General features: G+C 57.5%; 114 protein-coding genes, 3 tRNA genes and 1 pseudogene. 38 read left to right on the top strand and 80 right to left on the bottom strand.

The window, feature by feature from the left end; translation table 11 throughout:
* Nucleotides 1-108: 108 nt before the first annotated feature.
* The 19 genes and pseudogenes from L991_RS13085 to napF all read right to left on the bottom strand — a co-directional run bounded on the left by L991_RS13085 (nucleotide 109) and on the right by napF (nucleotide 14687).
* Nucleotides 109-1208, bottom strand: a protein-coding gene (locus L991_RS13085; RefSeq protein ID WP_156129080.1) for an IS3 family transposase whose coding sequence is annotated in 2 segments (ribosomal slippage) — nucleotides 109-947 and nucleotides 947-1208 — 1101 coding nt in all. Because the reading frame shifts where the segments join, the coding sequence is not laid out codon by codon here.
* Nucleotides 1209-1421: 213 nt separating this feature from the next.
* The gene (locus L991_RS13075; RefSeq protein WP_047396274.1) at nucleotides 1422-2639 is read right to left on the bottom strand and encodes a hypothetical protein; all 1218 of its coding nucleotides are present in this window, start codon (nucleotides 2637-2639) and stop codon (nucleotides 1422-1424) included.
* Nucleotides 2640-2710: 71 nt separating this feature from the next.
* Entirely contained in the window at nucleotides 2711-2926 is a 216-nt protein-coding gene (locus tag L991_RS13070; RefSeq protein ID WP_047396271.1) for a DUF2249 domain-containing protein, read from the bottom strand.
* The gene (locus tag L991_RS13065; protein ID WP_052190871.1) at nucleotides 2923-3336 is read right to left on the bottom strand and encodes a hemerythrin domain-containing protein; all 414 of its coding nucleotides are present in this window, start codon (nucleotides 3334-3336) and stop codon (nucleotides 2923-2925) included. The genes L991_RS13070 and L991_RS13065 overlap by 4 nt, the downstream gene beginning before the upstream one ends.
* Nucleotides 3337-3480: 144 nt before the next feature.
* A complete protein-coding gene (mog, locus tag L991_RS13060; protein WP_047396269.1) occupies nucleotides 3481-4065 on the bottom strand; it encodes a molybdopterin adenylyltransferase in 585 nt (194 codons plus the stop codon).
* A gap of 58 nt (nucleotides 4066-4123) precedes the next feature.
* Nucleotides 4124-4633: a cyclic pyranopterin monophosphate synthase MoaC gene (moaC, locus tag L991_RS17810; RefSeq protein WP_052190877.1), complete on the bottom strand. Its 510-nt coding sequence runs from the start codon at nucleotides 4631-4633 to the stop codon at nucleotides 4124-4126.
* An 18-nt stretch (nucleotides 4634-4651) separates the two neighbouring features.
* A pseudogene (gene mobA, locus L991_RS17805) lies at nucleotides 4652-5194 on the bottom strand (molybdenum cofactor guanylyltransferase MobA); the annotation flags it as partial.
* Nucleotides 5191-5661, bottom strand: coding sequence for a molybdenum cofactor biosynthesis protein MoaE (locus tag L991_RS13050; RefSeq protein ID WP_197053890.1), 471 nt, complete (start codon nucleotides 5659-5661; stop codon nucleotides 5191-5193). The gene L991_RS13050 and the pseudogene mobA, both read right to left, overlap by 4 nt.
* Nucleotides 5662-5916, bottom strand: coding sequence for a molybdopterin converting factor subunit 1 (gene moaD, locus L991_RS13045; protein WP_047396265.1), 255 nt, complete (start codon nucleotides 5914-5916; stop codon nucleotides 5662-5664).
* A complete protein-coding gene (gene glp / locus L991_RS13040; protein ID WP_047396262.1) occupies nucleotides 5913-7100 on the bottom strand; it encodes a gephyrin-like molybdotransferase Glp in 1188 nt (395 codons plus the stop codon). The genes moaD and glp (L991_RS13040) overlap by 4 nt, the downstream gene beginning before the upstream one ends.
* Entirely contained in the window at nucleotides 7094-7603 is a 510-nt protein-coding gene (mobB, locus tag L991_RS13035) for a molybdopterin-guanine dinucleotide biosynthesis protein B (RefSeq protein ID WP_197053889.1), read from the bottom strand. Before mobB ends, glp (L991_RS13040) begins: the two co-directional genes overlap by 7 nt.
* Nucleotides 7604-8575, bottom strand: a complete 972-nt coding sequence (gene moaA / locus L991_RS13030; RefSeq protein WP_052190876.1) for a GTP 3',8-cyclase MoaA — start codon at nucleotides 8573-8575, stop codon at nucleotides 7604-7606.
* Nucleotides 8576-8652: 77 nt separating this feature from the next.
* Nucleotides 8653-9321: a NapC/NirT family cytochrome c gene (locus tag L991_RS13025; protein ID WP_052190870.1), complete on the bottom strand. Its 669-nt coding sequence runs from the start codon at nucleotides 9319-9321 to the stop codon at nucleotides 8653-8655.
* Nucleotides 9322-9331: 10 nt separating this feature from the next.
* Nucleotides 9332-9772 carry a nitrate reductase cytochrome c-type subunit gene (locus L991_RS13020; RefSeq protein WP_047396256.1) on the bottom strand — a complete coding sequence of 147 codons (441 nt, stop codon included), beginning with the start codon at nucleotides 9770-9772 and terminating at the stop codon, nucleotides 9332-9334.
* A gap of 36 nt (nucleotides 9773-9808) precedes the next feature.
* The gene (gene napH, locus L991_RS13015) at nucleotides 9809-10621 is read right to left on the bottom strand and encodes a quinol dehydrogenase ferredoxin subunit NapH (RefSeq protein WP_052190869.1); all 813 of its coding nucleotides are present in this window, start codon (nucleotides 10619-10621) and stop codon (nucleotides 9809-9811) included.
* Nucleotides 10618-11352: a ferredoxin-type protein NapG gene (gene napG / locus L991_RS13010; RefSeq protein ID WP_047396250.1), complete on the bottom strand. Its 735-nt coding sequence runs from the start codon at nucleotides 11350-11352 to the stop codon at nucleotides 10618-10620. Before napG ends, napH begins: the two co-directional genes overlap by 4 nt.
* A 50-nt stretch (nucleotides 11353-11402) precedes the next feature.
* Complete coding sequence (napA, locus tag L991_RS13005) at nucleotides 11403-13919, bottom strand: nitrate reductase catalytic subunit NapA (protein WP_047396248.1); 2517 nt, start codon at nucleotides 13917-13919, stop codon at nucleotides 11403-11405.
* Nucleotides 13920-13932: 13 nt separating this feature from the next.
* Nucleotides 13933-14193, bottom strand: coding sequence for a chaperone NapD (locus L991_RS13000; RefSeq protein ID WP_052190868.1), 261 nt, complete (start codon nucleotides 14191-14193; stop codon nucleotides 13933-13935).
* A 29-nt stretch (nucleotides 14194-14222) separates the two neighbouring features.
* Entirely contained in the window at nucleotides 14223-14687 is a 465-nt protein-coding gene (gene napF, locus L991_RS18060; RefSeq protein ID WP_047396338.1) for a ferredoxin-type protein NapF, read from the bottom strand.
* A gap of 242 nt (nucleotides 14688-14929) precedes the next feature.
* Here napF and L991_RS12990 point away from each other — a divergent pair, with 242 nt between their 5' ends.
* From L991_RS12990 to L991_RS12980, 3 genes are all read left to right on the top strand, one after another.
* Complete coding sequence (locus tag L991_RS12990) at nucleotides 14930-16750, top strand: histidine kinase (RefSeq protein WP_047396244.1); 1821 nt, start codon at nucleotides 14930-14932, stop codon at nucleotides 16748-16750.
* The gene (narL, locus tag L991_RS12985; protein WP_047396242.1) at nucleotides 16743-17405 is read left to right on the top strand and encodes a two-component system response regulator NarL; all 663 of its coding nucleotides are present in this window, start codon (nucleotides 16743-16745) and stop codon (nucleotides 17403-17405) included. The genes L991_RS12990 and narL overlap by 8 nt, the downstream gene beginning before the upstream one ends.
* A gap of 80 nt (nucleotides 17406-17485) precedes the next feature.
* Nucleotides 17486-17938 carry an Rrf2 family transcriptional regulator gene (locus tag L991_RS12980; protein WP_047396239.1) on the top strand — a complete coding sequence of 151 codons (453 nt, stop codon included), beginning with the start codon at nucleotides 17486-17488 and terminating at the stop codon, nucleotides 17936-17938.
* Here the strand turns inward: L991_RS12980 and L991_RS12975 are convergent.
* A complete protein-coding gene (locus L991_RS12975; RefSeq protein WP_052190867.1) occupies nucleotides 17916-18518 on the bottom strand; it encodes an HPP family protein in 603 nt (200 codons plus the stop codon). The genes L991_RS12980 and L991_RS12975 overlap by 23 nt on opposite strands.
* Before the next feature lie 187 nt (nucleotides 18519-18705).
* Here L991_RS12975 and L991_RS12970 point away from each other — a divergent pair, with 187 nt between their 5' ends.
* The 3 genes from L991_RS12970 (at nucleotide 18706) to L991_RS12960 (ending at nucleotide 22656) form a co-directional block, all read left to right on the top strand.
* Entirely contained in the window at nucleotides 18706-20982 is a 2277-nt protein-coding gene (locus tag L991_RS12970) for a nitric-oxide reductase large subunit (protein WP_047396235.1), read from the top strand.
* 58 nt (nucleotides 20983-21040) lie between these two features.
* Nucleotides 21041-21307: a DUF2249 domain-containing protein gene (locus L991_RS12965; protein WP_047396231.1), complete on the top strand. Its 267-nt coding sequence runs from the start codon at nucleotides 21041-21043 to the stop codon at nucleotides 21305-21307.
* 167 nt (nucleotides 21308-21474) lie between these two features.
* Nucleotides 21475-22656, top strand: coding sequence for an NnrS family protein (locus L991_RS12960; RefSeq protein WP_081986678.1), 1182 nt, complete (start codon nucleotides 21475-21477; stop codon nucleotides 22654-22656).
* 161 nt (nucleotides 22657-22817) lie between these two features.
* Here the strand turns inward: L991_RS12960 and ccmI are convergent, their stop codons facing one another.
* From ccmI to ccmA, 9 genes are all read right to left on the bottom strand, one after another.
* The gene (ccmI, locus tag L991_RS12955; RefSeq protein WP_047396225.1) at nucleotides 22818-23648 is read right to left on the bottom strand and encodes a c-type cytochrome biogenesis protein CcmI; all 831 of its coding nucleotides are present in this window, start codon (nucleotides 23646-23648) and stop codon (nucleotides 22818-22820) included.
* Nucleotides 23645-24052, bottom strand: coding sequence for a cytochrome c-type biogenesis protein (locus tag L991_RS12950; protein ID WP_231550557.1), 408 nt, complete (start codon nucleotides 24050-24052; stop codon nucleotides 23645-23647). The genes ccmI and L991_RS12950 overlap by 4 nt, the downstream gene beginning before the upstream one ends.
* A gap of 92 nt (nucleotides 24053-24144) precedes the next feature.
* The gene (locus L991_RS12945; RefSeq protein WP_047396222.1) at nucleotides 24145-24669 is read right to left on the bottom strand and encodes a DsbE family thiol:disulfide interchange protein; all 525 of its coding nucleotides are present in this window, start codon (nucleotides 24667-24669) and stop codon (nucleotides 24145-24147) included.
* On the bottom strand, nucleotides 24666-26585 hold the full coding sequence (locus L991_RS12940; RefSeq protein WP_047396219.1) for a heme lyase CcmF/NrfE family subunit: 1920 nt from the start codon (nucleotides 26583-26585) through the stop codon (nucleotides 24666-24668). The genes L991_RS12945 and L991_RS12940 overlap by 4 nt, the downstream gene beginning before the upstream one ends.
* Entirely contained in the window at nucleotides 26582-27025 is a 444-nt protein-coding gene (ccmE, locus tag L991_RS12935) for a cytochrome c maturation protein CcmE (protein ID WP_047396217.1), read from the bottom strand. Before ccmE ends, L991_RS12940 begins: the two co-directional genes overlap by 4 nt.
* Nucleotides 27022-27207, bottom strand: a complete 186-nt coding sequence (gene ccmD, locus L991_RS12930) for a heme exporter protein CcmD (RefSeq protein ID WP_231550556.1) — start codon at nucleotides 27205-27207, stop codon at nucleotides 27022-27024. Before ccmD ends, ccmE begins: the two co-directional genes overlap by 4 nt.
* Entirely contained in the window at nucleotides 27204-27848 is a 645-nt protein-coding gene (gene ccmC, locus L991_RS12925) for a heme ABC transporter permease CcmC (protein ID WP_231550555.1), read from the bottom strand. Before ccmC ends, ccmD begins: the two co-directional genes overlap by 4 nt.
* A gap of 101 nt (nucleotides 27849-27949) precedes the next feature.
* Nucleotides 27950-28612, bottom strand: coding sequence for a heme exporter protein CcmB (gene ccmB / locus L991_RS12920; protein WP_047396212.1), 663 nt, complete (start codon nucleotides 28610-28612; stop codon nucleotides 27950-27952).
* Nucleotides 28606-29205, bottom strand: coding sequence for a heme ABC exporter ATP-binding protein CcmA (gene ccmA / locus L991_RS12915; protein ID WP_047396329.1), 600 nt, complete (start codon nucleotides 29203-29205; stop codon nucleotides 28606-28608). Before ccmA ends, ccmB begins: the two co-directional genes overlap by 7 nt.
* A 167-nt stretch (nucleotides 29206-29372) precedes the next feature.
* On the opposite strand from ccmA, the gene L991_RS12910 reads away from it, so the two are divergent.
* Nucleotides 29373-30095: a sulfite exporter TauE/SafE family protein gene (locus L991_RS12910; RefSeq protein WP_197053887.1), complete on the top strand. Its 723-nt coding sequence runs from the start codon at nucleotides 29373-29375 to the stop codon at nucleotides 30093-30095.
* Nucleotides 30096-30308: 213 nt separating this feature from the next.
* Here the strand turns inward: L991_RS12910 and L991_RS12905 are convergent, their stop codons facing one another.
* Nucleotides 30309-30698 carry a tyrosine-type recombinase/integrase gene (locus L991_RS12905; protein WP_197053886.1) on the bottom strand — a complete coding sequence of 130 codons (390 nt, stop codon included), beginning with the start codon at nucleotides 30696-30698 and terminating at the stop codon, nucleotides 30309-30311.
* Between the two features lie 117 nt (nucleotides 30699-30815).
* Entirely contained in the window at nucleotides 30816-31514 is a 699-nt protein-coding gene (locus L991_RS12900; protein WP_156129079.1) for a hypothetical protein, read from the bottom strand.
* Nucleotides 31515-32033: 519 nt separating this feature from the next.
* Here L991_RS12900 and L991_RS12895 point away from each other — a divergent pair.
* Entirely contained in the window at nucleotides 32034-32843 is an 810-nt protein-coding gene (locus L991_RS12895) for a hypothetical protein (protein ID WP_047396202.1), read from the top strand.
* A 72-nt stretch (nucleotides 32844-32915) separates the two neighbouring features.
* Here L991_RS12895 and L991_RS16615 read toward each other — a convergent pair whose 3' ends face one another.
* Genes L991_RS16615 through L991_RS12880 form a run of 3 tightly spaced genes read right to left on the bottom strand, consistent with a single transcriptional unit; the run spans nucleotide 32916 to nucleotide 36005 of the window.
* Complete coding sequence (locus L991_RS16615; RefSeq protein WP_052190864.1) at nucleotides 32916-34571, bottom strand: AAA family ATPase; 1656 nt, start codon at nucleotides 34569-34571, stop codon at nucleotides 32916-32918.
* The gene (locus L991_RS12885; protein ID WP_047396322.1) at nucleotides 34568-35779 is read right to left on the bottom strand and encodes an Arm DNA-binding domain-containing protein; all 1212 of its coding nucleotides are present in this window, start codon (nucleotides 35777-35779) and stop codon (nucleotides 34568-34570) included. The genes L991_RS16615 and L991_RS12885 overlap by 4 nt, the downstream gene beginning before the upstream one ends.
* Before the next feature lie 10 nt (nucleotides 35780-35789).
* Nucleotides 35790-36005 (bottom strand): hypothetical protein, encoded by a 216-nt coding sequence (locus tag L991_RS12880; RefSeq protein WP_047396199.1) that lies wholly within the window; start codon nucleotides 36003-36005, stop codon nucleotides 35790-35792.
* A 154-nt stretch (nucleotides 36006-36159) separates the two neighbouring features.
* On the opposite strand from L991_RS12880, the gene L991_RS12875 reads away from it, so the two are divergent.
* A complete protein-coding gene (locus L991_RS12875; RefSeq protein WP_047396196.1) occupies nucleotides 36160-36390 on the top strand; it encodes a helix-turn-helix transcriptional regulator in 231 nt (76 codons plus the stop codon).
* A gap of 457 nt (nucleotides 36391-36847) precedes the next feature.
* Here the strand turns inward: L991_RS12875 and L991_RS12870 are convergent.
* Nucleotides 36848-36923, bottom strand: a tRNA-Met gene (locus L991_RS12870).
* A 49-nt stretch (nucleotides 36924-36972) separates the two neighbouring features.
* Nucleotides 36973-37048 (bottom strand) — tRNA-Met (locus tag L991_RS12865).
* Nucleotides 37049-37230: 182 nt separating this feature from the next.
* Here L991_RS12865 and L991_RS12860 point away from each other — a divergent pair.
* Both L991_RS12860 and L991_RS12855 read left to right on the top strand, forming a co-directional pair.
* Nucleotides 37231-38016: a threonine/serine exporter family protein gene (locus L991_RS12860; RefSeq protein WP_047396193.1), complete on the top strand. Its 786-nt coding sequence runs from the start codon at nucleotides 37231-37233 to the stop codon at nucleotides 38014-38016.
* 4 nt (nucleotides 38017-38020) lie between these two features.
* Nucleotides 38021-38479, top strand: a complete 459-nt coding sequence (locus L991_RS12855) for a threonine/serine exporter family protein (RefSeq protein WP_028450142.1) — start codon at nucleotides 38021-38023, stop codon at nucleotides 38477-38479.
* Between the two features lie 15 nt (nucleotides 38480-38494).
* Here L991_RS12855 and L991_RS12850 read toward each other — a convergent pair whose 3' ends face one another.
* Complete coding sequence (locus tag L991_RS12850) at nucleotides 38495-39109, bottom strand: GDSL-type esterase/lipase family protein (protein WP_047396190.1); 615 nt, start codon at nucleotides 39107-39109, stop codon at nucleotides 38495-38497.
* A gap of 111 nt (nucleotides 39110-39220) precedes the next feature.
* Here L991_RS12850 and L991_RS12845 point away from each other — a divergent pair, with 111 nt between their 5' ends.
* A complete protein-coding gene (locus tag L991_RS12845; RefSeq protein WP_052190863.1) occupies nucleotides 39221-40045 on the top strand; it encodes an arylamine N-acetyltransferase in 825 nt (274 codons plus the stop codon).
* On the top strand, nucleotides 40036-40692 hold the full coding sequence (locus tag L991_RS12840) for an SOS response-associated peptidase (RefSeq protein ID WP_047396189.1): 657 nt from the start codon (nucleotides 40036-40038) through the stop codon (nucleotides 40690-40692). The genes L991_RS12845 and L991_RS12840 overlap by 10 nt, the downstream gene beginning before the upstream one ends.
* A gap of 102 nt (nucleotides 40693-40794) precedes the next feature.
* On the opposite strand, the gene L991_RS12835 is transcribed toward L991_RS12840, so the two are convergent.
* Nucleotides 40795-41697: an energy-coupling factor ABC transporter permease gene (locus tag L991_RS12835; protein WP_047396186.1), complete on the bottom strand. Its 903-nt coding sequence runs from the start codon at nucleotides 41695-41697 to the stop codon at nucleotides 40795-40797.
* 296 nt (nucleotides 41698-41993) lie between these two features.
* The gene (locus L991_RS17355) at nucleotides 41994-42335 is read right to left on the bottom strand and encodes a hypothetical protein (RefSeq protein WP_156129078.1); all 342 of its coding nucleotides are present in this window, start codon (nucleotides 42333-42335) and stop codon (nucleotides 41994-41996) included.
* Here L991_RS17355 and L991_RS12830 point away from each other — a divergent pair.
* The 10 genes from L991_RS12830 to L991_RS12785 are packed head-to-tail and all read left to right on the top strand — an operon-like array spanning nucleotide 42334 to nucleotide 52748.
* Nucleotides 42334-44244 carry a molybdopterin oxidoreductase family protein gene (locus tag L991_RS12830; RefSeq protein WP_047396183.1) on the top strand — a complete coding sequence of 637 codons (1911 nt, stop codon included), beginning with the start codon at nucleotides 42334-42336 and terminating at the stop codon, nucleotides 44242-44244. The genes L991_RS17355 and L991_RS12830 overlap by 2 nt on opposite strands.
* A gap of 20 nt (nucleotides 44245-44264) precedes the next feature.
* Nucleotides 44265-45335: a 4Fe-4S dicluster domain-containing protein gene (locus L991_RS12825; protein WP_231550554.1), complete on the top strand. Its 1071-nt coding sequence runs from the start codon at nucleotides 44265-44267 to the stop codon at nucleotides 45333-45335.
* Nucleotides 45335-46213, top strand: coding sequence for an FAD/NAD(P)-binding protein (locus L991_RS12820; protein WP_052190862.1), 879 nt, complete (start codon nucleotides 45335-45337; stop codon nucleotides 46211-46213). Before L991_RS12825 ends, L991_RS12820 begins: the two co-directional genes overlap by 1 nt.
* Nucleotides 46210-46698 carry a hydrogenase maturation protease gene (locus tag L991_RS12815; protein ID WP_047396180.1) on the top strand — a complete coding sequence of 163 codons (489 nt, stop codon included), beginning with the start codon at nucleotides 46210-46212 and terminating at the stop codon, nucleotides 46696-46698. The genes L991_RS12820 and L991_RS12815 overlap by 4 nt, the downstream gene beginning before the upstream one ends.
* 1 nt (nucleotide 46699) lies before the next feature.
* Entirely contained in the window at nucleotides 46700-48568 is a 1869-nt protein-coding gene (locus L991_RS12810) for a proton-conducting transporter membrane subunit (protein ID WP_047396177.1), read from the top strand.
* 14 nt (nucleotides 48569-48582) lie between these two features.
* Nucleotides 48583-50277: an NADH-quinone oxidoreductase subunit C gene (locus L991_RS12805; protein ID WP_231550553.1), complete on the top strand. Its 1695-nt coding sequence runs from the start codon at nucleotides 48583-48585 to the stop codon at nucleotides 50275-50277.
* 4 nt (nucleotides 50278-50281) lie between these two features.
* Nucleotides 50282-51208, top strand: a complete 927-nt coding sequence (locus tag L991_RS12800; RefSeq protein ID WP_047396170.1) for a respiratory chain complex I subunit 1 family protein — start codon at nucleotides 50282-50284, stop codon at nucleotides 51206-51208.
* A gap of 13 nt (nucleotides 51209-51221) precedes the next feature.
* A complete protein-coding gene (locus L991_RS12795; protein WP_047396167.1) occupies nucleotides 51222-51764 on the top strand; it encodes a 4Fe-4S binding protein in 543 nt (180 codons plus the stop codon).
* 3 nt (nucleotides 51765-51767) lie between these two features.
* Nucleotides 51768-52295, top strand: coding sequence for an NADH-quinone oxidoreductase subunit B family protein (locus L991_RS12790; RefSeq protein ID WP_034619528.1), 528 nt, complete (start codon nucleotides 51768-51770; stop codon nucleotides 52293-52295).
* Nucleotides 52296-52319: 24 nt separating this feature from the next.
* On the top strand, nucleotides 52320-52748 hold the full coding sequence (locus L991_RS12785) for a response regulator transcription factor (RefSeq protein WP_047396164.1): 429 nt from the start codon (nucleotides 52320-52322) through the stop codon (nucleotides 52746-52748).
* A 58-nt stretch (nucleotides 52749-52806) separates the two neighbouring features.
* Here L991_RS12785 and L991_RS12780 read toward each other — a convergent pair whose 3' ends face one another.
* Nucleotides 52807-53697 carry a LysR family transcriptional regulator gene (locus tag L991_RS12780; protein WP_047396161.1) on the bottom strand — a complete coding sequence of 297 codons (891 nt, stop codon included), beginning with the start codon at nucleotides 53695-53697 and terminating at the stop codon, nucleotides 52807-52809.
* 89 nt (nucleotides 53698-53786) lie between these two features.
* On the opposite strand from L991_RS12780, the gene L991_RS12775 reads away from it, so the two are divergent.
* From L991_RS12775 to L991_RS12765, 3 genes are all read left to right on the top strand, one after another.
* Nucleotides 53787-54938 (top strand): hypothetical protein, encoded by a 1152-nt coding sequence (locus L991_RS12775; RefSeq protein WP_047396159.1) that lies wholly within the window; start codon nucleotides 53787-53789, stop codon nucleotides 54936-54938.
* Between the two features lie 245 nt (nucleotides 54939-55183).
* Nucleotides 55184-55807, top strand: coding sequence for a hypothetical protein (locus L991_RS12770; RefSeq protein ID WP_047396156.1), 624 nt, complete (start codon nucleotides 55184-55186; stop codon nucleotides 55805-55807).
* A gap of 155 nt (nucleotides 55808-55962) precedes the next feature.
* Nucleotides 55963-57114: a PQQ-dependent sugar dehydrogenase gene (locus L991_RS12765; RefSeq protein ID WP_047396150.1), complete on the top strand. Its 1152-nt coding sequence runs from the start codon at nucleotides 55963-55965 to the stop codon at nucleotides 57112-57114.
* Nucleotides 57115-57121: 7 nt separating this feature from the next.
* Here L991_RS12765 and hypE read toward each other — a convergent pair whose 3' ends face one another.
* The 8 genes from hypE to hypA form a co-directional block, all read right to left on the bottom strand.
* Nucleotides 57122-58162, bottom strand: coding sequence for a hydrogenase expression/formation protein HypE (hypE, locus tag L991_RS12760; protein ID WP_047396147.1), 1041 nt, complete (start codon nucleotides 58160-58162; stop codon nucleotides 57122-57124).
* A 72-nt stretch (nucleotides 58163-58234) separates the two neighbouring features.
* Nucleotides 58235-58657, bottom strand: a complete 423-nt coding sequence (locus L991_RS12755) for a hypothetical protein (RefSeq protein WP_047396145.1) — start codon at nucleotides 58655-58657, stop codon at nucleotides 58235-58237.
* A gap of 51 nt (nucleotides 58658-58708) precedes the next feature.
* Nucleotides 58709-59008: a hypothetical protein gene (locus L991_RS12750; protein WP_047396142.1), complete on the bottom strand. Its 300-nt coding sequence runs from the start codon at nucleotides 59006-59008 to the stop codon at nucleotides 58709-58711.
* A gap of 128 nt (nucleotides 59009-59136) precedes the next feature.
* Complete coding sequence (gene hypD, locus L991_RS12745; protein WP_047396139.1) at nucleotides 59137-60279, bottom strand: hydrogenase formation protein HypD; 1143 nt, start codon at nucleotides 60277-60279, stop codon at nucleotides 59137-59139.
* A 7-nt stretch (nucleotides 60280-60286) separates the two neighbouring features.
* Entirely contained in the window at nucleotides 60287-60532 is a 246-nt protein-coding gene (locus L991_RS12740; protein WP_047396136.1) for a HypC/HybG/HupF family hydrogenase formation chaperone, read from the bottom strand.
* Nucleotides 60523-62883: a carbamoyltransferase HypF gene (hypF, locus tag L991_RS12735; RefSeq protein ID WP_047396312.1), complete on the bottom strand. Its 2361-nt coding sequence runs from the start codon at nucleotides 62881-62883 to the stop codon at nucleotides 60523-60525. Before hypF ends, L991_RS12740 begins: the two co-directional genes overlap by 10 nt.
* Nucleotides 62884-62885: 2 nt before the next feature.
* Nucleotides 62886-63746, bottom strand: coding sequence for a hydrogenase nickel incorporation protein HypB (gene hypB, locus L991_RS12730; RefSeq protein ID WP_047396309.1), 861 nt, complete (start codon nucleotides 63744-63746; stop codon nucleotides 62886-62888).
* 89 nt (nucleotides 63747-63835) lie between these two features.
* On the bottom strand, nucleotides 63836-64177 hold the full coding sequence (gene hypA, locus L991_RS12725; protein WP_047396134.1) for a hydrogenase maturation nickel metallochaperone HypA: 342 nt from the start codon (nucleotides 64175-64177) through the stop codon (nucleotides 63836-63838).
* Between the two features lie 366 nt (nucleotides 64178-64543).
* Here hypA and L991_RS12720 point away from each other — a divergent pair, with 366 nt between their 5' ends.
* Complete coding sequence (locus L991_RS12720) at nucleotides 64544-64726, top strand: hypothetical protein (RefSeq protein WP_047396131.1); 183 nt, start codon at nucleotides 64544-64546, stop codon at nucleotides 64724-64726.
* Nucleotides 64727-64768: 42 nt separating this feature from the next.
* Here L991_RS12720 and L991_RS12715 read toward each other — a convergent pair whose 3' ends face one another.
* Together L991_RS12715 and L991_RS12710 are read right to left on the bottom strand one after the other, a co-directional pair.
* Nucleotides 64769-65638 (bottom strand): DUF6671 family protein, encoded by an 870-nt coding sequence (locus tag L991_RS12715; RefSeq protein WP_047396128.1) that lies wholly within the window; start codon nucleotides 65636-65638, stop codon nucleotides 64769-64771.
* Complete coding sequence (locus L991_RS12710) at nucleotides 65635-66552, bottom strand: LysR family transcriptional regulator (protein ID WP_052190861.1); 918 nt, start codon at nucleotides 66550-66552, stop codon at nucleotides 65635-65637. Before L991_RS12710 ends, L991_RS12715 begins: the two co-directional genes overlap by 4 nt.
* 95 nt (nucleotides 66553-66647) lie before the next feature.
* Between L991_RS12710 and L991_RS12705 the strand changes: the two genes are divergently transcribed.
* Genes L991_RS12705 through cysD form a run of 3 tightly spaced genes read left to right on the top strand, consistent with a single transcriptional unit; the run spans nucleotide 66648 to nucleotide 71604 of the window.
* Nucleotides 66648-68135 (top strand): proton-conducting transporter membrane subunit, encoded by a 1488-nt coding sequence (locus L991_RS12705; protein ID WP_047396125.1) that lies wholly within the window; start codon nucleotides 66648-66650, stop codon nucleotides 68133-68135.
* Nucleotides 68132-70684: a putative inorganic carbon transporter subunit DabA gene (locus tag L991_RS12700; RefSeq protein WP_047396118.1), complete on the top strand. Its 2553-nt coding sequence runs from the start codon at nucleotides 68132-68134 to the stop codon at nucleotides 70682-70684. The genes L991_RS12705 and L991_RS12700 overlap by 4 nt, the downstream gene beginning before the upstream one ends.
* Nucleotides 70669-71604, top strand: coding sequence for a sulfate adenylyltransferase subunit CysD (cysD, locus tag L991_RS12695; protein WP_047396114.1), 936 nt, complete (start codon nucleotides 70669-70671; stop codon nucleotides 71602-71604). The genes L991_RS12700 and cysD overlap by 16 nt, the downstream gene beginning before the upstream one ends.
* A gap of 18 nt (nucleotides 71605-71622) precedes the next feature.
* On the opposite strand, the gene moaE is transcribed toward cysD, so the two are convergent.
* The 11 genes from moaE to L991_RS12640 form a co-directional block, all read right to left on the bottom strand.
* Nucleotides 71623-72081, bottom strand: a complete 459-nt coding sequence (gene moaE / locus L991_RS12690; RefSeq protein ID WP_047396112.1) for a molybdopterin synthase catalytic subunit MoaE — start codon at nucleotides 72079-72081, stop codon at nucleotides 71623-71625.
* Nucleotide 72082: 1 nt separating this feature from the next.
* Nucleotides 72083-72331, bottom strand: coding sequence for a MoaD/ThiS family protein (locus L991_RS12685; RefSeq protein WP_047396109.1), 249 nt, complete (start codon nucleotides 72329-72331; stop codon nucleotides 72083-72085).
* On the bottom strand, nucleotides 72332-73525 hold the full coding sequence (gene glp, locus L991_RS12680) for a gephyrin-like molybdotransferase Glp (protein ID WP_047396102.1): 1194 nt from the start codon (nucleotides 73523-73525) through the stop codon (nucleotides 72332-72334).
* A gap of 47 nt (nucleotides 73526-73572) precedes the next feature.
* Complete coding sequence (gene moaA / locus L991_RS12675) at nucleotides 73573-74544, bottom strand: GTP 3',8-cyclase MoaA (RefSeq protein WP_047396099.1); 972 nt, start codon at nucleotides 74542-74544, stop codon at nucleotides 73573-73575.
* 42 nt (nucleotides 74545-74586) lie between these two features.
* Nucleotides 74587-75312, bottom strand: a complete 726-nt coding sequence (locus L991_RS12670; protein ID WP_052190860.1) for a DNA-binding domain-containing protein — start codon at nucleotides 75310-75312, stop codon at nucleotides 74587-74589.
* Nucleotides 75309-76151, bottom strand: a complete 843-nt coding sequence (locus L991_RS12665; protein ID WP_047396093.1) for a DUF692 domain-containing protein — start codon at nucleotides 76149-76151, stop codon at nucleotides 75309-75311. The genes L991_RS12670 and L991_RS12665 overlap by 4 nt, the downstream gene beginning before the upstream one ends.
* 70 nt (nucleotides 76152-76221) lie before the next feature.
* The gene (locus L991_RS12660) at nucleotides 76222-76464 is read right to left on the bottom strand and encodes a DUF2282 domain-containing protein (protein ID WP_028450177.1); all 243 of its coding nucleotides are present in this window, start codon (nucleotides 76462-76464) and stop codon (nucleotides 76222-76224) included.
* Nucleotides 76465-76617: 153 nt separating this feature from the next.
* Nucleotides 76618-77085, bottom strand: a complete 468-nt coding sequence (locus L991_RS12655) for a nuclear transport factor 2 family protein (RefSeq protein ID WP_047396087.1) — start codon at nucleotides 77083-77085, stop codon at nucleotides 76618-76620.
* Nucleotides 77086-77132: 47 nt separating this feature from the next.
* Nucleotides 77133-77753 (bottom strand): glutathione S-transferase family protein, encoded by a 621-nt coding sequence (locus L991_RS12650; protein WP_047396085.1) that lies wholly within the window; start codon nucleotides 77751-77753, stop codon nucleotides 77133-77135.
* Nucleotides 77754-77787: 34 nt separating this feature from the next.
* The gene (locus tag L991_RS12645; protein WP_047396082.1) at nucleotides 77788-79365 is read right to left on the bottom strand and encodes a pyridoxamine 5'-phosphate oxidase family protein; all 1578 of its coding nucleotides are present in this window, start codon (nucleotides 79363-79365) and stop codon (nucleotides 77788-77790) included.
* A 212-nt stretch (nucleotides 79366-79577) separates the two neighbouring features.
* On the bottom strand, nucleotides 79578-80273 hold the full coding sequence (locus tag L991_RS12640; protein WP_047396080.1) for a glutathione S-transferase family protein: 696 nt from the start codon (nucleotides 80271-80273) through the stop codon (nucleotides 79578-79580).
* A gap of 77 nt (nucleotides 80274-80350) precedes the next feature.
* Between L991_RS12640 and L991_RS12635 the strand changes: the two genes are divergently transcribed.
* Nucleotides 80351-81235 (top strand): LysR family transcriptional regulator, encoded by an 885-nt coding sequence (locus L991_RS12635; protein WP_047396077.1) that lies wholly within the window; start codon nucleotides 80351-80353, stop codon nucleotides 81233-81235.
* A 22-nt stretch (nucleotides 81236-81257) separates the two neighbouring features.
* Here the strand turns inward: L991_RS12635 and L991_RS12630 are convergent, their stop codons facing one another.
* The gene (locus tag L991_RS12630; protein WP_197053885.1) at nucleotides 81258-81893 is read right to left on the bottom strand and encodes a TetR/AcrR family transcriptional regulator; all 636 of its coding nucleotides are present in this window, start codon (nucleotides 81891-81893) and stop codon (nucleotides 81258-81260) included.
* A 51-nt stretch (nucleotides 81894-81944) separates the two neighbouring features.
* Between L991_RS12630 and L991_RS12625 the strand changes: the two genes are divergently transcribed.
* The 3 genes from L991_RS12625 to L991_RS12615 all read left to right on the top strand — a co-directional run bounded on the left by L991_RS12625 (nucleotide 81945) and on the right by L991_RS12615 (nucleotide 83908).
* Nucleotides 81945-82985, top strand: coding sequence for an NAD(P)-dependent alcohol dehydrogenase (locus L991_RS12625; protein ID WP_081986670.1), 1041 nt, complete (start codon nucleotides 81945-81947; stop codon nucleotides 82983-82985).
* A gap of 27 nt (nucleotides 82986-83012) precedes the next feature.
* Nucleotides 83013-83561 carry a carboxymuconolactone decarboxylase family protein gene (locus tag L991_RS12620; protein WP_047396070.1) on the top strand — a complete coding sequence of 183 codons (549 nt, stop codon included), beginning with the start codon at nucleotides 83013-83015 and terminating at the stop codon, nucleotides 83559-83561.
* 74 nt (nucleotides 83562-83635) lie between these two features.
* Nucleotides 83636-83908, top strand: a complete 273-nt coding sequence (locus L991_RS12615; RefSeq protein ID WP_047396067.1) for a TfoX/Sxy family DNA transformation protein — start codon at nucleotides 83636-83638, stop codon at nucleotides 83906-83908.
* Nucleotides 83909-84055: 147 nt separating this feature from the next.
* Here L991_RS12615 and L991_RS12610 read toward each other — a convergent pair whose 3' ends face one another.
* The gene (locus L991_RS12610; RefSeq protein ID WP_156129077.1) at nucleotides 84056-85099 is read right to left on the bottom strand and encodes a hypothetical protein; all 1044 of its coding nucleotides are present in this window, start codon (nucleotides 85097-85099) and stop codon (nucleotides 84056-84058) included.
* Between L991_RS12610 and L991_RS12605 the strand changes: the two genes are divergently transcribed.
* Nucleotides 85080-85367, top strand: a complete 288-nt coding sequence (locus L991_RS12605) for a hypothetical protein (protein WP_047396059.1) — start codon at nucleotides 85080-85082, stop codon at nucleotides 85365-85367. The genes L991_RS12610 and L991_RS12605 overlap by 20 nt on opposite strands.
* A gap of 14 nt (nucleotides 85368-85381) precedes the next feature.
* On the opposite strand, the gene L991_RS17040 is transcribed toward L991_RS12605, so the two are convergent.
* The 8 genes from L991_RS17040 to L991_RS12565 all read right to left on the bottom strand — a co-directional run bounded on the left by L991_RS17040 (nucleotide 85382) and on the right by L991_RS12565 (nucleotide 89255).
* Nucleotides 85382-85648: a CPCC family cysteine-rich protein gene (locus L991_RS17040; RefSeq protein WP_081986669.1), complete on the bottom strand. Its 267-nt coding sequence runs from the start codon at nucleotides 85646-85648 to the stop codon at nucleotides 85382-85384.
* Between the two features lie 375 nt (nucleotides 85649-86023).
* Nucleotides 86024-86515 (bottom strand): peroxiredoxin, encoded by a 492-nt coding sequence (locus L991_RS12595; protein ID WP_047396053.1) that lies wholly within the window; start codon nucleotides 86513-86515, stop codon nucleotides 86024-86026.
* 9 nt (nucleotides 86516-86524) lie between these two features.
* Nucleotides 86525-86983, bottom strand: coding sequence for a DoxX family protein (locus L991_RS12590; protein WP_052190859.1), 459 nt, complete (start codon nucleotides 86981-86983; stop codon nucleotides 86525-86527).
* A gap of 128 nt (nucleotides 86984-87111) precedes the next feature.
* Nucleotides 87112-87360, bottom strand: a complete 249-nt coding sequence (locus L991_RS12585; protein WP_028450189.1) for a DUF2282 domain-containing protein — start codon at nucleotides 87358-87360, stop codon at nucleotides 87112-87114.
* A gap of 11 nt (nucleotides 87361-87371) precedes the next feature.
* Nucleotides 87372-87770 (bottom strand): DUF302 domain-containing protein, encoded by a 399-nt coding sequence (locus tag L991_RS12580; protein ID WP_047396049.1) that lies wholly within the window; start codon nucleotides 87768-87770, stop codon nucleotides 87372-87374.
* The gene (gene grxC, locus L991_RS12575; protein WP_028450191.1) at nucleotides 87763-88035 is read right to left on the bottom strand and encodes a glutaredoxin 3; all 273 of its coding nucleotides are present in this window, start codon (nucleotides 88033-88035) and stop codon (nucleotides 87763-87765) included. The genes L991_RS12580 and grxC overlap by 8 nt, the downstream gene beginning before the upstream one ends.
* 126 nt (nucleotides 88036-88161) lie before the next feature.
* On the bottom strand, nucleotides 88162-88659 hold the full coding sequence (locus tag L991_RS12570) for a YHS domain-containing (seleno)protein (RefSeq protein ID WP_047396045.1): 498 nt from the start codon (nucleotides 88657-88659) through the stop codon (nucleotides 88162-88164).
* Between the two features lie 59 nt (nucleotides 88660-88718).
* Complete coding sequence (locus L991_RS12565; RefSeq protein ID WP_028450193.1) at nucleotides 88719-89255, bottom strand: carboxymuconolactone decarboxylase family protein; 537 nt, start codon at nucleotides 89253-89255, stop codon at nucleotides 88719-88721.
* Nucleotides 89256-89382: 127 nt separating this feature from the next.
* Between L991_RS12565 and L991_RS12560 the strand changes: the two genes are divergently transcribed.
* Nucleotides 89383-90282 (top strand): LysR family transcriptional regulator, encoded by a 900-nt coding sequence (locus tag L991_RS12560; RefSeq protein ID WP_047396042.1) that lies wholly within the window; start codon nucleotides 89383-89385, stop codon nucleotides 90280-90282.
* A 171-nt stretch (nucleotides 90283-90453) separates the two neighbouring features.
* Here L991_RS12560 and L991_RS12555 read toward each other — a convergent pair.
* The 3 genes from L991_RS12555 to L991_RS12545 all read right to left on the bottom strand — a co-directional run bounded on the left by L991_RS12555 (nucleotide 90454) and on the right by L991_RS12545 (nucleotide 91999).
* A tRNA-Pro gene (locus L991_RS12555) sits at nucleotides 90454-90530 on the bottom strand.
* A gap of 123 nt (nucleotides 90531-90653) precedes the next feature.
* The gene (gene blaOXA / locus L991_RS12550) at nucleotides 90654-91460 is read right to left on the bottom strand and encodes a class D beta-lactamase (protein WP_047396295.1); all 807 of its coding nucleotides are present in this window, start codon (nucleotides 91458-91460) and stop codon (nucleotides 90654-90656) included.
* Nucleotides 91461-91564: 104 nt separating this feature from the next.
* Complete coding sequence (locus L991_RS12545; RefSeq protein WP_047396039.1) at nucleotides 91565-91999, bottom strand: helix-turn-helix domain-containing protein; 435 nt, start codon at nucleotides 91997-91999, stop codon at nucleotides 91565-91567.
* Between the two features lie 65 nt (nucleotides 92000-92064).
* Here L991_RS12545 and L991_RS12540 point away from each other — a divergent pair, with 65 nt between their 5' ends.
* Entirely contained in the window at nucleotides 92065-92685 is a 621-nt protein-coding gene (locus L991_RS12540) for a cation transporter (RefSeq protein WP_047396291.1), read from the top strand.
* A gap of 64 nt (nucleotides 92686-92749) precedes the next feature.
* Here L991_RS12540 and L991_RS12535 read toward each other — a convergent pair whose 3' ends face one another.
* From L991_RS12535 to L991_RS12525, 3 genes are all read right to left on the bottom strand, one after another.
* The gene (locus L991_RS12535; protein WP_197053884.1) at nucleotides 92750-93235 is read right to left on the bottom strand and encodes an SAM-dependent methyltransferase; all 486 of its coding nucleotides are present in this window, start codon (nucleotides 93233-93235) and stop codon (nucleotides 92750-92752) included.
* An 89-nt stretch (nucleotides 93236-93324) separates the two neighbouring features.
* The gene (locus L991_RS12530) at nucleotides 93325-94164 is read right to left on the bottom strand and encodes a bifunctional transcriptional activator/DNA repair enzyme AdaA (protein WP_047396037.1); all 840 of its coding nucleotides are present in this window, start codon (nucleotides 94162-94164) and stop codon (nucleotides 93325-93327) included.
* 10 nt (nucleotides 94165-94174) lie between these two features.
* Complete coding sequence (locus L991_RS12525; RefSeq protein ID WP_047396034.1) at nucleotides 94175-94939, bottom strand: SDR family oxidoreductase; 765 nt, start codon at nucleotides 94937-94939, stop codon at nucleotides 94175-94177.
* A 392-nt stretch (nucleotides 94940-95331) separates the two neighbouring features.
* Between L991_RS12525 and L991_RS12520 the strand changes: the two genes are divergently transcribed.
* Nucleotides 95332-96441, top strand: coding sequence for a S9 family peptidase (locus L991_RS12520; RefSeq protein ID WP_197053883.1), 1110 nt, complete (start codon nucleotides 95332-95334; stop codon nucleotides 96439-96441).
* Between the two features lie 404 nt (nucleotides 96442-96845).
* Here the strand turns inward: L991_RS12520 and L991_RS12515 are convergent, their stop codons facing one another.
* From L991_RS12515 to L991_RS17790, 3 genes are all read right to left on the bottom strand, one after another.
* Complete coding sequence (locus tag L991_RS12515) at nucleotides 96846-97778, bottom strand: endonuclease/exonuclease/phosphatase family protein (RefSeq protein WP_047396031.1); 933 nt, start codon at nucleotides 97776-97778, stop codon at nucleotides 96846-96848.
* A 539-nt stretch (nucleotides 97779-98317) separates the two neighbouring features.
* Complete coding sequence (locus L991_RS12510) at nucleotides 98318-100471, bottom strand: type I secretion system permease/ATPase (protein WP_052190856.1); 2154 nt, start codon at nucleotides 100469-100471, stop codon at nucleotides 98318-98320.
* Nucleotides 100472-100543: 72 nt separating this feature from the next.
* Nucleotides 100544-105955, bottom strand: coding sequence for a putative Ig domain-containing protein (locus tag L991_RS17790; RefSeq protein WP_156129076.1), 5412 nt, complete (start codon nucleotides 105953-105955; stop codon nucleotides 100544-100546).
* Nucleotides 105956-105968 lie beyond the last annotated feature (13 nt).

Raw genomic sequence — 105968 nt, 5'->3', positions numbered from 1 at the left:
GTCAGGCTGTGTATCTAATCTTTTTTGCATCGCTTCCAGCGTGTCTTCATGTTCCCAGCGCCGAACACGGCGATAATGACCTCCTCCCTACAAACCGAGCGGTCTGACTTAGAGATCCCGGGCTTCAAGGTGCGCGAACCGGAACTCGCTGGGAGTCCGATCGCCCAGCGAGCTATGCGGCCTAAACTCATTGTAATCCTGTCGCCATCGTTCGATCTTGTCACGAGCATCATCCAATGACAGAAACCAATGTACGTTCAGGCACTCATCCCGCAAGCTGCCATTAAACGACTCGATAAAGGGATTATCCGTGGGTTTTCCTGGTCGCGAGAAGTCCAGCATCACACTTTGTTCATAGGCCCATTGATCCTGCGCCAGAGAAATAAATTCACTGCCGTTGTCCACCTGAATCCGCTGGGACGTACCACGTAAAGCTTGCACATGCCGCATCGTCGTGACGACATCCTCGGCCTTTAGGGCGAAGTCTACCGTGATCGCCAAGCTTTCCCGACTAAAATTATCCACTACAGTTAAGGCCCGGATCCGCTGGCCATTAAACAGCTGATCGGCGACGAAATCCATGCTCCAGCACGCATTCAAACTAGAGACGGTCGGCCGTGCCACGCGATGGGCCGCAGCCACGCGCCGCCTTGGACGCTTGCGTCGCAGGTTCAGCCCCTCCTCGCAATAAATCCGGTAGGTCTTCTTGTGATTGATCAGCCAGCCTTCGCGTTGCAGTAGAACATGGATGCGGCGCGCTCCATAGCGAATGCGCGTGGCTACAATTTCCCGAATGCGCTGCCGCTCGACACGATCGTCACGAGGGTGGGGACGATAAAAGTACGTCGCTTGCCGCAGCTGAATGACGGCCGTGGCACGCCTGATACTGACGCGATACGCGCCAATCAGGAAATTAGCCAGCTCGCGTTTGCTAGCCGGCTTCACAGCTTTTTTTGGATGACTTCCTGCAGCATCTGCTTATCCAGGCTCAGATCCGCAACCATGCGCTTGAGTCGGGCGTTCTCTTCTTCCAGTTGCTTCAGGCGACGTAGTTCGCTGACGCCCAGGCCACCGTATTTCTTCTTCCAGTTGTAGAAAGTCGCCTCGGAGACGCCCATCTTACGGCAAACCTCCCCGGCAGTCGTACCCGACTCCACTTGGCGCAAGGCGAAAGCGATCTGTTCTTCTGTGAACTTCGATTTTTTCATGACAAATCTCCTACCCGGATAAGGTTAAATTTGCCAGAAATCTCTACTTTCCACCGCTACCATTTTTCGGGAGGAGGTCACAGGCCAAGCTCGCCTATATGAAGTTAATGCGACAGAAGCTAAGCAAGTAACTCCGAGAGAAAACTGTCACCCTGTTTTGAACCGCGTCGTTTTACCTGCCATAGTTTTTCTACAGTTACTGCTAAGCGACACTCACGAAGTTAATGCGACAGAACCAGCAGCCACTACGCTACGTTGCAAGCAATAGCCCAGTGCCAGTGCGTAGACTAGCAATACTACAGGTATCATGATGTAGGCCAATAAATAAAAAAGCCACCAGCTTATACCCATGGATAGCGCCAGCCAGCTTAAGCGACGCAGCCAGCGTTCAGGGAAAATCTGCCCCATATGTCGTAACTTGCCGCCCGTAGGCACCCGCAGGCGGTAATCCATCCATAGCAGGAAAGGAATGATTTTGGCTAGCATGGCGGTAAACACAGGCAACAGGCCAGCCAGTAGCCAATGGCCGGCTAGGCCGACAGGGATACTCTCGGGCAATGCATCCAGCCATGGCACAATCAACAGGGGCAACAGCAGATTCAAGCCACCCCAAGCCCATAAGTAGCGGGCAGGATCAGCTTTGCGCTGACTGGTGCGTAGTTGCCGCAATAATGCCACCACCCAGATCAGTAGCGGCAAGGGCAATATGATCAGTGACCGCGCATCCAGTGCGGCCAGGAATGTCAGTACCAGCAGAGCCGGTAGTAGCCATCGCCCCAGCCAGTCCGGCCACGACTGCGTGACCAAAAACATGGGAACCACCGTCAACGCCACAGCCAACAGCAAGCCCGACACCCAGCCAATAATACCGAGCAGCACATGGGCGCGCAACAAATCGGGCAAGGGTATCGGCATCCAGCCCATTGTTAACAAGAGCACAAGTGCAATACCTGCCGTAACGGTTAAAGCGAGCGCCAACGTGGCATAGCGCAGCCCCCGGCTCGTGGCATCGCGGGCTCTACTACGAAATAGTGCGCTTAGCAGCCAGATCGTCAGCGGGAATAGACTTAACCCCAACACACCCGCTGCGCCTTGCAACAACAAGGGCTGCATGGTCCACAGTCCGACTGCCAGCAGCGCCGTACCCAGCTGCAAGCCACCCCACAGCGCCATACCCCAGCGTAGCGACTGTTTCGCCCGCACGCCCGCTACCACGGCCGATACCTGCAGCAAAGCCCCCAGCATAATATTGCCGGCAAAGCCCAACATGAGTAGATGGGTCATAGCGAGCAGTGCCGGATTATAGCGGTTATGCCAGTCGCTGCCATCCAACCCGAAGCCGGCCAAAGCCGTGATCGCTAGCCATAGCGGAGCCATACGGAAAAACCGCATGGGCAAAGCCACCGGCAAACTGAATTCTGGATTGAACATGCTTTTAACCTTGCTGGCCGTACTTCGTTGCGGAGCATGGGCAAGCTCGCCACCACAAAGAGTTTACCGCTTTACGCATCCCGCCAGATCGTCACAATGGTTGAGTTATCGGACTGCTCGACGCATTGCCAATGACAGGGGCGCAGGCGTAAATGATCGTAAAGCGGATAAGGCACATGCGGCAGGTGTACGATGAGTTGCTCACCGGCACCAGCCGAATCCAGCCAGTGCAGAATGCGCTCCAGCGGTTCTGGCGGCGCCAGCCCACGCAGATCCAGCACACTCATGCCAAGCGATCCGCAAATTCGGGGATGGTGCGATCACACATCGGATAGAGGATATTCTCTTCTTTCATATTGTGTTGCTGCAGCAAAATCAGCAGCGTTTCAGCGCAACCGGTAAAGTCGTCAGCATCGAGGTTTTGTGCTGCCTCCTGCAAACCGCTCATCAGATCACGCGCTTGGGCATGCTCCATGCGCATCACCTGCGTCGGCCCGCCGACCATGCCGCTGGCCGCTTCAAAAGCCGGAAACAGTTCATTTTCCTCAAGAGCGAAGTGCTTGATGGTCTGCTGGCAAAATTCATCGGTGGCGGTTATACAGTCAGGCCACCGACCCGCTCGAGCGGCCGTTTCGGCTCGGGCTAGTGTTTCGTCGCAATGGCGGTGCTGGGTTTGCAGAATGTGGCTAATGCTCATGTTATGTGGACTCTATTTGCTAGTGAAATGGTGAAGTAGTACGGCAAAAGTTCTGACGCTTCCTTGCCACGCCGTATGCGTACACTGCCTTCGGCTTTGTGCAAGACGTTTTGAGTGGACACTTAAACGAAAGTGGCCGCTGATTCATTCGGTTGACCGTATTGCCGATTTCGGCCGAAAAGCGGGGATGATTTCAGAGCGGGTTTCTAGGTAGGGGCCTTCCATTAGCTGGATGCAATAGGGCACGGCGGCAAAGATGCCTTTAATCTGCAATTGGCCTTTGTCGTCACGCACCCCCTCCAGCGTTTCCTGAATGGATTTGGGCTGCCCGGGTAGATTGAGCATCAGGCACCGCCCCCGAATCGCGCCAATTTGCCGGCTCAGTATCGCGGTCGGTACAAAATTCAGGCTGATCTGCCGCATTTGTTCGCCAAAGCCGGGCATCAACCGGTCCGCCACCGCCTGCGTGGCATCCGGCGTGACATCGCGCAGGGCCGGCCCGGTGCCACCGGTGGTCAGAACCAGATCACAGCCACACTCATCGACCAGCTCGCGGAGCGTGGCTTCGATCTGGGCCTGCTCGTCGGGAATCAGGCGCTCTTCAAACTCACAGGTATTCAGCAAGGCCTTCTGTAGCCAGTCACGCAAAGCGGGAATGCCTTCGTCCTCATAGATTCCCACACTGGCCCGATCCGAAGTCGCCACCAGACCAATACGCACAACATCCATCACGTCTTACCCCAAAAGTTTGATCCGCCACAGCGGGCGGGCATATGGCCATTCGCGCTCAGGCTTGTCCGGCTTGCCAGTGGCCCGATTTGCCGCCACGTTTTTCCTGCAGATGAATATTGCCAATCACCATGCCCCGATCGACAGCTTTGCACATATCGTAAATCGTTAGTAGTGCCACGCTCAGGGCGGTGAGGGCTTCCATTTCTACGCCAGTTTTACCAACGGTTTCGCAGGTCACCCGGCATTCTATGCGGCTTTGTGCCTCATCCGTAACAAACTCGGCCCCCACATGGGTCAGCGCCAGCGGGTGGCATAAAGGGATCAGATCGGCCGTGCGTTTGCTGGCCATAATGGCCGCGACATGGGCAATGCCCAGCACATCGCCTTTTTTATGCTGGCCACTGTTAATCATCTCCAGCGTGGCCGGTTGCATGCGGATTTCACCGACGGCCCGGGCTTTACGATGGGATTCCATCTTATGCCCGACGTCTACCATATGCGCCGCGCCTTGCCGGTCGAAGTGGGTGAGAATCCCATCGTGCTGCGCCTGTAGCCTTTGTTCCATGGGGGCCATATCTTCGCGCTGATTCAGATTGGGAAAGCTGCCCGCCGGAAACTGAACTTCGGCTGCATCAATAGCATCGAGGAAATCGCGCAAACGCAGCTGGCCGGTTTCCAGCCGGTGAGTCACTACCGGCAACACGGACTGGCGTAACAGGCAGATGGCCGGATGCAGCACATCCGAGCAAGCGACGGCGGCCTGCGCACCGGACTCCAGCTTTTCCAGTAGTTTTTCCAGTAGATTGTCGGGTAGCACAGGGACATCGCAAGGGATAACCAGCAAGAGATCGGTGCCTACAGCCTGCAGGCCGGCTTCGATGCCGGCCAGTGGTCCTTTAAAATCCGGTGACTGATCATGCACGATATGGGCAAAACCCAGCCGGTGATATTCATCAAAATTGCGATTGGCCGACAGCCACAACTCATCGGCCGGACGGCTTTGCAGTAATAAGGCTTCACGGCACCACTCCACCAGACTGCGCCCACACAGACGCAGCAAGCCCTTATCAATGCCCCCAAGGCGGCTACCCTGCCCGCCGGCCAGAATCAGTGCGCTCACTTTCATTCGATATTCTCCCAGCGTTGACGGGCCTGCTGGTCGGCTTCACGCGCATCGACCCACTGCCCGCCGGTTTCGCCTTCTTCGTACTTCCAGAATGGCGCGATGGTTTTAAGATAATCCATCACAAAGCGGTTAGCGTCGTAAGCAGCCTGACGGTGCGCACTTAAAGTCAGTACCAGTACGATTTGCTCGCCGGGCAAAAGACGGCCAACCCGGTGAATAATGCGCACCGCCGCCAGCGGCCAGCGTGCTGCGGCCTGTGCGGCAATCTGGTGCAGGGACTTTTCGGTCATTGCAGGGTAATACTCTAAAGTCATCGATTGGATTAGATTATGGCCCGATACCCCTTCACGCACCCGCCCGACAAAGACAGCAACAGCCCCATACTGGGTATCATTGGCAATCAGTTCGGCATATTCCTGCCCCAGGTCGAAGTCGGCCTCGCGCACCGAGATGGAGATCGCTGTCATTTAGCCTCCGGTCACTGGCGGGAAAATCGCCACTTCGGCCAGATCGGGAATCCCATCGCTCATCTGTGCCAGCTCCTGATTAATGGCCACGCGGAATACGCGACTGCCGCCCAGCTCACCGGCCCAAGCTCCGCCACGCGCCACCAGCAAGGCTAGCAAGTCTTGCACCGTCTGGCCCGCTGCCAGTTCCAGCGTTTCTTGCTGACAGCCCAGCTCGCTGCGCAAACGGGCAAAATAGAGCACCTCAATTTTCATACACTTCTCCAGCCACGCAGGGGCCAATAACGCAGCACATCACCGGGCTTCACCGTTTGCCCTGCGGGCAGCAGCGCTAATCCATCGGCCCATACCGCGGAAGTCAGCACGGCAGAGCTTTGATTGGTATACGGCTGAAGTGCATTATTTTCAATGCGTACACGCAGATACTCATCCCGCTGCCCGGCCTTGGCCAAGCTAAAGCCCGCAGGGAGTTCAAGCCACAGGGCTTGATACTGCCCCCCTTGCCGCGCAGCCAGAAAAGGCCGCACCAGCAACTGAAAGGTCACAAAACTCGATACCGGATTGCCGGGTAGCCCAATAAAGTCGGCTTCGCCGATCCGGCCAAAAGCAAACGGCTTGCCCGGCTTCATGGCGATTTTCCATAAAGCCAGCTCGCCCAGTTCGCTGACGGCCGCCTTGACGTGATCTTCTTCACCCACCGACACGCCGCCGCTACTCACCACCACATCGTGATCCTGCGCGGCGGCCTGCAGGGCTGCCCGCGTATCAGCCAGCATATCGGCCACGATACCGAAATCGCTGACGCTGCAACCCGCTTCGCGCAGCAGCGCACCGATTGCATAGCGGTTGCTGTTGTAAATTTGCCCCGCGCCCAGCGGCTGCCCGGGTTCGACCAGCTCTTTGCCGGTGGACAGCAGCGCCACCCGCAAAGGCGCGCGCACTGCAACATGGGCAACACCGATGGCCGCCAGCAAGCCCAGTTCGGCTGCGCCCAGCCGGCAACCTGCCGGCAAAATTTCCCGCCCCGCTTGGACATCTTCGCCACGGCGACGGATATGCTGCCCAAGCGTTAATCGACCCTGAATCTGTAAACAGCCTTCGACTACCGTGCAATCTTCCTGCATCACCACGGTATTGCCACCGGGTGGAATTGGCGCGCCGGTAAAGATACGAGCGGCTTCACCCGCCATCAGCGCCCTGCCCGTTTCACCCGCAGCAATCCGTTGCACAAGGGTATAGCTATCCAGCTTATTGATATCATCTACTGCAAGGACATACCCATCCATTGCGCTATTATCAAAATCAGGAACAGCCAGTGAGGAAATCACCGCACTGGCCAGTGTGTAGCCCAGCGCTTCGTCTAAAGACAGGGTTTGAATACGCGGATTAAGGCGTACCTGTTGCTTGAGCGCATCCAGTGCGGCAGAAACGGTTAGCATGTTTGAATATCCAAAATTTGCAGAATATAGTCGGCGATCCGGGCAGGCTGATTCAGATCCAGCCAGTACCGGCCTGATACGGGGGCATCACTGGCCACGGCCAGAATCGCCGGATCCTCCGGATATAAAGGGGCTTGCCCGCTGGCGGCACGCCAAACTTCGATTTTAGGGTGAGGTTCGCGCTTAAAGCCCTCCACCAGCGTCAAATCGGCCGGCACCAGCCGCGCCACCTGCTCAGCCAGCGTCGGTTCGGCCGCGCCGTGGAGTTCATGTACGATGGCATACCGATACGGCGAGGCCACCAGTACTTCCTGTGCGCCCGCGGCCCGCATCCGCGCACTGTCTTTATCCGGTGGTTCCAGCTGCAGATCATGGTGGGAATGCTTGATGGCGTTCACTGTTAATCCCCGCTGGCGCAACTCGGCCAGCAAAGCCAGCAGCAGTGTCGTTTTGCCCATGCCGGAGCGGCCAGTCAGGCCAAAAATCCACTGAGGCTGCATCATCTAGCCCCCAGTCTGCGACATAAAACGGATGATTTTCTGCGGGGCTTCGTTAAATTCGTGGCGCTCGGGCTTCAGTTCGATAGCCTCGCGAATCACCTGCTGCAATGCCTCATCGCTAATGCCCTGCCGCAGCAACGGACGCAAGGCCACACTGTGTTCCTGCCCCAGACACAGATGCAGCGTGCCATCCACCGTCAGCCGTACACGGTTGCAACTGGCGCAGAAATGTTGCGACATCGGCGTGATAAAACCGATGCGTCCCAAACCATCCGGCGTTTTCCAGTAACGGGCGGGGCCGCCGCCCAATTCGATAACCTCCGGCTGCAGGGCAAAGCGCTGCACCAGCATTTCGCGCACCGGCCCCAGATCCAGAAACGCAGTATTGCGGCCACTCGCCCCCATCGGCATGGCTTCGATCAGCCGCAAAATAAAGCTATGCTGCATGGCAAATTCGGCCATGGGGATAATGTCCTGCTCGTTCACGCCACGCATGGCCACCATATTCAGCTTGAGCGGGGTTAGCTCCGCCGCTTTGGCCGCCATAATGCCGGCAAAAATTGCGGTATGCGCATCCCGTCCGGTAATTCCCGCCAGACAGGCCCGATCCAGACTGTCCAGACTGACATTCACCCGTGTTACGCCGGCTTGCTTGAGCGCCGGTGCGAAACGCAGCAACTGCGTGGCATTGGTCGATAGCGATAAATCATCCAGCCCCAGCGCCGACAGGCTGGCTGCCAGTTGGGGTAGATCTTTACGCAACAGCGGCTCGCCGCCGGTCAGACGGACACGGCGCACGCCCAGCGCAGCAAACGCAGCGACCACCCGCCGGATTTCGGCAAAGCTGAGCCAGTGCGCCGGCTCTTCAAAACCCTTGAAGCGCGCCGGCAGACAATAGCTGCAGCGCAGATCGCAACGGTCTGTCACCGACAGGCGCAGATAATCAATCGTACGTCCAAAACGGTCTTGCAACATGGCATTATCTTTGGTTGGCAATAATGGGTATAGCCTTGTAGCTTATTAATATTAATATCTACAAGGCTATACTCTGGTTATTCAATCCCTGCAGCGTCATCCGACACAATACTGGCGGCATTGCTGGCATTCGGGTTGGCGGGGTGCATCAGCTCGGGGGCAATCCCTTCTTTCGGTGCGCCGACATGCTGTTGAACATTGGGCAAATGATGGGCAATCCCTTTATGACAGTCGATACAGGTCATACCGCTGCTCAAGCCTTTCTGGTGCATGGTGGCGGAACGGCGATTTTGCTCCATATAGTCGAAGTATTCGTAGTTGTGACAGTTGCGGCACTCCTGCGAATCATTGGCTTTCATCCGTGCCTGTTCGTGCTCGGCTAGTTGCTGGCGCTTGGCCAGAAACTTGTCTCGGGTATCGATGGTGCCGGTTAGCTTGCCCCAGACTTCGCGTGAAGCCTGAATTTTACGGATCATCTTCGGGCCCCATTCATGCGGCACATGGCAATCCGGACAGGTGGCCCGCACGCCGGAGCGGTTGGTGTAATGCACGGTTTGCTGATATTCCGGATACACGTTGTCCGCCATTTCGTGACAGGACAGGCAGAATTTTTCGGTATTAGTCAGTTCCAGCGCGGTGTTAAAACCACCCCAGAACAGAATGCCCAGCGCAAACATGCCGATCAGCCCCCAGAAACCCAGGCGGATCGCACGCACTTTGCGCCATGTATCGGTTAATTTTCCCATTATCCGCCCCTTATTTAATCAAACCGTCAGCCGGCTTGAACTGGTTGCCCACCAGCGGTTTGGCATCGGTTTGCGGCACATGGCACTGCACACAGAAATAGCGGCGCGGCGAGATATTGCTCAATTCCCCCCCTTCACGCGTTTTAAAGTGTGTAACCGAAACACGCGGCGCACCAGTTTCGGTAGCACGACTCCAGCCATGACAATCCAGACATTTATTAAATTCTTTGGTAATCATGTAACCTTTGGTGGTGTGCGGAATCAGCGGAGGCTGTTGCACATACTGCCGCTGCTGCGCTGGTTTGTCGCGCTCGTAACGGTAGTTTTCCGATGGCACATCGCCCTTAACCGCTTCGCTGCCGCGCAAGGATTTCAGTTCCTCGGCACTGGCCTGCATGCTCATCAAACCCGCCCAGAGCGCCAGTAGCCAACCACAAAGTTGTTTTTTCATTTTGCTTCCCTCTCCATTCAAATCATCAACGGGCTTTTAATCGACCTGCCGGTTAAAGCGGTGCGTTAACCTGAAAACCTTTTCATCGCAAACTTCAATACAGCGACCACAATTGGTGCATTCGCCCGAATTAATTACCGGACTGCCCTGCCCTTTTAGCGCAAAGCGGATAACCTGAGGCTCCGGGCAAACCTGAAAACAATCCATGCAGTCATCACAGCGATTGCGCAAGCGTGCCGAGACTCTTAGCAGAGCAACGCGACCAAGCAGGGCATAAAATGCACCGACCGGACACCAGTGCCCACACCAGCCATGCCGCTGCACCAGGAGGTCGTAGGCAAAAATAGCCAGTAACACGAGCCAGCCCAACCCCATACCAAATAACAAACCGCGCTGCAGCCCCGTAACGGGATTAATCCATTCCCATGCCAGCGTGTGCGTTAAGGCGGCCAGTAGCAAAATCGTCAGCAACACCGCATAGCGGGTCTGTCGTGACAGATTGCTACCGGTTTTCAAGCCCAGACGTTTGCGCAGCCACGCCGCCAAATCAGTTAATGGATTAACCGGACAAACCCAGCTACAAAACACCCGCCCGCCCACCAGCAGGTAAAAAACCAGTACCACGGCTGCGCCAATCCATGCCTGTTTGGCGGGCGTAAAACCAGCCAGCAGACTTTGCAGCAGCAATAGCGGATCGGTCAGCGGCAAGAAACCGAAGCTATAGCTGGATGCCAGCGTGCCTTTCACCCACCAGATACCCCACCACGGCCCGATTAGAAACAGCAGCAAAATACCCAGCTGCGATAATCGGCGCAGCAACAGCCAGCGTCCGGCCTTTAGCGCGTTCATGGCGCAGAATCCGGCAAACGGGCGGGCAATTCGATCTGCTCACTGATTAATGAACCACCGGCCTTCTGCTTTTCTTCCCAGCCTTTGCGGTAATGCGCGGCCGCCTCACCTTTAGCCAGCGCTACCGGAAAGACGCTAATGGCGGGTTTGGGCAGCACACAGGCTTTTTCACACTTGCCACAGCCGGTACAGAAATCCGAATGCACCGTGGGTAACAACATGGCATGCCGATCCGAGCGCGGGTTATGCACTTTTTCGAGCGTAATGGCCTGATCAATCAGCGGGCAGACGCGGTAACAGACATCACAGCGCAAACCCAGAAAATTCAGACAGGTTTCCTGATCGTGCAGTACCGCTAAGCCCATGCGAGCCTTGTTGATATCCGTCAGGCCGTGATCCAGCGCACCGGTCGGGCAGACTTTTACACAGGGGATGTCTTCGCACATTTCGCATGGCACATGGCTAGCAATAAAGTACGGCGTACCCACGCCATAGCCACCCCCTAACCGCGCTAGTTGCAGTGTGTGGTAAGGGCAGTCGCGCACACACAAACCACAGCGCACACAAGCGGCCAGAAAATCATCGCCAATCGCTCCGGGCGGGCGCAGCGCTACAGCCACCGGCTGGGCGCTGGCCTGCTTGGACAGCGCCCCAAGGCCGGAGCCCAGCGCCAGCGCCGTACCACATAGCGCCGCGCCATCCTTTAGCAATTGACGACGATTGATTTTCATAGGTATTGCTTTACGGCCTTTTGTTTTAAATGGCTATACAGTCATACCCACTAAGCTTTAACAATCTTAACGGCGCACTTCTTGTAGTCGGTCTGCTTGGAAATCGGGCAGGTGGCATCCAGCGTCAGCTTGTTCACCAGCCGGCCTTCATCGAAGAAGGGAATAAAAATCAGCCCCTTAGGTGGCTTGTTACGGCCACGGGTTTCCAGCCGGATGGTGATTTCGCCACGGCGGGAAATCACTTTCACCACCATGCCACGCTGCAAACCGCGCCGTTTGGCCTCGTCCGGATGCATGAACACCATCGCTTCCGGCACCGCTTTATGTAGTTCCGGTACACGGCGGGTCATGGTGCCGGTATGCCAGTGCTCTAGCACCCGACCGGTACATAGCCACAGGTCGTATTCCTTGTCCGGCATTTCTGGTGGCTGCTGATAAGGCAAGGCAAAGATATTGGCCTTGCCATCCTTATTGCCATAAAAGCGCAAACCCTCGCCCTTTTTCACGTACGGGTCATAGCCTTCGCGATAGCGCCATTTGGTTTCCTTGCCATTCACCACCGGCCAGCGCAGGCCGCGTGCCTTGTGGTAAGCCTCGTACGGAGCCAGATCATGCCCGTGGCCGCGCCCGAACTCGGCATACTCTTCAAACAGGCCTTTCTGGATGTAAAAACCAAAGGTTTTCGCCTCGAAGTTTTCAAAACCGGCTTGCAGTTCATTATTTTTAAACTTATTCACCTTGCCATTGGCATACAGCACATCAAACAGCGTTTTGCCCTTGACTTGCGGTTTTTTGGCAATCAGCTCGGCCGGCCAGACTTCTTCTACCTTAAAGCGCTTGGAGAACTCGACAATCTGCCAGAGGTCGGATTTAGCCTCACCCGGCGCATTCACCTGTTGCCGCCAAACCTGGGTACGGCGCTCGGCATTGCCATAACCGCCTTCTTTTTCCACCCACATCGCGGTCGGCAATACCAGATCGGCCGCCAGCGCCGAAGCATTCGGGTAAGGGTCGGATACCACGACAAAAACATTGGGGTGTCGCCAGCCCGGATATAGTTCGCCATTAATATTGGGGCCGGCCTGCATATTGTTATTGCACATCTGCCAGTAGAACTTGATCTTGCCGTCCTTGAGCGCCCGCGCCATGGCCACGGCATGCAGGCCGACTTTGTCGGGGATAGTGCCTTCCGGCAGTTGCCAGATTTCTTCTGCGTGATGGCGATGCTCCGGATTGGTCACCACCATATCCGCCGGCAAACGATGGGCAAATGTACCCACTTCCCGGGCGGTGCCACAGGCCGAAGGCTGACCGGTCAGCGAGAACGGGCTATTCCCCGGTTCGGCAATTTTGCCCACCAGCAGGTGGACGTTGTAAATCATGTTATTGGCCCAGGTGCCACGGGTATGCTGGTTAAACCCCATGGTCCAGAAGGACATGACTTTGATTTTCGGATCGGCATACAGCTCAGCCAGTGCCTTGAGCTTGTCTTCCGGTACACCGGAAAGCTTGCTGACCTTGTCCACCGTGTAGTCGGAAACGAATTTGGCAAACTCATCAAAACTGATGGGCTTGGACTCGGTTGGCATGGTTTTTGGCTTGCCATCCGCACCGGGGTAGCCATTGGCCTTGGCGTTCACTTCCAGCGGATGCTTGGGGCGCAAGCCATAACCAATATCGGTTTCACCCAGTTTGAAATTCACATGCTTGCTGATAAAGGCTTTATTAACGCGGCCGGTACTGATGATGTGGTGGCAGATAAAATTAAGAATCGCCAGATCGGTCTGCGGGGTGAAAATCATGCCGTTGTCGGCCAGCTCGAAGGAGCGGTGCTCGAAGGTGGATAGCACAGCCACTTTGCTATTCGGATTAGACAGCCGGCGGTCGGTAATGCGACTCCATAAAATCGGATGCATTTCGGCCATATTCGAGCCCCACAGCACAAAGGCATCGGCGACTTCGATATCGTCATAACAGCCCATAGGCTCGTCCATGCCGAAAGTGCGCATAAAACCGGTGACCGCCGAAGCCATGCAGTGGCGGGCATTCGGATCAAGGTTATTGCTGCGCCAGCCAGCTTTCATAAACTTGGAGGCGGCATAGCCCTCCATAATCGTCCACTGCCCCGAACCAAACATGGCCACCGAAGTGGGACCGGCGGTTTTCAGCGCATCCTTGGCCTTAAGCTCCATAATGGCAAAGGCTTCTTTCCAGCTAACCGGAGTAAATTCGCCATTTTTGTCATACACTCCGTTTTTCTTGCGCAGCAAAGGGCGGGTGAGACGGTCTTCGCCATACATGATTTTGGACAAAAAATAGCCCTTGATGCAGTTCAGGCCGCGATTGACCGCTGCATCGGGATCACCTTGCGTGGCCACTACGCGGCCATTCTGTGTACCCACCAGCACGGCACAGCCGGTACCACAGAAACGACAGGGGGCTTTATCCCAGCGGATACCTGCTGCTGCGCTGGCAACTTCCTTGCCGGCAGCTTCCACCACGGGAATTCCGATACTTGCGGCTGCAGCACAAACGGCGCTGGCCTTGATAAAATCACGACGATCCATTCTATTTGCTCCTTTATGCTGCAGAAATTCCGGCAACAAGGTCTTTTGCCTCATCGCTATATTCGTAAGCCAGCGTGGCTGACATCACGTCGGCCAGTTGCTGCACCAGCTTCAGCGCATCGCTGGCTTTCAGATCTGCGGTTTCTTCCACGGTGACAATCAGCCGGCCTTCATGCTCCAGATGGATTTCGGCACCGGCAATGGTGAGTACACCTTCACGCACCTGCGCCGTTTTTCCGGGAACCGGGCGCAATACCAGACTGTATACATTCATGTTTTCCCATCCTTTAAATGGCCATTGGCCTACTTCACCGTGATGGCTTGTGCCGGGCAGAGACTGACGCAAGCGCCGCATCCATTACACAGATCACCATCCAGTTGGGGCTGTGCCATTTTCCCAAGCTGCAAGCGGAACCGAATCGCCTGCTGCGGGCAGCCCTCACCACACACCCGACATTCCACCTGCCGATGTGCCAGACACTGGGCAGAAATACCTGCGCGATAAGCCCATGCCTGACCCTGCAATTGCAAAGCCCCGCTCTGGCACGCCGTGACACACTGTTCGCAAAAATCGCATTCGGCTTGGCGGAAGTCGGGCTGCGGAAAGCCCCCGTCACCTTTGCGGAGCAATCCGGTTGGACAGGCCACAATACATTCACCACACCGCGTACAGTCTTCCGTAAAACGGGAAGTGGCCCATGGCGGCTGCAAGGCAGTGGGGGCTTGCGGCTTTCGGCCAAATAGCAGATTGCGACGCGACAGATCCACTTTCTGGGCGCTCCATTCAGACACTTTCCTGTCAGCTTATGCGTACAATCTTTTTCGGCTAATCCCCCCTTGGGGGTAAGCCCCTCTTTCACGCCAGCAAGCTACCCACAAAGGGTTAAATGCGGCGGAGCAAAAGCACAGGAAAATAAGGTGGCAGATCATGGGTCTGCGAGACCGGAAAAGTTTCCGGATATTTGGAGGTAGTGTTGCTACTTAATCTGCCACACCGGCGTTCAATATTGATGCATCTGTCTGCTGCCATGCTGCTGCTGGTACTGCCTGCCCTGATCACGATTTTCCTGTCGTGGTGGCTGGCCGCACATTCCAGTGGCGGCGGAGAAGCCATTAATGTGGCGGGTTCTTTACGCAAGCAGGCGTTTTTGATGGCAGCAACCGCACTGGCGCCTCCGCCTGTTGTGCCGGGTAGCCAGCCAACACTGACAGAAGTCGTTCGCGAGTTCGAAAGGCGCTTGTATTCACCACAATTGCAACAGAACACGGACCCGGCCAGCACGGTACAGGTGGGCTGGAATCAGGTTGATCTGGCCTGGCGCAGCGAAATCTATCCTCTTATCCAGGAATCACAGCAGCTACAGAAAAATCCGCAATTGCTACCGGTCATTCACCATTTTGTTGCCCAGATTGATGACTATGTAAAACTGCTGGAAGCCGAGCACGAAGCCAAGCTGGCCAGACTCGCCCAGTTGCAAGGACTGGCACTGGTCGTGATGGCTCTGGTGATTGTGCTCACGCTAGCCTGGCTTTTTCGCCGGATTACGTCGCCTCTGCTGGAAATGGCCCATGTTGCGACACTGGTGCAGAACGGCCAGCTTCAGGCTCGGGTTCAAAGGCATGGGGCTGGCGAAATCGGCCAGCTTGGCGAACTGATGAACCGAATGATTGCCGATCTGGCCAGCCATTACCTGCAACTGGAAGAACGTGTTATTGAAAAAACCAGAGAGCTGGAACAAAACCGACGCACTCTGGAGTTGCTGTACCGGATCAAGGAATTACTCTCTGACGAAGAACCAAGCGAAGCCGTCTTCGACGCTGTGCTCAGCGAAGTACGCACCCTGATTGATTTCGATAGCGCGGCAATTTGTTTAACCGATAGAGAAAATGTCGAGCAGGCATTCCGTATCAGCAGTGCACAGCAGTCCGAGCGGACCTGTCTGGCCAGTGACTGCCAGCGCTGCATTACCGGCCAGCCCACGGATCCGCAGCGGCCGATTTTCAAATTGAACGAAGGCCGTGTGCAGTACGGAATTCTGCCAATTCATCTGCATCAGGGACAGGTTTTGCAGGACTGGCAACAGCAATTGCTACAGGCAGTGGCCCGCAATCTGGGTACCGCACTGGCCAACTCCCGCCGCAAGCAGGAACAGGGGCGGCTGGCTGTACTGGAAGAGCGCGCAGTGATTGCCCGCGAGCTGCACGACTCGCTGGCTCAGGCGCTGTCCTACCTGAAAATTCAGGTATCCCGTCTAAGCGCAAGCCTGCCAGCCCCCTCCGCTGATACCGTTGCGACGCTTTCCGAGTTACGCGAGGGCCTGAATGCGGCTTACCGGCAACTGCGCGAGCTGCTCAACACCTTCCGCCTGCAAATGAATGAACGCGGTCTGCTGGCCGCACTGGAAGATACGGTGGATGAATTTATCCAGCGCATCGGCATTCCGGTCCGGCTGGATCACCGCTTGCTGGGCGTCGAGCTAGCAGCACAGGAAGAAATTCATGTGCTGCAAATCGTGCGTGAAGCGCTGGCCAATGTGGAACGCCATGCACAGGCCAGTCACGCCGAGATCAGCCTGCAATGGCAAGCTCCGCATATTGTGGTCACGATTGACGATGACGGCATCGGCCTGCCCATTAACCCGGGCAAACAGCACCACTATGGCCTGATTATTATGCAGGACCGTGCCAGTAATCTACATGGGCAGCTGCATCTGCAGGGCAGCCCGCTTGGCGGCACCCGTATACGCCTGGAATTTACCCCTATCACCCCTTTTGCCCGGCAGGATGCGGGTTCTTCGCAAGGCCTTCACAAGGAATATCGCAGTGAATGAATACATTCAGGTACTGGTTATTGATGACCACCCGCTTTTCCGCAAAGGCGTGGTGCAGTTACTGGCACTCGATTCCCGCTACCGGGTGGCCGGAGAGGCCGCCAGTGGGCGCGAAGGCATAGAACTGGTGCGCCAGCTTCAACCGGATCTGGTCTTACTGGATCTGAACATGAAAGAAATGGATGGCATCACAACACTTAAAGCCATTCGGGAAATGGAGCTGGATACCCGCGTTGTGATGCTGACCGTATCCGACCAGAGCAGTGATCTGGTTGCTGCCGTTCGCGCTGGCGCCGATGGTTATCTGCTGAAAGACATGGAGCCCGAAGATATCATCAGCCGGCTTGGGGATGCCATGGAGGGCAGCATGGCCATACCGGAGCGCTTAGGCCGGGCGCTGGCACTCGCCCTGCGCAATGAGGATGGCAAAGTCCGTAACGATATGCTGGCCCAGCTCACCGATCGCGAACACGACATTCTGATCGGACTGGCCAAGGGCTTGCCCAATAAACTGATCGGCCGCGAACTGGGTATTGCCGAAGGCACTGTTAAAGTCCATATGAAAAGCCTTTTGCGTAAGCTGAACTTCCGCTCTCGCCTGGAAGCCGCCATCTGGGCCGTGGAGCAGGGATTGAAAGTGTCCAAACCGGTGTAACCGAGGGATTGAAAGGATAAGTGCACGCCTGAATATCTATTCAGCGTACACTTATCACGATCAATCCACAGGGACTCGCCATGCGCCTGAATGCGTTTACGGACTACAGCCTGCGCACGCTGATTTATCTGGCGCTACAACCGGAGCAGAAAGCCACACGCGCACAGATTGCCAGTGCCTACGGTGTTTCTGATAACCATCTGATGAAGGTGGTGCACTTTTTAAGCAAGGCCGGCTATCTGGCCACCAGCAAAGGCAAAGGCGGCGGTTTAATGCTGGGCCGCCCCGCCAGCGAGATCCGCATTGGCCAGCTAGTACGCCTGTGCGAAGCCGATGTGCCCGTGGTGGAATGCTTTACCAGCCCCGCTAGCGGCGAAACCGGCTGCCGCATTGATGGCCTCTGCCGGCTTAAGCACGTGCTATTCGAGGCTCAGGAAGCCCTGTACGCCACGCTGGATCGCTACACGCTGGCCGATCTGGTGAGCAACAAGGCCGTTCTGGCAAGGCAACTTAATCTTTCTTTGCCGCAGTAAGGCCACGCTGCTGCGCGCTTTGTACCAGTGCATAAAGGTCATCCGCGTCAATATCAAGGTCATCGCCATAATGCTGCATGGCATAGACCAAATCTTCTTTGCTCAGTGGCGTAGGTCGTTGCAACACAGGCAAGGGGCGATGCGGATAGCTGTGTCCGCTGATGCGATGAAATAAATACGCGACCGCCAGCAGGGTCAGCGTATTGATCGCCACCGGAAACAGGGCGAAGCCCAAGCCCAGTTGCCCCATCGGGCCGGCGCTGGCCAGTACGGCAGTCAGTGCAACAGCGCCACCGGGCGGATGCAGGCAGCGGGCGATTTGCATCAGCAAAATGGCCAGCCCACCCGCCAAACCCGCCGAAAGCGGCGATACACCAAGGCATTTGGCGCACAGAACCCCCACGACAGCAGAGAGCAGATTACCGCCTAATACCGGCCACGGTTGCGCTAGGGGGCTGGCGGGCACAGCAAAGAGCAGTACCGCCGAAGCGCCCAGCGGGGCAATCAGCCAGACACCATGGCGGCCACCATAAAATTGACCGATCAAACCAGTCAGTAACAGACCGAACCCCGCCCCCATGCTGGAAAAGCCCGCAGACCTCCGGCCAAGCCTAGCTAGTATTGCCTTGTGGGATTTCAATTTAAACGCTTGCATCGGCATACCCCAAGAACAACCTTTAATATGTAAATATTTTACATCAACAAGACCGCAGCTTATAATATTCATTCCTTTTACATATTAAAACTCGCATTGATGAGGAGGGGCTATGGACACGCTTTCACGCCGGTGGCGCTGGCTGGCTGCCATTTTTGTTTTATCGTTTGCCGTACTGGGCTGGATCGGGCATGAAATTTACCTGAGCAAACCGCCGATTCCGGCCCATATCGTCAGCCAGAGCGGGCAGATTGTGTTTCGTGGCGGGCAGATTTCGCAGGGGCAATCGGCCTGGCAATCCGCGGGCGGGCAACAACTGGGTTCGGTCTGGGGACATGGCAGCTATGTGGCCCCCGACTGGTCAGCAGACTGGCTGCATCGGGAAATCATCGGTTTGCGGGATATGCTGGCGCAAAAGCAGTTCAAACAGGCTTTTGTTGCACTCAACGCCGATGATCAGGCCGCCATTATGGCGCGGGTAAAACGCGAAATGCGGCAAAACCGTTACGATGCCGCTACCGATACACTGACTGTCAGCGACGAACGCGCGCTCGTCATTGCCGAACTGGCCGCGCATTATCGCGGGCTGTTTGGGCAAGACCCCAAGCTGAATGATTTGCGCGAAGACTACGCCATGATGCCGGACAGCATTCGCGATGCCAGCGATCTGCAAGCCTTGCCGGCCTTCTTTTTCTGGTCGGCCTGGGCGGCAGGCACGGATCGCCCCGGCGAAAAAAACCTGAGCTATACCAGCAACTGGCCGCATGAACCGCTCATTGGCAACACCCCCACCGCCGGCACCGGCATGTGGTCGATTGCCAGTGTCATTCTGCTGATTGCCGGCATTGCGGCCATGCTGTGCTATCACAGCGCCCACCGCGAGGATGCCGACCCGGCCGCACCAGAGAAAGATCCGCTATTCAGCCTGAAGCCCACCGCTTCGATGCTGGCCACCCGCAAGTATTTCTTCGTGGTGATTGCGCTGATTGGTTTGCAGGTGGTGATGGGCATTGTGTCCGCACACTATTCGGTTGAAGGACAAACCTTCTTTGGTCTGCCACTGGGCGAAATTCTTCCTTTTGTCGCCAGTCGTACCATTCACACCCAGCTGGGCGTGCTATGGATTGCCACAGCCTGGCTGGCTACCGGTCTGTATATCTCTCCCGCCCTGTCCGGCCATGAACCCAGGTTGCAAACGCTGGGTGTGAATGTGCTGTTCTGGGCGCTGATTGTGGTGGCGCTGGGCTCGCTGGCCTGTGGCTGGGTCGGTACGCAGGAACGTCTGGGTAGCAGTTTTGCTTTCTGGCTGGGTAATCAGGGATTGGAATACACCAGCATGGGCCGGATCTGGCAAATTGGCCTGTTTATCGGTTTGCTGTTGTGGTTGCTGCTAATGGGGCGTGCGCTATGGCCTGCGCTGAAAACCCCGGGCGAAAGTCGCGGCCTGATTGCCATGGTATTTTTATCGGCCATGTGCATCGGTCTGTTTTATGCCTCCTCGCTGATGTGGGGCCAGCACAGTCACTATTCGATGATTGAATACTGGCGCTGGTGGCTGGTGCATCTGTGGGTAGAAGGCTTCTTCGAAGTCTTTGCCACCGCTGTGATTGCACTGATTTTCAGCAAGCTGGGGCTGGTACATACCCGCACCGCCAGCGCGGCCATTGTGCTGGAAACCATTGTCTTTCTGTTTGGAGGCATTCTGGGCACGCTGCACCATCTGTACTTTACCGGCACGCCCACCGCCGTGATTGCCATTGGTGCCGTGTTCTCGGCACTGGAAGTCGTCCCGCTGGCGCTCATTGGTCTGGAAGCGTTTGCCATGTATCGCCGCAGCAAAGCCGCACCCTGGGTGGCGGCGTATCGCTGGCCCATTCTGTGCTTTGTGGCCGTGGGTTTCTGGAATCTGGTTGGGGCGGGCTTACTGGGCTTTGCCATCAATCCGCCAATTGCCCTGTATTACGTGCAAGGCCTGAATATGACGCCCGCCCACGGCCATACGGCACTGTTCGGGGTGTACGGCATGCTGGGCATCGGCCTGATGCTGTTCTGCCTGCGCGGGCTTTATCCCCGCGAGCTCTGGCAGGACAAGCCACTGGCCATTGCCTTCTGGAGCTTGAATATCGGTCTGGCCATGATGGTGTTTATGTCCCTGCTGCCTGCCGGCATTTTGCAGGCCTTCCACAGTATCAATACCGGTCTGTGGTATGCCCGTTCAGCCGAAATTATTCAATCTCCACTGATGCATACCCTGGTTTGGCTGCGCGTACCGGGTGATATTGTGTTCTCGGTCGGCGCACTCTTTCTAGCAGTGTTTGCTGTTGGCTTGCTACGTAAAACCCAGCGTCAGCCCCAAGGCGAGCTGGCTGCAGAGAATATTAGTAATTGATTATCCCGCTGCCATCGCCAGCCGATGGCGGCTTTTCTTACCTTTAAAGGATTCACCCATGACTCACGATTGCTCCATTCCACTCATTCAGGAAGGCATTTACGGCTTTGATGCGCGCGGCATTGCCAAGCGCTTTCGTCATGCGGCCATTTTTGGTGCACTGCACGCTCTGCAGCGTGGCGAAACCATGCGTTTTTGCAATGACCACGATCCGCTGCCGCTATTGGCCCAGATCGATGCCCAGTTTGGCGCGCGGGTAAAAATCAGCTATGTGCGCCGCGAACCCGGCGAAATTGTTATCGATTTTCTGATCGCAGCAGACTAAGCCCACGCGTACATCCGGCTGGTTTATAGCGTTGCCTACAAAGTCCAACCGTTCCCTCCCCTGCTAGGTGGATGGTTAGGGTGGGGGCCGAGGATTTTACCCCTCCCTAGCCCTCCCCTTGTCAGGGGAGGGCGCAGCTGATCAATTCCCCCTCCATGGAGCCCACCATGAAACGTCTGCTTATTGCCCCGCACCGCATCGGTTTTTTCTGCGGCAGCGTCACACTGCTGGCCGCGCTGTTCTGGTGGCTGGCCGAGATGGCCGCCCGCAGCACCGGTAGCACACTGACACAAGCCAGCGTGCCGATGCTGCAGCATGGCTATCTGATGCTGTACGGGTTTTTTCCGCTATTCATGCTGGGCTTTATCTATACCGCCGGCCCGCGCTGGCTGAATGTGGCACCGCCACCGCTGGCCCGTTATGCGCCGGTGATTGCCGGCTATGCCGCAGGCAGTGTGCTGTTTCTGGCCAGCAGCCTGTGGCCGTCTTTACGCCTGATCGCCCTGCTACTGCATGCACTGGCCTGGGGCGCAGCCCTGCTGATCTGGTGGGGGCGGATTCGCACCAGCAAGCAACCCGATCGCCGCCATGCCATCGGCGTGGGGCTGGCTTTTGCACTGGGCTGGGCGGGCATCTTGCTGGCGCTGCACTGGCACAACAGTGGACAGCTCTCCAGCTGGCAAGCCATGGTGGAAATCAGTTTGTGGGGCTTTCTGCTGCCGGTATTTTTTCTGGTCTGCCACCGCATGGTGCCGTTTTTTTCGGCCAATGTGCTGATGCCCTATCAGCCATGGCGGCCAGACTGGCTACTGCTCTTGCCACTGCTGATGCTGGGGCATGCCGCACTGGCCATCGCCCAGCTATCCACCCTGCCCGCCGATTTGCCACTGGCCGCCGTGCTACTTTACACCAGCTGGCGCTGGCAGTTGCAGCGTAGCTTTAAAGTACCCTTGCTGGCCATGCTGCATGCTTCATTTGCATGGGCGGGTTTGTCGCTGCTGTTGTATGCGCTATCGGGCTTGCTGATTTTATCCGGCCAAGCCGGATTAGGCTTTGCACCGCTGCATGCCCTTACCCTCGGCTTTATGCTGACCATGCTGCTTGGCTTTGTGACCCGCGTGACGCTCGGTCATTCCGGCCGCCCGCTACAGGCTGGCCGTCTGGCCTGGACGCTGTACTGGCTGATGCATGGCGTGGCCCTTGCACGGGTAGGTGGTGAAATCTGGCCCGCCCGCAGCGCCCTTCTCTACCCGCTGGCCGCCCTGCTAGCCTGCGCCGGTTTTGCCCTTTGGGGACGGGTCTACCTGCCCATGTACTGGCAAGCCCGTGCTGATGGGCAGGCGGGGTAAGCCTACCTCTGCCCCAGCATGCAAATAGCCCCTGCAAGCAGGGGCTTGGATTGCTCTACAGGCCATATTTAATATGGCCTACATGGATATACCTATTATCGATCTGGCCACTTGCAGCTTGAACTTTGCGGGGGTGGGCTGACCCGGATTCATCCTGACGGTTACTTCTGCTCTGCTGCCCCGGGCAGCTCGCTGATTTTTTGCTGTATCCAGCGGGCGTCGTCGCTGTCGGCGGGCAGGTGGCTGAGCAGTTGTTGCCACCATTGACGGGCGCTGGCGATATCACCGCGTTCCAATGCGGCACTACCCGATAACATCAAGGCATCCACTTCCTTCGGGTTCAGCGTCAGGGCGCGGACCAGCAAGTCGGTAGGGCGGCCGGCAAAGCCGTTCTGAGCTACCGCCAGTGTGCCGGCAAAGCGGGCCAGTTCGCCGGCGTTGTTTTCTACCAGCGGCCAAGCTTTTTCATAGGCTTTTACGGCATCGTCATAGCGTTGCAGGGTGCGGTAGCTGCGCGCCAGCATTAGCCAGCCTTTGTCATCCTGCGGATTAATGGCCAGCTTGCTTTCCAGTGATTGAACCATCCGGCTGATTTGTGCGGCTTCCTCATCCGCAGTCGGAATCGCCATGGACTGTGCGGCCGCCGGATTGCCCAGATGCAGATACAGGCCACCCGCCATCAGCGGCAGCAGGAGTGCCACGGCCAGTAGCCAGCGCCCCGAATAGGTACGATCCATCGCATGTTGCGCAGGGGGCATTTCCAACAGCAGCCGCAATCCGGCCTCCTCTATGGCCTGCCGGTAGGCTGTTTCATCCAGCCGGTCCTGCTGGTGTTCGGCCAGTAATTCGGCCAGTTCCGACTGATGCACCGCATAACGCTGCTGACGTGCGCCCTCACCCATGGGCTGGGTGGCACTACGCCAGAGCGGCCAGGCTAGTCCGGCCAGAACCAGCAACACCAGCAGCGTGGCCCATAGTGAAAACAGCATCATGGCGCATCTCCGTCAAATTCGCGCTGCAAGGCCACCAGTTGCGCCTGTGCTTGGTCCGGTAAAGGCAGTGGCGCCGATTTGCGGCGCAAACGTCGCCAGAAAAAGATCAGCATCAGCAGCAGTAAAGCCAGTGGCCCCAGCCACAGCAGCACAGTTCGCCCCTTGAAGGGCGGACGGTAGGTGACAAAATCGCCATAGCGCTCGGTCAGATAGCTAAGAATTTGCGGGTCGGTTTTACCGGCCACAATCTGCCGGCGGACCTCCCTGCGCAAATCCTCGGCCAGCGGCGCACGCGAACTAGCCAGCGATTCGTTCTGGCAAACCAGACAGCGCAACTCGCCCGACAAGCCCAGCAAACGCTGCTCAACCTGCGGATTTAGTGCCAGCGGGTCGTCTGTGGCCACCGGCTCTGCCGCTAAAGCAGGGTATTGCCATGTGGCCAATATTATAAATAGGCTGCAAACATATACCCATACATTGATGACGCCACCCCGTTTCATTGCTGTAACTCCCGCAGTAACGGTTCGATTTTGTCGGCCAGCACTTGAGCATTTAGCGGGCCGATGTGCTTGTAGCGAATAAGGCCCGCGCGGTCGATCACAAAGGTTTCCGGCACGCCATACACGCCATAGTCGATGCCGACCCGGCCATCCTGATCGGCCGCGATAATGGCGTAGGGATTGCCACCTTGCTGTTGCAACCAGCGCCGCGCGGCATCGTCTTCATCCTTGTAATTCAGGCCAACCAGTACCACCGATTTGCGACCGGCCCATTGCAAGAGCTGCACATGCTCCTGCACACAGGCCGAGCACCAAGATGCCCATACATTCAACAGCCAGACCTTGCCACGGAGGTTAGCGGGTGAAAACGTCTGGCCAGCCGCATCCAGCCTGAGCAGAGTAAATGCCGGAGCCGGTTTACCAATCAGTGGCGATGGAATTTCTCGCGGTTTCAGGGTCAGGCCGATGGCCAGCAACACCGCCAGAGCCATAAACAGCAGCAAGGGCCAGAAACGCTTCATGGTTTTGCCTTCCGCAAGCGGTAGCGCCGGTCACAGGCCGCCAGCAATGCCCCCAGTGCCATCAGCAAACAGCCGTACCAGATCCAGCCCACCAGCGGTTTGTAGTACACGCGCACAATCCACGGACTATGCAGCGGATTGCTGCCGGTCATTTCACCCAGCGATACATACACATCGGCTAGCAGGGTATGGTGGATGGCGGCTTCGGTCATGGGCATGGCGCTGGAGAGATACTGGCGTTTTTCCGGCTGCAAGGTGGCCAGCATCTGACCCTGCTGCATCAGCGCCATCTGGCCGCGTAATGCCATATAGTTTGCGCCTTTTTCACCGCGTATACCGTTGAACTGCAGCGTATAACCGGCCAGCTCGACCCTCTCGCCCTTGTCCAGCCGCACGTCTTTTTCCTGCTCGTAAACACTCACCACCGTGGCTCCAGCCAGAAAAACTGCCATGCCGATATGGGCCAGATGCATGCCGGCATTGGCCAGAGTCGGCCAGCTACAGCGACGGCTTAGATCAGCCACGGCTGTGAGCACAATCCACCACGCCAGCGCCAGCAGCAAAGCCACGCCCCAGCGCCATTCTCCAAACAGCTGCGGTGACAAGCCACCCAGAAGTAGCGCCAGCACAGCGGGTGACCGCAGGCTGCGGATCGCATCGGCAGCCGATTGCTGCTTCCAGCGTACCGCCGTGGTTAGCCCAAGCAGGAACAGTAAGGGCAGCATCAGTGGCACAAAGACGCGATTAAAATAAGGCGCGCCCACCGACAACTTGCCCTGCCCTAGCGCATCAATCAGCAAGGGGTAGAGCGTGCCCAGCAGTACGGTGGCACAGGCTACGGTAAGCAATAAATTGTTCAGCAGCAGCAGAGTTTCCCGCGAAAACAGGGCAAACTGCCCCCCGCCTTCCATCTGGGGCGCACGCCAGGCATACAGTGCCAGCGAACCACCGATCACCACACATAAAAACAGCAGAATAAAGGTGCCGCGCGCCGGATCGGTGGCAAAGGCATGCACTGACGACAGCACGCCAGAACGCACCAGAAACGTGCCCAGCAGCGATAGCGAAAACGCAGCCAGAGCCAGCAGCACCGTCCACTGGCGGAAAGCGCCGCGCTTTTCTGCTACAGCCAGCGAGTGCATTAGTGCAGTTCCGGCCAGCCATGGCATAAAGGACGCGTTTTCCACCGGATCCCAGAACCACCAGCCGCCCCAGCCTAGTTCGTAATAGGCCCATGCGCTGCCGAGCATAATCCCCAAAGTCAGAAAGGCCCACGCCGCCATGGTCCACGGACGTGAAAACCTCGCCCACGCGGCATCCAGTCGCCCCGTAATCAGCGCCGCAATCGCAAAGGCAAAGGCCACCGAAAAGCCAACATAGCCCATGTAAAGCAAGGGAGGATGCAGAATAAGCCCGATATCCTGCAGTAGCGGATTAAGGTCATTTCCCTCCGCTGCAGCCGGCAGCAAACGGATAAAGGGGTTGGAGGTCAGCAGAATAAACAGCAGAAAACCGCTGCCCACCAAGGCCAGAATACTTTGCACCAGCGCCATAGTTTGCAATGGCAGATGCCGGCCCAACCCTTGCAAGGCCAGCATCCAGCCCCCCAGCAGTAGCACCCACAGTAGCAAGGAGCCCTCATGCCCACCCCACAGTGCCGCTAGCTTATACATGGGCGGCAACAGGCTATTGGATTGCCGCATTACATATTGCACAGAAAAATCATCGCGCAAAAACGCATAGGCCAGAGCGGAAAATGCGGCCAGAATCAGCCCAAAGAGCAGCACAACTGAGATAGGGATAACCCGCATAACCCCATACTCATTAGAAATACTGCCCTTCAAGCCAATACCCCCCAGCAGAAAGGCCAGGCAGAACGCCAGAATTAGCGAAAAATGCCCCAGCTCAACAATCATGGCTGTGCCTCGCGGGATTTGCGGTGAGCTTCATCCACTGCATGTTTGGCTTCTGGCGGCATGTAATTTTCATCATGTTTGGCCAGCACTTCGGCGGCCACAAATATGCCGTTCTGCCATTGGCCCTGCGCTACCACACCCCGTCCCTCGCGGAACAGATCCGGCAGAATGCCGCGATAGCGCACCGGCAAGCGCCGGGCAGTATCAGTCACGATAAAGGCTACCGTCACGCCGTCCGCCTGCCGATGCAAGGACCCTGCTTCGACCAGACCACCAATGCGGAAAGCCCGTCCTGTTGGTGCTTCGCCGGCCTGTACTTGTGTCGGGGTATAGAAAAACACCAGATTCTGCCGGAAGGCATTCACCACAAAATAAGTCGCCAGCCCAAGCAGAACCAGCACAGCGGCAACGGCCAGCCAGCGCTGCTGCCTTGCTTTCATGGTGCAGACTCCTGCAATTTGGCCTGCCGGCGTAACTGCCGCACAATCTGCACCCGCTGCCGGCGCAGGCTCCAGCCTTCAATCAGCACGGCCAGCACACAGGTGCCCAGCGATAGCCAGACATAAAAACCATAACCACCCATGGCCAGAAAATCGGCCCACGTTTTCCAATAAATCATCATCGTTGTTCCTGCAAATCCCGCACCCATTGTGTTTGTGCTTCACGCTGCAAAATCAGCACGCGCACCCGAGCCAGCGACATGGCCATACCGTACAGCCAGGCCGCGGCCGAAAGCAGCAGCATGGCCAGCAGCATCAGTGAGGGCATGCTGGCCTTGCCCGGCGCTAGTGAAGCCCCCTGATGCAGGGTGTTCCACCAGTACACCGAAAAATAAATCACGGGCACATTAAACGCGCCTGCCAGCGCCAGGATCGAACCGGCACGATCGGCGCGCTCGGGATCATCCATGCTGCGGGTCAGCGCAATAAAACCCAGATACAAAAGGAATAGCAGCAGCATGGAGGTCAGGCGGGCATCCCATACCCACCAGGCACCCCACATAGGTTTACCCCATAAAGCCCCTGTCCATAAGGACAACAACGCCATACTTGCCCCCGTTGGGGCCAGCGCCTGCGCCATCCATGCCGATAGCCGGGTACGAAAGACGAGATGAATCACGGACCAGAAGGCCATCACCATATAAATAAACATCGCCATCCAGCTGGTCGGCACATGCAGAAAAACAATGCGATAGGCCTCCCCCTGCACGGCATCGGCCGGGCAGAGCAAAAAACCCAGCCACATGCCAGGTATAGCTAGCAAAGCTGCTATCCATAAAAGCTTTGGATAAATACGTCCTGCAATCGGATAAAATTGAGAAGGCGCGGCATAGCGGAAGCACGGCCAGCGGATCAACACGGATTTCATAAAGACTCCACGGCCAGCTTGAGCGCCATGGCCGTTAACCAGGGCGTTACCGCCAGACTCAGACAACACAGTGCAGCCAGCAAGGACAGCTCGGACTGAGCACTTAAACCGGATTGCACTGCGCCCACAGCCCCACAGGCAAAGATCAGCACGGGTGCAGTCAGTGGCAAAACCAGCAAGGCCAGCAAAAAGCCTCCCTGCCGTACACCCAGCGTCAGTGCCGCCCCCAAGCTACCCAGCGCAGACAACACCGGGGTTCCCAGCAGCAGGGTATAAAACAGCATCCAGCGCGCATCGGCATCCAGAAAATACTGCGTCGCCAAAACGGGCGACAGCAGGGCCAGCGGCACACTGGTGCTAATCCAGAAGGCCAGCAATTTGGCTAGCACCAGCACACTGACCGGCAAGGGCGTCAGCATCAGTTGTTCCAGCGTGCCATCGCGCCAATCCGCCTCGAACAAGCGCGGTAAGGCCAGTAGATGGGCCAGCAAAGCGCTCACCCACAACACCCCACCCCCAATACGCGCCAGAATTTGCGGCTCCGGCCCGACGGCCAGCGGGAACAGACAAGTAACCAGCAGAAAAAACACCAGCCCCACAGCCAGATCACCCCGTGACTGCCAAGCCAGTTGCAGATCGCGTAGCACCAGCTTCAACATGCTGGCTTCAGCACAATCTGCTGCGCCTCAGGCAGGGATGCGGGCAGGTCGGTATGCGAGCTCAGCAGTACACAGCCGCCATTTTCTAGGTGCTTCTTCATCCACCTGGCCAGATCCATGCATCCCGCCTGATCCAGCGCATTAAACGGTTCATCCAGCAACCAGACCGGTCGCGGCTGCAGCAGCAAGCGTGCAAGCGCCACGCGTTTGCGATAACCCTGTGATAACTGTCGCACAGGCGTATCCGCCTGCGCCAGCAAACCGGCATCGCGCATGCCGGCTTCAAGATTCTTTTCTTCAAACGCCTGGCCTGATAATTCAAGCGCCCAGCGCAGATTCTCTTCTACACTCATCGCATCTTTCAGTGCATCCTGATGACCACAGTAATGCCGGCTAATGGCGTCGGAGTTGCGCCAGATAATCTGTCCCGATGCCGGTGGGCGTAATCCGGCCAAAGTGCGTAGCAGCGTGGTTTTACCTATGCCATTGCGGCCGGAAACCCGACACAACTCGCCAGAACGCACGGAAAAATCCGGCAGAGTACACAGCATCCGGCCATGACGTACTAGCGAAAGCCCAGTCACACTCAACATTGGCGGCTTACTTTGATGATTCATATAGGGCAAGGCTAACCCAGACACCAGCGGATTGAACTACCACCAAATGGTTAGTTTGCCGTCACTTAAGACCAACCCTGAATAGGCATAGATAGCAAACACAGCGTCAGCCGATAATGGCAGACACTCCCATAGGATCAACCATGCTCGCCAGCGCCCTGATTTTTCTTGCCGCTCTGCTGTATTCCTCCGTCGGTCATGGCGGGGCATCGGGCTATCTGGCGGTAATGGCATTGCTCGGCTTTGCCCCCGAAGTAATGAAACCGGCTGCACTCGCGCTGAATGTGCTGGTGGCCGGTTTAGCTAGCTGGAAATTTATCCGTGCCGGCGCCTTTTCCCGTCCGATTTTTATCCCGCTGGTAATCGCATCCGTACCGATGGCTGCACTGGGTGGCGCTATGCATCTGCCCGGCAACAGCTACCGGGTTTTGCTAGGCGTCGTGCTAATTGCAGCTGCGGCATGGTCGGTATTCCGCCTGCAACTCAATCAGGTTCATCCGGCCCGCCCGGCTCCGCAGGCTGCGCTGTTACTGGCAGGGGCCAGCATAGGCCTAATATCGGGACTGACTGGCGTGGGTGGCGGAATTTTTCTATCACCGCTACTGCTGATTACCGGTTGGGCCAGTATTCGCTGCACAGCGGGCATTTCGGCTGCATTTATCCTGTTCAATTCGCTGGCTGGACTAGCCGGCTTATGGTTTAAAGGCAGCCACTTTCCGGTCGAGCTGCCCTGGTGGGCCCTAGCTGCGGGTCTGGGCGGCTGGATCGGCGCAGAGCTGGGCGCTCGTCATTTGACCAGCACCGCCTTGCGCAGTCTGCTCAGTCTGGTGCTACTAATCGCCGGTGGAAAGATGTTGCTGACTTAGCAAGTGGTTGAAAAAACCGGGTAACGACTCAGGTAGGGCTGACGTGCTTTTATATAGTGCTTGGCAGGAAATCCTCGGTTTTTCCTGCCGCATCTTGTTTCTTTTATTGCCAGACAGTATTTTTCTAGTGGGATCTGCTGATTGGCAAAATCCGCCCAACGCGGCCAAAGTGTGTAGAGACTACCCCACTCCGCACAATCAAGGGATCACCGCTTATTCCGTGCTGTCCGGTGGCCGATGTCCCCGCATGATGCTGGCCATCTGGGCCATATCGGTATGCAGATACAGCGAGGTAGTCGCCACGTCTTCATGCCCCAAGATTTTCGCCACCGCCTGCAAAGGATGGCCGTCATTGACCAGGCGGGTGGCCAGTGTATGGCGTAGCCAATGGGCACTGGCCTGACTCAGTTCTTCGGCGGCGGCTGGATCGGTGTCGCGCGCGAGGCTGGCTGCGTGCTGCATGGCTTCTTTGATAATCCGGTGCAGATTGGCGGTGGAGATGCCTTGACCATTGCGTTTGGCATACAGCGGTTCGCTACTCACCCCGGGAATGGGCAGGGGCGATAAGCCACTGGCCGTACGGTAGGCGGCCAATGCGGACAAAACGGCTAGAAAACTCGGCTCGATTCATACTTGAGCTAATTCACTTCATAACCAGTGATTCTAGCACTTTGACTGGACTCCATTTAGAGAATTAATCCTCATATTTATATTCCCTTCTCACCATTCGTTGCGCCATATCTCTAAGCATTCAAAGACGAGAGAGAGCCGGATCGATATGACTGCATCGCCGCGTTTGTTACTACCCAATATCACCCCAGAAGGGTACGCGCCAGAAAATTCATCTGTAAGCATGTTGTACTCAGTAACCTTTTGAAGTAAACCGCCACTAATCCCGTGAAGATCAGGTAAATTGATGCGATCGCATTCTCCTTGTTTTCGCCCTAAACCGGGATGGCTTGTAGCAATATGATGCACAGGGCTATATATGCGATCAGGCAACACAGTGTTAGTTATATCTACCATGGTATAACGCAATCCTTCTGACCTAAATTCTCCTGGTACTTTTGCCGTCCGATTGGCAAGGTGGCTGTTGCGCTTATACGGATATCCCAAAGCCTGATAAAATCCAGAGTTAATACTAAGTCCTTTGATATAAAGGTCTTGTGTTACAAACCGATAATTAGCTGTTTGAAGTTCTAGGCGTTTAGGCATCTGTATGACACCAATATCAAGTGGGTCATCTTCCCTACTTATCATAAGGTCCATATTCGAAGTCAGGGCTTGAAGCCCATTTACTTCATAAAACTCTGAACCAATATAGATGTAGACTTTCTGCCCCTTCAAAAGGTCGATTACATGCGCAGCGGTTACTAGGAAACGTTTTCCTTTGTATTCCAGCAGGATTCCGCTTCCCATTGAGGTGTACTTGCGATCACCCTTGGAGTATGTGTAAAACGGAAACACCGACTTCATGTACATTGGTCAGCTAGCCTTATGTTTGTTAAACCGTACCTAGTTTTCTAGATCCTAACGAGTCAGTAGCAATCTTTCACTGGATTATGCAGATTTGCCGGTTTAGCCGATATGCGCTACCCCGAGTGCAATAAGCATTTCAGGCTTATGTCAGCTGGCAGGATATTGTCGGCCGACGCCTTAGCTAACGCAAAAGTAAGAAGGCTCATGTGGTAACAGAATAAATGAGTGGCAGCGTGGACCGAATTCCAGCCCCTCGGAGCGACCAATTTGGCCAGACATTCTTTGCTGATACCTATGTTAGCCATGCTTTTTACAATTGAACGACCAGAGTTGGTGACACCTGCTGTCAGATCGTGAAAAATAGCAGCACAGCCTCGGTAAGCAGCAGGAAACTCGCACCGTAAAGAAGCGGACCTCAAGCGGGTCATAGAGGCAAAACTGCGATAATAGGTCTATTCCATGCAGCACGATTACCATTTTGAGCCTTACGAACGCAAAAGTGACTTCTCGCAAGCCAAGCTTATTATTATCTTTAGCCTGATATCGCTTATCGTCCTATATCTGGCTTATACCCAAGGTTTACTCCCTCACTACACCTTGGTCGTCGAGGGCAATACAGTGACTTTTGTTCGGGATGATCCTGCGTATCTGGCAGAACAAAAGAAAATCGAAGACGCAAATCGGCAGATCTATAAGGTCAATGGGGTCGAAGTTTCCGAAGAGGAATACAACGCGGCTCTTCAGCACAATCAACGCATGGCTGAGCAGCAGATACAAAGCCAAGCGCAACCCGAAAATCCTCAGCAAAGCGCGCCAGAGGAATCCGATCAATATCACTCAGGCAGTAATGAGGTCCCAACCGGGCAGGCGGTCAAATGCCTGGATGCTTCCAATCGCGTGGTTTATCAAGCCCAACCCTGCTCTGCTACAGGCCTTCGTAAAACCGATATGGGAATTGGTGCCGTCTCTAACGCTCAGACCTATAGCTATAAAGACGCCGAGGCGCGCAAAGAAGCCAATACTGTTTATAAGGTTGATGGTCGAGTTGTGTCTAAAGCGGAATTTGATGCGGTGCAGGAGCACAATCAGCGAGTGAAGAAACAGAACGAGGCCCTGCGTGCTCAATATTGCCAAAGCCTTGAGCAGCGCCGGGAAAACCTTCGTTCCATGCAGCGTGTCGATTCAAATCAATGGTATCGCGATGAGTACAACCGGCTTTCCAAAGAATGGCAGGATAAGTGTTTAGGCTGGACCCAAGCGTGGTCGTGATCAGCCCACTGCCAATTCAAAACAAAACCCAGCATCCGCTGGGTTTTGTTTACTGAGTACTTCAATATCGGTTTATGGCAGAAAACCGATTGCCTGCTTTGCGGGCTGAATGCTCATCTGAGGTGGCAAGCAGGGCTGCAGATTATGTTGATGTGCTAAAAGTTCAGGCAGACTATATCTCTGCACAGCAGCTTCAACCGCGCTTTGAATATTCAGTTGCAGCGTACGGATACTCCGAGAGCGGGTAGCCAACTGAAGGGCCAAGCTGTCGGGTAGCTCCGCGGTGAAATACGCCTGAACCCCCATCTCTTGCACGATCCGGCTATAGAGCTGCCGAGCCATGGCCAGTAACTGCTCAGGGTTGGGCCGTCTAATCCCAATTTGCTCGACTCGGCTAAGTAGAGGCGCCCCCAAGCCATCCGTGGTATTGCTGGTGAGGATAAAGCTCACATGAGACAAATTCAGCGGCGGAACAATGAAGTTATCCTGAAAGGCTTGGCTGTTCTCTGGTTCAAGCAGCATCAAAAGCACATCCTGCAAACCGTTATCCCGATCTTTGAGCACCTTATCGACTTCTTCGATCACGATGATTGGATTGGCCACTTCCGATTCAGCTAGAAATTGGGCAATGCGACCAGGGCAAGCGTTCTGCCAATTCGGGGAAGAGCCCACCAGCAGCATTTGATCGCCATTGCCGGCCATATCGATTTTGAAGCGAGGTAAGCCAAGTACTTCGGCGATTTGTCCGCAAACCCAGCTTTTAGAATTGCCGGGTTCACCAGTTAGCAGAATCGGCCGAAAGCCCAGCGGTTTACCGCCAAGGGTGCGCACTTTGGTTTGAGCACAAATGGTCTCCAGCACAGCGCGCAGATGACTCTCGGCACCCAGTTGCGCGCACCAATCCTGCATGTTTTGGCACACTTCTAGTGTGGCCGCTTGCAGAGGCTTGGGCAGAATAAGGGGCGCCAGCATCGATGCCTGTCGATCTTTCAGCGTATCGATTTGTCGCTGCAGCCGAATTGGATCCACAAGATGCATACCGTCTTCGTGCAAGACCGGTGGCAATCGGTATCCGAGCGTCAAAACATGTGCGGACCAGCCCTCGGGAAGGATCTCGCGTGGAACGATGAAATCCATATTGGAATCACGCAGCAGCTGCTGTACTGAGATCGATGTCAGGTCCAAGTGACGTACATAAACTAAAGCGCGATGATGGGTCACTTGGCCACCAGTAGAGATATCAATCGACTCCCAAAAGCTCAGCTCTTCCAAGCGATCGATGACCATAAAGTCATACCCGTGTTGAGAAGCCAGTAATCGGCAAGCGCAGAGTTGTTCCGATTCGGGTTCCACCGGCAAATGAAACAGGCGGGCCCGAGGTGGGTGAGTGGGCCATCCTTCCCCAAAGATATCCTGCAAGGATATAAACCAGCCGGGTGGCTTTTGCAGAAATGCATGGTCTGGAAACAGCGCATCCATGGTATCCATGAGCTCGTCCGCATATAAGTCATCAGTTGGCGGGAAATCCAGTTCACGCAAGATTTGTTCTTCAATCAATTCGGCTTCAGGACCGTGGGCCAGCCACAACAAGCGTTTAAGATGAGGGGGACGAGGTGGATTCATCACGACGAGTTCTTGCAGATGGTTAGGCGCAGTTTTGGCGCGTTCAAGGAAGTCGGGCTTTTCAACAAAAGGCCCTTGGGCTGCAAAATAAGTAAATGAGCTCATACGCCACCTTCCTGTTTATCGATCACCTGATTGGCCAGTAATAACTGCTCAAAGGCAGAACCATCTCGTCGTGTGAGATTGGGTACATAACGGGAGTAAACCTTGAACAGCATTTCGGTCGTGGCATGCCCCATTTGCCGGGCTATCCACTCGGGCGCCTCCCCTGCCGCAAGCCATAAAGTCGCAGCGGTGTGGCGGGTTTGGTAAGGCCTGCGGCGGGCTAACCCAAGTCTAGCCAATAAGGGATACCAAACGCGCTTCGTCACATTGTTGTGATCAATGGGCGCACCCTGCAGGTTGCAAAACACGTAGGGCGATAGATGGGCAGTCGCTTTGTATTGCTGCTGAAGTGCCAGATAAACTGGCTCACTCATCGCAATGTCGCGCTGTGATGAATCGGTTTTGGTGTAGTCCTCTTCGCCATATACGATCGTTTCCCGGATCAGAATCTGGCGGCGCTCGAAATCGACATAGGACCATTTCAAACCATCGATTTCACCGGTCCGCATCCCTGTAAAGAAACGAACGATGTAATAGTTCCGGAAATCTGGTCGCACCGTATCGATGATCCGCTTGACCTCTTGGAGGCTAAACGGCTGCACATCAGACTTAGGCACCTTCAGCGGTTTGATTCGCACATAGGGCGTGGTAAAGTCATAGCGGTCGGCGGCTTCCTCAAGGATTCTCCTCAAGGGGTCCATAATCTTGTTAATACGGTTGGCAGATAAAGATGCGTTCCCATTTCGGCCGGATACTTTGGCGAGTGATGACCGAAATTTGAGCAAATCTGCACGAGTGATAGCCCCGACCCTTACTGCTCCAAACTCAGGCAGATAGTACTTATCTATACAGCCCTGAATGGTCACGATATAAGATCGCCGCCAGGCAATTTTATTTTCGGCTAGCCAGTCGTGGATAAAGTCTATAAACAATGGCGTTTTAGACGCAGCTAATTGCCCTTCAGATGGTATTTCTTCCGTTAGCGCCTTTTTGGCCGGAACTTGAGTTTCTTTTCGCCTTGGGAAAAAAGATTCATATTTGAACCTCCCTAGGCCAATTTCTGACTCAATCTGCTGTAGCTTTTTTTCAAGCTTTCGACGGTTGGCTGGAGTATCTTTCAACTCTGTCTGTTCACGACATCGTCGCCCTTCCCAACGAAAGTCAATGAAAAGCTGGCCAGATTCCTTGCGTACACGAATAGCCCCCATCATTGCCCCCTTAGCACGCCATCGGCATAGCAATTGAGTCAGTTGATGAGGCCAACATGTCCGCCTCTATAACCTCCCAAATAAAAAGAAGTTTTCGCCGCCCAAAGGGGCGTATGTAGTGACGTCCCTCAATCAAACAGTTATCAAGTAGTTGGTTTCGAATTGTTCTTGGCTCGTAGTGAATACGAGCGGCCAATTCTTCAGTCGTCAGATAAGTCATGGTCATCTTTATGCTCCTGCGTGTTAGACTAACATTCACCAGAACAACAAAAAATCACTCAAAGCGAAATAATGTCGTTCTAAGCAACACAATAGCAACAAAAATGACAATCTAGAAATAAAAATATCGCCCTAGGCGACATTTGTATGGATTAAACAACATGATCAAGTGCCATCTCTCACGCCTAATGGGCGAAAAGAAAGTACGAATTGCAGACGTAGCCCGCGACACTGGACTTCATCGCGGCACCATCACACTACTTTATGAAGAAACCGCCCTTAGAGTGGATCTGGATGCACTAGATAAACTATGTAGCTATTTTGGTTGTCGAGTAGAAGATTTGTTCGAACACATTCCCGAAGCTGTGCCCAACACTCAAAAGGAAGACTAAGGAGTCTTTAGAAGGCGAAGAATTAGATGAAGCCCGAGCAACGCTCGGGCAAAAGCCATTAACCGGATTAACAAGAAAAATCAGTAGGTTAAACCCAATATTAACTTGTACTTTAAGGGTATTTTAAGACCAATAAGGTCAGTAATCCTGTGCCCATCTTGTGCCCAGAGCAGAGCAATATGGGCACAACTTCTAAAATTGCCCGAAGGTCAAAATTAGGGCGCATCGCATGCCAACTTAACCCAAGTCTACAATTTCACATGGCCAAAATCCCTCGCTAGGGCACTGCAACGTGAAATGCCCAAAGGTCAAAAAGCTGGTTTTTAAGTCGGAGATGGGCACGAAAAAGGCACAAAATGGGCACAAAAACCACCTTTGTGCCCACCCAGCATTTTCTAGCGCGCAGAAACAATAAAGCCCTCGATCTATTTATTCAATAGAATCAAGGGCTTTCGATTGGTTGCGGGAACAGGACTCGAACCTGTGACCTTCGGGTTATGAGCCCGACGAGCTTCCAACTGCTCCATCCCGCGTCAGGATGTTTGCTGCACAATCTGGTTGTAACAACCAAATCGTAGAATTTGGTTGCGGGAGCAGGACTCGAACCTGCGACCTTCGGGTTATGAGCCCGACGAGCTTCCAACTGCTCCATCCCGCGACAGAGGGGTGAACTATATAGCTCAAGCCGCGGGCTGTCAAATTTATTTGCCGTTTCCAGCCGATATTGGTGATTTTCACAGCAGCGCTGTTGCTGTCGGCAGGCCGTTTTGATGCTTGGCAAGATCGCGGCGACGGTTTTCACCTACAATCTGGCGCATCTTCTCCCCCGGTAGGCTACCCATGCAAACCATTGCAACTGCTCCGGTTTTACCGCTGGATGACATCCTGAATCTCACGCTGGAAGCGGGCTTGCTGATGCATCAATCAGGTGCGGGCACGCACCGTACTTCGGCGGCGATGCAGCGGATTGCCAAAGCGCTGGGGGCGGCGCGGGTGGAGGTGATGATTTCATCGACCAATATCGGCGTCTCCGTCGAACGGGCCGAAGCCGCCAGCCACGAAACCCTCACCGCCTTTCGTAAAGCACCGCATATGGGCGCGAATTTTGCCGCGCTGTCGGCGGTACGCCGCTGGTTGCATCAGCTTGAGCAGGGCGAGCTCGATAGCCAGAGCGCCAAATTGCAATTGGCCGAGATCGCCCGCCGGCCCACGCATTATCCGCGCTGGGCAATCACCACCATGGTGGGTATCTCTTGCGGAGCCTTTGCGGCATTGTTTGGTGGCGATATACCCGCCATATTGGCCACCACGGTTGGTGCGGCCTGTGGCATGGCGGTGCGCTTTGCGCTGGTGTTGCGGCATTTCAAACCATCGATTTTTGCCACGGCGGCCAGCTTTGTTGGCCTGCTGTGTACCGGCGTACTGGCGCATTGGTTTAGCCAAACCCCCGATGCGGCGCGGGCCGCTTCGGTGCTGTTTTTGATTCCGGGGGTGCCGCTGATTAATGGCGCGTCGGATTTACTGAATGGCAATTACCTCAATGGCATGGTGCGCTTTGCCATGAGTGCGGTGATTATTTTCGGCATTGCAGTGGGCGTGAGTATCGCGCTGCGGATTTTGGGGTAAAAACATGGCCAGCTGGTTACTCGAATTATGGGCGGCCCCGGCAGCGCTGGGTTTTGCGATGCTGTTTAATGTGCCACCGCGCACGCTGTGGGTGTGCGGCAGCCTGGCGATTGCCGGCCATGCCTGTCGCAAGCTGGTAATGGTGCTGGGCGGCGATATTGTCTTGGGTACGCTGTGCGCCGGCTTGCTGATCGGTATCGTGGCCGAATGGTGGGGTAGCCGCCAGGATCAGCCCGGGGCGATTTTTGCAGTTAGTGCGGCGATTCCGATGGTGCCGGGCACCTATATGTATAAAGCGGTGCAAGGTTTGCTCGGCATCGCTACCTTGCCGCATGGCGCCGATGGCACGCAATTGCTGGTCAGCGCGGGGGTGAGCGGCGTGACGGCGGCCATGATCGTGATTGCGCTGGCCTTTGGCGTAGCGGCGCCGATGCTGCTGTGGCCGCGTACGGCCCAGCATTAAGCCGGCCCGCGAGACTTAGCGCGCGCCCAGTTGCTGCAGCTGGCGCGCCAACTCATCGGCCATGCGCTGGTAGCCGGCGGCATTCGGGTGCACGGTATCGCTCTTGAGGCTGGCTTGCGCCAGCAGATCTTCTAGCAGGGTATCGTTCAGCGGCACTTGATACTCCTTAGCTAGCTCCGTATACAGCGGGTGGGTATCTAGACCCAAACCCAGCTTGGGCACGCCAATCAGCAAAACCGGAATCTGCCGCGCCTGTAGCAGGGCTAACATCTCACGCAAGGCCGACTGGGTTTGCGCCACAGGCAGGCGCTGCAAAAAATCATTGCCACCCAAACACAGCAGCACTAATTTGGGCTGCACCTCATCCAGCGTTGCCGCTAGCCGGGCAGCGCCCTGTGCGGCGGTTTCCCCGGGCACCCCGGCATTCACGATCTGCCAGCCGGTTTGTGCCGCCAGCCGCGCCGGATAGCTGGTGTCGGCCGTCGCGCCCGTACCGTAAGTGAGGCTATCGCCAAACGCCAGCACCACCGCGCCGGCCGGCACAGCGGGCAGCCTGGGCCCGCCGCAGCCGCTTAAGCTCAGCCCCAGCATGATCAGACTGGCCACAAGCCAGATTCGCCATTGCCGCATCGTTTTCTCCTGTTTCTGTTCTGACCCGCGCCACGGCCTGCGGTTCATCCGGCGGTACAAGCGCGCCGCTTCACAGTAAAATCAAGCCTCACCATTGCGCAAGAGGCCAGTATGGATTGGATCGCTCGTTATCACGCCGCGTTGGGCCATACCCCGGCCGGCCCACTGGATCAGGCCAGCCTAGCCCGCCTGCATCGCGCCCATGTTACGGCCCTGCCCTTTGGTAATCTTGATCTGCTCTTGGGTCGGCGGCCCGAGCTAAGCCCCACCGAGTTGGAGCGCAAAGTATTGCAAGAGCGCCGCCCGGCCTATTGCTATGAATTAAACACCCTGTTGGCGGATTATCTACAGCGGCAAGGCTTGCAGCCCACCACCCACCTCGCACGCGTACTGCTGGAACAAACCCCGCGACAGGAAAAACCGCGCTCGCATCTGATCATCACCCTGCTGCTTAATGGCGAGCGCTGGTTGCTGGATGTGGGCTTTGGCGGCGGCGGGCTGTGCGAGCCGATTCCGCTGCGGGTGGATGAAATCTTCGATCAGGGGCAAGACCGCTATCGCCTACAGGCCGATGAAGAGGCCAGCGGCTGGTATCTGCAGCGCAAGCTGGATGGACAGTGGCGGCAAATGTACTGGTTTGATCTCACCCCCAGCTACCCAGCCGATAGCGAAGTGAGCAACCATTTTGTTGCCACGCACCCGCAATCACGCTTTGTGCGCGAGCTGATGCTCACCCGCCTGTGCGCCGATGGCCGGCTGGTATTGCATAAAGGGCAACTTAGCCACCGCAGCCCAGCTGGTCAGCGCATTACCACGTTTAGTAGCGCCAGCGAGCTCGATGCATTATTGCGGCGGGAATTTGGCGTGGCGCTGTCGCCCACAGAATGCGCGCAACTGCTGCCGTTTGCGCTCGGCACCGCCACAGCATGTGCGTAAGTTTTGTGCCCTTGCCGCGGGCCGAGCTGGCCGGGCATTTTCAGGCAGAACCGCCGCCCGATCAGTGGGCGGCCGAAGTCTGGCAGGACGATCTGGCGCCGATTATTTTGCCCGGCGATCAGGCCCGGCAGGCAGTGTTGGCCAATTACGGCTTTTTGCCGCGCCAACAGCAAGCGCCCGGCGCCCGCTACAGCACGCTCAATGCCCGCGCCGAAACTATTGATCGGCTAATCAGCTATCGCCAAGCCTGGCAGCAATGTCAGCTGTGCTTGGTGCCGATGCGCGGGTTTTACGAGCCCTGCTATGAATCCGGCCGCGCCGAGCGCTTTCAAATCGGCCTACTGGATGACGCGCCTTTTGCGGTGGCAGGCCTGTGGCGCAGCTGGCGCACGCCGGCCGGCAGCACCGAATACGCCTTCACCCAAATCACCATCAACGCCGACCAACACCCGCTCATGCGGCGCATGCACCAGCCCGGCGAAGAAAAACGCAGCTTGGTGATTATCCCGGCCACGCACTACGACGCGTGGCTCGATTGCCAAGTACCACAGCGCGCGCGGCAATGGTTGCAGCTCTATCCCGCGGATGCCATGCAGGCGAGACCCTTACCCAAACCACCTACCCCGCAGCTGGCCTTGCCGTTTTAGCGTTTACCTTGAATACAGCCAAACGCAGAGTGCCAGGGACATACCCTGACACCTATCCTGCCGTAAACCAATCTTGATCTTGCCTAGCGGGCCATACCCCGATTAAAAAACCGAAGCCGTGCGGCGCCAGTATTGGGCAAGGCGCCCCAGCGCCAACGCGACCCCAGCCACTAGCAACACCCCCACCAAACCCGCCAGCCCGGTCGCCAACGCGCCTTCTGCCAGCCCCGCCACACTGTAATCAGCGAAGGGCGTCACCAGCAGCGGCGCACTTTCATGCAAAGCGCCATACCGGCTCAGCACCCACTCCAAGCCATCGGGATAGCTACTGGCATAAGGGCTGAGCAAAGTAGCAATCAGCACGGCAGCCAAGGCCGGCACCGCCACCGGCGCGCGCGGCCGTGCGCGTAGTTCTGCACTACACAGCGCGACCAGTAGCACGCTGAGCAAAGCTTCGCCCACGCCGATCAGCATATGCACGCCCAACATCGCCGGCAGCACCTGTGCCAGTGGCAACGTGCCGCTGAGGGCCAACTCCAGCGCGCAAGCCACGGCAGCGAGCTGCAGCGAAAGCCACGCTGCCAGCGGCACAGCCAGCCACAATGGCCAGCCTCGCCCGCGCAAGCGTTGCAGCAGATAGCCGCCCACCCCAGCGCCCAGCAGCGCCATATTCAGCACATTGGCGCCCAGCACCAGCAGCCCGCCATCGGCAAACACTAGCGCCTGAATACTCACCACCAGCGTCAGCGCCAAGACTGCCCAAGGGGTGCCCAGCAAAGTCGCCGCCAGCACGCCACCGAGCAAATGTCCAGAGGTGCCCAGCTGCACCGGAAAATTCAACATCTGCGCGGCAAAGATCAGCGCAGCCACCGCGGCAAAGCGCCCCAGCCCCGGTTGTTGCCGCGCCCGATAGGCCGCCCGCGCAGCCAGCGTGACACCGCCCACCGCCAGCAGCGCCGTCACCGGACACAGCGCGCCCTGCACCATTTCATTAGGAATATGCATGAAATTAATCTCCGCTATTGCGAATCGGGATGCGCTTATTCTTCTCGCTCGCTCGAACAAGGCATTTGATTTGGCGCAACGTTCGGCAGAAACGAAAGATTAAACTGCATTGAAAACGCAATTCACCACCCGCACCGCGGGATTAAAAAAACCAAGTAATTGCCAGAAGTAGCACCGCGCGATTTAGCAGCAGTAAAAAGTCGGCGATTTGTAATTGAGATTTAATTTCAATTAAGCCAAACCTTCACCCCCGCGGGTGATGCATTTGGATCGCCGGGCACGCCAAAGCGCAGTAGCTACTTGATAAATAAAGGGATGTAGAGTCGAGCCATGCCTACTATCGCGTGCCCAGCACGGCGCCACGATTGCCGTGCGCCCTGTTTCACTTTCGCCACCGGCCGCGCACGGATTAATACGTCAATTAAATTGACTTTATTTGGCGACACTTTTATTTCCACCCAATTTATTGCTCGCCATTTCCACCCCAATGCGCTCACCCAAGGCATTACAGCGTGCCAGATGGTAGTAAGTGCAGAAATGCAGCAGCTATTTAGTGCTAAAAGCAGGCGCCCGGTATTACCGGCGCCTTTTTTATTGTCGGCAAGTCGTTGCGTGAATTGAAAGGCTGGTAAATCCATGAATCTCGCTCATTACAAGCCGTGTGTGTGCAATCTGTGCGGTACCGGCTGTGGCCAGTTTCTGAACACCGATGGGCAGCGGGTATACGGCGTGGCGCCGCTGATCACCCACCCGGTGAGCAAGGGCAAATTGTGCATTCGCGGCTGGCACGCCAATGAATTACTCAACACCCACGAGCGCATCACCACCCCGCTCATTCGCGAACACGGCGAGCTGCGCCCGGCCAGCTACGACGAAGCCATCGCCAAGGTGATGAGCACACTGCAAACATTCAAGGGTGAAGCAGGCGAGATAGGCGTGCTGGCATCGGCGCGCTCATCCAACGAAGATGGCTACACGCTGGCGCGCTTGAGCCGCGAAGTGCTGAAAACCCAGCTGCGCGGCATTGGCGCCGAAGCCGGCCACCGCAAGAGCATGGATTCGCTGCGCCACGCCTTTGGCTACCCCGGCGCGCATGGCAGCCTCACCGCGATTGATCACGCCGACTATATTCTGGTCGTTGGCACCGACATCACCCGGCAAAATCCGATCATTGGCGGCAATATCCACGCCGCCCAGCGGCGCGGCGCGCGGGTGGTCACGCTCTCTAGCTCACGCACGCAGATCGCCAAGCTCTCGACCAAACACTTTCAGGAAAAACCGGGCACGCTGGGGCTACTGGTGAATGCGCTGGGCAAATCGCTGATGGCGATCCGCACCGTCAACCATGATCGGCGCGCCAATATCGACAAACTTCCGGGCTATAGCGAATACGCGGCGTCGCTGCGCAGTATTTCCTCGGTGGCACTCGAGCGCGCCAGCGGCATCCGCTACGAAGAAATCGAGGAAGAAGCCAAATATCTTGAGCACGCCAAATCGGTGGTGATTTTATTTTCCAGCGGTATTTCCGGGCTGGATCGCCCCACCATCGATGCCATTACCAATCTGGCGCTCCTCACCGACAGGATGGATCACCCGCATTCGGCGGTGATACCGGTGGCCGGGATTAGCAATCTGCAAGGCAGCTTTGATATGGGCATGTCGGGCGAGCTGGGCAATAGCGTGTTCAAAGCGCTGGCCACCCCCGATTCGGCGATCAAAGCCTTGCTGGTGATTGACCACGACGACGGCATTATCCGCGATAAAGCCCGCATCGCCGCGCTGGATTTCGTGGTGTATGCCTGTGCTTATAAAAACGCCTTTATGGAACTGGCCGACGTCGTGTTTCCGCTACCGGCCTACAACGAAACCGACGGCACCTACACCGCCGCAGATAAACGCGTGCAGATCACTCGCCAGAATGTGGACAACAAACGGGGCATCTTGCCGGGCTGGAGCTTATGGCAACGTCTGGCGGCGGCCGTAGGCCACCACTGGGGGTATCAAGACGCAGCCCATGTCTTTAAAGACATTGCCAAGCATACCCCTGGTTATGCTGATCTGAGCCATGAATTATTAGGCAAAGGCTTTGGCCAGCACTGGAATCCGAAAGGCTTTGCCAGCAGCCGGCAGCGGCAATTTAACGCCATCAATATCGAATACTGGGAAGCGCCCACCAGCCCGCAATTTCCGTTCGCACTGATGATCGGCAAGGCGCAGCACTACTGGCATCAGAATAATCTGATGCGCAAAACCATCGTGCCACGCCGCGAATACGACCAGACGCTGTGGCTGTATCCGCAGGGCTATATCGAGATTTCGCCCGAGGACGCGACCCGCCTGAAAGTGAAGGACAAATGGCTGGTGAATGTGCGCTCCAGCATCGGCACCAGCATGAAGATTGCGGTGAAGATTTCGCCCGATGTGCAAAGCGGCACCGCCTATATCCCCTACTTCATCAAAAACATGATTTCCGATTTCCTGCTGCCGTATGAAAACGCCTACGCAGCCGGCGAGGAAAGCGTGATTCCGATCCAGATCCAAGAATGACGAGCGGCAAGGAAACCATCATGTCCATGTACCTCCTCTCGGCGCACGACATCAGCGCGCTGGTGACTGAGCTGCAAGCCAGTTACGACGTTTACGGCCCGCAGGTGGAGCCGCAAACCAAGCAGGTGTTTTTCGATCAGCTGGCCTCGGCCGAAGCGCTGGATCTGGCCGCGCCGATTCCCTCCATGCCGGTGAAGGAAATCTTATTCCCGCAGATGGAGCGCATCCTGAAATACAAATACGACGCGCAAAGCCAGAGCGTGGAGTTGAGCAAACAGTATTTCGAGCGGCCCAAAGTGCTGTTTGGCCTGCGCCCATGTGATCTGTCGGGCATTTTGGTGCTGGATCGCTTCTTTCTCGGGCAAGAGTTTGTGGATGATGTTTACCTCACCCATCGGCGCCAATGCCTGCTGATCAGCAATACCTGCTTACACCCCTTCCCGCAGTGTTTCTGCGTCTGTACCCACTCGGGCCCCGATGCCGATGAGGGCTTTGATCTGGATTTAACGCAGCTTAAAGACGGCATTTTGGTGCGGGTGGGCAGCGAAAAAGGTCAGGTCCTGGCCGATGCGCACCAGTGGCCAGTAGCCAGCGCCGCCCACGCGGCGGAATTTAAAGCCGTGGTGGAGCGCAGTATTGATCTATTTCCCGAGCTCGCCACCGACAACAAAGCCTGGGTGGCCAAGGTGATGAATCGCATCACCACCGGTTTTGTGAAACCGGAAACCTGGGAATACATCGGCGATCAGTGTTTTGAATGCGGCGCCTGCTCTTTTGTTTGCCCAACCTGTAGCTGCTTCAACATCGAAGACTCGGCCACCGCCTGTGGCGAATGCGAACGGCTGCGCATGCGCGATTCGTGCTCGTTTGAAGGCTATGCCCGCATGGCTGGCGATCATAACCCGCGCCAACCGGTGGAAGACCGCCGTAATAAGCGCTTTTTCTGCAAATTGTCTTACCCGCAATCGAAAAAATACCTGCGCCCCGGCTGTGTGGGCTGTGGCCGCTGCCAGTGGGTGTGTCCCGGCGATATTGGCCTACCCAATGTCGTGCAGTACATCCGCCGCGAAATCACCGGAGGGCAAAACTGATGGCCAATTGTCACGGCAATCACGAGCACGGCAACTGCAAAACCACCGGCCTGTGCCCGATTGTGACCTTCCCCGAGGTGGTGAATATCGACGAGATTCGCGACGAAATCCCTGAGGTAAAGACCTTTTACCTGTCTTTTCCGAATAAAGACGTCGAGCGCGAGTTCCGCATTAAATCGGGCCAATTCATTATGTGCACGGTGTTTGGCGCTGGTGAATTTGCTGTGTCGCTGCCGCCCAGCCCGGAAAACGATCGCTTTCATATTTCGGTGCGCGCCGTCGGCAAGGTGACCAATGCGCTACACGCGCTCAAACCCGGCGACAAGCTCGGCGTACGCGGGCCATTTGGCAATGGCTTTCCGTTTGAAGACATCAAAGGCAAAAACATCATTTACGTGGCGGGCGGCATTGGGCTGATTCCGTTGCGCAGCTCGATCGTGCATGCGTTGCAACACCGCGAAGATTTCGGCCGCATCATCCTCCTGTACGGCGCACGCAGCAGCCAAGACCTGATGTACCAGCCGGACATCAAGGAATGGCAACAAAACGCGGGCTTCGAGACCTTTATCACCATCGATAAACCCGAAGCCGGTTGGAATGGCGAAGTGGGCTACGTGAACCAGCTGATCGAAAAGGCGAATGTGCCGGTCGATAACAGCGTGGCCTTTGTCTGCGGCCCGCCAGTGATGTTTAACAGCGTGATTGGCGAATTTTTAAAACGCGGTATGAGCGAAGACGCGATCATCTCAACGCTGGAACGGCAGATGAAATGCGGCATTGGCAAATGCCAGCACTGCGCGGTAGGCCGCACACTCGTCTGCACCGATGGGCCGGTTTATACCTATCGGCAAATCAAAACGCTGGGTGAACAGATATGAGCTTTACCCACGATTTGGCCCAAATTTTCAGCCGCCCGACGCAGATTGTGGGCATCGGCAACCCGCTGCGCAGCGACGATGGCGTGGGCTGCTATATCGCCGACACCCTGGCCCAGCAGTTACCCGCCGGCAGCCCGCATGCGGCGCTGAATGTCGAAGACGTGATCGAAAACTATGTGTTTGCGCTGGTCGCGGGCCCCGCCGAGCACATCTTGCTGGTGGATGCGATCAGTGGCAGCGGGCAAACGCCCGGCTCGCTGGTCTTGGGCAAGCTGCGCGAGCTGGAAACCGGCGGCGGCTATTCCACCCACAAGCTGGCGCTCTCGATGGCCGCGCAATTACTCGAACAACAGGGCAAGCAGGTTTACCTGCTGGGCATCAGCGCCCACAACATCGACTTTGGCTTGCAGATGGAGCCAGCCATACAGGACAGCGCGGCGGCAGTGATTGATCTGCTGTGCCAGCACGCCGGAAGGAGCCACTAAGATGGACACCACGATCTATCCGCATTTACAAACCGGCCTGGCGATCTTGCTGGGTGCAGGCCTGATTACCCCATTACTCGCCAGCAAACGCCAACTGGCAGGCATCGTTAACCTGCTGGCCGTGGTGCTGGCCGGGCTGTTTTTCGCCAGCTCTGCGATTCAGGTTCTGAGCGGCCCGGGCGCGCCGGCCAGCTTTGATCTGCAGCTGGCAGGGCTCACGATCCCGCTGCTGGTGGATGGATTTTCGGCAGTGTTTTTGCTGCTGATCGCGGTGATTGCCAGCGTGGTGGCGTTGTACTGCATTGGCTATATGCAGATGGACCATTACCGCCATTACAGCCTGCGCGGCTTTTATTTCTGCTACCCCGTGTTTATCGCCGGCATGATCGCGCTGGTGACGGTGGATGACCTGAGCACCGGCTTTACCATTGCCTGGCAGCTGATGACGCTGACCTCATTCTGGCTGATCCGCTTTGATCATCAGGACCCGGTGATTGTGCGCAGTGCCAATAAATACCTGCTGCTGATGCAGCTGGCGTGGGCGGCGGTGCTAACGGCTGGGCTGCTGGTACCCGGCTGCGGCTGGGGTACGCCACTGCATCACATTGCCGAGCAATTGGGTACGCTCGATGTCGGCCTGCGTACCTTGCTGCTGGCACTTGCCTTCCTCGGCTTTGGCATGAAGGCCGGTATGTTTCCGCTGGGCCAGCTATGGCTGCCCGATGCGCACTCGGTGGCGCCGTCACCAATCAGCGCACTGCTGTCGGGCGTGATGCTGAAAACCGGTATCTACGGCCTGATACGCACCCTTTTCTGGATGACGCCAGAGAGCATGCCCGCGCACGAGCTGCAGTACTGGGGGCTGGCGGTGGCGGTGATTGGCGTGGTCACGCTGTTTATCGGCACCTCGCAATCGCTGAAACAAGTCGATGCCAAGCGCCTGAATGCATATAGCTCCATCGGCCAGATCGGCTACATCATCCTAGCAATAGGCGCGGCGCGCTATTACCTGGGCCCGAATGCCGCGCTGCATGCGCTGGCGCTGCTGGCCATCTTGGGCGCGTTTTTGCATGTACTGAATCACGCCATTTTCAAAAGCTTGTTGTTCCTCTGTGTAGGTAGCGTGCAATACACCACCGGCACCAAAGATCTGGACAAACTCGGCGGCCTGTTTGCGCTAATGCCCATCACCGCCATTATTGCCGGCATCGCCGCGATTGCCGTTTCGGGTGTGCCGGCCTTTTCGGGCTTTACCAGCAAATGGGCCATCGTGGCCGCCACGCTGCTGTCAGGCAAAGCGGCAGGCATCTTTGTGATCTTCGGCGTAATTGCACTCGTCACCAGCGCGATGACGCTGGCCACCTATGTGAAGCTCTACGGCATGACCTTTACCTCGGTGGGGGTGGAGTGGAACACGGACGGGAACGCCAAGGTGCAGGAAGTTGGCAAGCTGATGCTGGCGCCCAAACTGCTGCTCACGGCCATTTGTTTGCTGCAGGGCTTGTGCCCATGGCTGTTTGTAGCGCTGTTTGGCCGCGTGCTGGCTACCTCGGAAGGTGTGCTGACCCACACGCTGGCCACGCCAGCTCTCCTTGCGACTTTATCTGAGCGCTATGCGGGGGTTGCCGTGAGCAATGCCAGCGGCACCGCGGTGGCGTTTTCACTGCCGCTGGTAATGGTGGCACTGCTGGTGGTGGCAGGGCTTTTCGCGCGCTGGCTGAAACACGCGGGCGGCGCGCAAACCCGCCAGGCGCCGGTCTGGCTGTGTGGCTACCAAACGCTTAACAACGCCAATCGCTATCTGAGCAGCCACATTTTTGATGCCTTCAAGAAATTCATGAAGTGGACCGGCGGCAACGTGCGCGCTTGATGGGGAGTATGCAGATGTCCAAACGAAAAGAACTCGAAGCCAAACTGATCGCCCACCTGCGCGATGATCTGGTCTGCGTCGAAAAAACCGATCCGCGCACGATTTTTATCGATGTGAAGCGCGCCGGGATCCGCGAAGCCAGCAAAATCATCACCAATGCCGGCGCACGTTATTTGTGCAGCGTGGGTTACGACAATATCGAACGCGATGGCACGCTGGGGATGATTCACACCTTTGCGCTGGATGATAGCGATCAGTTTGTTTGCTGTCGCACCAGCGCGCCGGAAAACGACGCGATTATCGAGTCGATTACCCCTGATCTGCCCTCGGCCGGCTGGTCTGAGCGCGAAGTGTCCGATCTATTGGGCCTGCGCTTTGCTGGCCACCCCAAACCCAAAAAACTGGTGCTGGCCGATGACTGGCCGGATGGGATTTATCCGCTACGCAAAGATGTGCCACACAATCTGGTACCCAAGGGCGCCGAAGACGTCGCATACGAGCTGGATGAAGCGCCACCGGGCACCAAGATTGTGCCAGTGGGCCCGTTCCACCCCAGTTTGCACGAGCCCGAACACTTTGCCGTGTATGTCGATGGCGAAACCATCAAGGGCTGTGACTATCGCGGCTTTATGACCCACCGTGGCATCGAAAAGCTCTGCACCACGCAGATTAGCTACAACGAGGTGCCGTTTATCGCCGAGCGCATCTGCGGCATTTGCGGCTCGGTGCATGCCACGGCGTTTTCGCAAGCGGTGGAATCGGCAGCGGGGTTGGTTATCCCGCGCCGGGCCGAGTTTATCCGCACCATGATGCTGGAATTCGAGCGCATTCACTCGAATCTCTTGTGGCTGGGTGTGGCCGGCCACCTGATCGGTTTTGATACCGTCTTCATGCAGGCCTGGCGCGTGCGCGAGCAGATTATGTGGCTGTGCGAGCGCCTCACCGGCAATCGCAAAACCTACGGCATGATCTTGGTGGGCGGCGTGCGCCGCGATATCACGCCGGAGATCGCCGACGATATCCGCCGGGTGATGAAAACTATCGAAGATGATCTGGCTATCATCCACCGCGCGATTGAAAAAGACACCTCGATCCACAAACGCACCAAGGGCGTGGGCACCATCACCAAGCAGCAAGCGCTGGATTGGAGCCTGGTCGGCCCGGTGGCCCGCGCGCGCGGCGTGGATATCGATGCGCGCCGCGATCACCCCTACGCCGCCTACGACGAAATGAAATTTGAAGTGCCGGTACTTGATAGCTGCGATGTGTGGGCCACGCTCGTCATCCGTGTGATCGAAACCTTCGAGGCAATAAAAATCGTACGCCAATGCCTCGACAAAATGCCGGGCGGCGAATTTTTCGTCGAGATGAAAGACAGCATTCCCGCCCAGCGCCATGCCATTACCGTGGTGGAGGCGCCGCGTGGCGAATCGGTGCATTACGTGATTACCGGCGAGGACAATCGCCCCGAACGCTGGCGTGTGCGCGCCCCCACCTTCCCCAATCTGCAAGCCGTGCCGCTGATGCTGCTGGACGAACAATTCGGCGACTTCCCCATCATCATGGGCAGTATCGACCCGTGTTTTTCCTGCACCGACCGCGTGGCGGTGGTGGATCTGCAAACTGGGCAAGCCAGCTCTATCAGCAAGGCCGAGCTGGATGCGCTTTCGCGCCAGCAACAGGCACGCCATGCCTCACTAAAGGGTTAAGACCATGACCACCGCGACACTCCACCCCGTTTGGTCTTATGCGCAGGTTTTGCTCAATTTGCTGGTGTTTCTGGCGCTGGCGCCCTTATTCGACGGCATCGTGCGCCGCATAACGGCGCGGGTGCAAAGCCGGCAGGGGCCGCCGCTGGTGCAGTCGTTTTATGATGTGCTCAAGCTGTTAGGCAAAGAAAACATCGATTCGACCGGCATTTTGCCCTTCCGGCTCGCCCCGGTGATCGCCTTTGCCTCCATGCTGTGCGTGATTGCCATCTTGCCGCTGGCCGGCCGCGCCACCGCGTTTACAGCCTATGCCGATGCGATTTCACTGGTGTATCTGCTCACCCTGGGCGGCGTGGCGGTATTGCTGGGCGCCTTTGCCAGCAAAAACATCTACGCCCTGATCGGCGCCAGCCGCGAAATGACCACCATGATCATGGTCGAGCCGATTTTGTTCATGATTTTGCTGTTGGGGGTACTCAAAACCGGCAGCCTTGATCTGTCTGCCGTGATTTACGGCACGCCGATGGCGGCCTTTGGCCTGCCGGGCATGGTGATGATCGCGGTGAGCCTGTTTGGGCTGCAAGCCTTTGTGGCCCGCCAGCCGTTTGATATGGCTGAAGCCGAGCAAGAGCTGTTGGGCGGGCCATTTATCGAATACAGCGGCCCGAACTACGCGCTATTTAAGTACTACATGATGCTCAAGCAGATGTTTTATGCCTATCTGCCGATTGCGATGTTTGTACCGCTCTTGGGAACCGGCTTTTATCTGGCTGATCTGGCGCTGCAACTGGTACTGACGGCGGTGGTGTTTTTGCTGATCGGGCTGTTATCGGCCACGCACCCGCGTTACCGGATCGATCAGGCGATTCGCTATTTTGGCGTGCTGTTTTTGATTGCGCTGGCGGCGATTGCTGCGGCCGTCGTGCTTTGATGGGGAGAACATCATGTGGCTAACCAGCAAAATCAAACAACTGCTGATGGTGATGAAACCGGGCGTGGTCACGCTCAACTATCCGCATGAGCGCCCGCCGGTGCCGGCCAATCTGCGCGGCCAGCCGGTGTTTGATCACCAAAAATGCATCGGCTGTGGCGGCTGCTCCGATCACTGCCCGGCACGCTGTATTTTGGTCCGTGATGTGTGCCAGGAGCTGCGCGTGATGCTGTATGACGGCTCGCGCTGCACTTACTGTGGCCGCTGCGCCGACATCTGCCCCGAGCAGGCCATCACCATGAGCAACAGCTTCGAGATTGCCTGTGATCAGAAAGAAGACATCACCACGCGGATGGAGCTCTTTATGATGACCTGCCAGCGCTGCGGACGCTGCTATGAGATGGAAAAAACCAATGCCATCGACCGCATCAACCTCAAGGGTTTCCGCTACGACAATCTCGAACAGCGCGCGCTGATCCGCAAAACCAGCGAAACCTTCGACCCCACGCTGTTGCAGCAATCCGATCAATACCAGCGCCCGAGCAATAAGGAGTAAGCCATGCTCAAAAACCTGTGCAAAAAAATGTTCGGCAAATCGATCTGGGTGTATCACTGCAACACCGGCGCGTGTAATGGCTGCGATATCGAAATCCTGAACATTCTCACCCCGTTTTACGATGTGGAGCGCTTTGGCATCAAGCTGGTAGCCTCGCCGCGCCACGCCGATGCGATGCTGATTTCTGGCGCGGTCACCCGCCCGACCTTGCCGCTGGTGAAGCGTGCCTACGAGGCCATCCCCAACCCGAAACTGGTGTTCGCGATTGGCTCGTGCGCCACTGGCGGTGGCGCGTGGTTTGATACCTATAACGTCACCGGCGGGGCCGATAAAGTGTTGCCGGTTAATTACTACATCCCCGGCTGCCCGCCGCGCCCCGAGGCGATATTGTATGGCGTGGCGCTGGCGCTGGGCCTGGTGGATAAACAAGCTGCGCCAGTGGAGCTTAAACAGATGGAATTCCCCATCGATATGTATGAGCGCAACGAAGCCTGGGAAAAGCGCAATGTGATTTACGAGCTACTGAAATAAGCCGCCCGCCGAGTGAGTATCGCCATGAAAAAAATCTTGTTAATCGACAACGACACCGCGCTATGTAGCCAGCTGGCCGAGGCGCTGTCTGCGCACGGCTATCAGGTATGCTGCGCCCATTCGGCCGTGGCCGGCCGCCAGCTGGCACTGCGCGAACAGCCCGATGCCATCATCACCGAAGCCATGCTGGAAACCGATACTGCCGGCTTTGAGCTGGTGTACCAGATCCGCGATGAGCGCGCCGATTCGCGCTACCGGGACATCCGCCACACCCCGATTTTGCTGCTAACCGGTATTGATCAGCACACGCACTTTCGCTTTTCGCTGAACGAAAAACAAAGCTATCTGCCGCCGATCGCCGGCATGCTGAGCAAACCTGCACAACTGGACACCCTACTGGCCAAACTCGAGAGCATGCTGGCCGAAGCCCCAAGCAATACCCTTACAGGGTAATGCTTGCTAAGCAATACGCCAAAATGGCTTGCGAGCAATACCCTGATATTTAGAAAATTTAGGCCAAGGCTGCCGGTAGTGCCTCGGCCAGAAAATCATACACCGCCCGAATGCGAGCACTGCTGTTGAGCTCACGATGCACCGTGAGCCACAGCGGCAAACGGGGCAGGGGCAAATCGGGTAGCAGCGGCTCAACCTCGGGCGCCGCGCGGCATAAAAATCCGGCCAGAAAACCCACGCCCAAGCCCGCCCGCACTGCCATCCATTGCGCCATCAGATCATCCGAGCGCAGGCCAAAGCGCAGCTGTGCGGTGGGCAGGCCGGCCGCCGCAAAAGCGGCCACCAGTTGATCTTGCTGATCCCCACTAATCAGTGCATGTGTTAGTAAATCCGCCACCTCCCGCGGTCGCCCCTGTGCCGCCAGATAGCCTGTCTGGGCGCAAGCCCGCACCGGTACTTCGGCGATTTTGCGCGCGATCAGGCTCGATTGCTGCGGGCGCACCATGCGCAAAGCAATATCGGCCTCGCGGCGCAGCAAATTCGCCTGCGTATTACTGACCACCAGCTCGATCTCGATGGCCGGATAGCGCTGTTTTAATTGTGCCAGCAGCGCGGGCAACACCAGATACGCCACCGTTTGGCTGGCCGCCAGTCGCACCCGCCCAGCCAGCTCGCGCTCAGCCCCGGTGGCCAACCGCCCAAGTTGGCTAGCGCACTCGGCCATGCTGCGGGCGGCAGGCGCCAGATTCAGCGCGGCGGGTGTGGCCACAAGCCCGCGGCCAGTCCGCTCAAACAGCACCACTTGCCAGCGTTGCTCTAGCTCGGCGATATGCCGGCTCAGGGTTGGCTGGCTAATGCCGCTCGCGCGCGCAGCCCCCATCAGGCTGCCCTGCTCCAGCGCCGCCAGAAACGACTGCACATAATCCCAAGGAAAATCGTATTCATTCATTTTTGAATACCTAATCTAAAGTCTTATCCAATTGTGAATAAAACCCTGCCCGCGCACAATCAGCATCACCCTGTCTCGGAGCCACCAACATGAATCGACGTCAATGGTTACGCCTATGCGCCAGCGGAATGCTGGTGGCCACCACCCTGCCCCTCACGGGCTGCAGCACTGCGCTGCCGGCCGAGGCCATTGCGGCCTGGCAGCCACCGTCCGCCAACCTGCCGCTGCGCGAATGGGTGCTAGCGCACGCCATCCTCGCGCCCAATGCGCATAATCTGCAATCCTGGCTGGTGAATCTGGATACGCCGGATACCATTTGGCTGCGACTCGACCCGCAGCGGCTACTGCCGGCAACCGATCCTTATCACCGGCAGCTGGTGATGAGCCAGGGCACGTTTTTGGAGCTGCTGGCCATCGCCGCCCAAGAGCGCGGCTATCGCGCGGAGATTACGCCGTTTCCCGCGGGCGAATTCGGGCAAGAAGTAGGCGACACCCCGATTGCCCGCGTGCGCCTGCTGGCTGATGCCAGCGTACGCCCCGACCCGCTGTTTGCGCAGATTTTGCAGCGGCATACCAATCGCTCGCTGTATCTCGCGCAAACCCCAACAGCCGCCGCGCTTGCAGCCATTCGCGCCAGCGTGGCGGGCTTGCCCGTCGAAGTGGGGATGGTGGTGGCGGGTGAGCCCAGCATCGCCGAGCACCGCCGCATTGCGCAGCAGGCGTGGGAAATCGAGCTGAGTACGCCCGCCCCGCTGCTCGAATCCTATCGGGTACTGCGAGTAGGGCCGGCCGAAATTGCGGCGCACCGCGATGGAATTAGCCTCAATACCCCGCTCATCCGTTTGCTCACCGCCACCGGCCTCTTTGATCGCAGCCGCCCTTCACCGCCCGAGAGTGCGGCTGTACGTGGGCAGGTGGATGAATTCAATGCCAAGATTGCCAGCACGCAGGCCTTTTTCTGGCTGATCACCCTTGATAATCGCCGAGGCACCCAATTAGCTGCGGGCCGGGCCTATGTGCGGGCACAGCTAGCCGCCACCGCGCAGGGGCTGGTAATGCACCCGCTGCAACAGGCCTTGCAAGAATACCCCGAGCAAAGCGGGCCCTACGCGGCAATCCGGCAATTATTGGGGATGCGCGAAGCCGCGCACACGGTGCAAATGTGGGCACGTCTGGGCTACGCCCCGCCAGTCGAGCCGGCGCCGCGCCGAGGCTTGGCGGCGCATTTACGCGCAACCTAAGCGCCCACCAATAAGGCAAGGGCTAGCGTTCGCGGTAGATATACCCTGCAATGTATATCCTTTAGTCTATTAATTATCATAGGCTTTAGAGCTGTACCCCTATGCCAACCCCCACATCACCGCCCGCCGGTCAGCAGCACTGGCGGCACTTTTATGCACTGCGCGCGTCTATGCTCTGCTGGCCCAGCAGCGCGCGGGCCGGCGAGTTCAGCTAAGCTAAGACCCATTCAGCGCGGGAGTGAGTGATGAAACTATTAGTCTTCGGTGCCAGCGGTGCGGTGGGGCAAGCAGTCTTGCAGCAGGCGCTGGCCGACCCGCGCATTACGGCCGTGATCGCCCCCACGCGGCGCGCGCTGCCCAGCCATGCCAAATTGCTGAATCCGCTGCTCGATTTTGCCCAGCTTCCGCGCGATGCGAGCTGGTGGGCGGCCGATGGGCTGATTTGCGCGCTGGGTACCACGCGAAAAATCGCCGGCTCGCCCGCAGGCTTTGTGGCGGTGGATCGCGATTTGGTGCTGCAAGTGGCCACGCAGGCGCGTCAGGCCGGGGTGCCTTATCTGGCGCTAAATTCCTCGCTGGGCGCTAGCTTGCAGGGCAATCTGTATTTGCGCACCAAAGCTGAGGCCGAAGCAGGCGTGCGAGCGCTGGGCTTTCCGCGTTTGCGGATTGTGCGGCCCGCACTGATTCAGGCAGAGCGAACTCCGCCCCGGCGCGCCGAAGCAGTGGGTTTATTCGTCTGCCGCCTATTTGGCCCGCTGATCCCGCACCGTTATCGGCCGGTGCAGCCCGCACAAATTGCCGCCGCCCTGCTCGATGGCCTGTTTACGGCAGGGCCAGGGGAAGTCATTGTGGAATCCGATCAGCTCTAAACCAATGGGTATAGGCCTGTATGCACTATCAAATATACCTCACAGACCTATACCCAAGAACACCCCATCAAACACACAGTCATCGTTGCGACCACGGTGGCACTTTTTGCGCCAGCCCGCGTCTATGCGGATGAGATATCGCCTCGGAGTTGCGCATGTCACGCCTACTGTTTGCGGCCGTGCTCGCGGCCATCGCCCTCCCAACGCTACTGCAGCCGACGCAGGCCGATGTGCTGCGCATCGCCAGCGAAAAACACCCCTTGCAGGTCAGCATCTTGGCGCAAGGGCTGGCGCATCCGTGGGGGCTGGCGTTTTTGCCCGATGGACGCATGTTGGTCACCGAGCGGCCGGGGCGTTTACGCCTCATTAGTCGCAGCGGCGAGCTAGACCCACGTAGCATTGGTGGCCTGCCGCCGATTGCGGTAATTGGGCAAGGCGGCCTGCTGGATGTGGCCGTGCACCCTGATTTTGCCCGTAATCGCTGGGTGTATCTGGCCTACAGCGGCCCCGAAGGTCAGGGCTACGCCACGCAGGTCGTGCGTGGCCGCCTCAGCGAAGGCGCCGCCGGCCCACGGCTGGACAATCTGCAACAGATTTACCGGCAACGGCCGGGCAGCAGCGCCGGCCAGCATTTCGGCGCGCGGCTGGCTTTTGATCCGCAGGGATTTTTATACATTACCCAAGGTGATCGCGGCGATATGCAGCGTGCCCAGCGGCCCGATGATCTGGCCGGCAAAATCATTCGCCTGCATGACGATGGCCGCTTTCCGGCTGACAACCCCTGGGCCAGCAGCAAAGACGCCCGCGCCATGATCTACAGCCTGGGCAATCGCAATGTGCAAGGCGCAGCCATTCACCCGCGCACGGGCGAGCTGTGGGCCACCGAACACGGCCCGCAAGGCGGCGATGAGCTCAATATCATTCGCGCCGGGCGCAATTACGGCTGGCCGGTGATTACCTATGGCCGAAATTATGGGCTGGGCACAGCCATCGGCGAAGGCACGCACAAAAGCGGCATGACCCAGCCGCAATATCAGTGGACACCGTCCATCGCCCCTTCCGGGCTGGCGTTTTATCAGGGCAATGCCTTCCCGGGTTGGCGCGGTAATCTGCTGTTGGGCGCGCTGAAATACCAGATGCTGGTGCGGCTGGAGCTCGATGGCGAGCGGGTGGTGCACGAAGAGCGGCTACTGAAAGATCAGTTTGGCCGCATACGCGATGTGCGGGTGGGGCCGGATGGGCTGGTGTATCTGCTCACCGATGAAGACGATGGCAAGCTGTTGCAGCTGGCCCCGGCGGCCGATTAAAACGCAGCTAGCAAATGCGCGGCAGCTGCTCGCCATTAAGCCAATCCACCATCCGCCGCCCGCCAAATACGGTTTCCATCTGCACAAAGGCGTGTTCATCGGCGATCACCTCACCGATGATCGCCGCATCGCGCCCCAGCGGGTGGTTGCGCATCGCGGCCAGCAGCGCATCGGCATCGGCCGCCGCGCAATAGGCCACTAGTTTGCCTTCATTGGCCACATACAACGGATCTAGCCCCAGCAATTCGCAAGCGGCAGCAACCTCGCTGCGTACCGGAATAGCCGCCTCTCGGATCACCATGCCGTGACCGCTAGCGTGGGCAAATTCATTCAGCACGGCGGCAAGCCCGCCACGCGTGGGGTCGCGCAGCGCGTGCAGCGTGGGTACGGATTCCAGCATCGCCGCCACCAGCGTATGCAGCGCGGCGGTATCGGATTGAATGGTGGTCTCGAAAGTCAGGTTTTCGCGTTGCGACATAATCGCCACGCCATGATCGCCCAACATACCCGACACTAGTATCTTGTCTCCCACTTTGATATTTGATGCTTTCAGGTCAATACCCTCCGGCACCACCCCCACGCCGGTGGTGGTGATAAATACCCCGTCGCCCTTGCCGGCCTCCACCACCTTGGTATCGCCCGTTACAATCGGCACCCCAGCCTCGCGCGCCGCGGCGGCCATCGAGGCCACAATGCGCTGTAGATCGGCCAGCGGAAAGCCTTCTTCCAGAATAAAACCAGCCGACAAATACAGCGGGCGCGCGCCCATCATCGCCACATCATTGATCGTGCCATGCACCGAGAGGCAGCCGATGTCGCCACCGGCGAAAAACAGCGGCGACACCACATGGCTATCGGTGGCCATCACCAGCCGGCCGCCATTCAGGCTCGGCAGCACCGCGCCATCGCCCTGCTCGGCCAGAATATCGTTGGCAAAATGGCGGGCAAACAGCTCATCAATCAACTGCGCCATCGCCCGGCCACCGCTGCCATGGCTCATATCAACGCGGCCGTTTTTCAGATCGAGGGGGCGGGTGTAGGTTTTCATGGTGAGCCTGCGAAGTGATTCAATGGGGTATTGGATGTGTTGAGTAAAGCAATATTCATCTACGAGCTCGCCTCACCTATTCCAGTGAGGAATGAAAATAAACTCAATATCTGATCTTTTATTTAGAGCTTGCATCGCCTTACAAATCTTCGTCTTGATAATGTCTGAATTTAATTTACAACCATCACCCAATTTAAGAACCACAACATAATCAGGCTTTGCATCCTCAGTTGTCAGCCATTGCTCCAAATGTCTTTGAGCGCAATAACGCCGCTCCAATATTTCAAAGTAATATTTCTCGTTCTGACTTCTATTTAAAAGCACAAAAAGGCTTGGAACAGTTGGATCAAGATAATCTCTCCCTACAAAAAGCAAGCATTCAGAAGATTCAGCATCAACAACCCACATCCCGCTGTACGAATCAATATGATAACGATACTGCTCCTTCACCATGGACAATTCATCTTCCGGAATAAGCAATAACTCAAAAGCCATATAAGCCACCAGCCAATTTCGATAGCAATCGAATATCCACTCAAGTTAATTTCACTTACCCAATTTTTCCAACAAAACACCAAAATCTACTTCATCCTCAGAAAAGCAGTAATCATCTTTCGCTGTTTTGATATGCAAATATTGTTTTGCATCGGGCTGGCGATTCTTTTTGCGTAGCCAAGTCGATACGACGCCAGCAAGCAGCAAACCCAATGGGCTACCGATGTAGTGATTATCCTGTTGCTCAAGCCGGATCGCGCGCTCTTTGGCTGACTCATAATCCACCCAATGCTGCTTGATGTCGCTGCGCTTAAATTGAATACGACCGATTTGTATGACTTCATCCTGCATTTCAATTCCTCTTATGGATAAGCGAACACTGAACTGCTTGACTGTATATGAAAGGAATAGCATTGGATAGTTTCGTAAAAATCATTCTTAAACAAAGCAGCTATTTTCTGCCTGTATTAGCCGTGCTGTTACGCTACGCCATTCATCCCGATCGAATCCACTCTAAACCTGCCATACGTGTAGTGCGCCGCGCATGCCCCCTCCGACGAGACCATACACGCACCGAGCGGATGATCGGGCGTGCAGACGGTGCCGAAAACTTTGCAGTCGGCTGGGCGTTTGTGGCCGCGCAGAATCGCGGCGCACTCACAGGCTTTGTGGTCGGGCACCTGTAAATAATCAATCTGGTAAAGCAATTCGGCGTCAAATTGGGCAAATTCAGCGCGGATTTTCAACGCGCTATGCGGCACTTCGCCCAGGCCGCGCCAATCGAAAGTGTCGCGCAGCTCAAACACCTGCTCGCACAAGCCCTGCGCCTTGCGGTTGCCTTCGCGGGTGACGGCGCGGGTGAATTCGTTTTCGACCTCGGCGCGGCCGGCGTTGATTTGCTGGATCAGCATCAAGATCGCCTGCATCACGTCCAGCGGCTCAAAGCCGGCGATCACCACCGGGCGCTGGTAGCGCGCCACAAAGCCTTCGTACTGGCCCGAGCCGATCACGGTGCTGACGTGGGCAGGGCCGACGAAACCATCAATCGCCACCGCGGCGGGGTCTTGTTGCGACTCCATGATGTGCACCATCGCTGCCGGGGTGAGCACGTGATTGCACAGCACGCTGAAATTGGCCAGCTGCAGCCGCTGCGCCTGCAGGATGATGGCAGCGGTGGGGGGCGTGGTGGTTTCGAAGCCAATCGCGAAAAACACCACCGCACGGCTGGGGTTATCCTGCGCGATGCGCAGTGCATCGGCGCTGGAATACACCATGCGAATATCCGCGCCCTGCGCCTTGGCCTTCAGTAGTGACAAGCCGCCGCTGGCTGGTACGCGCAGCGTGTCGGCGTAGGTACAGAGAATGACATCATGCTGGGTGGCCAGCGCAATCGCGCTATCAATGCGGCCAATCGGCAACACGCACACCGGGCAGCCCGGACCATGGATCAGCCGCACATTGGCGGGCAACAAATCTTGCAGGCCGTAGCGCGCAATCGCGTGCGTATGCCCGCCGCAAAACTCCATCAGCCGGTATTCGCTCGCGGGGTTGACGGTGGCGGCAATGGTTTTGGCCAGCCCGCGGGCCAGCTCGCCATCACGAAATTCAGCAATGTATTTCATGCGCGCCTCACTGATACGGGGCTGGGTTGGTGGGGTCGAGCTGCGCCATTTGCGCAAACAGCGCCAGCGTTTGCTCGGCCTCGGCGGGGTCGAGCTTGCCGATGGCAAAGCCCACATGCACGATCAGATAGTCACCCACCGCGACCTCATCGACCAAGGCAATCGAGATCACCTTATGCACGCCGCCGACCTCGATGCGCGCCTCGTCGTTTGCCAGCAGCGCGGTCACCCGCGCCGGTATCGCTAAACACATTCTGCTCTCCAGTGCGTATCGGCTTGGCCTGCTGCGCCCAGCCAGCGCTGCGCAACCCAGGCCTGCCCCAGTGCCAAACCGCCATCCCCACAGGGCATGGCCTGATTAATCAACAGCCGCAAACCCCGGCGGCGACATTCGGCCTGTAGGCCGCTGAGCAACAGCGCATTTAAAAAGCAGCCGCCACCGCCCGCCACCGTGCGCAGCCCGGTTTGCGCCGCGGCGGCCTCCAGCCAATCGGCCAGCGCCACACAAAGGCCGGCATGAAATTGCGCCGCGCCCAGCGCGGGGCTGGCCGCCACGCTGATCTGCTGCAACAGCGGCGCTAAATCAAGCTGCCAGATTTGATTGGGCAAACGTTGCAGCTCATGCCCGGCCGCCGGCGCAGCGACTGGCCCATAGCGAGCCGCCGCGCCTTCCAGCAGCATGGCCGCTTGCGCCTCAAAATCCTGCTGCGTGGCCAGCCCCAATAAGCCTGCGGCGGCATCGAAATAACGGCCCATGCTGGTGGTGCAGGCTGGTGCGCGGCGCAAGATTTGCGCTACCCAGGGCGCGGCGGCCTGGTCGGCAAAGCGGCTGGCGATTTCATCCGCCCGCCCGAGCTGATGCAGCGCCGCCGCGGCCATGCGCCACGGCTCGCGCGCGGCCAGATCGCCACCGGGCAGCGCCAGTGGTCGCAAATGCCCCAGGCGCTGGGCCTGCGCGCCATCCACCAGCAATAGCTCGCCGCCCCAAGCGCTGCCATCGTCGCCCAAACCCACCCCATCGAGCGCCAGGCCCAGCACCGGCTCATCGAGCTGATGTTCGGCCAGCACCGCGGCAATATGCGCGTGATGATGCTGCACGGCTAAACTCGGCACTTGCCATTGCGCGGCCAGCCGCGCCGCCAGCTGGCTACTGAAAAAATCAGGGTGCAGATCATGCGCCACGCACTGCGGGGCAACTTGCAATAGGTGCTGCAAATGCGCACTGGCCTGCTCTAGCGCGCGGCAATTGGCCACCCGATCTAGCTCGCCGATGTATTGCGAGACAAAGGCCTCGGCCCCTCGCGTGAGGCATAGCGTGTTTTTATAAAAGCCGCCCAGCGCCAAGATGGGCGCTGCCTCCCGCGCCAACGGCAAAGCCAGCGGGGTGTAGCCGCGCGCGCGGCGGATAAACTGCGCCGCACCGCTGGCGTCCACCCGCAGCACGCTGTCATCACAGCGCACCACGATGTCGCGCTCATGCAGCAACACCGCGTCGGCCAGGCCGGCCAGCTGGGTGAGTGCGGCCTGATTATCGGTAATCAGCGGCTCGCCGCGCGGGTTGGCGCTAGTCATGACTAAGAGCAAATCTTGTGGCTCATCCAGCCAGCCCAAGCCCGCCGGCCGGCCGGCCGCTTCATGAAATAGCAAATACTGAATAGGGGTATAGGGCAGTAAAGCGCCAATGGATGAGAGCTGCGGGGCAATACCCTGCAAGGCCTCATCGACCCCAGCCTGCTTGGCCAACAGCACAATCGGCCGCGCGGGGGAATCAAGCCATTGCTGCTCGGCGGGACTGATCTGCAGCCAGCCCGCCAGCGAGGCGGCATTGGCCGCCATCACCGCCAGCGGTTTGGCGGCGCGCTGTTTGCGCCGGCGCAGCTCGGCCACGGCGGCTGAATTACGCGCATCGCACACCAGATGAAAACCGCCCAGCCCTTTGATCGCCACAATTTGCCCAGCCCGCAGCAAGGCCAGCGTGTGCGCCAGCGCATCCTGCGCCGTGCCGTGGCCCGCCAGCGGCGTGCCAGCCAGATCACAGAGCTGCAGCTGCGGCCCACAGACTGGGCAGGCATTGGGCTCGGCATGAAAACGCCGGTGGCTGGGCTGCTGGTATTCGGCCGCACAGGCCGGGCATGGCGGAAACGGCGCCATACTGGTGTTGGCACGATCATAAGGCAGGCGGCGCACCAGCGTGTAACGGGGGCCGCAATCGGTGCAATTGATCAGCGGGTAGCGATAGCGCCGGCTGGCGGGGTCGAATAACTCGGTCAGGCACGCGGGGCACAGCGCGGTGTCGGGGCCTATGCTGGCCTTGGCTGCGGAATGCGCCGCGGCGCTGGCCACAATTGTAAAGCCCGGCGCACTGATCGCCGCCTCGGCGGGCTGCAGTAATAGCGCATCAATGCGCGCTTGTGCTGGCGCTTCCAGCGGCAGGCGCTGGCAAAACTGCGCCACCCGTGGGGCTGGGCCGGCAATTTCGATCGTTACCCCGTCGCCATCGTTGCGCACCCAGCCGCTTAAGGCCAATTCGCTGGCCAAGCGATACACATAGGGGCGAAACCCCACCCCCTGCACAATGCCCCGCACACACAGCCGCTGCTGCATGGCTAGCTCCGCTGCTGCGCCCGTCGGCAGCCGGCCAGCAGCCACGCCTGCCATTCGGCAAAGCCCGCGCCAGTTTTGCTCGAAAGCTGAATCACCGGCAAATCAGGGCGCACCTGCCGCGCTATGGCGATTGCGGCATCGACATTAAAATCCACATAGGGCAGCAAATCGGTTTTGCTCAACAGCAGCAGATCGGCTGCGCGGAATAAATCCGGGTATTTCAGCGGTTTGTCTTCGCCCTCGGTGACCGACAAAATCGCTACTTTGTGTGCTTCGCCCAGATCAAAGGCCGCGGGGCACACCAGATTGCCAACGTTTTCGATCAACAGCAGGCTATTGGCGGCCAAAGTGCCCTCTTGCTGCAGCACATCCAGCGCGCCCGCCACCATGTGCGCATCCAGATGACAGCCTTTGCCGGTGTTGATTTGCACCGCTGGCACCCCGGTGGCGCGAATCCGCGCGGCATCGTTATCGGTTTGCTGATCGCCCTCGATCACCGCCGCCGCGCCCACCCAGCGGCGTAGGGTTTCAACCAAGAGCGTGGTTTTGCCCGAGCCGGGGCTCGAGACCAGATTCAACGCAAAAATCTGCTGCGCCGCCAGCCGCGCGCGATTCACCCCAGCTTGGCCATCATTACTGGCCAGAATATCGATCTCCAGCCGGATCGTGCGCTCGGGGTCTACTTCCGGCGCATGCACGGCGCCCAAAGGGCCAGTGGTCGCAGGGGGCGCGGGTTCGGCCTGAGTTGGCGCGCCACCCGCCAAGCGATAGGCCCCCGCCGGCCCGGCACCGCGCCGCCGCCGGGGTGGCACCAGGCCATTGATCCGCGTTTCACCATGCCCACATCCGCAGCTGGTACACATCGCTTGCTCCTTGCGCCGGCCTGCGCCAGCTAGATGGGTATATGCATACAGGCCAATTAATGCATAGCCTGCATGCATATACCTACCAATCAGACTACGGCAATATCCAGTACCTGCATGTCTTCGCCACCAGTAATACGCAGCGCATAGCCACCACAGTGGGGGCAGGCCTGCCCCACACGTTGCAAGGCTACGGTTTGCCCGCAAGGCTCGCACCACGCCGCGCCCGGGGTTTGCTCAACGGTGAATTCGGTGCGCTCCAGCGGCGTGCCGCGCGCGGCCAGCTCGCAGCAAAACTGCAGCGTATCGGGCGCCACATGCGCCAGTGCCCCCACCGCCAGCCGCACCTTAGTGACCCGCTGAGCGCCGGCTTGCTGCGCGGCTTGCTCGGCAATGCGGAGTACACGTTCGGCCAGACTTAACTCATGCATCGCACGCCCCTTATCGCCCCCTGACCACAACAGCCTACCACTGGCTGCCGGCAAAAAAATTGAGCCAAATCAGCGTGCCCACAGGTGTTTCACCACCACCGCGGCGAAACTTGGCCCCGGCTTGCCGCTATGCCATGCCGACTAGCGCTGCGCGGTCAAGACGGGTGGCAATAAGTCACAAACTCGCCCACCACCGGAACTGCGGCGCAAAAACAGCGGTCGATTTAAGCATGAGGCCCCATGCGGCAGGGTACGCCGCCAACACCTCTTGTAGCGCCCCACCATCGCCATTGCCCTTCGTGGCCACCCGAGCGATGGCCGGCTTTGCCGTGCAAACGGTTATTTAGGAGTTAAGGAGTAGCAACCATGCCGATTCAATCTTATGTTTTTGGTTTTGCGATGATTTTTGCCCTGGCAATGCTGGTGGGCGTAATCGGCGCGCTGCTGTGGCATTGGGCCCGCGAAGCCAAACCAATGCGGCTGGCAGGCGCCGGCGCCGCTGTAGCCGCCACCGCCGCGCTGATCATGAGTAATACTGCCAGCGCTTAAGGTGGCCAGCCCTCGCGGCCCGCAGGCGGTATAGCCCGCGGGCTAAGGGTTGCAGTAATCACACCAGCGCGGATCAGCCGGGGTGTGATAGTGGCGATGCGGTTCGCAGTACCCGCAGTGCGGGCAGGAATAAATCAACGCTTTGGGCTGGGTAGTGGCAAGGCCACAATCAGCGCAGGGCAAGCCCGGCTGCAGTTGCCGCTCGCCAAAGCCAGCCGCGCCACAGGCTGGGCACGCGGTGGCCAAACGATGGGCCAAACGGGCGGCCAGCCGGCGCAAGCTGCGCTGACGCGGGGGATGTAAATGCGCGCGCATATCCAGCGCAAGCACCACCGCCGGGCTACCTGCGGCCACATACTCGGCATAGGCGGCCTCCACCGCCGCCACGTCCCGCAGCGCTTTTTGCGCTGGCAAATCACCCGCCACCGGCCGTAACGTGAGCGCCAGCGCGGGCAGCGGGCATTGCGCCAAGCGGGCGCGCAGCTCGGCCCAATTGTTGATCATCCAGGCACCGTAATGCCGCGTGGTAAACCGCCGCCGCTCAGTCAGGCTCTGCCCCGTCTGGGCATCCAGCCACAACAGCCATTCTTCCCCCACCGCCAACTGCGGCCAATACGGATGCGGGCCATAGCTGCCTTCGCTGGCTAGCCAGTAGCGTTGGGCGGGGTAATCAGCCTGCGCCAGCGCGGTTTTGGCCTGCAGCATGGCCACGGGCGGGCCGGGGCGCTCGATTTCGCCACTAAAGGTGCCAAAGCGGTCGGTATCGAGCTCAGGCGGGCTCCAAAGTTCCACCCCTAGCATGGCGGCAAAAGGCCGTTGCATGGCGGCGGCCTTGTGATGGCGGCTGGCGACCAGCACTCGCTCACCGTGCAAGGCTGTGGCACGCGGATAGCGGGGTGGGTGCGCGCTCATGTAATCCCCTTGCGACTGCGGTATTGCGGAATCCACGCCGCCAGCTCAGCCAGAAACGCCTGCGCCGCACGGGAAAGCCGCTTTTTACTCAGATACACCAGCTGCCACTGGGTATGCAGCGGAAAGCCCTCTACCGGCAAAATCGCCACTTCGTCTTCTTCCACCGGCAAACGATGCAAGGTGTGCCGCGACAAAATCGACACCCCTAGCCCGCCTGCCACGGCCTGTTTGATGGCCTCGTTGCTACCGAGCTCCATCCGCACATTGAAGCTCACCCCCGCGCGCGCCTGAAAAGCCTCTAGCGCAATGCGGGTGCCCGAGCCCGGCTCGCGCATGATAAAACGCTCTTGGGCAAATTCGGCCAAGGTGATTTGCGCCTGCGCGGCCAGCGGATGGGTGGGGGCGGCAATCGCCACCAGCGGGTTATCCAGAAAAGGCTCGCGCACCAGCTCCAGGGTTTCCGGCGGTTTGGTCATGATGTACAGATCATCGAGATTGTCTTCGATTCGCTCGATGATGCGATCGCGATTGGCGACTTCCAGCTTTACTTCAATGCCCGGGTATTTCTGGCAAAACGGCCCCAGCACCCGTGGAATAAAGTATTTGGCCGTGCTCACCGCCGCCAGCCGCAAGGTGCCGCTGTGCAGGCCGCGCTGGGCGGCGATGTCTTCTTCAAACGCTTTCCATTGCTGATTCATTTGCTCGCTGGTGTGCAGCAAAGCTTGCCCCGCCGTGGTGAGATACACCTTGCGCCCCATGGTTTCGAGCAAGGGCTCGCCCACCGCTTCGGTGAGCAGCCGGATCTGTTGCGACACCGCGGGCTGGGTGAGAAACAGCTGCTCGGCGGCGCGGGTAAAGCTGCCGGTTTCGGCTACTTTGGCAAAAATCTGCAACTGCCTGAGGGTTACATTCATAAGAAAAAGTTATGCAAAACAAAATTAATCGCAATTTCTAATTATGCCAGCACTTTTTTATCATGGCTGCATCTGCAATCAACGCGAGAAGTTCCATGCAGCCTACTGTTTCTTTTCTACCGCTCGGGCTTTGGCTAGGCGCTCTGGCGCTGTCGGTGGCGCTGGCCAGCGCCCAGCTGTTGCGCACCAAGCCGCTGTTTCTACATTGGCATAGCCGTTTGGCGGCCATTGCTGCGCTGGCTGCCTTGGCGCAACTAGCCCTACCGCAAGCCGCCCACAGCTGGCCACTCAGCTCCGGCCCGATTGCCTGGCTGCTGATTAGCCTGGTGTTGGGGCTGGGCACGATTGTGCAGCGCTTTAGCCTACGCTTTTTGCACGGCGATCTTGATCAAGCCCGCGCCCTGGCTTGGCTCACACTCCTCACCAGCGGCACTTCGCTGGCCTGGGCCAGCACCGATAGCCGCCTGCTGCTACTGGGCTGGGGGCTGGCGCTGTGGGCGCTGTTCCGGCTGATTGGCCTTGCCCGTGACTGGCCGGCCGCACAAGCCGCAGCCCGCTATGTGGGGCTGTGGCTGAGTGTGGCCTGGCTGGCACTGCTAGTCTTGGTGGTGCTCGTGCAGCAGCAAACCGGGCACTGGCAAGTGGGCTTGCCTACCTCACTGGCCAGCTGGCCCGCCTGGGCGATTCAAACTGCGGCAGCCGCGCTGCTGCTGGCCGCCTTAATCCCTGCTGCGCAGTGGCCTGCCCAGCGCTGGCTGCTGGCCACCATGGTCGCCCCTACGCCAGTATCGGCGATTATGCATGCGGGGCTGGTGAATGCCGGCGGGATTTTGCTGCTGCACTACGGCAGCTTGCTGGCCGCCGCCGGCTGGGCGCAAGTGTCGCTGCTACTGCTGGCCGTGTGCTCGATCTTGCTGGGCAGCGGTATGGCGCTGGTACAGGTTGATGTAAAACGCCAGTTGGCCGCCTCGACCGTGGCCCAGATGGGCTGCATGCTGCTGCAATGCGCGCTGGGAGCTTACCTAGCGGCGCTGATTCACTTGCTGCTGCATGGTTTGTTTAAGGCCAGCCTGTTTTTGCAGGCCGGTGGCACCGTTAGCCCAGAGCGACGCGCCATCAGCCTGCCGGCTTTTCCTAAAGTACTGCTGCTAGCCGCGCTGGTGATGATCGGCCTTTTCGCCCTGCACCCAGCCTATGCCGCGCAACCTGCCGGCTGGCTCAGTGCCCTGTTGCTGGCCTGGGCACTGGCGCAAGGATTAGCCACGCTGCCGATCTGGCAATGGCGCAGCCTGCCTTTCTGGCTCGTGAGTGTCGGTGGTTTCTTTGCCGTGCAGGCCGGTTTGCACGCCTTGCTGCCGGCACCGGCCGCCCTTAGCGCACTGGCCAATGGCTGGATTTACCTCAGCGCCGCGCTACTGCTGGGCGGGTCGGCCGCACTGCAATACCTGCTGCAGCGCCCACGCCACCCACTGGCCCAGCGCCTGTACTGGCAGCTGATTAGCCTGAGTGAAGCGCCTCGCCACACCCTCGATATGCATCCAAACCATCTAGCGCGCCGCGCCCAACAAGGAGTACTGGTATGAACGCCCCACTGTCATCGCAAGCATTGCAATCACTTCAGTCTGCCGACCTCACCCCGGCGCTGGTCGAGGCCGCCGCGGTGGTGGTGGCGCCACAATGGCCGATCGCCACTTTCGCCGCCCGCAGCCCCTGGCAGGGCGTGGAAGACCGCAGCTTTGATGAAGTGGCCCGCTGGTTTGCTCACCACAACGCCAGCACACTGTATCCAGCACGCGCCCACTTGCCCGAGCTAGATGCCCTGTCCGCCAACCCGCCACTCTTGTTGCAGCATCTGCGCCGCTGGCTGCGCGAGCATGATTTCCCGGCCGATGATCTGCTGGCGCTGCGCTTTTGCAGTGCGCAGCTCCTACCTGCGGCAGGCACTACTGCGGCCCCTGCAGCGGATTGGTCGGCCTTGCTCGACACCTTGCCAGCCATCCCAGCACCCAGCGCCCCCGGCTTGCATAGCCGCGCCACCCGTCTCGCGCAGGCCGGGCAGCCCGCCGCTTTGCAACTACTGGAAAGCACCACGCAGCGCTGGGCAAAACTCTTTATCGCCCGCGATAGTCGCAACTGGGGCTTGGCCGAGGCCGATTTATACCGCGCCTGGCAGCAACAGGCGCAATATGATCCGCAGCTGCCCGCCGCCGTGCGGCGCAAACTGGCGCAGCTACCCGCCAGCCCCGAGGTCGCACTGCAAGCCGCACTGGCTCAGCTTGCCAGCCCGGTCGAGCAGCTAGCCTATCTGCAAGCGCATCTACTTGCGCAGCCAGGTTGGGCCGGGATGCTGCGCTGGCTGGGCCGCCGCGCTGCAGGTGAAATCAGCGCGCTCACCGATTACCTGGCGCTGCGGCTCACGCTCGAAGCCGCCCTGACCGAAGGGCTGCCTCTACCCGCCAGCGCACCCGCCGCAACTCTTGATCCATTGCCGCTGCTAGAAGCCTGGCAGCGCCATGCGCAGCTGCAGCCTGCCGATTGGGCGGCCTTTAGCCCAGCGCAAACCGCGCAATACCTGCGCCTAGCTCACCGCTTTGATGCACTGGCGCAATGCCGGCTAGGGCTGGAAATTCGCGAAGCGCAATATCGCCAGACGCTGCAAAACACCCTCAGCCAGCCAGCTGCGCCCACCCCCGCAGAGGCCCCAGTCGCCCAGCTGGTGTTTTGTATCGATGTACGCTCGGAGCCGCTCCGCCGGGCCATCGAGGCCAGCGGCCGCTTTGCCACCTATGGCTTTGCCGGCTTTTTTGGTCTGCCGATCAGTACCCGCGAGCTAGATAGCGAGCACACCCACGCCGCCTGCCCAGTGATTTTGGCGCCACAGGCCGAAGTGAGCGAAACCGCCGCCCCGCATGAGCGCCAACGCTATCGCTTAGCGCGGCAGCAAAGCCAGCAACGCCAGCTGGTACAGCAACAGATCAAACACGACCCCTTGGCCAGTCTGGCCCTGCCGGAGCTGGCGGGGCATTGGCAAGGGCTGCAGATGCTGTGGCAGAGTTTTATTCCTGCCCGCTGGCGCCAGCGCTGGGCCCGGGGCGTGCGCAAGCCGCAAACCCGCCCCACCGTGGGCGCGCATGGGCCACAATCGGCGGCTTCGCTCGCCCAGCAGGCCGAATGGGCAGCCGGCGCACTCAAAGGCATTGGCCTTACCCGCGAGTTTGCCCCGCTGGTGGTGATTGCCGGCCACGGTAGCCATAGCCGCAACAACCCCTACGCCGCCAAGCTCGATTGCGGCGCCTGCGGTGGCGCGGCCGGTGGCTTTAATGCGCGAGTGCTAGCCGCCCTATGTAACGACAGCCTGATCCGCGAGCGCCTGCTGGCGCAGGGTATCGCCATCCCGGCACACACCCGGTTTATCGCCGCCGAGCACCAGACTTCGCTCGATACCTTGCACTGGCTCGATGCCGCTCCGCACGAGGGGCCGGCGGCCGAAGCTTGGCAGCAGCTGCAGGCGGCACTGCCCTTTGCCTACGCCCAGCTCAGCGCCGAGCGGCTGCCACAACTACCTAAATTGGCCGGTGAAGCCGACCGAGCTGATGAGGAGGCCCTGCGTCGCGCCGAAGACTGGAGCGAAGTCCGCCCCGAGTGGGGTTTGGCTCGCAATGCGGCCTTTATCATCGGCCGCCGCAGCTGGAGCCAGGGCCACAATCTACAAGGGCGTGCCTTTTTGCATGGCTACCACTGGGCCGAAGACCGCGAGGGCAGCTTGCTGGCGGCGATTGTGGCCGGGCCGGTTACTGTCGCACAGTGGATCAATCTGCAGTACTACGCCTCGGCTGTCGCGCCGCATTATCAAGGTAGCGGCAGCAAGGCCACCCAAACCGTTACCGCCGGGCTGGGGGTAATGCAGGGTAATGGCAGCGATCTCCTGGCGGGCTTGCCGTGGCAAGCCGTAATGGCCGACGACCACACGCCCTACCATATCCCGCAGCGGCTACTGGTCGTGATCGAAGCGCCCAAAGCACATGTCGAACAACTCTTGGCCCAGCTCCCCGCCTTTGCCACCAAAGTGCGCAATCAATGGTTGCTGCTGAGCTCATATGATCCGGAGAGCCAAACATGGACCGACTGGTAATCCCCGCCGCCCAGCTGTCGCATCTGCGGCAGCTGGAAGCCGAGGCCATCCACATCCTGCGCGAAGTGGTGGCCGAATTTAGCAACCCCTGCATGTTTTACTCGATTGGCAAAGATTCAACGGTGATGCTGCATCTGGCGCGCAAAGCCTTCTGGCCGGGCCAGGTGCCGTTTCCCTTGCTGCATGTCGACACCACCTGGGAATTTCACGAAATGGCGGCCTTTCGTGACCGGCTGGCGGCGCAACATGGGCTGGAAATCATCGTGCATATTAATCAGGCGGCGCTGGCCGAAGGGGTGAATCCGTTTACGAGTGGCTCGGTGAAATACACCGATGCAATGAAAACCGATGCGCTCAAGCAAGCACTGGCGCAGCATGGTTTTGACGCCTGCTTTGGCGGCGGGCGGCGCGATGAGGAAAAAAGCCGGGCCAAAGAGCGGGTGTTTTCGTTTCGGGATCAGCACCAGCGATGGGATCCGAAAAACCAGCGCCCCGAGCTGTGGCAGCTGTATAACAGCCGGCTCGATCCGGGCGAAAATATCCGTGTATTTCCGCTCTCGAACTGGACCGAACTCGATATCTGGCAATACATCTGGCTGGAAAACATCGACATCGTGCCGCTGTATCGGGCAGCCGAGCGGGATGTGGTATGGAAAGACGGCACCTGGATCTGTATCGACGATGAGCGCATCCTGCCCTACCTCACCCCGGCCGAGCGCGCCAGCATCAGCCGGCGCTGGGTGCGCTTTCGCACCCTAGGCTGCTACCCGCTCACCGGCGCGGTAGAAAGCCGCGCTAGCACTTTGCCGCAGATTATTCAGGAAATGCTGCTCACCACCACCAGCGAGCGACAGGGCCGCCTGATCGATACCGATCAATCCGGCTCGATGGAGCGCAAAAAGATCCAGGGCTATTTCTAGCTGGCCGCGCGCCGTGGCTTAGGTTTCCCAGCGCGCGCGGGCCTGCTCGTCGCTCGCGCGCGCCTCTACCCATGCTTCACCGTGGCGGGTGATTTCTTTTTTCCAGAATGGCGCGGCAGTTTTTAAATAATCCATCAGGTAGCGATTGGCCTCGTAGGCTGCATCCCGATGCGGGCTGGCGGTCAGCACCAGTACGATTTGCTCGGCCGGCGTCAGGCTGCCCACGCGATGAATAATCGTCACCGCATCAAGCTGCCAGCGCGCGCGCGCGGCCTGCACCAGCTGCTGCAGCGCGCGTTCGGTCATGGCTGGGTAATGCTCTAGATGCAAGGCAAGCAGATCCGCATCGGTACTCAAATCGCGCACCCGGCCCACAAACATCACCACCGCGCCGATTTGCGGCTGGCCAGCCAGGCGCTGGTATTCGTGGGCGACATCAAAATCGGCGCTTTGTACGCGGATGACATCTTGCTGCATCTTAGCCCCCGGTGACTGGCGGAAAAATCGCCACTTCGGCCCCGGCCGGAATCGCGTCATCCAGCTGCGCCATTTCTTGATTAATCGCCACCCGAAACACGCGCGCCCCCCCTAGCTCAGCCTGCCAAACACCACCGCGCTCCACCAGCAGTGCAATTAAATCCCTCACCGTGGCCGGCGGAGTGGCCAGCGTTTCGCTGGCGCAGCCCAGCACCTCGCGCAGGCGGGCGAAATACAAAATCGTCAGCATTTAGCCCTCCAGCGCACTGAGCGGAATAAACACCACCGGATCGCCACGCTGCACGGTGGTGCCCGCCGGAATATCCACCAGCCCTTCAGCCCAGACCAGCGAGGTGAGCACTGCCGAGCCTTGATGCGCAAATAAGCTCACCTGCCCCGCCGGATTGCGCCGCGCGCGGAAAAACTCGCGCCGATCACCCGCGCGCTTGAGCTCAAAATCAGCCGGCAGCGTCATGCGCGGCGGCGCCAGCTCGCTCGCGCCTTGCCGCGCCAAAATAAACGGGCGCACCAACATTAAATACGTCACCAAGGCCGACACCGGATTACCGGGCAGGCCAATAAAATCAGCGTTGCCAATCCGGCCATAGGCAAAGGGCTTGCCCGGCTTGATGGCGATTTTCCACAGATTAAGTTCACCGAGGTATTGCACTGCAGCCTTGATATGGTCTTCCTCTCCGACCGATACCCCCCCAGAGGTGAGCAAAATATCGCACTGCTCGGCCGCCGCCGCCAGCGCCGCCACCGTGGCGTCGAATTGATCTGGGATCACGCCCAGATCCAGCAGCTCGCAGCCCAAGGCCTGCAGCTGGGCCAGCAGCGTATAGCGATTGGCGTTATAGATTTTGCCCGCGGGCAAAGGCTGGCCGGGCTCGACCAGCTCATCGCCACTACTCAGTAGCGCCACCCGCAGCGGGGCGAACACAGTCAGCTGCGCAATCCCGAGCGAGGCGGCCAGTCCCAGTATGGCCGGGCTGAGCCGTTGGCCGGCGCGCAGCACCACTTGCCCTTGATGTACATCCTCACCAATGCGGCGGATATTCGCGCCCTGCGGCACCGGCGCGGCCAGCTGCAGCGCCTCACCCGTCAGCGTGCATTGCTCCTGCATCACCACCGCATTGGCGCCTACGGGGATGGGCGCGCCGGTAAAAATGCGGGCGGCCTCACCGGCGGCTAAGGCATGCCCAACCCCGCCAGCGGCAATGCGCTGGGTAATCTGAAAGTGCGTCGTTGCTGGCGCAGCGGCCGGAATATGCAGCGCATAACCATCCATCGAGCTGTTATCAAAGCCTGGCACATTGATGGGGGCAATCACATCGTGCGCCAATACGCGGCCACGCGCCGCGGTTAAGGGCAGTAATTCGGTGCGCGTAGCCACGCGCGCCTGGGCCAGCAATTGCGCTAAGGCCACTTCAAAATCAAGCATACAATCGGTTCCTGAAAAGCATATTCGGTGTGGGCGAGCGGCTGGGCTTAGCCACCGGTTTGCGACATAAAGCGGATTAATTTGGTGGGCTGCTCGTTAAATTCGTGGCGTTCGGGCTTGAGCTCTATCGCCGCGATAATAACGGCATCGAGCTCGGCATCGCTGATGCCGCTGCGCAGCAAGGGGCGTAACTCCACCGTGCTTTCCTGCCCCAAACACAGGTATAAAGTACCATCCACCGTCAGCCGCACCCGATTACAGGTGGCACAAAAATGCTGCGAGCGCGGGGTGATAAAGCCAATCTGCGCGCTGCCATCCGGTGTTTGCCAATAGCGGGCCGGACCACCGCCTAATTCCAGCGCCAGCGGCACCAGCTGATAACGGGCCACCAGCCGCTCCCGCACTGCGCCCAGCTCCAGAAATTGCGTACTGCGGCCGGTATCGCCCAGCGGCATCGCCTCGATCAGCCGCAAAATATAGCCATTGCTCAGCGCAAAATCGGCCATGGCTTCGATTTCGGCCTCATTCACGCCCTTCATCGCCACCATATTCAGCTTGATCGGGCTTAACTCGGCGGCACGCGCGGCCGCGAGCCCAGCCATCACCTGCGCCAGCGCATCGCGGCCGGTGATGTCTTGCATGCACTGCCGATCCAGCGTATCAAGGCTGACATTAATACGGTTCACCCCGGCGGCTTTCAGCGGCTGGGCGTATTTGGCCAGCTGGGTGGCATTGGTAGACAGCGATAAATCGCGCAGCCCCAGCGCTTTCAGCTGCGCCGCCAGCGCGGGCAGATTGCGCCGCAGTAGCGGCTCGCCGCCGGTCAGGCGCACCCGCTGCACGCCCAGCCGTACAAATGCCGCCACCACGCGCTCGATTTCGGCAAAGCTGAGCCAGTGGCTTGGCTCTTCAAACTGCGTAAACCGCGCCGGCAGGCAATAACTGCAACGCAAATCGCAACGATCGGTGACCGATACCCGCAAATAATCAATGGTTCTACCAAAACGATCTTGCAACATGCTTTTATCAACTCGTTTAATCGATCGGCCGGCAAGGCCGCGCTAGGGCTCGGCCCGCTGCACCAGCCCTTGGGTAAACAGCAGGCTGATTATGGTCTGAATATCGCAATCTGGCTCGCACTGTAGCGCCAGTTCCAGCGCATCGCCTACTGTTTCGCCCGTCACCAGCGCCTGTAGCAAGGCCCACTGGCCAGTACTAATCGCCTGCCACTGGCGGCGGCTAATTAATAATTGCTGCCCACCGCGCAGCAAATCCGCGCTGGGGCCGCCGGCATGCATGGCCAGAATATCGGCAATGGGCCAGTGTAGCGACTGCACCAGCTGCAAGCTGGGGTGAAACACGAGCCGCAGGCTGGCGAAATCGGCCGCGGCCAGCGCGGCCAATTCGGCCAGCCCCAGCGTGGCGGCATCCGGCGCCAAATACGCGCGCCAGCGCGCCCAGTCGACCTGCGCCACGGCGGCCAGATATGGCAGCTCGGCCGCTGGGGCAAACTGCGCGATAAAGTCGGCAAAATCTGCACCCATGGCATGCAAATCGGCCGCGTGCGCGGGTGTGGCGTCGACATATTCGCGCGCCATGGCAGTAAAAAAATCTTCGCCCACCAGCTGTGCCACATTGCTAAACACGCCCTGCAGCGCGGCAATGCGGTTAAGCCGGCAATTGGCTCGATAATGCCGCATCCGCGCGGCGTGCAATAGCCCGGCGCTCTGGGCCTGCGGGTCGAGCAGCAAGGCGCTAAAGGCGCTGATCGCTTGGGCGTAGCTCATACATACTCCCTTGCTGTATTGCCTGCTGATGCTTTTACTATTTGATCTAGCGAGCAATACTCTGCATACAAACTCACAAAGTCGCTCAGATTGGTATCGCGCTCCAGCAACACCGGCTTGGCGCCCCAGCGCGCCAGCGCCTGCCGCAACAGCGCCAGCACCTCGGCACTCACCGGTGCGCCATGGGTATCAATCGCCGTGCCTTCAAACCATTCAAAACCGGCCACATGAATTTCGTATACCGAGTCGCCGGCAATGCGTGCCAGCTCCGCTTCGGCGTTCAGCCCCAGATTAAGGGCATTGACATAAAAATTATTCAAATCCACCAATAGCCCACAGCCAGTGCGGCGCACCAGCTCGGCCATCAGCTCGGCTTCAGACAGCAGCTCATCGGCAAAGCCAACATAGGAAGAGACATTTTCCAGCAAAATCGGCCGCTGCAGCGTGTCTTGCACAATGCTGATGCGCTCGGCCAGATGTTCAATCACACCGGCCACCCGCGGCACCGGCAGCAAATCATTAAAATAGCGCTCGGCGTGGCGATTCCAGGCCAGATGCTCGGACACCACCGCTGGCTCAACGCGCGCCACCAGCTGCTCTAGCTGCACCAGATGCTGCGCATCCAGCGGGCCCAAACTCCCCAGCCCCAGCCCAATGCCGTGCAGGCTGATCGGGTAATCCTGCCGCAGCTGGCACAGCGCGGCAATCGGCTCACCACCACCAAAATAGTTTTCGCTATGAACCTCCCACCACGCCACCGGCGGGCGCTGGGCTAAAACATCAGCGAGGTGTGGCGCGCGCAGGCCAAGGCCGGTAGTCAGCGGTAAAGTGCAATGCATAGTGACGGATACCTTATTGATTAGGCTGCGGCGGCCAGCACAGCATGTGCGCTCGCCACCGCCAGCGGGCTTACATCGGTTTGAGCGTGCCCTTCATATCAACGCAGGTACCGGCGGCCACGTATTTCCACTCTTTGGCATCTTTATCGGTTTTGGCTTGGCCGGCGCAGGCATGGCCATTGGCCGCACAATCGTTTTTACCGGCCATGGCGATGCCGTAGCATTTTTCTTTGTCGGCGGCGACTACGGTGCCTGAAACGCCAGCTGCCAGTACGGCGGTTAATGCGCTAGTGAGGATAAGTTGTTTGTTCATGATGCATGATCTCCAAAGTGGTTTAAGCGATACCGTCAGCGGTATCTGCAACTTAGTCGGGCCAAAGGCTGGGGTCTGACAAATAAAATGCAATTTCCGGCCAAAAACACCACAAACCATTGATTTTTAATCATATAAAAATCGACAAAACGCTCACAACCCCAGCTCGCTCAGCCCCGGATGATCATCCGGGCGGCGACCTTGGGGCCAGTGAAACAGCCGCTCATCTTCGCGAATCGGCAGGTCGTTAATGCTGGCAAAGCGGCGCTGCATCAGGCCTTGAGCATCGAATTCCCAGTTTTCATTGCCGTAAGAGCGAAACCACTGCCCGGCGGCATCGTGCCATTCGTAGGCAAAGCGTACGGCGATGCGGTTGCCGTCAAACGCCCACAGCTCTTTGATCAGCCGGTATTCGTGTTCGCGCTGCCATTTACGGCTTAAAAATTCGACAATCTGCGCGCGGCCGCGCACAAACTCGTGGCGATTACGCCAAACGCTATCCTCGGTGTAGACCAGAGCAACACGCTCGGGGTCACGCGAATTCCAACCATCTTCGGCCAAGCGAACTTTTAAGGTGGCCGATTCCAAATCAAACGGCGGTAGTGGTGGACGAGCTGACATGGCTTGACTCCAAAAATGGGTTGAATGGATTGATTGCTTGAATAGGGCTAGGCAGCTTGCCGCGCAATTCCGGGCATGGCCACATAGCCGGGCAGCGCCTCGATGCGCGCTAGCCACTGGCAAACTGCGGGGTATTGCGCCAGAGGCACTTGCCCTTCGGGGCTCAGCGCGATATACGGGTAGAGGGCAATATCGGCAATCGTGATATGCGCCGCGGCCAGCCACGGCTGTTGGCTCAGTGTGCTTTCCAACACGCCCATTAATTGCGTGGTGAGGGTTTCAGCTTCGGCCAAAGCCACAGTGCGGCCCCATTTATGCAAGAGCCGCAGCGCATTGGGCCCACGCGTCACTTCATTGGCGGCGGTGGCCAACCAGGCCTGCACTTGCGCTTGGCCGACCGGAGCATTCGGCAGCCAGAAGTCGGCCTGCGCGGCGCCGTACTGGCGGGCGAGGTAAACCAGAATCGCCTGACTATCGCGCAGCACCACGTCGCCATCGACCAGCACCGGCACTTGGCCGAGCGGATTTTTGGCCAGAAACTCGGGTGATTTGTGCTCGCGCTCGGCGCCATTCACGGCGATACTCTGATAGGGTATACCTAGCAAAGCCAGCATCAGCCTCACCTTGTGGCAATTACCCGAGAGGGCGAATTCGTAGAGCTGGATCATGGTGCGTTCCTTTTTCAAATCAAAATCAATCGGTTTATAAATCCAGCTCGAGCCGCGCCGATTTCGCCCGCGACACGCAAATACACATCAGCCCGGCGCGCTCGCGCTCGTTGGCGTTCAGCGCGTGATCGCGATGCTCCACTTCGCCGGCCAGCACTTTCACCGCACAGGTGCCGCAATTGCCCACGCCGCAATCGGACAGCGTATCCACGCCCGCCGCTTGCACCGCCGCCAACACGGTTTGATCGGCGGCGATTGGAATCACCCGCTGCGAGCGGCGCAGCAGCACTTCAAACGGCCGGTTTTCGCCATACACTGCCGCGGCAAAGCGCTCGAAATGGATGCGCATTGGATCAATCTGCAATTGCGCAGCAGTATTGGCCACCGCATCAATCAATCCGCTCGGCCCACAGACATACACCTCGGTGGTATCGGCCATTTGGCTCAGTAGCTGCGGCAAATTCAGCCGCGCGCCTTCGGCGCTGAAATACACGCTAATTTGTCCGGCCAGATCGCGCTGCAAGCGATCACCATAGGCCATCTCGCGGCGGCTGCGCGCAGCGTAATGCAATGCTAATGGGCGCCCTTGAGCTTTGAGCTGTTGCGCCATGGCCTTGATCGGCGTAATGCCAATGCCGCCAGCAATCAGCAACACCGGCGCAGCGCTCTCGTTCAGCGCAAAATCGTTCTTTGGCATGCTGCAATGCAGCGTCATGCCCAGCTGATAATGCTGATGCACAAAGGCCGAGCCGCCCGTGCCGTCGTCCTGGCGCAGCACGGCGATTTCGTAAATATCGCGGCGCGCGGGGTTGGAGGCGATCGAGTAATTGCGCACGCTCTGCTGGCCATTGGGCAATTGCACCGGCACTTGCAGATGCGCGCCAGCCGCCACTGGCGGCAAGTCTTCACCAGCCGGATGGCGCAGCTCGTATGCGCGCACCTGCGGCGTCAGCTGGCGCACGCCGCTGATGACTAACTCCAACTCGCCGCTGCCCAAGCGCTCAAGCGGCGCGGCAGCTTGCGGCTTGGCGCGCAGCGCGGCCAGCTCGCCCTGCAAAGGGGCGATTAGTTGCTCGATATCGGCATCGGTATAACGCGGCGTAATGTGCTGCGGGCAGTTCCAATCCCAGGCTTCAACCGTGATGACCATTGCGCGCTCGATGCGGGCGCGATAGGCGGGGCTTTCCAGCGCGGCGATCAGCGCCGGATCATCGATTTCGTGCACGATGCGCACGCGGCCCCAGATTTTGAGCCGGCGGCGGTTGGGATAATCCATCAGGATGATCGAGATTTTGTCGTTGGCATTCAGATTGCCCACCGACAAATACTGCACATTGCCGCGAAAATCGGCAAAGCCCAGCGTGTGTTCGTCCAGCACTTTTAAAAACCCGGCCGGGCCGCCGCGATGTTGCACATAGGGCCAGCCGTTTTCGTTCACGGTGGCCATATAAAAGCTATCGCGCGCAGCGATGAACTCGGCCTCGCGCGGGGTGATTTCACTGCGGCTGTCTTCCGCCAGCTCAAAACCCAGATTGCCCTCGCGGCTGTGATAGCGGGTTTGCGCCGCTTTAACACTGTCGGTAAAGGTAATAGCGGCAAAGGCGCGTGGCATGGGTAGCCTCCTGAGGCATTCCGGTATGGGATGGCCTCAGTATGGCGCGCCGCCGCAGGCAAGAGAATCGCCATGGCAATGAATTGATTATTCCTTCAAATGCAATAATCACTGCCATGGCGTGGCAAAAATCGGGCATTCCCATCGCCACCTGCAGGTATTGGGCTGGCCACCAGCCTATAAGCGGTCTACCGCCCGATACTGCCGCGGGTTTATAGACTGCAGCTCACTGCGGCGGGCTGCAGCAACTTGCCGAGGAAGGAATTACGCTGCTGCAAAAACGCCTGCAAGCGCTGCGGATAATCGGCCACCACCGCTTGCTGCACCGAGGGCCGCTGCGCCAGCGCGCGCCGCCAAGCCTCGATCTGCGGCCATGGCGCCAGCGACAGTTGCGCACGCAGCGGCGCTATCGCCTCAAAAGCATCGTAATAGCGAAACACCGGCGCAAACACCGCATCCACCAGCGTGAATTCGGCCCCGGCAAAATACGGCCCGTCACTCAGCGCCGCGGCAATCTGTGCCCATTTTTGCGCCAATTGCTGGGCTTTGAGCTGCAAACTGGCCTCGTCCGGCGCCGAATACACCCCGGCGATGTCATTCAAAATCGCCGAGCCCAACTCCATCCAGCCACGGTGGCGGGCGCGCGCTAACGGGTCGGCCGGGTGCAGCGGCGGCGCCTGGGTTTCATCCAGATATTCGCAAATCACCGCCGATTCAAAAATCGCCGTCTCGCCCACTTGCAGCACCGGTACTTTGCCCAGCGGCGAAATGGCCAGAAACCAATCAGGCTTGTTGGCCAGATCGATATTTTTGCGGGTAAATGGCACGCCTTTTTCTAGCAGCACAATGGCCGCGCGCTGCACATAGGGGCACAGCAAATGGCTGACCAAGGTAATCGGTTGCGACATACGGATTTCCTCCGGTGTTTAATATGCGCTAGTCTAGCCTTGCCCATTTGCAATATACATACGCAGGATTGCACAGCATGCATGCAAAAACGCAATACCATCTTGGCAGTCAGGATCTGGAATTTTTGCTGGCGGTAAGCCGTGGCGGCACTTTGGCCGCGGCAGCCGAGCGGCTGGGCGTGGATGCCTCGACGGTGTATCGCAATATTCAGCGGCTGGAACTGGGGCTGGGGCAGCGTTTATTCGAGCGCAGCAAAACGGGCTATTTGCCCACCGAGCTTGCGCAAACCCTGGCCCAGCATGCCGAGCAAATGGAAATCGCGCTCGAATCAGCCCGCTCGGCCGCGCAACTGCAGCCCGAAGATGTGGCCGGCAGCGTGCGCATCACCACCACCGATTCGATTTTGCATGGGCTGGTGGCCCCCGAGCTCGATATCCTCGCGCGCCACCACCCGCAGCTGAGTTTTGATTTGCACACTGGGAATGAGCTGGCCAACCTAACCCGGCGCGACGCCGATATTGCCATTCGCGCTACCCGCAAGCCGCCGCAACATCTGGTGGGCAAGCATCTGGGTAGCATAAGCGTAGCGCTGTTTGCCGCGCCGCACAGCCCGTGGACCGACCTGCCCGCGGCCATCGCCCAGCAGGCGCCGTGGATCGCGCCCGACGATGCCCTGCCCGATCACCCAACCGTGCTCTGGCGCAAAAAGCACTACCCGAAAATCACGCCGCGCTATCGGGTCAACAGCATTTTAACGGTGGTGGAATTGATCGAACGCGGCATGGGCGTGGGCATGGTGCCGCTGTTTCTGGCCGCCACACGCCCCAATCTACGCCCGCTCACTGGCGCGCTGGACGAATGCGCCACCGATTTGTGGCTACTGACCCACCCCGAATCGCGCCACCTGCGCCGCGTGGCCACGGTGTTTAGTCATTTGGCGCAGCATATTCAATTGCGCTAAGCGCACCCTCGGCAAAGCCGCCCTACGCAGGCCAAGCCTGCATAGCCAGATCAACCATTTTCTGTAAATCCGCGCAGCTAGCGCCATCAATAGCCTGCACCGACATGCCCTGAATTACTCCAGCATAAAAGCCGGCCAGCGCCTGCGTATCGATCTGGGCGGGTAGCTCGCCGGCGGCCTGGCCTTGCTGTAGGCGCGCCAGCATCATCGCGCGGGTGCTGCGGCGATGCTCGGCGGTCAGTTCGCCGATGGCTGCATTGGCCTCGGCGCAGCGCAGCACTCCGCTGGCAATCGGGCAGCCGGGCGGGTGATCGGGGGAGGTAAATTGCACCGCCGCGCCGCGCAACATGGCCTCTAGCCCTTCCCGCGCGCTGGGGGCGGCGGCCAGCAAAGCGCCGATGTGCTCGTATTGCTGGGCCAGATACAGATCAAGCGCTTCGCGGTATAGCGCCGGCTTGGATTCAAACGCGGCATACAGGCTGGGCGCATTGATGCCCAGCGTGCTGGTAAGGTCGCTCAGCGAGGCGCCTTCATAGCCTTTAGCCCAGAACAAATGCAATGCCAATTCAAGTGCTTGGGTGCGATCGAAGGCCCGCGGCCGGCCGCGCGTTTTCTTTATTTCCATATTGATCACTACAAAATGTATTGACGCCGTCATCTTAGCCTGATTATATTGTGTATCGATCACTACACAAAAAGGAATTAGCCGATGTCAGCCTCACAGACTTCCAGCAGCCACTATCAGCTGCAGCGCCAGCCCGCTGGTTTTCAATTGCAGCGCGTCGCCAGCCCGTTTCCAATCTTGGCCGCCGATCAGGTGTTGATTCAGGTCGGCGCGGTTAGCCTGAATTACCGCGATTTGCTGATCTTGCGCAATGTTGGCCAAGATACGGTGGATGGGCAGATTCCGCTTTCGGATGCGGCCGGCACGGTAATTGCCGTAGGCAGCCAAGTGCAGCGCTGGCAAGTGGGTGATCGGGTTGCGCCCAACTTTTTTGCCCGCTGGTATCAGGGCAAATATCAGGCCCAGCATTATTTGCAAGGTGCGCTGGGTGGCGCGCAGATGCCTGGAGTATTGGCCGAGCATATTGTGGCGAGCGAAAACGCGATTGTGGCCATCCCCGCGCATCTATCGCTGGCGCAAGCGGCCACCCTGCCCTGCGCGGCCGTCACCGCCTGGCAGGCGCTGTTTGCACGCGGCCAGCTGCAGGCGGGCGAAACGGTGCTGATTCAGGGTACGGGCGGCGTGGCGCTATTTGCCTTGCAACTGGCGGTGGCGCAAGGCGCCAAAGTCATCATCACCTCGTCGTCCGATGAAAAGCTGGCGCGCGCCAAAGCGCTGGGCGCCTGGCACACCATCAACTATCGCCAGCAAGCCAACTGGGATGACATCGCGCTGGCCCTCACTGACGGTGTCGGCGTTGATCATGTGCTAGAGCTAGGCGGCCCCGACACTTACGCGCGCTCGATTCATGCGCTGGCCTCTGGCGGGCAGATTCACCAGATCGGCGTCCTCACCGGCTTTGGCTCCACGCCCAATTTATGGCCACTGCAAGCCAAAAACGCGCAGATCAACGGCATTTTGGTCGGCTCGGTCGCGCACTTTACCGCGCTCAATGCCTTTTTGAGCCAACACCAGATTATCCCGGTAATTGACCGGCAGTTTGCCTATGCCGAGGCCAGCGCGGCGTATGACTACCTCGCCAGCGCCCAGCATTTCGGCAAAGTCGTTATCAATGTTCAGCCCTAAACCCCACCACCCCATAAAGGAATAAGCATGACCCCATTTCAACTGCACACCATCGCCACCGCCCCGGCCGGCAGCCAAAGCTTGCTGCAAGCGACGCAGGCCAATTACGGCTTTGTGCCCAATTTATTCGCCCAGATGGCCGAATCGCCCGCGCTGCTGGAAGGCTATCTGGCGCTCACGCAGATTTTTAACCACACCAACTTAAGCGAAACCGAAAAACAGATCATTATGATGACGGCCAACCGGCTCAATCGCTGCGACTACTGCATGGCCGCGCACACCACCATCGCCAAAGCCGCCGTGCCCGCCGAGGTGATCGCCGCGCTGCGCAACAACACGCCAATTGCCGATGCCAAACTCGAAGCCTTGCGCCAATTCACCAGCCAAGTTGTCGAAAGCCGCGGCTGGCCCACCGCGCAGGAAGTCGCCAGCTTCATCGCCGCCGGCTACAGCCAGCAAACGGTGTTCGAGGTGATATTGGGGACTAGCCTGAAAATCTTGTCCAACTACACCACCAGCGTGGCCGATACGCCGTTAGACGCGGTCTTTGCCGCCGACCGCTGGCCGGCCGCCTAAGCCGGGCATGGATAGCCAGATCGCCCCGATCATGGCTATCCTTGTGCAGCCCAACCATAAGCGGAACCGCCACCATGCCGAGCGTAGATCAACTCAAAGGCCTCGGGCCAAAAAGCCGCGCCATGCTGGCGCAAATCGGCATCACCAGCGCCGAGCAAGTGCGCGCCGCCGATGCCTTTGCGCTGTATGCCCAGCTGCAACACGTGGTGCCCAATCTATCGCTGAATATGCTGTATGCCCTGATCGGCGCGCAGGAAGACCTACCGTGGCAGCAAATCAAACACGAGCGCAAAACCGAAATACTGCTGCGGCTGGATGATCTAGGGCTGGCGCCCAAGCGCAAATAAGCTTCATGCAGGGTATAGCCTTTCAGATCAATGAATATCTAATCTTCAGCCACATACCTACTAAACAGCTGCCGATAAGCTTGCCCCCAAATTCGCGGCACGGCCACGATTTTGGGATTATCATCCCGACTCTCGCGCCACCCGTAGCTAAGCCGTTTGCGTCGCGGGCGCTTGGGCATAGCCTTGTGGCAGATGGCCGAGCAAATCGGCAAATTGCCCGATCAGGCGCCGGTTTCTTTCCGCCAGCGCGCCCTGCCCCAGCGCCGGTGCGCGGCTGGCATCCACCTCATAATTATTCGCGCGGAAAATCTGCGCAAATTGTGCATCGGCCATATCGCGCGCATAGGGCCGCGTGTGCAGCGACAGCGCCGCAATCGCCTGAATCGAGTTGGCGCGGCTAAAGCGGGCAAAGCCGCGAAAACGAAAGGTTTCATCCACATGCCGATCGCTATGCGCAATCAGCGCATCCATAATCGCGTACGGCAGCTGCGCCCAAGCGCCGCGCGGCAAAATCACGCTAAAGCTCAGCTCGGCAAACTCCGGCAAATCCCCTTCCAGCTGCCGCGCCAGCGGCGCTGGGCCCAGCTGTAAATCCAGCAACACCCGCTCGCCAGCGAGATCCACCTGCTGCAACAGCGTAATCCGGCGCAGGGCAAAGCGCAGCGCCGCCAGCTCGTCCGTCAGCCCCGCCGCCGGCTTAGTGGCGGGCTGTAAGGCACCTCGCTGCTGCGCCAGCAGCGGTAAATCATGGTGATTGCTAAACGCCGCGCTGGTTTGGCCAGCCGCATTGCGCACCGTCAGTAGCTCGCGCACCTCATGCTCACGCGCTTTTTTTATCGCCAAAAAAGCGGTTTGGATGATTTCTGACGTGGGGGTATCGGCATCAATGCGCCATTTTCTGCCGTACACCAGCTTATACGCCCGCAGTGTATTGCTGCGATCATAATTCTCGCGCCCAATTAGCCCCACTTGCAGATACACCCCGCCAGCATCTTGCCCGGCAAACAGCGGCGTGTGCGCATCAAAATCTATCTGCGCCAGCAAGGCCGACACGCTCTGCAGCGTATGCTGATAGCGCAAATAATGCTGCGCCACCCAGCGCTGGCCATTGGGCAAAGTCAGCAGCGGCGCCAGCGGCATCACCCGCTCGCCGGGGCAATGGGGAATAGGGTTGAAAGTATGTAAGCTCATCGCGGCAATCATCCAAAACAATGACGCCATTGTGATTGAGCACGATTCAAAGAAGAATCATCAGCCAATGCAATTGATTATTGCGAATTTAGAAACACAAACCCGCAAAAAAGCCCGTGAGAACGGGCTGGGGGGCGCATCGCTAGCCGGGGTGCGCAGCGGCTTGGATTGTTTGATGCACGAGGGCGGCTGGCGACCCACTGCCGACACTTTCAATCAAGGACTGGTAATAACAGTAAAACTGACCCGTCTCAGCCTGTCAGGCTGAATGAATTGTGAGAGCTAAATCGCTCTTGGCACACACTTATACAAGGCTCGTTTATATTCGGGCACTACACTCTTAACCAACTCTGGAGTGCATGCGCCATAATTTTGGAAGTTAGCTCTCCCCTCACGAATACTTAAGCCATGATTTGCACCAGAAGGAGTATCTGGCTCTTCAATTCCAAAATAATCCTGCTCCCAAAAGCATATTGGGCATATTTCATAACCTTCTCCTGATAATATGGAGAAGTAATCACAGCAATCGCACTGAACTAATTTATTCATAAGCTCAAAACATTAATTTTGTCTCATAACATTCAAGGCTAAAACATTAATTGAATTAATAACGCCTGCAATTAGCAGGATTGCCAACACTCATTTGGGCATGAATAAGCACAGTATTACTTCCACTCATGGCCGATATCCGTCACCCGATGAACAGCAGCGATTGTAATCACTCTTTCTAGCCAAGCCCAGATTTATGCCAATCTGGCCAGCATGTGCGGGTAGGCACGATGAGTGCCTTCACCTCATCCCCACAGCCATACATGCCCCATGTATTCATCCGTAAGCCAATTATCAATTTACTCAGGGCGATATACCCTTGCAAAGCCGCTTCACCCTCACCACGGCTAGCCAGCCCGGCGTTGGCCGTATTCACTATGGATTTTGCAGTGAGGTCCAGATGTCATCCCAATCGATGTCTTTGATCACACCTTCGCGCTTGAGGGTGATGTCGCCTTTTTTGCCGAGCACAAATACGGTGGAATCGCTTTGCATTTCGCCAAATTGATCTTGCTGCGCGGGGTCAAAGCGCCATAGCAGCGGAAACTGCGCGTCTTTGGGCGTGGTGGCGCGCACTAGCTCGGCGTAGCTGCGAAAGAGTTCGGGTTTGCGATCTAGCCCCACGCCAATTACCTGAAAACGGCTATTTTTATTGGCCTGATAAAACTCGCGAATCAGTTTGAAGTTATAAACGCAGGTATTGCAGCCGGCCTTAAAAAACACCAGCAGCACGGTTTGATCTTTGCTGCGCAGTTGCTCCAGACTAACAGCCTGCCCGGTTAGCACATCCCGCCCCTGCAGCTGCGGGGCGGCGTAGGCGCTGGCGCAGGCCAGCCATAGGCAGCAAGCAAGCCAGAGATTTTTCATCATCACTCCTTATTGATTGGCGCCAGCGCTGGGTAGCCACAGCCGCTCGAGCGCCCAGCGTTGCACCGGCACGGCCAGCAACACCAGCAGCAGCAAGCCCCATTCGAGGTGATCTTGCAGCGCAGTGGGGATGTCTTTGAGCACGTGGTAATACGCCAGCACCGCCACCAGATTCAGGCCAAACAGCCCCAGAGCCGACAGCCGGGTAAACACGCCCAGCACCAGCAATACCGGCAGCACCAGCTCGCCCACCGTGCCGCCAATGGCCGCCAGCTGCGGCGAGAGCAATGGCACGTGGTATTCGTCGGTGAACAGCAACAGCGTGGTATCCCAATCGGCGATTTTGGTCAGGCCAGACATAAAAAACACCTTGGCCAGATACAGCCGCAGCAGCAAATCGGCCACCGGGGCGAGATGATTGAAGGGTGTGGCCGCGCTAAGGCGGGCGAAGTGAGGGCTAGCGAACATGGTCGTTTCCTTGTGATGGGTTTCAATTAGTCGGCGCGGGGCGCCAAATCTGACAGGCTGGGCAAAAAAATCCCCTTGCTGGGCAAACAAGGGGGCAAACGGAGGGGAGATCGGTGGCCAGCTACGGGCTACTTGGGCGTGAGCGAGCCTTGCAGGCGCAGGCATGAGCCTTTGGCGACGAGCTTCCATTCTTTGCCATCGCGGTCTTGCTTGGCCATGCCGGCGCAAGAGTGGCCATTGGCGGCGCAATCATTGCCGCCCGCTTTGGCCACACCAAAGCATTTTTCTTTATTGGGGTCGGCGGCCAGGCTCGGCTGGCTGGCCAGCGCCAGCACCGCGGTCATGGCGCTGGCGAGAATCAGGTGTTTGCGATCCATTCTATTCATCCTTATTGAATGCTGTGGCTGAGCAAAGTATGCAGACCACGCAGCGGGCTTAATAATTCGTCGTCAAATCCATGCCGCAGTTGCAAAAAATCGGGCTGATTCAAGTACACCCACACCTGCGCGTGGCAGTCTTGCTGGACCAAGGCTTTGAGCGGTAAATCCAGCCCCGTGCTGGCGGCTGAATTCATCAGCGCTGTGCCGATTTTGGGGTGACCAAAAATCAATAACTGCATCGGGGCCAATTGCAACTCATATTGCTGCGCCTGTGCCTGATGATCGATCTGGGCAAAAATCGTCGCCCCTTTGCTCTGAATCGCCGCACTTAAGCGGGCGATGGTTTCGCTAAAGTCATAGGCCGAGGCGATTTTGTCGATGCCAAAAGCGTTCGGTTCTTCACACATCGGCCACCCCGGCTTGCGCCAACCAGACTGGCAATTGGCCTGATTGATCTAGCGCGAGCAGATCGGTAAACCCACCCACATGGCGCTCGCCAATAAAAATCTGCGGAACCGAGCGACGCGCGCTGCGCGCTACCATGGTGGTAAATTCATCCGGATTTTGATCTACCAAAATCTTGTTCACCGCCAGGCCTTTGCGCGCCAACAGGTTTTCGGCTTGCACACAAAATGGGCAGCTACGGGTGCTGTAGAGGGTAATGGTCGACATCTGGCTTTCCTTGCGCTTTGCCCACGGCGGCCGGGGCAAGGGCCGCGGCACCATGGCGTGATTGATAGGGTATATCGTTGTATGCCTTATCAATTAATGACTACAGCAACATACCCACAGTGGTTATTACAGCTCTTTGGGGGCTTTATCTTTGATGCTTGGCCATTCCATATTGGCTTTCTTCAAATTGCCGGCCACGTCTTCCAGCCATTTTTTCTGTACTTCTTTATTCACATTCAGGTACAGCTTGCCATCGACCACTTTCCAGGCTTGCGGATCACCGTCCAGCTTTTTATCCAGCGCAACGCCCATTGCGCAGAAGCCACCAAATTGCGGCGCAAAGCGCGCTGGGTTGGCATTGAATTTGTCGCGATTGGCTTTGCTGGCGAAGTGATAAGTCACGCCATCGTGCTGTGCGCTGTAGGCCGCATTGCCCAACGTGGGCGCTTTGGCGGTGAAATACGCCACCGGGTCGTAGCCTTTCAGGCCGACGCCTTGGGCATCAACATTAATCGCGGCGGTCGAGTTTTCGTCGTAGGCCATGGCGGTGCCTGGTACGGCAGCGAGGAAGGCGAAGCCCGACATCAAAGTAGCGGCGATCAGGGTTTTGCGAAGGTTCAACATGGGATAGTCCTTTTCAATATGAAGTAGTGAGTGTGGGTACAACGGGGTGCAGCAAACTTTTAAGCCAAAGTCACTTTCGGGAAATCGATTTCCACGCGGCTGGCTTTGCCCAGGATATTGGTCAGCAAATTCATACCCACATGGGTGATGATTTCGACGATGTCGGCATCGGTGAAACCGGCGTTGCGCGCTTCGATCAGCTCAGCGGTGGTGATTTCGCCTTTGTGTTCGGCCAGCGAACGCGCCAGTTTTACGGCGATGGCGGCTTTGGCGTCTTGGCTAGAGCCGGCGCGGTTGGCGGCGATCTCATCGCCATTCAGGCCGGCGCCTTTACCAATCGCGGTATGCGCTGACAGGCAGTATTCGCACGAGTTTTGCTGCGCCAGGGCCAGGGCGATGCGTTCACGGGTTTGCAGATCCAGGCTGCCTTCTTTGGCAATGCCGTGCAGGCCGAGGAAGGCGCGCAGTGCCGCAGGTGAATTGGCAAATACTTTCAAAAAGTTCGGCACAATCCCCAGCTGGGCGTGGATCGCGTCAAACAGCGCTTGTTGTTCGGCAGTAGCGGTTTCGGTAGTGATGACGGTAATGCGGCTCATGATGTTTTTCCTTGTGGTTTGAAGAGCTTCGCTCGGTGTTGAGCGAATGAGTGCATTGTGCCGACCTCCACTTGAAAGAAGAATCCATATACCAGACAATAGATTGTTGCTAAAAATGGAATAAATCATGGATCGTTTTCATCAGATGAGCGTGTATGTGGCCGTAGCCGAAACCGAGAGCTTTGCCGCCGCCGCGCGCAAGCTGGGCATGTCGCCCCCGGCGGTGACGCGCGCGGTGGCCGCGCTGGAAGACGATCTGGGGGTGAAATTACTCAATCGCACCACGCGTTATGTGCGCGTCACCGATGCGGGCCAGCGCTATCTGGATGATGCGCGGCGGATTTTGGCCGAGGTGCAAGAAGCCGACGAAGTGGCCGCCGGCATTAACGCCGAGCCGCGCGGGCATCTCACCATCACCGCGCCGGTGCTGTTTGGCCAGCTGTATGTGATGCCGCAGGTGGTGAAATTTTTGCAGCGCTACCCGGATGTGGATGTGTCGGCAATGTTTCTCGATCGGGTGGTGAATATGCTGGAAGAAGGCGTGGATGTGGGTATCCGTATCGGCGCCTTGCCAGACAGCACCATGCGGGCAATACGGGTGGGCCAAGTGCGCCGCGTGCTGTGCGCCTCGCCCGAATATTTGGCGCAATATGGCATTCCGCAAACCCCGCAAGATTTGCTGCAGCACCAGATCGTGGCCGCCAGCAGCATTAGCCCCACGGTGGAATGGAAATTTGGCGAAGATGAGCACAGCAAAGTCGTACGCATCAAACCGCGCATCACCGTAACCAGTAATGATGGCGCGATTTCAGCGGTGCGCAATGGCGCGGGGATTACGCGGCTGATTTCCTATCAGGTCGCCGCGCATTTACAGAGTGGCGAGCTAAAAACCGTGCTAAGCGACTACGAAGCCAAGCCCCTCCCCATCCACATCGTCCACCGCGAAGGCCGTCACGGCTCAGCCAAAATCCGCGCCTTTGTAGACTTTATGGCGCAGGCGCTAAGGGAAAATGGGGCGCTGAATTGAGGCGGAGTGAATCAGTCGCGATTGTTTGCATGGCGGGCTACGGGCTCAGAATAAAGGTCACTTTGTTCCTAGCGCAGCATTTTGTATAAGCCGATAGATAAGCCAACAGGCGTTCGGCCTAGAAATGCAACAAGGGCTTACCACCTAGCGATGATAAGCCCTTGTTTTTATTGGTCGGAATAGCGGGATTCGAACTCGCGACCCCTTGCACCCCATGCAAGTGCGCTACCAGGCTGCGCCATATTCCGATGCATTGAATTTTAACAGCAACCGCGAGGTGACTCAAGCCTTGGCGGGGCTTGGCGGTGGGGATTAAGGTTTGTAGTGATTTATACCCACCACTGTATCTACTCGCACCCCAATTAAATCAATTACTTGGTAGGTATACCCTCAAGTAGCCCTAGTGCGCGCAAGCTGGCTTTCACGCGTGCAGGGCGGGCGGCTAGATCGGTGCCGGGCGGGGTATCCATATTCAAGGCGTATACATACAGCTGCCCGCCCTGCGTGAGCCAGCCTACCTGCCAACCAATGCTGGGCTGCTGGCTGCCGGTCCAGCCGGTTTTGCCGTAGAGCTGCCAGCCGGCGGTGTTTTCCAGCAGGCTAATCTCGCGCACTGCGGCTTGCTGAGCGGCAGGGTAAGGTAGTTGACCTTGGGCCAGGCGGCTTAAAAATTGGACTTGCTCGCTGGCGCTAATCTGCAGCGCACCCTGCCCGAGCCAGAATTGGTCAATGGCCTTGCCGATTTTGGCGTTGCCGTAATTGAGCTCGGTTAGCGCGGCCTGCATCTGCGTTGGGCCGATGCGGCGGGCGAGCGTTTGATAGGCCAAGACATTGGACACTTTAATCGCTTGCCGCAAACTCATGTCTTGCCCCCAGCTGGGCAAAAACACCGGCTCGCCGCGGTAGTGGAAAAACACTTCATCCACACTGGCGACCGCGCCAGCATGCAGGCCGATCAGGCTGTGGGGGATTTTGAACGTCGAAGCGGGGCTAAAGCGCTGCTGCGCGCGGGCCAGATCATTGGTCAGCCAGCGATTGCTGGCCACATCCTGCACCACAATCACCCCAGCCGCGCCTTGCATGGCAGTAACGAGACGCGGGTCTTCTTTGAGGGGTATTGCCGCCAAAGCCAGATTAGCCAATAGCCCTAGCGCTATACCCGTAATGAATTTATACATCGCCACTTCCCGCCCAAAACAGCCAGCATACGCAAAAGCCGTCATAGCCCACAAGGCAATATCACCACTACCGCGCGGCATGGCCGATAGCGAAGCGGGCAGAATTATGCCATTGCGGCGTGCTGGGCATCGCACTGCGGGCAGGTGCGGTTTTCCAGTGTTTCGAGCAGCCGGCAATGGCCAGCGGCATCACTGTCGCAGCCGGCCAGCGTTTGTAGCGCGCTGTGTAAAGCCTGCAAATCGCGAATCCGCGCGGCCACGGCCTCTAGCTGGCGCTGCACCAGCGCATCGGCATCACGGCAAGGTGCATCAGGGTGGGCGGCCAGATCCAATAGGCCGCGAATATCTTCAATCGCAAAGCCCAATTCGCGGGCACGGCGAATAAACCCCAACCGTGTGACGGCATCGGCCCCGTAGCGGCGATAGCCATTGGCCGCGCGCGGCGGCGCGGGCAACAGCCCAATGCGTTCGTAATAGCGAATGGTTTCGGCATGCACACCGCTGGCCTGCGCCAGCTGCTGGGTGGTGAGGGTGGCCATGCTTGACTCCGTAGTGGCTACAGGGTTCAGCATACCTGCATCATTCTTCGATGTGGAGCAAAACCATGGGAGCAGCATGTCACGGTGGGTGCAGTGGGGCTACGGCGGTGGTCGACCCGCGTTATCGGCAAATTTTGTGGCTGGCGCTATTGGCCAATGCCGGGATGTTTGGACTGGAGCTGTGGGCCGGGGCGGCCGCGGGCTCGGTGTCGCTGCTGGCCGATTCGCTGGATTTTTTAGGCGATGCGGCCAATTACGCGCTGAGTCTGTGGGTATTGGGGCTCAGCCTCAGCACCCGGGCGCGGGCATCGCTGGTGAAAGCGGCCAGCATGGCGCTGTTTGGTGTAGGGGTGCTACTGGCCAGCGGCTGGCGGGCTTGGCAAGGCGGAGTGCCCGAGCCGCTCACCATGGGCTGGGTGGGTACGCTGGCGCTGTTGGTGAATCTGGGCGTGGCGCTACTGCTGTATGCGCACCGGCATGGCGATAGCAATCGGCAAAGCGCGTGGCTGTGTTCGCGCAACGATGCGATTGGCAATCTGGCGGTCTTGCTGGCGGCAGCTGGGGTGTTTGGCACCGGCCGCAGCTGGCCGGATTTAATGGTGGCCACCATCATGGCCAGCCTAGCGCTGAGCGCAGCCCTACAGGTATTGCGCCAAGCGCGGCATGAATTAAAGCACGCACACTAATACCCGCCAGGTGTATTTATCCGCAAAGCAAGATTAGTAAGCCCGATAGGGCAATACCCCTGCCCTATTCCGGTGTCGCCGCGGGCAACCAATACGCCTGCATCAGCTCGCTGGCCCATGCGGGCTGCTGCACCGCTTGGCGGGGCAAAAATTCAGCCAGGACGGGTTTGAGATCCAGCACCGGTGTGCCGGCAATCGCGTCCAGCTCGGCCACGGTGAGGGTGCGCCCAGCCACGCTCACCACACGGCAAATGGTGGAGCCCAGCCGATTGGGGCGATTTTTACCACGCTGGGCAAAGATGCCCACCTTGGGCCAGGCCGGGTTATTGCGCGGGTGGCGGGCGGCCAACTCGATTTTATGCGCCGCCACCTGATGAAACACGAAGAGCACTTCCACATGCGAAAACTCGGCCAGCCCGGCTAGTGCCTCGGCCGGGTAATCGTCGGTAAGGGTAATCTGCGCCAGCGTGCCGCCCCAGTGATCGTCTTCGGGCGCACTGCGGCTGGCCGCCACATAGGCAATCGGGGCAAGGGAAAAGATGTCGTTCATTGGGCCTCCGGCTGGGTGCGGGCGCAGCCGGCGGCCGCGCCCTGCCCACTGTAGCGTATGCGGCGGGGCTTTGTCTGTGGTGTGCGGGGCTAGACCACGGGCGCGGCCTGCAGCTGCTCCCAGGTTTGGATCATCAGCTTTTTGCCCAAGCCCCAGCGATAGCCGCCCAGCGCCCCACTTTGCTGAATCACCCGATGGCAGGGAATGAGCAAGGCCACGGGGTTGGCGCCGATGGCATTGCCCACGGCCCGTGCCGCCTTCGGCCGCCCCACGGCCGCCGCGATCTGCCCGTAGCTCGTGAGCGCCGCGGGCGGGATATTCAATAAAGCGCGCCACACCGCCAGCTGAAAATTGGTGCCGGCCACATGCAGCGACACCGGCCCTGCCGCGGCGGCATCTGCCGCACCAAACATCGCGGCCACCACTGGCGCGGTGGCGGCTGGGTTTTCACGGATGGTGCTCAGCGGCCAGGCCTGCTGCAGCTCGGCCAGCAGCGTGGCGGGGGAATGAAAATCCAGCAGCTCGGCGCGGCAGACCCCACGTGGGGTTTGCGCCAGCCACAGCGGCCCCACCGGCGTGGCGTGTCGGCCATATTCGATCACCAGCCCCGCGCCACGGCTTTTGTATTCGCCGGGCGTGACAGCGGCCAACTGCACAAAATGATCATGCAGGCGCGAGCCACCACTCAGCCCTAGCGCATGGGCGGTTTCCAGCACCGAGGCAGATTGATCGAGCAGCGCCTTGCCCCGCTCCAGCGTCAGCGCCTGCAAAAACCGCTTGGGCGTGGTGCCGGCCCAGCGGCAAAACAGCCGCTGAAAATGAAACGGGCTCAGGTGCACCGCGCTGGCCACGGCGGCGAGACTAGGCTGCTCGTGCGCATGCGCCGCTAAATACTGCATGGCATGCGCCACGCGCTGGAAATCTGACATCTGCGCCCCCTTACACCCGCTGAATCGACACCCCACCATCCACCAACATGGCGGTACCGGTGGTAAAGCTTGCCTCATCCGAGGCCAAATACAAAGCCGAACGGGCAATTTCGGCCGGCGTAGCCATGCGTTTGAGCGCATGCAGCTGCTGCACCAGCGCGATGGCTTCGGGCGTATTGGCAAATTCGCGGCCGGCCGGCGTATCTGTGCCGCCGGGGAGTAGCGCATTCACCCGAATCTGCTGCGCGCCATATTCGCTGGCCAATACTTGCGTCAAGCCAATCAGCCCGGCTTTGCTGGCAGCATAGGCCGCCATGCCCGGCATACCGGCGGTATGGCCGACAAATGTCGACGTAAAAATCAGCGAGCCGCCTTGCCGCGCCGCCATGGCCGGCAGCTGATATTTGGCGGCCAGAAAGGCGCTGGTGAGATTAGTGGCCAGTACCTGAGTCCAATCCGCCAGGCTCAGCTGCGTGACCGGCCCCATTTCGCCCAAAATGCCCGCATTATTAAAGGCGATATCCAGCCCGCCATATTCATCCACCGCCCGCGCCACCAGCGCCTGTGCAAACGCTTCATCCCCCACATCGCCCGCCAGCGCGCTCGCCCGGCCACCGGCCGCCCGAATTTGCGCCACCAAATCGTGCAAAGGTTCCGCTCGCCGCGCCGCCACCACCACCGCCGCCCCTTCGCGGGCAAACAGCGCTGCCGTGGCATGACCAATGCCGCTGCTCGCCCCGGTGATGATCGCTACTTTATTGGCTAAACGCCCCATGGTGATTCCCCTTATCCGTTGAGGCTTAGGCCCATGCCTAAGCTGGCCTCATCCTACGGCGCCGCCGCCGCCATGCCGACCCGAATCTTGCGCAATTGCTGGGGGATGATGGCGACGTGATGAGCCTTCAAAATTCTTAGGGGTATATCGCTCAAAGCATTATTAAACAATGGCTGGGAGGATATACCCATAAGGTCTAAATGAGCTTAGTGGCACGGCACTGCAACCGAATTGAAATGACGCAGATCTTTCTAAATCTGTATGATTAGCGTTTATGCCAAGCGCATCAGCATGGCTCGCTACCGGCCCAAGGGCTGGATGGCCGCAGTCACGCCGCAACCCAACGCCGCACGCGCATGCGGCCTCACCCTTGCTACTGGGAGTACACCTGTTTGCACCACAAATTACGTCGTCGACTATGGCTGGCCTGCGCCTGCGCAGTTTTGCTCCTACTGGCGGTGCTGCTCTTGGCGCAGCGCCATGAGCTGAGCGCCCAGCAACAAGTTGAGCTCACCTTTCGCCAGCAGCAAAATCAGCTTGCCGGTACATTATTATTACCCGCCGGCCAGGGGCCTTTTCCGGTGGTGCTGCTGGTGCATGGCGATGGACCGCAAACCCGCGGGCTAGACCGCTACACGCAGATCATCAACGCGTTTTTGGCGGCGGGCATCGCGTGTTTTAGCTGGGATAAACCGGGCACCGGCCAATCTACTGGCGATTGGCTACAGCAATCGATGGTCGATCGAGCGCAAGAAACGCAGGCTGCCATGCAAATGCTGGCCCAGCGCAATGACATTCAGCCGCACCACATTGGCGTGCTGGGGTTTTCCCAAGCCGGCTGGGTATTACCCATCGTCGGCACGCAGCAACCCGCCCCCGCTTACCTGATCACCGTTGGCGCGGCGCTCGACTGGCAGGCGCAGGGGGTGTATTTCACCCAGCAACGCCTACGCCGCGCAGGCCTTAGCGCACCAACCATGGCGCAAGCGCTGCAATGGCAACACGCCGCGCCGCAGCCTTCGCTCTCGCTCAGCTTTGCCGACTATCGCCAGCAATATCAGGCCTACCTCGCCCAACACCCTGCCCCCACTGGCGCCAACACCGAGCCACTCAGCGCCGCGCGCTATCATTTCATCGCGCTCAATCGCCATGCCAATAGCAGCGAGCAGCTCAGCAAGCTAGCAACGCCAATACTGGCGATTTGGGGCCAAGATGATTTGAATGTCGATGCCGCCGCGAATGCGCAGGCCTTTGCTGCCCTCCTGAAACCCCAAGCCCACCCGCAGCATCGCGTGGCCATCATCCCGCAGGCCGATCACACCATGCTCGATTCGGCCACCTACAGCATGCAACTACCCAGCGAATGGACATGGTGGATGACGCTACGCTATTTCATCGCCGCCGAACACGCCTTCGCGCCGGAGTTTTTGCCACTGATAGTGGATTGGGCTAAAGGGCATTCGGGGTTATCAGGCAGGTCCGGTCACGGCGGCAACAAATAAACCCGTATATTGGGCCTTGCTATTGCGCCAAGGCAGTCAGACAAGGGTATATCCCCACAAGCATTATTTTATATATCCTTTATGGGTATACCCTATGCACTCATGAATAATGACACCCAAAAGCAAACTGGCAACCGAAATTGCTCTGATTGCCTGAAGCCTGAAGGCTTTCACCTCTAATCAGGTGGCCAAATTCAGTGTGCCACTACACTTTTAAGCAGGTTAGTAATAACTTGGCAACGCGACAACTGTTGTGACCTGAGTGGACGGTTCTTTTTAACTACACGTTTGCATCAGCTTCGCACAGGGCGCATGCTTTGGCTAACGTCCGGTATCACTGCCGCTTATTACGCACGACTTACCCACACCCCGACGTTCAACGCAGCATCGTTAACGTCACTCACTCATTCGCCCGAAATCAGCTGATCAAGCTTTTCTGCATCTGTATCGATTAGCACTTGGGCCCATACAGGGAAGTGATCAGACAACTGGTACGAGAGTTTGCTTGGCGTCACGTCGAACCAAACAGCGTCAGCTTCAGAGAACAGTGCGCAAACTCCGCCTACGTTGGCAAACGACTTGGTAAACTCAGGCTTGTGCAGAATATGATCGTAGTGCTTGGTCTTGGCCAAGGTTGTCTTGATGTTGGTCAGCGCGTCTGGCATCCGCAGACCTCTAGAAAGTAATGCGGCATGCATAGCTGGCGTTTCGGTGTTGAAGTCTCCGAATACGACGACATCCGAGTCCAACCGATCTGCTTGCTGCTGTTTGAAATCGACCCAGTTAACAAAGCGCGTAATTTCATTAAGCCGGGCTGCCTGACTATCACCCCAGCGCAGGTGCGCTGCAATCGCAACAAAGTCGAAGTTGCCTGACCGAAACGCCACTGAATACGGTGCACGCCAGAAAGACTCGTACGCAACGTACTCATCTCCAACTTTCTCTCTAGGCGGGATGCCAGTGCTGGCCATGCCACCAAACTGAACGGCACGCTTGTCGTAGATAAACGCGAGCCGCTCCCAATTACCGCCCCAATCCTCGGTTACATCGGAATAAACCACGCCCCAATATGGGCCTAAGTACTTTAGGACCGTAGCAAGGTCTTCAACATTCTCCCGTAACTCAACGATGGAGATCAGATCAAACTGGCCGATGATTTCGGCGATCAGGTGCAGAGCAAGGGGGTGTCGTTTCTGCTTACCGAATTCGCGAATGTTCCAGGAGGCTACTAGAATCGATTCATCCAATGATGAGGACGGTAGGTTCAGGGCTACGATGCGATCCTGCATTTCACGTAACGCCTTGGCCGATGCAATATCCAGATTACCATGAAACATTGCGCTCTCCTTTTCCTAAGTACATCGGGCAGACAACATGTGCTTTTGCAATGATTGAGTGGGAGTCTACTCAGATACGTCCTGAGTGTAGCCCCCTATTTACATGAGGGCGTGAGAAGTTTTTGTGACGATTCGTCGGGCAGAAATTTTGGCCATCGGGTAACCATACGCGGAGGACTGTTTGACTACTTCTTCCTTAAATTTGGGTAAATGTTGTGGTTGTTGTGGCGTACTGAATTTAACCACCCGACTAGAGGGGGCGCTTAAACTAGGGAGCTTAGGTGACTGCTAAGGCCGAGCAGCACTAGAACTCACCATAAATAACTAAGGCCGCAACCCGATGGTTTGCGGCCTTTCGTTTTTCACGCTTCGATCTCTCCAGTTCGGCCTTAGCTGACACCGGACTACGAAATCAGGGGTGATTCCAGCTTAACTACTTAAATTATTTCAGACTCGTGCCAATCCTGTCTAACTCATTAAGTTATTACAGTGCCACTACAAAGCCCCCATCTATGCGAGTAGCCATTTTGGTAAGCATCTTAACCAGCCTGCATCGCATGCAATCTGGCGTAATATCCCTCTGGTCGGTGCACTAGCTCTTGATGTGCCCCTTGCTCAACAATCTGCCCGCGATCCATCGCGATGATCCTATTGGCATCGCGCACAGCAGAAAGGCGATGCGCAATAATCAGCACGGTACGGCCTTGGCAGATGGCTTTCATATTATTTTGGATAATGCGCTCAGATTCATAATCCAGCGCGCTGGTCGCTTCATCAAAAATCAGGATGCGCGGATTGGTAATCAGTGCACGGGCAATGGCCACGCGCTGACGTTGTCCACCCGATAAACCCGTGCCGTGCTCACCAACCATGGTATCGTAGCCTTCAGGTAACTCGACAATGAATTCATGCGCGCCTGCTAATTTAGCGGCATGAATCACTCTTTCCATATTCATACCTGGATCGGCCAAGGCAATGTTGTCACGAATACTACGGTTGAAAAGCAGGTTTTCTTGCAAGACGACGCCGACTTGTCGGCGCAACCAAGCTGGATCAACCAATCCCAAATCAATACCGTCAATCAAGACGCGCCCGCGCTCGGGCACATACAGGCGCTGCAGCAGTTTCGTGAGCGTGCTTTTACCTGAGCCAGAGCGCCCAACAATCCCAATGACTTCACCTGCCTTAATTTCCAACTTGATGCCACGCAGGATTTCCGGGCCATCGGCACGATAGCGGAAATGAACCTGGTCAAATTCGATCTTGCCTTGAATCGGTGGTAAGGCGGCGCGGCTTTGGTTGATTTCAGTGCGGGTATTCAATATGTCACCCAAACGTTGCATTGAGATGCCAACTTGCTGAAAATCTTGCCACAGCTGCGCCAGACGCATGACGGGGCTCGCAACACGTCCCGCCAACATATTAAAAGCAATCAATTGACCAACACTGAGATCACCCTGAATAACCAACTTCGCACCCAGCCACATCGTTGCTACGGTAACAATCTTCTGAATCAGGCTAACACCCTGGCTACCCATATTGCCTAGCTGGGAGACTTTAAATCCAGCAGATACGTAGGCGGCCAGCTGGTTATCCCATTTGCGAGTGACCTGCGGTTCAACGGCCATGGCCTTGACAGTTTCAATGCCATTCACGGTTTCAATGAGGAATGACTGGTTTTCAGCACCACGGGCAAATTTCTCATCCAGACGCGCCTTCAAGACGGGCGTAATCAAAATGGATAATGCTATATAGCAGGGTAGCGACACCAAGACAATCAGCGTCAACCACCAACTGTAATAGGCCATCACGGCCAAAAACACGATAGAGAAAAACAGATCAAGTACCGAGGTGAGCGCTTGTCCGGTAAGAAAATTGCGGATGTTTTCCAGTTCACGCACGCGAGCGACAGAATCCCCTGCGCGGCGTGCCTGAAAATAAGCCAGTGGCAAGTTGAGCAGGTGACGGAACAATTTTGCCCCTAACTCCACGTCAATCCGGTTGGTCGTATGACTAAACACATAGGTACGCAGGAAGGTCATACCCACTTCAAACAGTGAAATCACCAGCAGGCCAATCGCCAGCACATCGAGCGTAGTGATGCCTCGATGCACCAGTACTTTATCCATCACCACCTGAAAAAACAGCGGTGTCGCCAGCGCAATCAGATTGAGAAAAAACGAGACCAGTAATACTTCACCCAGTAATTTGCGATACTTCACCACCGCAGGGATGAACCACGAAAAATCAAACTTCGCTAAGTCACCAGCCAGACTTGCGCGTGAGGTAAACAGGATCAAATGCCCCGACCATCGCGTCAGCCACTCATCTTTCGTAGCTTGTTGCGGGCGACCCACTTGCGGGTCTTGGTACAAAATGGCATTGCCATCGACCTTCGCTAAAATTACCCAACGCCCGTCCAGTAACTGCGCCATCGCCGGTAATGGCGTTCGATCCAAGCGATCAAAACGTGTGTTGACTGACTTGGCTTTTAATCCCGCGTGCTTAGCGGCACGTAAGACATCCTGTTCAGCCAATAAACCCGACTCGCCAACATATTGATGTTTGATTTGCTCAGGCTCGATAGCGATTTGATGAAAACGAGCCAGCATAACCAGGCAGGCAAGCGCGGAATCAAACGGTGGATTGGGGGCATCATCTGGAGATGAAATGGGGAGGTCGTGGGCATTCATTGCATTCAAAATCGTCCAAAATAAGAAACCCGACCTCACGAGAGGTCGGGTGTACAGCGCTACTGCCTAATATTAATGCCAGCTGGCTGCCAATACTGGTTGTAGTGCTTCTTGCTGTTGCTGGTTCAAGTTGATCTGGCCTGCTGCTGGCGGGTTGAACCCTGCCATGGCAGAAACCAGTGCATCGACTTGGCTATCCAGTAACACTTTGCCATCAGCGGTTTCAATGCGCTCAATATGGTCACCGCCAACACCCCAACTACGGAGTAAGACGGCATCGTTTGTGCCAATGATACCCACTTCGATGCCAACCCCAACTTGGCGGAACCACAATTGATCACTGTTCACATTGTCAAAGACTAAGCGATCACTGCCAGATGTATCAGTGAGTTGGTCATAACCATCACCTCGTGCAAAGTGGTAAGTGTCATCACCATCACCGCCATCGATCCAATCTTCGCCAGCACCTCCGCGTAAGGTATCGTTACCTGTGCCTGCATAGAGCTGATCATCACCCTGACCACCAAGCAATTGGTCGTTGCCTGAGCCACCTTGGAGATAATCGGCATCAGCACCGCCATCCAATAAGTCATCGCCAGTATCGCCGTACAATTGGTCTGAACCAATATTGGCAATAATCCGATCATTGCCAGCTGTGCCGACGAGATAATCAAATCCATCTGTACCTGTAATGGCTGGAATCGATGGATCAGCCACATTCAGAGTCAGTGACACAAAAGCTGATTTATTGGCCGTGTCAGTAGCGACCAGCTTAAAGGCATAATCACCGCTTGGCGCAGAATTGCCTGATACCGTCATTGTTTTAGCATCAAAGTTCAGCCATGAAGGCAATGCAGAGCCATCTTGCATTTGCAGAGTGAAGCTCAACGTATCGCCTTGGTCAGCATCTTCAATGGCATTGCCTGGGATGTTAAATGTAAATGCCTGACCTGCTTCAGCAGCTTTGGTAATTGAATTGCCCGCAACAGGTGCGTGATTCACCAAATCAACAATGCTGTGAACGCTACCATCCGCAAATTCAAGCTGGCTGGCAACTTGTGAGCCGCCATTGTTCGCGAAGCGATCAAAGTTCTTCAGGCGGACTTCATCAGCACCCGTGCCAATCTGGATAATCAGGTCTTGGCCATCATAACGTGAGGTCAAATCAGCAAACTGGATACCCGTACCAAAAGCAATGGTATTGGTGTCTGAGGCTGTTTGCGTATCCACAATCTGATCTGAGCCATCTCCGAGATTGACGACATACCGGTCACTACCAGCGCCACCAATCAACTCATCATTGCCTGTGCCGCCAACCAAGGTATCGTTGCCCAAGCCGGTAGTGAGTACATCGTTACCCGCAAGGCCATTCAATACATCATTGCCCGTTCGGCTAAATAACACATCGGCCTCATCAGTACCGGTTAGCGTCATGTCATTTGAGACTTTCAAGGTGAGCTTGAATGTGTCACCCACATTTGCACCACTGCTATCCGTTGCAGTTACCAGAATATCGTATTCGCCAGGTGAAGCGGTACCTTGGAACTTGAGTGTAATTGGATCAAATTGGAGCCAAGTCGGTAAGGCCGAGCCATCGGCAAGGCGAGCCTGATACGTCAATTGGTCGCCTTGATCTGGGTCTTTAAATGCATTGCCTGGGATCGAGAATGACAATGCTTCATCTGGGTAGAACGTAACATCAGGTAAAGGTGTCACAATCACTGGTGTGTCATTGGTATTTTGCACATACAGTTGCACAGGCACGCGCTTGCTCACGCCATTTTCATAATTAGCAACAATAGTCAGCGCATGCTGACCGACTTGCTCATTCTCCGGCACACCCGACAAAATCCCTGTACTAACATCATAATTCAGCCATGTCACTGCCTTGCCGTTAGAATCTATTACCTGAACATTCGGTTGGCCAAGGGCTCCGCTGGCCTGTAATTCAGATACCGCTATCGTGTATGTGAAAGCGGTGTCTTCGATTGTATTCAACAAATGCAAATTATTGCCATTTGCCAAATTCACCACAGTTGAGACTGTGGATTCTGAGGTTTGGTTTCCTTGGCTATCTTTTTGGCCTGCGGACAGGTTCTTAAACCATATACCTTCTCCGGTATTGCCAATGCGCAAAATTACCCCCCCTTGGCTGTAATCGTATGTGATGTCACTTGCGGTTATTCCACCGCCCAACGCCAATACATCATCTTTTAATGCGGCAGCAATATCGACTAAGGTATCAAAACCATCGCCGGAATTGAACACAACGATGTCTTTCCCCATCCAGCCACAAATTTCATCATTACCAGCGCCACCAACCAGGACGTCGTCGCCAAGGTAGCCATCTAGATAATCATCACCAGAGCCACCGTAAAGAATATCGTCCCCTTCTTCGCCAAATACGCCATCGTTATCTGAGCCACCGTCTAAGATGTCATTTCCAATACCGCCGCCCAGCAAGTCACTACCAGCTTCACCGTACAAGATGTCATCATCTTTTGTCGCTGCTCGATTACTTGAGCCGCTACCTATAATATAATCGTCACCAGTGCCGCCATAGAGAATATCGTTACCTAACCAGCCATAAATGCGATCATTGCCTTCATCGCCATAGATTTTGTCATTGCCAGAGTAGAACTCACGAATGTCTGAATAGTCCCCATGAAGTTGATCATTCCCCGAGCCGCCATGAATCTCGTCATCACCACCTTGCCCGGTTACAAAATCATCACCGGCTCCTGCGTCAATGAAATCCTTACCATGAAAGTACTCTGGCAGTAATTGAGCTAATTTATCGCCTTGGATTTCATCGTTACCTTCTCCACCAAAAATCTGATCATCACGGCCGCCACCACTCAAGACGTCATTGCCCTTACCGCCATCGATAAAGTCATTGCCATGTTCCCAGCCGACTACCACACCAGAAGTGCCGTATTCCCAAGGAATATCGTAGCCGTCACCTTCAATACCATCATCGCCATCTTCGCCAAAAAGCATGTCATCACCATGCTCACCGAAGATAGTGTCATTTCCTGATCCGCCCCAAACAGCATCATTGCCTTGACCCGCCCAGACATAATCCGATCCTGAACCTGCAAAAATCATATCGGCATCACCAGTCTGGCTCTGATTTGCGCCACCGGACGATAGCCCCTCTATGCGAATTGCACCATTAATTGGATAGTTGTACCAACCTGGCAGTCCGAACGTATCGGTATCCCCAAAAATCAAATCCCCGCCGGCTCCACCTTCAATCCAGTCTTTACCTTCGCCGCCGCTCAGTCCGTCTGTTGCCGAGCTACCAATCAACGTGTCATCACCCTGATTACCATAAGCCCAGTCGCCTTGAGCATTAGGCCCATCAACAGTGCCATCATCATTTGTTACTAAGACTTTGTCATTGAGATCATTGACATAAATAGTGTCATTACCGCCTTTACCATCTAGAGAGTCTTTATTTCGCCCACCAATGATGATATTTGCTCCTGCATCGCCATATAGCACGTCAGTGCGATACTCCACAACATTAGGATCAACAACGAGATTGCCACGGGAATCGTAGTGATATTCTTGGTTCGGCGGATTGAAATCAATCGGTTTCAAATCACCAACAATGGCCTCGCCATCACCCGCTGGATCGGTTGGACGGACTTTTTCAGTCAGCTTAATACCCAAATCACCATCGACAAAGTCTTTGACTATGACTGAACCGCTGCCGACTTTAGTGATGGTCAGGTTGCCCGTCCCGCTGAAGGACAAGCGCCATTGCTTGTCTTCAGTTTCCCAAAGTGCGCCTTCCTTAGTTTTAAACTGGAGATCCGCAATATTGATGCCATCGATACTCACGTATCCTTTGCCATCTGCGTCGATGATGGTATCAGTACCGGTTTTTAAATCTGTAGAGGAGAAAAGATAGCTATCAAAGCCGAAGCCACCAATTAAACGATCTGACTCAGCCCCCCCGTCAAGGGTGTCGTCCCCAGTACCTCCAAGCAATTGGTCGCGTCCTTCATTTCCTGAAAGCGAATCATTTCCAATGTTGCCTTCGATATAATCATGACCCTTGCCACCGGAAAGACTGTCATTCCCCCCCATGCCATAGAGACGATCATCTCCATCACTATACGGAAGGCCATCATTGCCCTCACTGCCAAAGACAATTTTTCGAGTCGCAGTTGTAGGGCCAACTCTAACTCCACGAGCAACGTCGATATACAAGGTATCACCAAAACGTGTTTGAACACTGTCCCCGAGAAGATTCTGCTCTGTTCTGATGTATTGAGTTAGCATGTTGGCGCGATCTGCCAGCCAGTTTTCACTAAAATTCAAAGTACCAGTTGCTGCTTTAGTAGCCGTATTAATTTTGTCAGCACCCCAAAGAGCGCTTAAATCAGGATTAAGCTGCTGTAGAAGTGTGATTCCGTCTGTACCTGTAAATTGATACGCACTTAAACTCTGCAATGCGACCAGTGCCCCGAAATCAGTTCTTGCATCAGTTGCTGCGGTATTAATATTTAACAGCTTTAGTCCAGCCAAGGCTTGTTGTGGCACAGACATAGTATTAATATCAAACAACTGTTTCAGACAAGCAATATATTCAGTTTCATTGCCAATGGGATGTCCTAGTGGCTTACCTAATGACGCCAGCAAACCTTCGACCACGCGGTATTCACCCAAATTCAAAATTTGATCTACCACAGTACGGACATTTCCTTCAGGAAGGAAATATGTAAATGCAGATGCCACGCCCTTTAAACTGAAATCAGTAGAGGCATTTGTCACTAATGACCATGCCGCTTTTAGTGCGATGGCAGTATCAGAGCCAAACAGGGACACAGAAAGTTTTTGATGCTCAGTCGAATTAAAACCAAGGCTCAATACACTGGCCAATTCACCGGAATAGCTTGCCATCCCCGCCTTTAGGCCTTCCATAAATGCAACATGTGCAAATAGAATATTCTTTAAATCTTCAAACGTATTGAACGTTTGGTTTACGGCATGTGATCCCTCGGGATTGCCAAGTAATCGGCCGCTTTGATCTGAATTTAACGCGGTAAATAGCAATGTACCTGACCAAGCCGAGTTGTATCTAAATGCAGATAGATCTTCTTGATGATTGGCAAATACTACCTCACCAACGGCCTTAGCATCTTGCTCGGCAATATCGTGGATTGTTGGAACGTACCAGCCCTTATTGGCAATGTCATTCAATGCGTTCAATGCTACTTGATTGGATGCTTTTTGCATTAGAGCGGCATCAACCGTTTGCCCGTAACGTAATTCGAGCTGGGTCGACGTATAGGCTCGAATAAAATTTGAAAAAGTTCCTTCGCCTCGGTTTGCACCCTCAGCACCTTCAAACCAGCTTTTTGTATCACCATCAGGTAAAATACTGGCAATGTAATGATAGACATCCGCATATTTTGTGGTTGTATATTCTCCATCATTATCTGCAATTTTCTTAAGGGTGGCGATTTGCAACTGTTCTTCGACA

It is taken from the genome of Chitinibacter sp. ZOR0017, assembly GCF_000799095.1.
In the GTDB taxonomy this organism is placed as follows: domain Bacteria; phylum Pseudomonadota; class Gammaproteobacteria; order Burkholderiales; family Chitinibacteraceae; genus Chitinibacter; species Chitinibacter tainanensis.
The sequence above is the reverse complement of the archived record's forward strand: the minus strand, read 5'-3'. Positions and strand labels throughout refer to the sequence as shown.

Bases quoted from the DNA above. Each gene is read 5' to 3' on its own strand.
- L991_RS13075 (WP_047396274.1), bottom strand. From the start codon at position 2,639: ATGTTCAATCCAGAATTCAGTTTGCCGGTGGCTTTGCCCATGCGGTTT.
- L991_RS13070 (WP_047396271.1), bottom strand. From the start codon at position 2,926: ATGAGTGTGCTGGATCTGCGTGGGCTGGCGCCGCCAGAACCGCTGGAG.
- L991_RS13065 (WP_052190871.1), bottom strand. From the start codon at position 3,336: ATGAGCATTAGCCACATTCTGCAAACCCAGCACCGCCATTGCGACGAA.
- mog (WP_047396269.1), bottom strand. From the start codon at position 4,065: ATGGATGTTGTGCGTATTGGTCTGGTGGCGACTTCGGATCGGGCCAGT.
- moaC (WP_052190877.1), bottom strand. From the start codon at position 4,633: ATGGAACAAAGGCTACAGGCGCAGCACGATGGGATTCTCACCCACTTC.
- L991_RS13050 (WP_197053890.1), bottom strand. From the start codon at position 5,661: ATGACAGCGATCTCCATCTCGGTGCGCGAGGCCGACTTCGACCTGGGG.
- moaD (WP_047396265.1), bottom strand. From the start codon at position 5,916: ATGAAAATTGAGGTGCTCTATTTTGCCCGTTTGCGCAGCGAGCTGGGC.
- glp (WP_047396262.1), bottom strand. From the start codon at position 7,100: ATGCTAACCGTTTCTGCCGCACTGGATGCGCTCAAGCAACAGGTACGC.
- mobB (WP_197053889.1), bottom strand. From the start codon at position 7,603: ATGATGCAGCCTCAGTGGATTTTTGGCCTGACTGGCCGCTCCGGCATG.
- moaA (WP_052190876.1), bottom strand. From the start codon at position 8,575: ATGTTGCAAGACCGTTTTGGACGTACGATTGATTATCTGCGCCTGTCG.
- L991_RS13025 (WP_052190870.1), bottom strand. From the start codon at position 9,321: ATGGGAAAATTAACCGATACATGGCGCAAAGTGCGTGCGATCCGCCTG.
- L991_RS13020 (WP_047396256.1), bottom strand. From the start codon at position 9,772: ATGAAAAAACAACTTTGTGGTTGGCTACTGGCGCTCTGGGCGGGTTTG.
- napH (WP_052190869.1), bottom strand. From the start codon at position 10,621: ATGAACGCGCTAAAGGCCGGACGCTGGCTGTTGCTGCGCCGATTATCG.
- napG (WP_047396250.1), bottom strand. From the start codon at position 11,352: ATGAAAATCAATCGTCGTCAATTGCTAAAGGATGGCGCGGCGCTATGT.
- napA (WP_047396248.1), bottom strand. From the start codon at position 13,919: ATGGATCGTCGTGATTTTATCAAGGCCAGCGCCGTTTGTGCTGCAGCC.
- L991_RS13000 (WP_052190868.1), bottom strand. From the start codon at position 14,193: ATGAATGTATACAGTCTGGTATTGCGCCCGGTTCCCGGAAAAACGGCG.
- L991_RS12990 (WP_047396244.1), top strand. From the start codon at position 14,930: ATGCATCTGTCTGCTGCCATGCTGCTGCTGGTACTGCCTGCCCTGATC.
- L991_RS12980 (WP_047396239.1), top strand. From the start codon at position 17,486: ATGCGCCTGAATGCGTTTACGGACTACAGCCTGCGCACGCTGATTTAT.
- L991_RS12975 (WP_052190867.1), bottom strand. From the start codon at position 18,518: ATGGGGGCGGGGTTCGGTCTGTTACTGACTGGTTTGATCGGTCAATTT.
- L991_RS12970 (WP_047396235.1), top strand. From the start codon at position 18,706: ATGGACACGCTTTCACGCCGGTGGCGCTGGCTGGCTGCCATTTTTGTT.
- L991_RS12965 (WP_047396231.1), top strand. From the start codon at position 21,041: ATGACTCACGATTGCTCCATTCCACTCATTCAGGAAGGCATTTACGGC.
- L991_RS12960 (WP_081986678.1), top strand. From the start codon at position 21,475: ATGAAACGTCTGCTTATTGCCCCGCACCGCATCGGTTTTTTCTGCGGC.
- ccmI (WP_047396225.1), bottom strand. From the start codon at position 23,648: ATGATGCTGTTTTCACTATGGGCCACGCTGCTGGTGTTGCTGGTTCTG.
- L991_RS12945 (WP_047396222.1), bottom strand. From the start codon at position 24,669: ATGAAGCGTTTCTGGCCCTTGCTGCTGTTTATGGCTCTGGCGGTGTTG.
- L991_RS12940 (WP_047396219.1), bottom strand. From the start codon at position 26,585: ATGATTGTTGAGCTGGGGCATTTTTCGCTAATTCTGGCGTTCTGCCTG.
- ccmE (WP_047396217.1), bottom strand. From the start codon at position 27,025: ATGAAAGCAAGGCAGCAGCGCTGGCTGGCCGTTGCCGCTGTGCTGGTT.
- ccmD (WP_231550556.1), bottom strand. From the start codon at position 27,207: ATGATGATTTATTGGAAAACGTGGGCCGATTTTCTGGCCATGGGTGGT.
- ccmB (WP_047396212.1), bottom strand. From the start codon at position 28,612: ATGTTGAAGCTGGTGCTACGCGATCTGCAACTGGCTTGGCAGTCACGG.
- ccmA (WP_047396329.1), bottom strand. From the start codon at position 29,205: ATGTTGAGTGTGACTGGGCTTTCGCTAGTACGTCATGGCCGGATGCTG.
- L991_RS12910 (WP_197053887.1), top strand. From the start codon at position 29,373: ATGCTCGCCAGCGCCCTGATTTTTCTTGCCGCTCTGCTGTATTCCTCC.
- L991_RS12900 (WP_156129079.1), bottom strand. From the start codon at position 31,514: ATGGGAAGCGGAATCCTGCTGGAATACAAAGGAAAACGTTTCCTAGTA.
- L991_RS12895 (WP_047396202.1), top strand. From the start codon at position 32,034: ATGCAGCACGATTACCATTTTGAGCCTTACGAACGCAAAAGTGACTTC.
- L991_RS16615 (WP_052190864.1), bottom strand. From the start codon at position 34,571: ATGAGCTCATTTACTTATTTTGCAGCCCAAGGGCCTTTTGTTGAAAAG.
- L991_RS12885 (WP_047396322.1), bottom strand. From the start codon at position 35,779: ATGGGGGCTATTCGTGTACGCAAGGAATCTGGCCAGCTTTTCATTGAC.
- L991_RS12880 (WP_047396199.1), bottom strand. From the start codon at position 36,005: ATGACCATGACTTATCTGACGACTGAAGAATTGGCCGCTCGTATTCAC.
- L991_RS12875 (WP_047396196.1), top strand. From the start codon at position 36,160: ATGATCAAGTGCCATCTCTCACGCCTAATGGGCGAAAAGAAAGTACGA.
- L991_RS12860 (WP_047396193.1), top strand. From the start codon at position 37,231: ATGCAAACCATTGCAACTGCTCCGGTTTTACCGCTGGATGACATCCTG.
- L991_RS12855 (WP_028450142.1), top strand. From the start codon at position 38,021: ATGGCCAGCTGGTTACTCGAATTATGGGCGGCCCCGGCAGCGCTGGGT.
- L991_RS12850 (WP_047396190.1), bottom strand. From the start codon at position 39,109: ATGCGGCAATGGCGAATCTGGCTTGTGGCCAGTCTGATCATGCTGGGG.
- L991_RS12845 (WP_052190863.1), top strand. From the start codon at position 39,221: ATGGATTGGATCGCTCGTTATCACGCCGCGTTGGGCCATACCCCGGCC.
- L991_RS12840 (WP_047396189.1), top strand. From the start codon at position 40,036: ATGTGCGTAAGTTTTGTGCCCTTGCCGCGGGCCGAGCTGGCCGGGCAT.
- L991_RS12835 (WP_047396186.1), bottom strand. From the start codon at position 41,697: ATGCATATTCCTAATGAAATGGTGCAGGGCGCGCTGTGTCCGGTGACG.
- L991_RS12830 (WP_047396183.1), top strand. From the start codon at position 42,334: ATGAATCTCGCTCATTACAAGCCGTGTGTGTGCAATCTGTGCGGTACC.
- L991_RS17355 (WP_156129078.1), bottom strand. From the start codon at position 42,335: ATGGATTTACCAGCCTTTCAATTCACGCAACGACTTGCCGACAATAAA.
- L991_RS12825 (WP_231550554.1), top strand. From the start codon at position 44,265: ATGTCCATGTACCTCCTCTCGGCGCACGACATCAGCGCGCTGGTGACT.
- L991_RS12820 (WP_052190862.1), top strand. From the start codon at position 45,335: ATGGCCAATTGTCACGGCAATCACGAGCACGGCAACTGCAAAACCACC.
- L991_RS12815 (WP_047396180.1), top strand. From the start codon at position 46,210: ATGAGCTTTACCCACGATTTGGCCCAAATTTTCAGCCGCCCGACGCAG.
- L991_RS12810 (WP_047396177.1), top strand. From the start codon at position 46,700: ATGGACACCACGATCTATCCGCATTTACAAACCGGCCTGGCGATCTTG.
- L991_RS12805 (WP_231550553.1), top strand. From the start codon at position 48,583: ATGTCCAAACGAAAAGAACTCGAAGCCAAACTGATCGCCCACCTGCGC.
- L991_RS12800 (WP_047396170.1), top strand. From the start codon at position 50,282: ATGACCACCGCGACACTCCACCCCGTTTGGTCTTATGCGCAGGTTTTG.
- L991_RS12795 (WP_047396167.1), top strand. From the start codon at position 51,222: ATGTGGCTAACCAGCAAAATCAAACAACTGCTGATGGTGATGAAACCG.
- L991_RS12790 (WP_034619528.1), top strand. From the start codon at position 51,768: ATGCTCAAAAACCTGTGCAAAAAAATGTTCGGCAAATCGATCTGGGTG.
- L991_RS12785 (WP_047396164.1), top strand. From the start codon at position 52,320: ATGAAAAAAATCTTGTTAATCGACAACGACACCGCGCTATGTAGCCAG.
- L991_RS12780 (WP_047396161.1), bottom strand. From the start codon at position 53,697: ATGAATGAATACGATTTTCCTTGGGATTATGTGCAGTCGTTTCTGGCG.
- L991_RS12775 (WP_047396159.1), top strand. From the start codon at position 53,787: ATGAATCGACGTCAATGGTTACGCCTATGCGCCAGCGGAATGCTGGTG.
- L991_RS12770 (WP_047396156.1), top strand. From the start codon at position 55,184: ATGAAACTATTAGTCTTCGGTGCCAGCGGTGCGGTGGGGCAAGCAGTC.
- L991_RS12765 (WP_047396150.1), top strand. From the start codon at position 55,963: ATGTCACGCCTACTGTTTGCGGCCGTGCTCGCGGCCATCGCCCTCCCA.
- hypE (WP_047396147.1), bottom strand. From the start codon at position 58,162: ATGAAAACCTACACCCGCCCCCTCGATCTGAAAAACGGCCGCGTTGAT.
- L991_RS12755 (WP_047396145.1), bottom strand. From the start codon at position 58,657: ATGGCTTTTGAGTTATTGCTTATTCCGGAAGATGAATTGTCCATGGTG.
- L991_RS12750 (WP_047396142.1), bottom strand. From the start codon at position 59,008: ATGCAGGATGAAGTCATACAAATCGGTCGTATTCAATTTAAGCGCAGC.
- hypD (WP_047396139.1), bottom strand. From the start codon at position 60,279: ATGAAATACATTGCTGAATTTCGTGATGGCGAGCTGGCCCGCGGGCTG.
- L991_RS12740 (WP_047396136.1), bottom strand. From the start codon at position 60,532: ATGTGTTTAGCGATACCGGCGCGGGTGACCGCGCTGCTGGCAAACGAC.
- hypF (WP_047396312.1), bottom strand. From the start codon at position 62,883: ATGCAGCAGCGGCTGTGTGTGCGGGGCATTGTGCAGGGGGTGGGGTTT.
- hypB (WP_047396309.1), bottom strand. From the start codon at position 63,746: ATGTGTACCAGCTGCGGATGTGGGCATGGTGAAACGCGGATCAATGGC.
- hypA (WP_047396134.1), bottom strand. From the start codon at position 64,177: ATGCATGAGTTAAGTCTGGCCGAACGTGTACTCCGCATTGCCGAGCAA.
- L991_RS12720 (WP_047396131.1), top strand. From the start codon at position 64,544: ATGCCGATTCAATCTTATGTTTTTGGTTTTGCGATGATTTTTGCCCTG.
- L991_RS12715 (WP_047396128.1), bottom strand. From the start codon at position 65,638: ATGAGCGCGCACCCACCCCGCTATCCGCGTGCCACAGCCTTGCACGGT.
- L991_RS12710 (WP_052190861.1), bottom strand. From the start codon at position 66,552: ATGAATGTAACCCTCAGGCAGTTGCAGATTTTTGCCAAAGTAGCCGAA.
- L991_RS12705 (WP_047396125.1), top strand. From the start codon at position 66,648: ATGCAGCCTACTGTTTCTTTTCTACCGCTCGGGCTTTGGCTAGGCGCT.
- L991_RS12700 (WP_047396118.1), top strand. From the start codon at position 68,132: ATGAACGCCCCACTGTCATCGCAAGCATTGCAATCACTTCAGTCTGCC.
- cysD (WP_047396114.1), top strand. From the start codon at position 70,669: ATGGACCGACTGGTAATCCCCGCCGCCCAGCTGTCGCATCTGCGGCAG.
- moaE (WP_047396112.1), bottom strand. From the start codon at position 72,081: ATGCAGCAAGATGTCATCCGCGTACAAAGCGCCGATTTTGATGTCGCC.
- L991_RS12685 (WP_047396109.1), bottom strand. From the start codon at position 72,331: ATGCTGACGATTTTGTATTTCGCCCGCCTGCGCGAGGTGCTGGGCTGC.
- glp (WP_047396102.1), bottom strand. From the start codon at position 73,525: ATGCTTGATTTTGAAGTGGCCTTAGCGCAATTGCTGGCCCAGGCGCGC.
- moaA (WP_047396099.1), bottom strand. From the start codon at position 74,544: ATGTTGCAAGATCGTTTTGGTAGAACCATTGATTATTTGCGGGTATCG.
- L991_RS12670 (WP_052190860.1), bottom strand. From the start codon at position 75,312: ATGAGCTACGCCCAAGCGATCAGCGCCTTTAGCGCCTTGCTGCTCGAC.
- L991_RS12665 (WP_047396093.1), bottom strand. From the start codon at position 76,151: ATGCATTGCACTTTACCGCTGACTACCGGCCTTGGCCTGCGCGCGCCA.
- L991_RS12660 (WP_028450177.1), bottom strand. From the start codon at position 76,464: ATGAACAAACAACTTATCCTCACTAGCGCATTAACCGCCGTACTGGCA.
- L991_RS12655 (WP_047396087.1), bottom strand. From the start codon at position 77,085: ATGTCAGCTCGTCCACCACTACCGCCGTTTGATTTGGAATCGGCCACC.
- L991_RS12650 (WP_047396085.1), bottom strand. From the start codon at position 77,753: ATGATCCAGCTCTACGAATTCGCCCTCTCGGGTAATTGCCACAAGGTG.
- L991_RS12645 (WP_047396082.1), bottom strand. From the start codon at position 79,365: ATGCCACGCGCCTTTGCCGCTATTACCTTTACCGACAGTGTTAAAGCG.
- L991_RS12640 (WP_047396080.1), bottom strand. From the start codon at position 80,273: ATGTCGCAACCGATTACCTTGGTCAGCCATTTGCTGTGCCCCTATGTG.
- L991_RS12635 (WP_047396077.1), top strand. From the start codon at position 80,351: ATGCATGCAAAAACGCAATACCATCTTGGCAGTCAGGATCTGGAATTT.
- L991_RS12630 (WP_197053885.1), bottom strand. From the start codon at position 81,893: ATGACGGCGTCAATACATTTTGTAGTGATCAATATGGAAATAAAGAAA.
- L991_RS12625 (WP_081986670.1), top strand. From the start codon at position 81,945: ATGTCAGCCTCACAGACTTCCAGCAGCCACTATCAGCTGCAGCGCCAG.
- L991_RS12620 (WP_047396070.1), top strand. From the start codon at position 83,013: ATGACCCCATTTCAACTGCACACCATCGCCACCGCCCCGGCCGGCAGC.
- L991_RS12615 (WP_047396067.1), top strand. From the start codon at position 83,636: ATGCCGAGCGTAGATCAACTCAAAGGCCTCGGGCCAAAAAGCCGCGCC.
- L991_RS12610 (WP_156129077.1), bottom strand. From the start codon at position 85,099: ATGAGCTTACATACTTTCAACCCTATTCCCCATTGCCCCGGCGAGCGG.
- L991_RS17040 (WP_081986669.1), bottom strand. From the start codon at position 85,648: ATGAATAAATTAGTTCAGTGCGATTGCTGTGATTACTTCTCCATATTA.
- L991_RS12595 (WP_047396053.1), bottom strand. From the start codon at position 86,515: ATGAAAAATCTCTGGCTTGCTTGCTGCCTATGGCTGGCCTGCGCCAGC.
- L991_RS12590 (WP_052190859.1), bottom strand. From the start codon at position 86,983: ATGTTCGCTAGCCCTCACTTCGCCCGCCTTAGCGCGGCCACACCCTTC.
- L991_RS12585 (WP_028450189.1), bottom strand. From the start codon at position 87,360: ATGGATCGCAAACACCTGATTCTCGCCAGCGCCATGACCGCGGTGCTG.
- L991_RS12580 (WP_047396049.1), bottom strand. From the start codon at position 87,770: ATGTGTGAAGAACCGAACGCTTTTGGCATCGACAAAATCGCCTCGGCC.
- grxC (WP_028450191.1), bottom strand. From the start codon at position 88,035: ATGTCGACCATTACCCTCTACAGCACCCGTAGCTGCCCATTTTGTGTG.
- L991_RS12570 (WP_047396045.1), bottom strand. From the start codon at position 88,659: ATGTTGAACCTTCGCAAAACCCTGATCGCCGCTACTTTGATGTCGGGC.
- L991_RS12565 (WP_028450193.1), bottom strand. From the start codon at position 89,255: ATGAGCCGCATTACCGTCATCACTACCGAAACCGCTACTGCCGAACAA.
- L991_RS12560 (WP_047396042.1), top strand. From the start codon at position 89,383: ATGGATCGTTTTCATCAGATGAGCGTGTATGTGGCCGTAGCCGAAACC.
- blaOXA (WP_047396295.1), bottom strand. From the start codon at position 91,460: ATGTATAAATTCATTACGGGTATAGCGCTAGGGCTATTGGCTAATCTG.
- L991_RS12545 (WP_047396039.1), bottom strand. From the start codon at position 91,999: ATGGCCACCCTCACCACCCAGCAGCTGGCGCAGGCCAGCGGTGTGCAT.
- L991_RS12540 (WP_047396291.1), top strand. From the start codon at position 92,065: ATGGGAGCAGCATGTCACGGTGGGTGCAGTGGGGCTACGGCGGTGGTC.
- L991_RS12535 (WP_197053884.1), bottom strand. From the start codon at position 93,235: ATGAACGACATCTTTTCCCTTGCCCCGATTGCCTATGTGGCGGCCAGC.
- L991_RS12530 (WP_047396037.1), bottom strand. From the start codon at position 94,164: ATGTCAGATTTCCAGCGCGTGGCGCATGCCATGCAGTATTTAGCGGCG.
- L991_RS12525 (WP_047396034.1), bottom strand. From the start codon at position 94,939: ATGGGGCGTTTAGCCAATAAAGTAGCGATCATCACCGGGGCGAGCAGC.
- L991_RS12515 (WP_047396031.1), bottom strand. From the start codon at position 97,778: ATGTTTCATGGTAATCTGGATATTGCATCGGCCAAGGCGTTACGTGAA.
- L991_RS12510 (WP_052190856.1), bottom strand. From the start codon at position 100,471: ATGAATGCCCACGACCTCCCCATTTCATCTCCAGATGATGCCCCCAAT.